Raw genomic sequence first — 113,926 nt, forward strand, 5'->3', positions numbered from 1 at the left:
AAAACCTCCCTAAATTGTCTATGTACCTCAGTAACTGAAAACGTTTGCATTTAATAGTTTAATTGAAGCGCAAACAATATCTCAATCCATGAAAACGTTTGCGCTATTTGTCTATCATTATACATTCTTTTATTCATTTTGCAAATATTAATTTAAAAATTATGTCATTATACTCTTTATACATTGACTTTATATGAAATGAATACTACTCTTATAAGCAATATTAAAGCTACGAGAAAGGCAATCGTTTGCAATATAGGCTTTATTATTACACTTAAGGGAATACTATGTATAGAGATATTGAAGGGGGATTTTCTATATGTTTAAAGAAGCCATTTATCATAGGCCGAAAGATAATTATGCATACGCTTATGATGAACAAACAATTCACATCCGAGTACGTACTAAGAGAGATGATATTCAAAGCGCCGATCTTATTTACGGTGATCCTTACGAATGGAAAGACGGGAAATGGATATCAGCAAGTACACCCATGAAAAAAACGGGTTCTACTGCATTATTTGATTATTGGTCCATTTCAATCGAACCAAAATTTAAGCGCTTACGTTATGGGTTTGAATTAAAATCTGAAACAGACACTCTTATTTATGCAGAGCGAGGATTCTTTTCTAGCATTCCAAATGATGATGTTGGTAACTTTTTCTGTTTTCCATTTATTCATGCAGATGATGTATTCAAAGCACCATCTTGGATTAAAGACACCATTTGGTATCAGATTTTCCCTGAGCGATTCGCTAATGGCGATAGTACGCTGAATCCAGAAAACACCCTCCCTTGGGGAAGTGCGAATCCAACTCCAACTAACTTTTTCGGCGGAGATTTTTCTGGTGTTATTCAAAACCTTGATTACCTTGTTAAGCTTGGCATTTCCGGAATATATTTCACACCTATTTTCAAAGCTCATTCAAACCATAAATATGACACAATTGACTATATGGAAATTGACCCACAATTTGGGACGAAAGAAACTTTTAAAGAGCTCGTTGAAGAATGTCATAAGCACGGTATAAAAGTAATGCTCGATGCTGTGTTTAATCATAGTGGATACTTTTTCGAGAAATTTCAAGACGTACTAGAGAATGGTGAGAAGTCCGCATATAAAGAGTGGTTCCACATTCATGAATTTCCGATTATAACAGAACCACTTCCAAATTATGATACTTTCGCCTTTACACCGTATATGCCAAAATTAAATACAGCTCATCCAGATGTAAAAGAATACTTACTTGAAGTAGGACGTTATTGGGTACGAGAATTCAATATAGATGGCTGGCGCCTTGATGTCGCCAATGAAGTCGATCACAACTTTTGGAGAGAATTCCGAACTGAAATAAAGACACTAAATCCTGAAGTATATATTTTGGGAGAAATTTGGCACGATGCCCTTCCGTGGCTACAAGGCGATCAATTTGATGCTGTCATGAGCTATCCTGTTACAAACGCTCTACTTTCTTACTTTGCTAACGATTCCATTAAAGCAAGTGAATTCATGAAGCAAATTACAGAATCTCTACATTCCTACTCTATGAATGTAAATGAAGCAGCATTTCATTTATTAGACAGCCATGATACTCCAAGAATTTTAACAACATGCAACGGAGATAAAAATAAGTTGAAATTGCTCTATGTATTCCATCTTTCTTTCATCGGCTCTCCTTGTATTTATTACGGAGATGAAATTGGTATGGATGGCGGCATGGACCCTGATTGCCGTAAATGTATGATTTGGGATACTAAAGAACAAGATCATGCATTATTTACCCATATACAAACATTGATTTTATTACGGAAACAACATAAAGCATTTGGAGGACATGGTACTTTTCAATTCATCGAAGCAAATGATGAACATAATTATATTTCTTATACGAAAACATATGAGGATGAAACTATCTTTTTCGTTTTAAACCCTACTAATAGTGAAGTTACAGTTTCACTCCCTCTTCATGTTACTGGTAAGAAAATAATTAACATTTATACAAACGAAGAATTTTCAGCAGAAGCAAGTGTATTACAAGTTACACTTCCTCCATATGGATTCTCCATATTAAAATGGTAATCCAAAAAAGCCTTATGCCAAGTTTGAAGTGGCATAAGGCTTTTTCTTATTTCAATTTGAACACTATCGCTTCATACGGACGTAATGGAATGTTATCTATTGATCCGATTTCTACATCGTAATTGTGTATAAATAACTCTGATTCACTATAACTAATATCCTTAGGCATTTCAAATACACTTTCATCCGCAGTAAAGTTTGCAATGACAAGTAGTTTTTCATCTCCATATGTTCTTACATAAGCAAAAATAGAAGGGTCATTATCTAATATTAAATCATATGATCCATACACAACTATTTCATTATTTTTGCGTAGTTCAATTAATTTCTTATAGTAATAAAAAATTGAACCTTCATCTTGGATTGCTTGTTTCACATTAATCTCTTTATAGTTAGGATTTACAGTAATCCAAGGTTCACCTTTTGTAAATCCAGCGTGATTCTGATTATTCCACTGCATCGGAGTTCTAGCATTATCACGACCCTTTATATAAATAGATTCCATTACTTTTTCTATATCTTCACCATGGTCTATCACTTTTTCTTTATACATATTTAACGTTTCAATATCTCGATATTCATCAATTGATTGGAACCGAACGTTCGTCATTCCGATTTCCTCTCCTTGATAAATATATGGCGTTCCTTTCATCATATGAAGAACTGTCGCTAACATTTTTGCTGATTCAATGCGATACATTCCATCATTACCAAAACGAGATACAACGCGAGGCTGATCATGATTATTCCAATAAAGGCTATTCCATCCGGTATGCTCTAATGCTTTTTGCCACTTTGTTAAATTCTCTTTTAAAGTAAGAAGTGAGCATGGTTTTACATCCCACTTTCCACCTTCTCCTGAATCTAAATCCATATGTTCAAATTGGAATACCATTTGCAATTCTTTTCGTTCTTCTCCAGTATACAATTTCGCTTCTTCTGTCGTTACACCAGGCATTTCACCAACCGTCATAATATCATAATGCGATAATACTTCCTCATTCATTTCATGTAAATATTTATGAATGTTTGGACCGTTCATAAAATGCTTATGACCTGAAACATACCCCTCTTCTTCTGTTTCAACAGCTGGTAATCCCTCTTCTTTAGAAATAAAATTAATAACATCCATACGGAAGCCATCAATTCCTTTTTCTAACCAAAACTTCATCATTTCATAAACATCTTGTCTTACCTTTTCATTATCCCAATTTAAATCTGGCTGTTTTTTAGAAAACAGATGTAAATAATATTCATCTGTCATTTCATCATACTGCCATGCTGATCCACTAAACGCTGCTCCCCAGTTATTCGGCTCTTTTCCTTCTTTTCCAGGGCGCCATATATAGTAATCTCTATATTTATTATCTTTTGATTTACGTGATTCAATAAACCAATTATGTTCATCCGAAGTATGATTAACAACTAAGTCCATCATAAGTTTCATATTACGTTCATGCATTTCATGTAATAGCTCATCCCAATCTTCCATTGTTCCGAACTCGTTCATAATTTTACAATAATCGCTTATATCATAACCATTATCATCATTTGGAGATTCATAGACTGGTGATAACCAAATCACATCAATCCCTAACTCTTTTAAGTAATCTAGCTTTGAAATAATCCCTTGAAGATCTCCTATACCATCACCATTACTATCCATAAAGCTACGAGGATAAATTTGATATACTACACTTTCTTTCCACCATTGTTTTTCCATTATGCTACCCCATTTCATTCATCATTCATTTTTCTCTTTTTTAAGGCGCAAACGTTTTCATTAATGAATGATAACAGATTCTATCTCAATTTAAAATAGCGGTTACAATTTTTATTGTTCTTTTTCTAAGAAAACATATGAAAACCACTAATAAATCTCCAATAAATGAAAACGTTTTATTTTTTTATTTATTTTTTGAATCTATTCGTTTATAATGAACTCAAAGAAAACGTTTGCATAATTATTTCTAGGGGGAAATACCATGGCAGAACTTAAATTAGAAAACATTTATAAAATATATGATAATAACGTAACAGCTGTAACTGATTTTAATTTACACATTCAAGATAAAGAATTTATTGTATTTGTCGGTCCTTCTGGATGCGGAAAATCTACAACATTACGAATGGTAGCTGGACTTGAAGATATTTCAAAAGGCGAGTTTTCAATTGATGGTAAACTAATGAATGATGTTCCTCCAAAAGATCGAGATATCGCTATGGTATTCCAAAACTACGCTCTTTATCCACATATGAGTGTATATGATAATATGGCATTTGGATTAAAACTTCGAAAAATACCAAAAGATGAAATCGATCGTCGTGTGAAAGATGCAGCAAAAATTTTAGGACTTGAACAATATTTAGATAGAAAACCGAAAGCATTATCAGGTGGACAGCGCCAACGTGTTGCTTTAGGTAGAGCAATCGTTCGAGATGCAAAAGTTTTCTTAATGGATGAACCATTATCAAACTTAGATGCTAAACTCCGTGTTGCAATGCGCTCAGAAATTTCTAAGCTACATCATCGTCTTGGAACAACAACAATTTATGTAACACATGATCAAACAGAAGCAATGACTATGGCTTCGCGTCTTGTCGTTATGAAGGATGGAAAAATCCAACAAATTGGAACTCCAAAAGAAGTATATGAAACACCAGAAAACATTTTCGTGGGTGGATTTATCGGCTCACCAGCTATGAACTTCTTCCGTGGTAAATTGACTGAAACCGATTTCGTTATAGACAATACTATAAAAATTAAAGTATCTGAAGGAAAAATGAAGATGCTACGTGAACAAGGCTATGTAAATAAGGAAATTGTTTTAGGTATTCGTCCAGAGGACATTCATGATGAACTACTATTTTTAGAAGCTTCACAATCTACTGCCTTCACAACAAAAATTGAAGTTGCTGAGTTATTAGGTGCTGAATCCATTTTATATATGAAACTTGGGAATCAAGATTTTGCGGCACGTGTAGATGCAAGACATACGTTTTCACCTGGTGACCAAATTAAATTAGCATTTGATATGAATAAAGCGCATTTCTTTGATAACCAAACTGAACAACGTATTCGCTAAAAAATTTATCTTTACTATACACATACAAAAAACCGTCCACATATATTGAGGGCGGTTTTCATTATTATACTAGGGCTTCTACTGTATGAAATGATTGTCCTTTCGTGCTAATAATACCGAAAATCGGTAAATCACTAAGCACCACTTCTTCTTGCTGTTTCATAAAAGATGACGTTAATTGTTTTATCTCTATCCAAACGTCATTAATACAAAGTACATTGGAATCGTTCTCTTGTTGGCGAGAAAAAATAGAATCTATTTTATATAAACCAGCATTTTGAAAAAGCATATCAATGCGACTGAATGCATTCAAAGTAATGCTAATAACGCGTTGCCAATCTCCTTGCTTTCCCATATCATAGGATACAAAAAGTGCTTCTCCGCCTAGATTCATAATTTCCTCCACTGTTGCTTGTCCACTCTCTTGATCAATGTCCGTCACAATAACTTTTGCGCCTTGTTTAGCCAACAAAAGAGCTGTATTACGTCCAATACCGATGCCACCGCCAGTTACGATAGCAACTTTTCCTGCAAGCTTCATTTTCATTACCCCTTCTATAAGTCTTACCGTCATTCAGTATACTCCTTTATAAGATTAATCTGCAAGCAAGAAAAATTGCTATTTAATTTGTAAACGTTTACTTTTTATCCTTCTTTTTTCTTATTATTACGCTGATCGAAAACTAGACCGATAAAAATGAGAATACCCCAAAAAATTATGCTACCTCCTGTCATTTTAACTTCCCCCTTATTATATAAAGTGAAATTTTACTCAGCCCCAATATGGCGGAATAAAGATATTATTTTTAATCATTATATCATTTTCTTAATTTTCAATCTATTATAAATAGAAATAATACATTTTGGCTTTTCCTTACTGTAAACATTCCCCATATACTTATAAAATCAAAAAGACCCTTTTATATATAAAAAGGTCTTTTTTTCATTATACAAGACTTATTACTTTCGTTTTTGTAATTAAATCCTGAAAACCACAATTATCTTTGCGGAACAACATCATATATACATTACATATTAATGGAATTCCTAATAGCAATACGTTCGGTAATAACACTACAAAAAATCTTATAATTAATGTTTGCAATGTTAGCTTTTCACTCTTCAATGAAATTAGTTTTATTCTCGTTATCTTTTTTCCAAGTGTAACACCGTTCCAAAGAAAGGGTAATACAATAAAATATATCGCCATTAATATGAAAACTACTGCAAAATCATATCTAAAATCACCTAAGCTTATATTAAAGCGCTTAAACATAGCACTATAGTTTCCGGTCATAATAGCTACTACTGCACCATACATAACCGAGATTAAAAACATGTCAATTAGGGAAGCACCTATGCGATTCATTACAAGCGCTGGACGATGCATCTTTAACTTCATTTTATGTCGACTCCTTCATATCCTTCTTTACCCGTCTCATCGTACCACTTCTAAAAAACATTGTAAACTAGCGTTTCTCTTACTTTTCTTGTACAATTTGTTACAATAGCATTATAAAGGAGGTTCCCATATTGAAAAAATGGATAATCCTATTCGTCGCCTTCCTATTAACTGGTTGTGCAGGAAACACAAGTCACTTAACTTATATGGTTAACGATGAATACGAACTCATACGTACTTCTGGAAATGCATTTGAACTTTTCCCCTCGCAAGATGCTGTATATGCCACACAATACATCCCTGCAAAAATTACAGACATTGCTTGGGATGATAAATACATTATTGCAAAACAAACTGAGGAAAAATCAGATCCAAATAACCCTGACGCAGCAATTGCAAATAAAAAAAGTGAACATTATTGGATTATTGATGTAAAGCACAATAAACGTTTCGGTCCCTACAATGAAAAGCAATTTAATGAACAAAAAGATGCGTTTAAAATTAAGGTGCCTTTTCAAAATGTAGATTCATACATAAAAGAAATAAAAAAACAGTCAGCATAATATTTGTATGCTGACTGTTTTGTCTTACATTATTTTAGTGAGATGTTAAACGTTTGTGGCTCTTTTACAACATCTTGTGTTTCTGAATCTCCTGCAAGTAAATCATCAGTTGTAAACTGAATATCCTTTACCTTGTCTTTTCCATCGTCAAGTATTAAACCAATAATACCATCTCTTATTTCACCAGGCTTATAGTCTTCTCTTGATACATTTTTTGTACCAACTAACGTATCTTCGTCATATAAAAAGTTTTGAGTGGCTACTTTAAAATGTTGCTTACCATTAATCATAACATCATTCATAGAGAAAAATTGCATATTTTTATTTCCGCTATTCTCCACTTTATATGTAATCTCAACGTAACGAATTGTATTACTAATCTCTGTTCCACTTAGCGATGCATATAATTCTGCATCTTCTTGGCTTACTTTATCCCCTAATCTACGTTTTACTTCTTCAGGAGTTAGTGCCGTATATACTTTCAATGTATTTTTTGCCTTTTCACTCATTTGTGATAAAGAGATTACTTTCACATCTTGTACGTGAATTTTCATTGGCGCTACTTCAAATGTTTGATTCACAGAATGCATCTGCTCTAACTTGAAAGTACCCCATCCTGTTTCTTTCACTTTTTGTCCTACTTTTTTCAGCTCACGCCCACCATATTCTTTCGTTTCAGGAATAGATTCTTTCTTCTTCGGTTCAGCTTTCTTTTCTTCTTGATGGAAGCAACCACTTAACATAAGAAGAAAACTACATAAAACAAAAATACTTTTCCATGCTTTCATCATTTCATTTCTCCTAACGCTATCATTCATGAATATAAAATTAGTCCCTTGCTTTGTAAACTATAGAAACAATGACAATTCCACAAAATGAACTTGTCAATCCAGATACTATTATACCTCCAATTTGGAAAATATGAAAATAGGGATCTAGGAACGCATGCACGATAAATATAAAAGCTGTCACAATGATTATCGAAACCCAATACTTTCTTTTTTCTAAAGCTACAATCATATCTTTCCCTGTTTCATCTTTATACTTCCATAGTACGTATAATAGCAATAATAAGCCAACACATGTACTCCCATGTTGCATATATTTATACAATGGAATACTGCGTAATTCAATTTGTAACAATGCTATTTTCATAACGAAATAGCCTGTATTATGAGTAAATGCATCCCAAACAACATGCGTGAGCATACCGAATAATGCAGAATAGCAAAATACAAAGAATTCTTTCCAGGTATGTAGCCCCCACCTCTCATCTATTGCATATGAATAATAACCAGCAAACGGTTTAGGCAAATGCGTTATAAACGGCTTTTTTAAAATGTAATGATATATGTATGCGATTAGAAATACAAGCGGTAAATTTAAATATAAGAACCCAAGCCATGTATGGCCAATAACACCATAGGGTCTAAAGTGCAAAAAATATTCAAAGTCAGGCGCCATACTACCTAATATAAGAGCCGTTACTGAAATATGTTTAGAATGCTTTTTCGCAAAAGGAAGAACTGCTGCTGGATGTGCAAATGTAAACGGCATACTTTAACTCCTTCTCACATTTTCAATAGAATACCATATATCATAACGAGAGAATGGATCTCCATGCAATATTTATTTTCACATTGGAATATGATAGTTTAAATGATATAATCCACATAAAATATTCAGAAAACAAGAAGGGATTCAGGTGTCATTAACACTTGTATTTGCTGCCTTTTTAAATTCAAAATCCGTTATGAATTGAGGTTTATATATTGATTGACGTACCCTTTTTACAAAATGTCACATTAAAAAAAGAAAATATCCCTAGTTTTTCCGCATATCCTTACTGCTTACCCGCTATTCGAACATTACAATCACTAGCTTTCCATCCAAATGTAACATTCATTATTGGAGAAAACGGAACAGGTAAATCAACATTACTTGAAGGAATTGCAATTGCGTTAGGTTTTAATGCAGAAGGTGGAACGAAGAACTTCCGCTTTAGCACAAACGATTCCCATTCATCTTTACATGAATACCTTCGCATTTCAAAAAGTTTCAATACACCAAACGACGGTTTCTTTCTTCGCGCTGAATCATTTTATAACGTTGCTTCTTATATTGATGAAATAGATGCTGATAGAGAAGCACGTGGGAATCCGGTTATCAACTCTTATGGTGGTATCTCACTACACAAACAATCACACGGTGAATCATTCTTCTCATTATTTATGAACCGTTTTTCAGGACAAGGTTTATACATTTTAGATGAGCCTGAGGCAGCTTTATCACCAATGAGACAACTTTCCATGCTCATTCGAATGCACGAACTAGCTGAACAAGGTTCACAATTTGTTATCGCGACGCATTCTCCTATTTTAATGGCTTATCCTGAATCCACTATATATTCTTTAACACAAGAGGGAATTCACGAATCCACATTAGAAGAAACTGAGCATTACCAAACGACGAAACTTTTCTTTGAAAATCGCGATCGATTATTCCATCATCTATTTGAGTCGTAAAAAAAGAAGCAGCAATAGCTGCTTCTTTTTTATAGTGCTTCTATAAATAAGGCAACCCCGATACCGCCACCGACGCATAAAGAGGCAATTCCTTTTTCTAACCCACGTCTTTTTAATTCGTGAATTAAACTTACTGTAATACGAGCCCCTGTACAACCAATTGGATGCCCAAGTCCTACGCCACTACCGTTTACGTTCACTTTTTCACGGTCTAAGCCTAACTCTTTCTCTACAGCTAAATATTGAGCCGCGAAAGCTTCATTAATTTCAAGTAAATCTGCATCTTCCAATGACCAATCTACTTTTTCTAAACCTTTACGAATTGCTGGTGCTGGTCCAATACCCATAATTTTTGGATCTACTCCAGCTACTGAATATCCAACAATTCTAGCTAACGGTTGTAAACCTTTTTCTTTCGCTTTTTCTTCGCTCATTAATACTAGAACTGCACTCCCGTCATTAAGGCCAGATGCATTTCCAGCAGTCACTGATCCATCTTTACGGAATGCCGGCTTCAATCCTGCTAATTTTTCAGCTGTAATATCTGCACGTGGATGTTCATCCTTCGAAAATACAACTTCTTTTCTACGCTCTTTTATTGTAATAGGAACAATTTGATCGTCAAAGTATCCAGACTCGATTGCCTTCAGTGCCAATGTATGACTGCGAAGAGCAACTTCATCTTGTTCCTCTCTTGTAATTTCATATTGTTCAACTAAATTTTCCGCTGTTTCACCCATCATAATATGGTGAATCGGATCTTCTAACACTTCCCACACCGTATCACGAATTTCTCCGTGCTGTAGACGTTGTCCCCAGCGGTGCTGTTTCAATGCATAAGGGCTCGAACTCATCGCTTCTACCCCACCTGCAACAACAACATCACTTACACCTAATTGGATTTGCATTGCAGCTGACATAATTGCTTGCATACCTGAAGAACATTGACGTTGGATTGTATATCCCGTAACTGTGTCAGGAAATCCTGCCGCTAATGCAGCTGTTCTCGCCGTATTTGCTTCATCAGTTCTTTGAATACAATGACCTAAAATTACTTCATCAACTTCATGTGGTTCTACCCCGCCTCGTTTTACAGCTTCCTGAAGTACAGGAACAGCTAATTCTACTGGCGTTACATTTTTTAGCGCTCCTCCAAAAGTTCCAATTGGCGAACGAACTGCAGCTGTAATAACAACATTATGCATTTTGCACTTGCCCCTCTCTTATGTACCCTAGTCAGTTTTTAGGTGAAATTCCATAAGATGTATATCTATAACTATCATACTATAAACATACTAAAAAATCAAAATATTTAATATAATAAAAATAGAAGGAATTAACCTTCTATTCTGTCAGCGCATATAAAAACTTTTGTAAAATTTTCTCTGTCGTTTCATTCAATTTTGGCAACTTATCTACTGGAAAATATTGAAGTTTTAACCCTTCATGATCGAGCTTTAATTCCCCGCTCACATGATGTGCCTGATACAGATGAATAACATTGAAAATTTCATCGCCATTCGGATAACGGAAATATACTTCTTTTCCAGATAGAACACCAAGAAATTGCATTATTTTTGCAGTTAACCCCGTTTCCTCAAATAACTCTCTACGTGCAGTTTCTTCTGTCGTTTCGCCCAGTTCCATCGCCCCACCAGGTACACCCCAATCATATGTATCTGAACGATATTGAAGCAATACTTCTTGATTATCGTTTAATATAATAATTGCTGATCCTACGAGAATAAGCGGCCTTGTACCAACGACTTTTCGTAACTCTTCAATATACCCCATATGTAAATTCCCCTTTCCCTAACCTCCCTTATCATAACAAAATTTTGCTCTTTTTGTTCATGTAATTTTAAAGAAAAAAAGAAGCTTTCGCCTCTTTTTTTTCACCTTTATTTCTTAAAACTTTCATATTTTACAGCTTCAAAAGCTTCCTCAATTTCATCATTACGATAATGGACATATGTAAAACGCCCCAATTCTACTAATCTTGCTATTTCCTGTAACGCTTTATGCTGCTCATATGTTTCTTTCAGCTTAATATGTACATAAAACTTCATTAACGGATGTTCATATAAAGGTTCTCCCACCTCTACATATACATCTTCCACCCCTTGTACAACTCTTACATAACTCGCAAATTGATAAAGTGCTTCTCTGTCTGAAACGATTTTTAATGTATACATATATTCTCCCCCTTTCCTTTACTATATCAAAAAGATGATCACACTACGTTATAGAACTATGAAATTTTTTCGACTTGTCATCTATATATTCAATAAAGAAGGCGTTTATCCATACATGACATCTTTTTCCCACATATATTATAGGAAGAACTTTTTTCATTTGAGGTGTTCCTTATGGATCCATACGTCAATATATGTATTTGTATTACTCCCGGCGCCGATATTTCTGATGACCGCATCGCAAAAGATTTAGCTGTTGCAGAATCAATTTGGCACCCCATTACATTTCAAATTCAAGAAGTAATTGTATTAAATGAACTTTTCCGTTTTTTTGACCGTGAAATCAGTTATAAAAATTCCATTCAAAGTCAAGAAAAGCTGGCATCCTTTTTCCAAACATGTGTAAATGAAGCTCCTGAATGCGACCTTTATATTTGTTATATTGGCAGTGATTATTTCAAAGAAACAGCAGTAATTGCCTGCGCTTACTCTTTAGCAAAACAGCAACAACTTACAGGATATATCGTTTTAACAAACTCAGCTGCTCCTATGAAAAATATATATACGCTCGCTCACGAAATCGGTCATATCTTATTTACAAGACGTATTCACGGAAAACTTACTCATGCAGATCCTCATTCCCCAACTGGCTCGGAGCACCATCCTTCTCCAACCAATCTTATGTATCCGATAGTCCCTCGTCCAGAAAACGTTCATATTCATTCCTTATTAACAGCAGAACAAAAAGCGCTCTCTTTACAAAGCTCTTTATTACAAAGAAAAAAACAGTAACCCTCATGTTACTGTTTAAAACGACTTATTCCAATCAACAAACCAAATCCCGGCTGCTAGAAATAAAAATAGACAACTAAATGTAAATGTAATCCCTCTAAAAATCCCTATATAATATTTCTTTGGAAATAATTTTTGGTGTATCCAGAGCAGCCCTTTTCCAATAAAACCGAAGAACAGAATATAACCCGATGTGTCATCTAATAAAGTATCGAAATAGTCATCATGTACCTTTTTCAAAAAGGTAGTATAGAGCCCAAAAATCGTTAAACCTAAAAACACAATAGACAATATACCTAGAAATATACTTTGCATATTCGTTCCCCCCTTGATAAAAAATTCAGTTCGTTCACTTCACTATTAGTATAAAACTAGCTTACAGTTTTTTCCTCTTCATTTTTAAAAGACCATCTCATTAATACATATAAACTTCCGTACAGAAGTAAAGGCTCTAACATTCCCCAATATGGGTTTTGCTTCCCTAATTCTTTAAATACAAACATAATTAATAACGGTATGATAACAGCTAATATTCCAATCCATCCAAGTATGTACGCTTCACCAATTAGCAGTACTAATAAGATTATTCCAGCTAGTATATAACTTTGCATTGTAGTTAATTGCAATACAGGTGTCCCGTACCATTTATTCATAAACATTAATAACACTAATAATAAAATAGGTATCATTACTATTACATAAATAATTCCAAACTCTACTAATTTACTTTTAAAAGAAGACATTCTAAACGCAAAAACCGTTCCAATAATTGTAATAATTAAAACGATAGGATAACCAATTAACTGTACATTTGTTAACGTAAATTGTTGATTCGAATTTCCAAATAAAATATTGGTTAGTAACCAATACCCACCAATACCAATAATCATTCCTAAAACACTCTTTATACTTCCGCTTTTATCCTTCTCCATCTCTTTCGCTAATTCTTCCGCATACTCTTTTGGTGAGTCACCAAATATGTCCCTTACCGTCTTTCCCTTTTTTTCACCTTCTATTAAATGAAGTTCTGCATCTTCTAGAAAGGCGTTCACCTCTTCTTCTTTAATCCCTTTTGTTATTAAATATACTTTCGTATCGATTAAAAACTTTTCTCCTTCTTTAGAAACATTCATTATAACCCCTCCCTTATTTAACCATTTCTCTTCTATTCGTCTTCATCATAATTTCAAGGAAAATTAAAATAAACAAACTTCCGTATAAACATATAATTTGAAATAGCATTGGCATAAGATCTTCCGATGTAAATGTTTTAAACAGTAACATAATAGAAAGTGGAATGATTAAATATAAGTTTTTAAACCATCCTTCAAAATATATATTTATCGCTACTGTGATCATAAAAATCCCACCAGCTACTATATAACTTTGGACTTCGGTGAATGTGAGCATTTTTGTAGGATATATCACATCTAATATCGTAACAGCTCCTAATAAAAACAATGGAGCAATCATAACTAAAGACCACATGGAAAACCATGTTTTTGTAAAGCTTGTGACGAAGGTCATTTTGCGAAGTAGAAAATTAGGACCTATAACAACTAAAATCAATGAAAAACTGTAACCGATACACTGAATAAGTGAAATCTGTAACATTCCATGATTCACTATTAAGATAGAAGCAATAATCCAAAACGATACGATATTCATTACTGTAAAACCAATTTGCTTCCACGTTTCCTGTCTATCTCTTTCCATTACTTTGACAAGTTCATTTGCATATTCTTTCGGTGAGCTTCCGAAAATATCTTCTACACTTTTCCCATCACTCTCCCCCTCAATTAAATGGAGTTCCGCATCTTCTATAAAATTTTCAATATCGCTTTCTTTCACACTCTTTGCCGTCAAAAATAATCTCATATCTAACAAAAACTTTCGCGCTTCACTTGATAGCATTATTTTCTCCTTCCCTTCCCTTCAAGTAGACGTTCTACACTACTTTGCATCGTTTCCCAGCGATCCATAAATTCATCAAGTGCTTCCTCGCCTTTTTCTGTTAATGTATAATATTTTCTCTTTGGACCAGATGGAGATTCCTTCATTACGCTTGTTATTAGTCCTTCTTTTTGCATTCGTATTAATAACGGATAAATACTTCCCTCACTCGCCATTGTAAAACCATACTTCGCTAGCTTTTCACTCATTTCATAACCGTATATTTCGCCTTCAGAAATAATAGCAAGTAAGCATCCTTCTAAAATCCCTTTCAGCATTTGACTTGTCGACATAATTCAAATCCTCCTACTATCTTGCTTTACAAGATAGATAAGCGTAAGTATCTTGCTTTACAAAATAGTATAGCAAAGACTATTTTGCAAAACAAGATAGCTAACGATATTTTTTCCAAATGTTTGCAGGAATTTCATTATAGCTTCTCTAAATAGAGCACTATGAAAACTTTATTATGAAGGGATGTTTTTCATCATGGTTACAAATCGAGTTGTCTTTTTAACAGGTGCTGCAAGTGGCATTGGTTATGAAATGGGAAAGGCTTTTGCAAAAGAAGGTGCAAAAGTTGTGATTACCGATCGGCTTGAAGAACGCGCAAAAGAAGCTGCTGAACAATTACAAAATGAAGGTTTTCAAGCTATCGGTTTAAAATGTGACGTTACATCTGAAGAGGAAATTACAGCAGCAATTTCTCAAACAGTTGATCATTTCGGTTCATTACATATATTAATTAACAACGCAGGAATGCAACACGTTTCACCCATTGAAGACTTTCCAACTGAAAAGTTCGAGCTACTAATTCAAATTATGCAAATTGCTCCGTTTATTGCAATTAAGCATGCCTTTCCGATTATGAAACAACAAAAATATGGTCGTATTATTAATATCGCTTCTATTAACGGCCTTGTCGGGTTTGCTGGAAAAGCTGCCTACAATAGTGCAAAACATGGCGTAATTGGATTAACAAAAGTTGCCGCTTTAGAAGGTGCTACGCATGGTATTACTGTTAATGCCCTTTGCCCTGGTTATGTTGATACCCCCCTTGTACGTAATCAACTACAAGACTTAGCTACTACACGAAATGTACCACTTGAAAATGTTTTAGAAGATGTTATTTATCCACTCGTTCCACAAAAGCGCTTATTACAAGTACAAGAAATTGCAGATTATGCGATGTTTTTAGCGAGTGAAAAAGCTAAAGGTATAACTGGTCAAGCTGTCGTTATCGATGGTGGTTATACCGCTCAATAAAAAATAAAGTTTGCTCAAGAAGAGCAAACTTTATTTTTTATCCCGAGGATCTTCGTACTTTAGTAATTGCCGCGGGAGCTTCTCAATTGCAACAATTACCCCCTCTAATTTACTTTCAATACGGTGGAGTAAATATAATGTTACAACAATTGGAAACCCTACATTACCTATCATCTTGATCCACTCTTCCACCCTCTTCCCCTCCTTTCATTATATAAGTAAGAGAAAACACTGCATTTAGGCATAAAAAAACAAGCTATTATGTATTAGCTTGTTTTTCAAATAATGATGCAATTTCTCGTTTATAGTCCCCGCGTATAATACCTTTCTCAGTAATAATTCCTGTAATTAATTCATTCGGCGTTATGTCAAATGCTGGATTATAAACATCCGTTCCAATTGGTGCTACTTGTTTTCCAAAGATTTTCGTAACTTCTGTTTCATCTCTTTCTTCAATAATAATTTCGGCTCCAGTTTCTTTCGTAACATCAAATGTTGACAGTGGCGCAGCAACGTAAAATGGGATATTAAAGTACTTTGCTAAAATAGCTAAATTCATTGTCCCTATTTTATTGGCTGTATCTCCATTTGCGACAATTCGATCCGCCCCCACAATAATTGCGTTTATTTCTTTCGTTTGAATAGCATGAGCTGCAGTATTATCTGTTATAAGGGTCACATCAATATTTGCTTGCTTCAATTCCCACGTCGTTAAGCGACCACCTTGTAAAACTGGTCTCGTTTCACACGCATATGCATGTAAACGCACACCTTTCTCTTTTCCAATATAAAAGGGAGCTAATGCAGTTCCATATCTGGCAGTTGCGATACTTCCAGCGTTACAGATTGTTAAAATATTATCGCCATCTTTAAAACATGTTAACGCATATTCCCCAATATTTCGACACACCTCTTCATCTTCCTGTTGAATGCGAAGCGCTTCTTCTTCTAATATTTTTTGTGCTTCTTTTATTGTAGTAATCTCTCGAATAGATTCTCTCATACGATCAATTGCCCAAAATAAATTTACTGCCGTTGGGCGTGATGTCCCTAAATAGTTACAGTCTCTATTAAACTTCTTTTGAAATTCTTCGATATGTAAAGTATTATATTTTTTCGCTGCAAGCGCCAAGCCAAATGCAGCTACAATTCCAATTGCAGGCGCTCCACGTACTTCTAACATTATGATACTTTTCCAAACCCCTTCAATAGTCGTTAATGTTTTGTATTCTGTGCTATGTGGCAATTTCGTTTGATTTAATACTGCAATTGCATCACCTTTCCAACTTACAGATCTCGGAACAGTAACAATTGTACTCATGCTTTTACACCCCTTGAAACTGTCTGTTGAAATAATGTTCGAAACAGTTGAATATCAGCACTTTTAGATTCATATTTTATTAGTTCTTTTCCTAAGGATAGCGCTTGTTTCTTAGCTTGAATTCTTGTTTCTTTATTTTCTATTTCATCTAAATCTGCTACATGAGCTAAACCAATTGTTCTACGAATTAGTTCACATCCGGCAAATCCAACAGCATCAGTAAAGATATTTTGCAAAATAATTGGTAACCATTGTTTTTCTTTCGTATATGCTTCTACACCTTCCCCAATCCATAACTTTGTAAAAGTCTCTACAAAATAACTCCACGTCTTTTCTATATGAAAAAATAGTACACTTCTCTTTTCTTCTTCTCTAGATAAAGCATTTAATAATAGATTTGCAATAAATTGACCTATATCAAATCCAAATGGGCCATATGTCGCAAATTCTGGATCAATCACTTTCGTTTCAGAAGGTGACGAAAAAATACTACCAGTATGTAAATCACCATGAATAAGAGTTTCTTTTCTTGTTAAGAACTTATATTTATATTGTGCTACTTTTAGTTTTAAAGTTTTATCACTCCAAAGTTCATCAACCACGAGCTGTAAATCTGGCTCATAATCATTTGTATCATAATGCCCAAAAGGATCTGTAAACACTAAATCCTCTGTAATTTTACATAGGTCCGGATTTACAAAGGTACCTTCTAGTATCCTCTTCTCTTCTGACTGTAAACCAAAATCTGAAGTGTAAAATAAAACATGTGCTAGAAAACGACCAATATGCTGGGATAAAAGCGGATATTCTTCTCCGTCTATTAATCCTTTTCTTGTAATTGTTAGTCTTGATAAGTCTTCTATTACCGTTATCGCTAACTCTTCATCATGACTGTACACTACTGGAACATAATCCGGTACATACTGCGCAAAAATTTGTAATGCCTTGCTTTCAATCGTTGCTCTTTTTATAGACAATGGCCAGCTTTCACCAACTACTTTAGCATAAGGCAGTGCTTGTTTTATTATAATGGATTTCTCTCCATCATCTAATTTGAACACGTAATTTAAGTTTCCATCTCCAATTTCATGACAAATGACATTTGCCTTCTCTTCAAAATAACCATGATCTTTCGCATATTGTACAGCTGTTATTTCTGTTAATAAATAATATCCCATCGTCTTCTCCCCCTTTTTAAATTCAGAGGTTTTTCTAACACAGAAAAACCTCTTTCCACTAAGAAAGAGGTTTGAAGTTTATCTTCTCCCCTCTTATCTGCCAGAAAGTTTTACTTTCTGCTGGAATTAGCACCGTGCCTTTTGGCGTAATAAACGCCCCATTTCACAATGGTATTACGGTCGGTTGCTGGGCTTCATCGGGCCAAATCCCTCCACCTGCTCTTGATAAGAGTTGTATAATTTTTTGAATTTTTAACTTTATGTTGATGACTATACCAAGAATAAAAATCAATTGTCAACATTTTATTTGTATAATTCTGGACGACGATCCGCAAAAACTGGAATTCCTTTTCGTACTTCTCTAATTTTCTCGAATACAAGCTCTCCAAATAAAATTGATTCCTCTTCATTCGCCTCTGCTACAACTTCACCCCAAGGATCCACAATTAAAGAATGACCTGCAAACACATTATTCGGATCCTTTCCTGCTCTATTACACGCAACAACATAACACTGATTTTCAACTGCTCTTGCTTGCAATAGCAAACGCCAATGTGCTAAACGAACTAATGGCCATTCTGCTACAACAAATAATACTTTTGCCCCTTTAGCAGTATGAACACGCATCCACTCTGGAAAACGAATATCATAACAAATTGTTCCAGCGCATTCAACATCATCTAGCTTAAATTCGCCCGTACCATTACCAGCTATTAAATATTTATGTTCATCCATAAGCTGAAATAAATGTACTTTACTATATTCGTTGACTAACTGTCCTTCATTATTTACAACATACATCGTATTTGTAACGCCTTGCTCTGTTTGCTTTGCTATGGACCCACCAACAATATGTACATCATATTGCTTCGCCCATTCTATTAACTTTTCTTTCGTTTCCACTCCATCCCTATCTGCAATTTCAGAAAGTCTCGTTAAATCATATCCTGTTGTCCATAGTTCTGGTAAGACGATAACATCTGGCCTTTCCTTCATAGCTTCACTTATTTTATTTTTAGCATTCTCAATATTTTTTTCTACATCTCCAAAAACAATATCCATTTGAATACATGCGACTTTCATTTTTTCAGCCCCATTCTTATTTTTCTCTTTACAAAATACTGGAAAGATTATATCATTTGTCACTAGAATTGTAACAACTTTCAAAAGAGGTGGAAAGTATGAAATTATTTCAACCTTCTGAGATAGTAACATCATTGCCAACACAATTTTTCGCTTCACTTGTTGCAAAAGTTAACAAAGTCGTTGCAGCTGGTCACGATGTTATTAATCTAGGTCAAGGTAATCCAGATCAACCAACACCGCAGCATATCGTAAAAGCTTTACAAGATGCTGCCGAAAAGACCATTCATCATAAATATCCGCCATTTCGCGGACATGAAAGCTTAAAGGAAGCCGTGGCTACATTCTATAAACGTGAATACGGCGTGGAATTAAACCCAAAAACTGAAGTTGCTATTTTGTTTGGAGGGAAGGCTGGACTAGTAGAATTACCGATTTGTTTTACAAATCCCGGTGATACGATTCTCGTTCCGGATCCAGGTTATCCTGATTATTTATCCGGGGTTGCTTTAGCAAAAGCACACTTTGAAACAATGCCGCTTATTGCAGAAAATAACTTTTTACCAGATTATACGAACATTGATGACTCTATTGCAGAGCGTGCAAAATTAATGTTTTTAAACTATCCAAATAATCCTACCGGTGCTACTGCATCAAAAGATTTTTTTGATGCAACCATTCACTTTGCTAATAAACATAATATATTAGTTGTTCACGATTTTGCTTATGGCGCTATCGGATTTGATGGTCAAAAACCTGTTAGTTTCTTGCAAGCAGATGGTGCGAAAGATATAGGAATTGAAATTTACACATTATCAAAAACTTTCAATATGGCTGGCTGGCGCATCGCTTTTGCTGTAGGGAATGAAAGTGTGATTGAAACAATTAACCTATTACAAGATCATATGTATGTTAGTATATTCGGTGCAGTTCAAGATGCTGCTCGAGAAGCGCTATTAAGTTCACAGTCTTGTGTAATAGACCTTGTAAATAGTTACGAATCTCGAAGAAACGCTCTTATTTCAGCCTGTCACTCAATTGGTTGGAATGTAGACATTCCAACAGGATCATTCTTTGCATGGCTTCCCGTTCCAAAAGGATATACCTCTGAGCAATTTTCTAATATTTTACTAGAAAAAGCACATGTCGCAGTTGCTCCTGGTGTTGGATTTGGTGAGCATGGAGAAGGGTATGTCCGTGTTGGTCTCTTGCATACAGAAGATAGATTACGAGAAGCCATTCATCGAATTGATAAATTAAATTTTTTCAAAAAGTAATTGACAACACGAAAAATATCTGACAAAATTCAGTTATCTTAAAAATTTAAACATTTCTAAATACTTCTTATCAAGAGCAGGTGGAGGGACGAGCCCGACGAAACCCGGCAACCGATCTACAATTGTAGACACGGTGCTAATTCTCGCAGCATTACGCTGACAGATAAGGAGCTGGTTGTAAAAAAACCTCTCCTTAGCTGAGAGGTTTTTTTATTTAACTAGGAGGTTATAACAATGAGCGGAATTATAGCGACGTATTTAATCCATGATGATTCACATAACTTAGAAAAAAAAGCTGAGCAAATTGCACTCGGTTTAACAATTGGCTCTTGGACTCATTTGCCACACTTATTGCAAGAACAATTAAAGCAGCATAAAGGCAACGTCATTCATGTTGAGGAATTAGCTGAACATGAACATACCAATTCGTATTTACGTAAAAAAGTAAAACGCGGAATTATTAAAATCGAATATCCGCTATTAAACTTCAGTCCAGATTTACCAGCGATTTTAACGACTACATTTGGAAAGCTATCACTTGATGGCGAAGTAAAACTAATTGACTTAACTTTTTCAGACGAGTTAAAAAAACATTTTCCTGGTCCAAAATTCGGGATAGATGGTATTCGAAATCTTTTACAAGTGCATGATCGTCCCCTTTTAATGAGTATTTTTAAAGGAATGATTGGACGAAACATTGGGTATTTAAAAACGCAATTACGCGATCAAGCAATTGGTGGTGTAGATATAGTAAAAGATGATGAAATATTATTTGAAAATGCATTAACACCCCTTACGAAACGCATTGTATCTGGAAAAGAAGTTTTACAATCTGTCTACGAAACATACGGTCATAAAACGTTATATGCCGTAAATTTAACAGGGCGAACTTTTGATTTAAAAGAAAATGCTAAACGTGCAGTGCAAGCTGGAGCTGATATTCTATTATTTAACGTATTTGCTTACGGACTAGATGTACTACAATCACTTGCAGAAGATGATGAAATCCCAGTTCCTATTATGGCACATCCTGCTGTAAGTGGTGCTTATTCAGCATCCAAGTTATATGGAGTTTCATCTCCATTATTACTTGGAAAGCTACTACGTTATGCTGGGGCTGACTTTTCATTATTCCCATCTCCATACGGAAGTGTTGCGCTAGAAAAAGAGGAGGCTCTTGCTATCTCAAAATATTTAACTGAAGACGATGCATTTTTCAAGAAGAGCTTTTCTGTTCCGTCTGCTGGTATTCATCCTGGTTTCGTTCCCTTTATTGTACGAGATTTCGGTAAAGATGTTGTTATTAATGCTGGCGGCGGGATACACGGACATCCAAATGGAGCGCAAGGCGGCGGTAAAGCTTTTCGTACTGCAATTGATGCTACTTTGCAAAATAAACCACTCCATGAAGTAGACGACATAAATTTGCATAGTGCACTACAAATATGGGGAAATCCCTCTTATGAGGTGAAATTATGAGTATTCAAGTATTTTGTGATTTCGATGGCACGATTACAAATAATGATAACATTATGTCCATTATGGAAAAATTCGCACCACCAGAAGCCGAAGAAGTAAAGAATAAAATTTTATCACAAGAACTATCCATTCAAGAAGGTGTTTCTCAATTATTTCAATTAATACCTACTAATCTGCACGATGATATTATTCAATTTTTAATAGAAACTGCTGAAATCCGTAGTGGTTTTCATGAGTTTATACAATTCGTAAAGGAAAATAACATTTCTTTTTACGTGATATCAGGTGGAATGGATTTCTTCGTCTATCCACTCTTACAAGGAATCATTCCAAAAGAGCAAATTTATTGTAATGAAACAGACTTTTCAGCAGAGTTTATTACAGTTAAATGGCCTCATTCTTGTGATGATCATTGTCAAAATCATTGCGGATTATGTAAATCATCATTAATCCGTAAATTAAGTGATACAGATGACTTTCATATTGTAATTGGAGATTCTATTACTGATTTACAAGCCGCGAAACAAGCTGATAAAGTATTCGCTCGCGATTTTCTTATTACAAAGTGTGAAGAAAATCATATTGCTTATACACCGTTTGAAACATTTCAAGATGTGCAAGCTGAATTAAAACTTTTGTTGGAGGTGAAGGCATGAAACAACTTTTTCGTCAATGGTATGACTTAAGCGAGATAAAAAAAGAGTTAACAACACGAAATTGGTTCCCAGCAACAAGTGGTAATATTTCTATAAAGGTTAGTCATGAACCACTTACTTTTCTTATTACGGCAAGCGGTAAAGATAAAACAAAAACCACTCCAGATGATTTTCTATTAGTAGATCATGTAGGAGTTCCCGTTTTAGAGACTGAATTACGTCCTTCAGCAGAAACAATATTGCATACACACATTTATAACAATACGAATGCCGGTTGCGTACTTCATGTTCATACAACCGATAATAATGTCATCACAAATTTATATAGTGATGCAGTCACCCTTCAAAATCAAGAAATTATTAAAGCACTCGATATTTGGGAAGAAGGTGCAACAATTCACATTCCTATTATCGAAAACCATGCCCATATCCCAACGCTTGGAGAAAACTTCCGAAAGCATATACAAGGAGATTCGGGTGCAGTATTAATCCGTAACCACGGTATTACTGTATGGGGCCGAGATAGCTTTGATGCAAAGAAGAGATTAGAAGCTTATGAGTTTTTATTCCAATTTCATATAAAACTATTATCAATTCAGGGAGGCGTTTCTAATGGCGCAAATTCGTATTCATGAAGTAAATACTCGTATTGAAAATGAAGTGGAAGTATCTAAATTTCTACAAGAGGAAGGCGTTTTATATGAGAAATGGAATATTTCTAAACTTCCTACTCATTTAAATGAAAATTATTCGTTAACAGATGAAAACAAAGCTGAAATATTAGCTATTTTTTCAAAAGAAATCGCTGATGTTTCAGCACGCCGTGGTTATAAAGCACATGATGTAATTTCACTTTCAAATAGCACCCCTAACCTTGACGAATTATTAATTAATTTCCAAAAGGAACACCATCATACAGATGACGAAGTTCGCTTTATCGTCAGTGGTCATGGCATTTTCGCTATTGAAGGTAAAGATGGGAAATTCTTTGATGTTGAACTTGAGCCAGGCGATTTAATATCTGTTCCTGAAAATGCAAGACATTATTTTACCTTGCAAGATGATCGCCAAGTTGTAGCTATTCGTATTTTTGTGACAACTGAAGGCTGGGTTCCAATCTATTAAGGTAGTTAGTTGAATAAAAGGACTTGGACCCCCTTTTCCAAACTTTTATTCACTCTACATATATACATCCTCCTATGGAACAGGCTTATTTCATTTTGAAATAAGCCTGATTTTTTATTTACTTGAAAGTACCATTTCATCACAAATTTAACACCTTGATTTTTCAAGTGCATTTTTCGAACATTTTTTGAACATTTATTGAATTTTTTCTGAAAATTCTGTTTTATGTGTGATATACTACAATTAACTAAGAAGGAAAATAATATCGCAAACAGAGGGGGATAATCATGAGCTTACTTATCGCACTTATACTTGGAGTTACATGTGGAGCATTTCCTGTTATTTTAGGAGCTATTATGGAAGAGTTAGAAATTGGTGTTTTAGGATTTGTCGCATCTTGTGTAAGCGCTTTATTATTTGGTTTATTCGGCGCTATTCCTGTTTCAATTCTGTGTGCTTTTTATATAATACGCCATGCTCGTACAAAACAATTTGGTTCTAATCATATCGCACAAATTATCCCGTTCCCGGTTGAACGATGCCGCCGGGCTTCTAACTTATAATTATAAAAATTAAAGATGACTAAATAAATAAAAGTCCTCATTTGAGGACTTTTATTTATTTTCTTCTAGAAATTGAAACAATTCTTGTAGATGTAGGGCATCTTCACCATAGCTAATAGATACATAAAATATGCCGTCAATCTCAGCTTGCATATAAAGATCCACTCCATCACGATCATATTTCAATGCTAAATAAAACTCCATTTCTTCTAACATCTTTTTTGAGGTTCGAATTACATAATGCCCCTTCTCATCTCTTCCATATTCAAATTCTGGTTCAAAATCATATTTTTGTTTAAAAGCTTCTTTTTGTTTTTCATTAATTTGCATACAAGTAGCTCGCTGTACAGTATCAATCATCTCATCAAACTTTTGAAGGTCCACCTCGTTTACCCCCTTATATATTTTTTATATAGTACTTGTGTTCCACTATTTTCTTCGCCATCCTTAATTAACTCTTCATACAATTCTTTCGCCAAACTTAAGCCTGGGACTGGTAATTGTAATTTTTCTGCTTCCTCTAAAGCAATTTTCATATCTTTCATAAAATGCTTTACATAAAATCCTGGCTCAAAGTCTCCTTTTAACATTCGAGGAGCTAAATTACTTAATGACCAGCTACCTGCTGCCCCTGTTGAAATACTCTCTAACACTTTATCTGGATTCAGTCCAGCCTTCTTCGCGTAAGCAACAGCTTCACATACTCCAATCATATTGGAAGCAATCGCAATTTGATTGCACATTTTTGTATGTTGTCCACTCCCAGCTGGTCCTTGTAATTGAATGTTTGTTCCTAACTTTTCAAGTAAAGGTAAGCATCTATCATATATTTCTTTCTCCCCACCTACCATAATTGCGAGTTTTGCCTCTTTCGCACCAACATCTCCTCCTGAGACAGGTGCATCTAACGTATATATATTTTTGCTTTTTGCAACTTCATTAATCCGTTTTGCTAAAGTAGGTGTAGATGTCGTAAAGTCAATTGCTATCGTACCTTCTTTTGCATGTTCTATAATTCCTTCTATACCAAAATACACTTCTTCTACATCATGTGGATATCCAACCATTGTCATTACAATATCAACTTGCTTCACTAACTCTTTTGGCGTATTACACCAATTTGCACCATCTTGCACTAAAGAATCTGTTTTTGCTTTCGTTCTATTATATACATATACTTTATGACCATCTTGCATTAAGTGATAAACCATACTTTTTCCCATTACGCCAATCCCAATGAAACCTATTGATAAAGTTTTATGTTCCATTTTCTCATCCCCTTTGTTCTAATAAATCATTTACCATCTTTCGGAACTCTTTATTAAAGTCATCATCCATACTATTTTTCACATTTGAAAATAAAATAACAAAAGTTCCTTTTTCTTTATTAAAATTATTGAAAGTGTTCCAACCAGATAATACACCATGATTATGAAAATAATCTGAATATATATAAAAACTAAATGCATATTTCCGTTCTGCTGAAGGTGAAAACATTGCCTGTATACTTTGTTCAGAAAGAAGTTTTCCATTTATAATTGCTTCGTCTAATTTCTTCATATCTCCAACTGTCGTATACATCTCACCACAACCATATAGCCAATCCATGCCTAACTTCTGCGCTGGTACAAGCTCTTGATCTTTTTTCACATAACCCTTTGTAAAATTTTCATCTCCAGGTACCATATTTCCCATACCGGATTCATGCATATCTGCTTTTACAAATATGTTTTCTTTTATGTAATCTCCTAAAGGTTTTTTCGATATATGTTCTATTATATAAGCAAGCACCATATAATTATAATCTGTATATCTCCAACCTGTTCCTGCAGGAAATTCTAAATTTTGACGTCCAATCCAATTAATTAATTGTAAGCGGGAAGCCGCATTAATATTGCCTTTTGCGTGTTCAGGTAAACCAGAGGTATGCGTTAATAAATGATATAGCGTAATATTTTTATTCTCCGGAAATGAAGGAATATATTTATTTACATTATCTTGAATATTCAATTTCCCTTGTTCTTGCAGCTGTAAAATAGATGTGGCAACGACTGTTTTCGTAATAGAACCGATACGATATTTTGTTTGAGGCGTATTTTCTATTTTATTTTGAACATCAGCATACCCATATCCTTTATTCAATATAACATGCTCTTTATCTGTTACCAAAACTGTTCCATTGAATTGCTTTCCGACTAAATATTGATCTAATTTTTGAGATATGCTAGCATAATCAATTTGTTGCTCTTCTTTTTCTTCTATATTCCCTTGTACTTCCGATTCAATAGTAGGATTCACTTTAGTTGTTAATACAGTGTTTTCCTTTATATTGGGGCTAACAAGAAAATAGTATACTCCGCCGCCAACTATAGCAGACAGTGAAGCCACCACCATTACTTTTTTTATCATATTAATCCTCCATAATTCCTTCGCTAAAAATTGTCCCCCTATTCTATTATCAAACAATAAAAAAAAATCGCAACAATTTGTTGCGAAAAATCACATTTTTTCTTTTCTATACACACATACTTGATTCTTTCCATTTTTTTTCGCTTCATATAATGCAATATCCGCTCGTTGCATTAATTCTTCTCTTGTAGTTCCTTGTTCATATAACGCAACTCCAAAGCTAGCTGTTAACTTCGAAATTCCAGTGAATTGCTTTGTTTCAATGAAGAATCGTAATGATTCCGCAACTTGAAATGCTTCTTTTTCTACTGTATTTGTCACTAATATAATGAATTCTTCCCCTCCCCATCTTGCAAATACATGTTGCTGCTCCACTTTAGATTTCATAAGCTCTGCAAGTTGTATTAATGCCAAATCGCCAAAATCATGACCATATGTGTCATTAACTGTTTTAAAATTATCTATATCAAATAAAATAATTGCTATTTTCTCATCATTACGTATTACCTTTTCCCATTCTACCTCTAGTATTTGTTGAAACTTTAAACGATTATAAATCTCTGTCAATGAATCTATCATAGCAAGTCTTTCTTGTTCTTGATAGATTTCATCTAATTCTGTAATTTCCGTGCACTTTACAATAAATCTTGATAAATCTTCTGGCAATGGTGTCGCACGTAATAGAAAAGTAGATACTGCCCCTTCATAATTTGACATCTTAATTCTTCTACCGCTTGATAAAGTATCGTCTAGCCATGTTATATCATGCGTCGTCGAGTAGTATCCATTTTCTCTAATAAAATGTTCAGCAAATACTAAATGTTGCTCGCGATAGGCAAACAAATTTTCATATCCGAAAAACGTTAAAAAATTTGTATTACAATCAACAATTTCATCATCTTCTACTATAAATAATAAATCATTTTGAAAATCAAACATCGTTTGAAGCAGTTCCTGTTGTAAACTAACTTGCCTTACCAAAGAAAGTTGATACAAACTCTTATTCACTTCTTCTAACACTGCTTGCGGAGTTACAGGGGCTATTACAATATTACGTATTCCTAATGCAAGTACATCTGTAAATTCTTTTGTTATTTGTTGATCCCAAATGACAATGAATGTACTTTGCGAGGTATACATATTCTTTATATATTTTATTTGAGAATAATCTGTTACATACATAATTATAATGTGCGGTTTCGTTCTTTGAAATAATAGTTCGCCCTCTTCAAAACTATTTGCTATAAACATACATTTTGGATGGATATTTTCTATCGTTTGTTGATGTTTACATCCATTTTCTATATAAAGGACATTTAACTGCAGATCTTGTAACACATTTTGGAAAACCGTATTCTCTAATAAAAAATGTAGTATGTTCATCACTAGTCTTCACTCACTTCATATATCTTGTTCTACTGAATTCCTCACAAATATTTTTAAAAGACTGTTCTCCAATAAACTTTAATTTGTGAGAAATACATATTAACAAGCTAATTGAGAATGTTATCTTCCCTTTTCACTCTATAAATTCCTTTTTTAGTGTATGATTATAGGAATTATATCGTTTGTATGAATGCCCTAGCTTATTTCTTAAAACTTGACAATTAAAATAAAGATATTATATTCTTAAATTCGATAACTTACAAAATGTAAGTAATATACATTACGTTTTCCCGATAATTTTATATACAATTTGGAGGATATATTATGACAAACGACAACTTTTTTAACGTTCTATATGAACGCACATCTACACGTGCATTCAACCCAAATAAAGAAATCTCATCTACAGAATTACATGAGATTTTAAAAGCAGCAGCACAAGCACCTTCCGCTTGGAACTTACAACACTGGAAATTCCTTGTTTTTCAAGGTGAAGATGTACAAAAACGATTACATCCAATAGCTTATAACCAACAACAAATTCTTGATGCTTCTGCAGTAGTCGCTATTTTAGGTGATTTAGAAGCTTATAAAAATGTTGAGCCAGTATATGGTCCAATTGTAGAACAAGGATTTATGAAAGAAGAAGCAAAAGAACGCTTAGCTAAAAATATTGAATCTGCATATGCTCGTGAACAATTCCCAAGAGATGCTGCCTTTTCAAATGCATCTTTAGCAGCAATGCAACTTATGCTTGCAGCTAAAGCAACTGGTTGGGATACTTGTGCTATTGGTGGCTTCAATCCACAAGCACTGACAGACGAATTTAACGTTTCATCTCGTTACGTTCCAATTATGCTTATTACAATTGGTGAATCAACTTTAAAAGGCCACCCTGCACCTCGCATGAGCGTAGAGCAAGTGAGCGAGTGGGCAAAATAATAAAAAACGAAGGCAACTACATTGCCTTCGTTTTTTTATTCCCTGTCATACTTTTGTAATATTACTACAAATCATTCGACATTTATACTTATGGAAAAGTATATTCTATTCCCTTCTCATAAATAAACGTGACGTTTCGTGTCGAATTTTGTTAAGACGTTGAAATATACCCGTGTATTTTTGTTACAATTGTGATACAATGATAACAAATAGATAACAAGAGAGGGATTTTCATTGAGTTCATACGGAAGCTTTATCGCACTTTTATGTTACATAGTAACTGTACTGCTTCTATATTTTATTGGTGATGCCGCAAACATCTCCATTTTACAATTTCCAAAAGAAGAAGCATTCCAATTAGAATCAGAAAAACATACTGCACGATCCATTGTACCACTACTCCTAGCTCTTCCTGTATATATCATCGTTTTATATAAAAGTAAAAAAGTGTAAAGGCTACCCATTTCATTTATTTCGGTGGTTTTTACATTTTTTTGTTATATTCCCCCTATTTTAAACATCATTCCATACTAAACACCCAGCTAGTCATTTAAAATGAGAAAATCCCCTAGAAAAAATTCCACTCTCTGTCCAGTCACTAACTACCGAACTTACATAGATTATAAGTGTGAAGGGGGTGATGAGGATTATGTTTGGATCATTTGGATGCTGTGATAACTTTAGAGAATGTCATCATCATGAAAGAGAGCGCGACCATCGCGAGAAAGAGAGAGAGAGAGAGGTTAGACCACAACAACCAGCTGTATGTAACGTACTTGCTAACATTTCAGTTGGAACAGAACTTTCTCTTTTAAGCATTAGAGGTAACGGCACATTCAACAATGTTATTTTTGAAGGTTTCGCTAACGGTGTTGCTCTTTTCTCTGCTTTAGCTCGTAATAACAAAGACAACAAAGATAACAATAAAGACGATAAGAACAATCAAAATCGAAATACTTTTACTGGTATTTTACGTGTATGCCCAACTGATATCGTTGCAATCGCTATCTAATTCTGTCTCTTATCCTCGATAGTAAGCAAATAAGATTTACTTTTCTCATAGAAAAAACCTGAGACCGATTTCAAATCGACTCAGGTTTTTTTATTAATTATATGCTTTTAACTAGTTCAACAACTTCTTCAGCAGTTGACATCATTAATGCTTTTTCTGCTAATGTTTCCATTTCTGCTTTTGACAACTTGCTTAGCTGTGTTCTTGCAGGAAGAATAGATGTTGCACTCATACTGAACTCATCTAAACCTAATCCTAATAATAATGGGATAGCAAGTGAATCGCCCGCCATCTCACCACACATACCAGCCCATTTGCCTTCTTTATGAGCAGCATCGATAACCATTTTTACAAGACGTAAAATAGATGGGTTATATGGTTGGTATAAGTATGATACTTGTTCGTTCATACGGTCTGCAGCCATTGTGTATTGGATTAAATCATTTGTTCCGATAGAGAAGAAGTCAACTTCTTTCGCGAATTGATCTGCTAATACTGCTGAAGCTGGGATTTCAACCATCATACCAACTTCAATAGAATCAGAAACAGTTGTACCCGCTTCTACAAGTTTCGCTTTCTCTTCTAATAAAATCGCTTTCGCTTGACGGAACTCATCAAGAGTTGCAATCATTGGGAACATAATTTTTAAGTTACCGTATACGCTAGCACGAAGTAATGCACGAAGTTGTGTACGGAACACATCTTGCTCATCAAGACATAAGCGAATTGCACGGTATCCTAAGAATGGGTTCATTTCTTTTGGTAAATGTAAGTATGGAAGCTCTTTATCTCCACCGATGTCAAGTGTACGAACAACGACTGGCTGACCTTCTTTTACACCTTCAAGAACTGCTTTATACGCTTCGAACTGCTCTTCTTCTGTTGGAAGATTGTCACGGCCCATGTATAAGAATTCTGTACGGTATAAGCCAACGCCTTCTCCGCCATTATCGATAATACCTTGTACATCATTTGGTGTTCCGATATTTGCAACAAGCTCAACGTGATGTCCGTCACTTGTTACAGTAGCTTGGTCTTTTAATTTAGCCCATTCAGCTTTTTGCTCTTCAAATTTCGCTTTCTTTTCTTCAAACGAACGAAGAGTTTCTTCTGATGGGTTTACAATTACTTCTCCATCTAAACCGTCAATGATAACGATATCGCCGTTTTGGATTTTCTCCATAACAACTTTCGTACCAACAACAGCTGGAATTTCCATAGAACGAGCCATAATTGCAGAGTGAGATGTACGTCCACCGATATCAGTAGTGAAACCTTTTGCATACTTACGGTTTAATTGAGCTGTATCAGATGGTGTTAAATCTTCAGCAATGATGATTACCTCTTCAGAAATTGTACCAGGATTTGAGAAGTTAATTCCTAGTAAATGTGCAAGAACGCGTTTTGTTACGTCACGAATGTCCGCAGCACGTTCTTTCATATATTCGTTATCCATGTTTTCAAACATAGAAATAAACATTGATGCAACTTCATCCATTGCAAATTCAGCATTTACTTTTTCGCTATTTACTTTATCTTTTACTGGGTTTACTAGTTCTGGATCATTTAACACTAATAAATGTGCTTCAAAGATCGCAGCTTTGTCAGCACCTAGCTCAGCAAATGCGTGGTCCTTAATAGCTTCTAATTCAGTTTTTGCTTTCTCAAGCGCAGCGTCTAAGCGTGCAATTTCTGCAGCTTCGTTTGTAATTGATTTCTTTTCGATGTTAAATTCAGGATTTTCAAGTCTGAAAGCCTTTGCAATAGCAATCCCACTTGATGCAGCGATCCCTTGAATGTTAAGAGTCATTATTCTCCTAATCCTTCGTTTTTCATAGTTTCTTCGATAGCTGCTAGTGCTTGAGCTGCATCATCACCATTTGCAGTGATTTTAATTTCTGCGTTTTGTTGAATGCCTAAAGACATAACGCCCATGATTGATTTTAAGTTAACGTTCTTTCCGTTATACTCTAAGTTAATGTCAGAACCGAATTTGCTTGCAGTGTTTACAAGTAGAGTTGCTGGACGAGCATGAATTCCTGAGTCGCTAGTTACTTTAAAGATTTTTTCCATGATAATTTATCTCCTTTAAATTACAGTATTTTTTAGTTGTATAGACGTGAGTACTACATCATCTATTGTATATAATAGGCGATGTTCGGTCAACCACATCGCCTATTATAATTATAAACATTTTGCGTCAAATTCCTACTGAATGTCAATAATAGCGGTTTCGCCCTTCTTAACATTTCCATCTTTTTTCAATTCGACTTGTTGCCCTTGTTGTAAGTTTGTAAAGACAATTGGTGTAATGATAGATGGTGCATTTTCTTTTACAAATGCAAGATCTACTTTTAATAATGGTTGGCCTTGTTTCACCTTGTCGCCTTGTGCTACAAGCGCTTCAAAACCTTCACCATTTAATTTTACAGTATCAATACCGAAGTGGATTAAAATTTCTTTTCCGCCTTCAGATTGAATACCAATCGCATGTTTTGTAGGGAATACATTGACAATCTCACCGTTCACTGGAGAAACTACTGTTCCTTCAGTTGGCTCAATTGCAAATCCGTCTCCCATCATTTTTCCTGAGAATACTTGGTCAGGCACTTCTGTAATTGGTAAGATTTTCCCTTCGATTGGTGATACAATTGTTTCATTTTCATCAACTTTTTGAGGAGTTTCTTCCACTTTTACAGGTTCTTCTTTTTCAACATGAGGTGTACGACCTGACATAATATCATGAATTTGTGATTTTAATGTGTCAGATTTCGGTCCGAAAATAGCTTGAATGTTATTTCCAACTTCAAGTACACCAGCTGCTCCAAGTTCTTTTAAGCGGTCTTTGTTTACATTCTTTTGTTCGTTAACTTGAACACGTAAACGAGTAATACAAGCATCTAAAGAAGCAATGTTTTCTTTACCACCAAGTGCTACTAATACTTCACGAGGAAGTTCGCCTGCTTCTGCTTTTCCTGCGCCGTCATTTGCATTTGCCACTTCACGACCAGGTGTTTTTAGATTCCATTTACGAATTGCAAAGCGGAATCCGAAGTAGTAAATAACTGCTAGTACAAGACCAACAATAATTACCCACCACCATGCTGTACGGCCTGGTAGTACACCGAATAATAGGAAGTCAATTAAACCACCAGAGAATGTCATACCAATTTTAACACCTAAAATTTGCATTGTCATAAATGATAGACCAGCAAATACAGCGTGAATTCCGAATAATACTGGCGCTACGAATAAGAATGAAAATTCAAGTGGCTCTGTAATACCTGTTAAGAAAGATGTTAATGCTGCAGAACCTAAAATACCTGCTGCTAATTTTTTATTTTCTGGACGTGCTTCATGGTACATTGCTAAAGCTGCTGCTGGAAGACCGAACATCATGAACGGATACTTACCAGTTGTAAATGTACCTGCTGTTAATTCTACACCGTCTTTTAACTGTGCCATAAAGATTTTTTGGTCACCACGGATTAATTCGCCAGCTGCATTTGTATACTGACCGAATTCGAACCAGAACGGTGAATAGAAAATGTGATGTAATCCAAATGGAATTAATGAACGTTCAATTAAACCGAATATAAATGCTGCGATTGTTCTATTTGCATCAATCATTTGATGTGAGAACGTGTTTAAGCCACCTTGAATGTATGGCCAAACGAAGCACATGATAATACCTACTATTAAAGAGAATGTTGCAGTTGCGATCGGTACGAAACGCTTACCTGCAAAGAAACCTAAGTATGATGGTAATTCAATGTTGAAGTATTTATTATAGCAATATGCCGCTACTATACCGACGATAATACCACCAAATACCCCTGTTTGTAGCGTTGGAATACCTAATACGTTCGCATACGCTGGATCTGCAAATCCAATTTTTACTGGGTCTGCTCCAGAACTTGTTACTTTCACTAGCTTATCTACTTCTAAGAACACACTCATCGTTTTGTTCATAATTAAGTAGCCGACGAATGCTGCTAAACCAGCTACTCCGTCTCCACCAGCTAAACCAATTGCTACCCCAACTGCGAATAATAATGCAAGGTTAGCGAAAATAATATCACCAGATTGTTCCATAATTTTTGCAACCATTACGAACCAATCTGCTTTTAAAGCAGGAATAACATTTGTTAACTGTGGATTTTGAAATGCATTACCAAATCCAAGTAAAATACCTGCCGCCGGTAAAATCGCTACTGGAAGCATTAACGCTTTTCCGACTTTTTGAAGAACACCAAAGATATTCTTAAACATGGAAACCCTTCCTCTCTTATCTATATTGATACCTTCCGACAAACGCCAAAAAGACATGAGGAAAAAAAGATAGAACGATAGCTATACAAAGGGTAGTATATCCCTTTCTCTAGCTTACATTCCTTACTTTTCTCCACTCATGCCTGATCGAATCAGTAACACGTGTCAAAAATAGGTTTACGTATAAGTTCACTATAATTAAGGCAAACGTTTTCGTTACTCACCTTAATGTGTTTGTCGAAATTTGTATAACTTTGCAATAGTTATTATACATAACTATTGTAAGCGATTCAATCATTTTTTTTAACGTTTTCATTTTAGACAAAAATATATGACTTTTTACACATGCTCTGCCTTTACTAAGCGTTGCAAGTGCATCGTTAAATAAATACTTTCAGCTTCATATACAGGTAGTTGCAACTCTTTTTGCATGACCTTAACTAGCTTCCAAGCCAAGTTATAGCAAACTGGATACTCCGCCTTTAATAAATCAGCAAAACTTTGCGATTCCTCTACTTTTTCTCCTTTTTTCACCCTCTCAATAGCATATTGAAGATGACGAATAAGACGTAAATAATGAATGCTCTCTTGATCTAATGTAATTTGTAAGTTTGTCTCAATTAAAGATACAAGTTGTGCAATGAGACGGGAGTTTTGATTAACTGAAGATAAATCAGAATTTGTAAGCGAACTGTAAATGTGCAGTGCAATAAAACCAATTTCTCCTTCAGGCAATGTAATTTGCAAACGAGAATTTAAAAGTTCTACAACACCTTCCGCAATTTCATATTCCTCTGGATAGAGCATTTTTGTTTCAACTAAAAAAGGGTTATCAATTGTAAGTCCTTGTTTTAACCTTTTAATCGCAAATGAAATATGATCTGTTAACGCAATATGAATATGTTCATTTAGTGGAGATTTCGCTTTTCCTTGAATGTACAGCATAATATCGTTCATCAATTCAATTAATTTTTCACTAATATGCGGCACTAATAATTTGTATTGTTCACGATCACGTTCATTTTTTAAGACAAACATTTTTTCGATTTGTTCTTGCTCCAATACATCTTTCGCTTTTTTCCCAAATCCAATTCCTTTACCAATCACTACTACTTCCTCGTGTTCCGGATGGCTAGCAATGATGACATTATTATTTAAAACTTTTTTAATTTCTAGATAATTACTCATATAACACCACCCTCGTACTTAAATAGCCTACTTTTATGTTACAGAATATTCTTCTTTGTCGTCAATGTAAAACATCTGCCATTTAATAAAAATTCATTTTTTAGACATGTTTATATATGATGCGTATAATGTAAGAGCAACTGTACATAGAAAGGAGATAACAGCATGATTAAAATGTTTGTAAGTGATATCGATGGTACAATGATGCAACACGGAGGTCTTATTGATGAACAAGATGTTGCGGCACTGCGCAGCCTTGCCGAACAAAATGTTATTCTTTGCTTCGCTTCCGGAAGACTTGATAATGAAATTGCAGACTTAATGAAAGCTGTAAATACAAATTTTCATCGTATTAGTGTAAATGGTGTTTTTGTATATACACATGAAAATAAACAACTATTATCTGCAACTTTTGATTCCAGCATACTTCCCGATTTGTTAGCTATGACGAATGAAGAGCCTTATTTCCGTTATGTAAGTGATGAGCATAATTATTACATTGAAGAGAAAACACCTTTTATTCAAGAACTTGAACAACAAGTAACTATGACTTCTGTTGAAGAACCAAACTTACTACAGAAGATTGATGATACAATTTTCCCAAATAAAATTTCTGTCGGCGGAACAAAGGAGAGCTTACAACTCCTTCAGAAAAAAATTGATGAAAAATTCCACGGGAAAGTTAGTACTTTCATCTCAGCAGAACAATGTTTAGATGTAATGCCACCGAATGTTAGTAAAGGCTCTGCCATTTCTGTTTTATTAAATGAGTTTCAAATAAAACCTGAGGAAATTGCTTGTATAGGGGATTCTTATAATGACATTCCTATGTTTTCTTTAACTCCTCACAGTTTTGCTATGTCACAAGCAGATGATGCAGTAAAAAATCACGCTCACTATGTAGTAAATCACGTCAAAGATGCTGTTAACCACGTAATTGCTCATAATAAAAATACGACTCATTCCTTATAAGGATGAGTCGTATTTTTATTTCTTTACATGTTAACCATTTTCAATTCCACTGTACTTCACAAACTGAAATATACTATTTGTTACGTGCGATATTCGTAATAAATTTATAACGATCTCCACGATAAATACATTTCACGTACTCTAGCGGTACCTCACCTTCTGAATATGACCATTGACGCATTACAAGTACAGGCGCCTTTTTAGGAATATGCAGATGTTCAGCTTCATTTTCCGTCGCAACGGAAGCTTCAATTGACTGAGTAGCGCTAACAAGTTTAAAGCCCAGTTTTTTCTCTAAATGTTCATATAAAGATTGTTGCAATATCTCTTCGTTAATATCTTTTACAAGAGCTGGCGACAAATATGTCGTCTCAAAAGCAATCGGTTCATCATCAGCTAAGCGAATACGCCTCACTTCATAAACCGATTCCCCCTCCTGTATTCTCAACCGGTCTGCTATTTTAGCAGTAGCTGGAACTAGGCGGAAACTAAGTAATTGACTACTTGGGTTCATCCCACGAGAAATCATGTCTTCTGTGAATCCCGTCATTCCTTGCAATTTTTGTTCCACTTTCGGAAGTTGGACAAATGTTCCAATTCCACGCTTCCGATATAAATAGCCTTGTTCCACTAAATTATTAATCGCCTGTCTGATTGTCATTCGACTCACTTCGAACTTATCACAAAGTTCATTCTCAGATGGGATTTTATCTCCCGGCTTCCATTCGCCGTCCTCAATTAGCTGTTTCACCCACTCTTGAATCTGATAATAGATCGGAAATGGTGAATACTTGTCGATGTTCATCAGCAATCGCCTCACTGCATAAAGATAGAGCTTCTTGATCAGCGATTACGGTTACATTCGGATGACGTTGTAAAACTGTAGCCGGACACTCTTCACTATATTCACCTTGCAATAATTCTTTAACAGCTTCTGCCTTTTTAGAACCCATAGCAACAAGTAGAACTTGTTTCGCTTTCATAATGCTTCCAATTCCCATTGTAATCGCATGAGTTGGCACATCTTCTTCTTTTTCGAAGAAGCGAAGGTTTGCTTGGCGTGTAGATTCTGTTAATTCAACAATGTTTGTTGGAGAATTAAACGGTGTTCCTGGCTCATTAAATCCGATGTGACCGTTTTCACCGATTCCAAGAATCTGTAGGTCAACTGGGTTAGCAGCTAGAATGCTCTCGTAACGTTTGCACTCTTCCTCTAAATCACTTGCCATCCCGTTTGGTACATAAGTTTGTTTAAATGGAAGATGATCAAACAACTGTTCTTGCATGAAATAGTGATAGCTGTTTTTATCTTCATGTGGTAAATTTACGTACTCATCTAAGTTTACAGTGGTTACACGGCTTGTATCAAGTTTATTTTTTCGCATTTCTGCATAAATACCTAATGGAGAGCTTCCTGTAGCCATTCCTAATGTTGGATTTTCTTTTGTTTTTACAACTTCTTCAATTAATTTATAACCTGCTTCTGCTAGTTCTTCTGGAGTTTTTACAACAAGAATATTCATTTAATTACTTCCCTTCCTTCATATGAATTCCTAAACGAACCGTATCATATACATGTAAATCTTCATTCATCACAACAAAGTCTGCATCTTTTCCTACCGCTAATGCACCTTTATTATTTAATCCAAACTCTTCTGCTTGGTTAACTGATGTCATCAGTACTGCATCTTCGATTGAACAACCTGTAAATTCAATTACATTTCGGAAAGCTTGATCCATTTTTAGAATACTACCAGCTAACGTTCCATCTTCTAATCGAGCACTACCATCTTTTACATGTACTGGCTGTCCGCCAAGCTCATATAATCCATCTTCAAGACCTTTTGCACGCATTGCGTCAGTAATAACACTTACTTTTTTTGGTCCTTTTAACTTATATGCTAATTTCACCATATCAGGGTGAATATGAATACCATCTGTAATTACTTCAACCATTACATCTGGATTTAATAACACATGACCAACAACTCCTGGTTCACGGTGATGTAATCCACGCATTTGATTGTATAAATGTGTTGCATGTGTAATTTTTCTATTTTTTAGTTGCCCATCAATTGCATCTGTATGCCCCATTGTGCCAACTACACCAGTTTCAGCAAGATATTGTTCAAACTCTAATGCTCCCTCTTCTTCTGGTGCATATGTTACTAATTTAATTAAATTCCCACTTGCTTCTTGCCATTGTTTAAATTGCTCAATATTTGCAGGAACGATATGTTCAAGTGGTTGTGCACCTGCACGTTTCTTTGAAACATAAGGTCCTTCTAAGTGAATATATTCGAAATGCGCTCCTTTTTCTTTTGCTTCTTTTGCAGCAGTTAACGCTGCTTCAATTGCCTCTGGAGCTTGTGTCATTGTTGTTGGGAAGTAAGTTGTAACCCCTTCTTTTAACATTTCTTTACCTAGAGTTACTAACCCATCGCTATTTGCATCCATCGCATCAATATCGTATCCACCATGAATATGAACATCGATCATACCTGGAATTACAATCTTCCCTGTAGCATCAAAAACAGTTTCATTTTCTTGTGGTACATATTGAGCCATCAAACCAATTTCTTTAATGGTTTCTGCGTAACGAATAAATCCGTTTTCCACTATTTCTTGACCTGTGTAAATTTTGGCATTGATGACAATTTGCGTTTTCATTTTCATCGATCCTTTCCCATGAATTACCTACTTGTTATTATTACCTTATTCGCCTAGTTCCATCTTAATATACACACGAGTAGTTGTCTATACATTCTAATAAAATTTCCTTTTTATTCAACAGAAAAGGAAATTTCTTACGTCTCTTATAATTATAATATATATTATTCATTTTTCCAAAAAGGGACAGTATCGCCCCCTAATATAGAAATCACTTCAATAATGGCATTAACCCGCTAGACTCTAATATAATATGTTCACCATCTGTTTCCATTTCTACTGTACTTTTATTCGTTCTATATACCATTATACCGTGCCTTTTTAAGCGTTTCACTACACTTTGGTGAGGATGTCCATACGGATTACTACTCCCGTACGACAAAATAGCAAACTGCGGTTCCACTTTTTTTATAAACGTTTCACTTGTTGAAGTATATGAGCCGTGATGCCCCACTTTTAACACATCTGCATGGACATCAAATTGTTTTAATATTTCATGTTCTGTCCGTACATCCGCGTCACCCATTAATAAAAAATCCGCTTTTCCATATCGCACCTTTAAAACAATTGAGGATTCATTATTTTCATCTTTTGATTTCCCGTTGTTTAATACTTGTATAGAAACATGTGGATCCAGCGGTATATATTGTCCTTCCTTTACTGAAACGAAAGGTATCCCTCTTTTTTTTATATTATTCCGATACGTATGATAAGTAAGAGAACTATATGTTTTTCCGCTATCTAATATAAGCGATACCGGCATTTGCTCTACAATTGGAATTAACCCCCCTATATGATCCATATCGGGATGCGTACTGACAATTACATCTAAATGATTAATCCCTTTCTCAATTAATTTCTGAATAATAACCTCTCCTGCTTCATAAGGTCCTCCATCAATTAACATTGTTTGTCCATTTGGCATTATAATAAGTGTTGCGTCACCTTGCCCCACTTTTAAAAAGCTCACTTTCATTTTACTAAGATGTTGCCGATGCATATGTAAAGGAGACGTAGTATGAATGGACATCATATACCTTTTAGCTGATGCGCTATTTAAAGAAAAACATAATAAAACAGAAACTAATAATAAAATAATCCGCATACCTCTCATAACTCGTCTCCTTTTTTCATTTAGTATGGCACTGTAAATAATTGATATACAAAAAAAGCTTAGCAAAATGCTAAGCTTTTATTTCGATATCTCTTGTAAGGAACCGAAGAATAAATCTGCTTCATTCATTTGTTCATTCTCTTCAGAAAGCGGTGGTAAATCATCTAATGTTTTCAATCCAAATGTGTCTAAAAATTCTTTTGTTGTTCCGTATAAAATAGGACGCCCTGGTCCTTCTGCTCTTCCCATTTCTTTTATAAGTAAATGTGAAACCAACGTTTGTAACGCCTTATCAGTTTTAACTCCTCTAATCTCTTCCATTTCAGTCCTTGTGATTGGTTGGCGATATGCAACAATCGCTAACGTTTCGAGGGCAGCTTGTGAGAGTGAAGCAGCTGTTGGTGTATCTATTAATTTTTGATAATATGAAGCATGTTCTTTCTTTGTAGCAAAACGATATACTTTTGCATACTGTACAATTTGCAAACCACGGTTTGCACCTTCACATTCTTGTTGCATTTCTTCTAAAATATTAATTGCTTCATTCATTTCAATTTCAAGAACTTTCGCTATTTGTTCTGGATAAATCCCTTCATCACCAGAAACAAATAAAAGGCCTTCAATAATTGACTTTTGTTCTTTCCTATCCATTTCACGAGCTCCTTCCTTCTATTTTCTCATAAAAATACACATCAAAAAACCGAATCACAATTAATGCGTTCGGTTCAATATTTTTTCTCTTGTTCCAAACGATACATTAAAACATAGCATGAGATAAAATGTTGCTATCCCATTTTCACATACTTGCTCTATGCAGATTTATTAGAGCTTGATACGAAAATTTCATCAAAATTATGTTCTTGCTCAATTATGATTTGTTGATTTTTCATAAGTTCCAGAACTGCTAAAAATGTTACAACCATTATTTCACGTTCATCATCAACAAACAAATCATAAAAACTTTGGCGACCACCCTTTATTTTTAACTGTTTTAAAATATCAGTCATTCGCTGTTCAATTGGTATTTCTTGACGAGTAATACGTGTTGTTACAGGTTTTTTTGCCTTTTTACGGCGCATTAATTTTTGAAATGCTGCTAGCATATCATATAACGTAACATCAAGAGGTAAGCTTGTCTCCTCTTCTTGTTGCAACGATGTAAAGTCAATTGGTGGACGTGTATATAGCTGTGCTCTTTCTTGTTCTCTTTCTTTTAACTCAGTAGCAACTTGCTTATATTTCTTATATTCAATTAACCTCTCCATCAATTCTTGACGAGGATCATCTATAAAATCATCACCGTTATCAAGTACATCTTCTTCATGTTTCGGCAACAACATCTTACTTTTAATTTGTAATAACGTTGCAGCCATTACTAAATACTCACTTGCAACATCTAATTGAAGTTCTTTCATCGTATGCACATAAGATAAATATTGCTCTGTAATATCTGCTACAGGAATATTATATATATCAATTTCATAACGATGTATTAAATGTAACAATAGATCTAACGGCCCTTCAAAAGCCTCTACTTTAAAATTATATTGCACAAAGCATCCCACCACATTTTTTCTATAACAACATAAGTATAGAGCATACTCATGTTCTATCCAACCTTTTTAAGAAATTTAATTAAAAATAGACCGATGCCTATGTCATCATGCCCACCACTTCATATGATAACAGTGTAGTAAGAACAATGTAGGAGGTCAAAAAACTATGGGTCACGTTGATTGTGGTTTTAGCGGTGGGTTCGCATTACTTGTTGTACTGTTTATTTTACTAATTATTGTAGGAGCAGCTTGCTTCTGCTAATATGAACAATAACGGCTAGGGGGAAACCTCCTAGTCGTTTATTGTTCATATTTCTATGATACACTTATATGTATAACCGTTAGATAGGAGCGAGAAAACATGTATCCTACCGAATACATACAATTTTTAATTCATTTCCATGGAGATTATGACTATTTTGAATGCCACGAAATACTAGAAGAGTATTGGAAGACAAAACCAAGAGGTAATCGTGATCATTACTTAGTTGGTCTCATTCAAATTGCAGTTTCTTTATACCACCAAAGACGTGCTAATTGGAATGGTTCTACAAAAATGATGAAAAGCGCAATTACAATTTTAGAAAAAAGCGGTGTGCCTTTACAACGTTTAGGAATTAATCAAGTACAACTTCTTTCCTTGCTCAATGAAAGATTGCAATCTATCCATAAAAAAGAACGTTTTGTACCTTTATTTTTACCCTTATCAGATTCATCGTTAGAGAAGCAGTGCATAGAGTTATGTCAAAAACAAAACCTCCCTTGGAAAGACTTGAATGCTATCCCAGGTGAATATATTATAAACAAGCACACTTTGCGTGATCGCACAGAGGTCATTACTGAACGAAACGAACAATTACAAAAAAGAAAGCAGAGATAATAAACTACTTATCTCTGCTTTCACGAATGTATATTTTGTTCTAGCCCTTTACATTTTTCGCAAAAACTTGCTGTTTGCTCATTTCCGCAAATTGTAAACTCAAGAAATTTACTCTTTAACTCTTGAACCATCTTCGTCCCAATCCCCACATGACGGTGAGACGGGTTCACACTCAAATGCTGAATTTCTAATACTTGATTCTCTTTTTTTACAATCCCCATTATTCCAACAAAATCTTCATTTTCTTTCCACAAATACAATTGCCAATCATCTTTTGCTTCATATTCTTTCATTGTCAATTGTAATGTTTTCACATCTTTTTCAGTTGGCATAAACGAAAGAAGCCCCATTGCAATTTTTTCATAACTTTTTTTAAAACGAATTAACATAACCCTTATCCCTTCTTACAAAAGTTACAAACTAGTAATCCCCTCAATCACTCTTTTCATATCACATTCATTTTACAATATTTTCAACAGAGTGAGAAGAGTCTAAAACAACTTGATAATCATACAAAGCGAAAAGAAGAAAGTCAAATCTATGTTTCAGCACTATTCCTTTAATAAATAGAGTTAAAAAAAGAAAATTCTATATGGAATGGAAAGAAACATATCATTCAACAGCACTTCATTTATAGTTACTCTAAAGCAGCACAATTCTAGCAAAATTAATATAACAAAAAATATTTATTGAAACATATAATGTAATGTATTCTATGTAATTGGTTAAAGGTTTGTTCTCACAAGCAATATATTTTAGCAACAATACTACTTGTATGATGAGCTGTAGAAGTAGTACTCAATCTCATTAAAAATAAAAAAGAGAGCAAAAGCTCTCTTTTTCCTTACCTTATTCTTCCCAAACTTTAACTTCTTTCATTACATCGCCTTGACGCATTTTTAATACTGTTTCAATACCGCTTGTTGCTTTACCGAATACAGTATGAACACCATCTAAATGCGGCTGTGGCTCATGAACGATAAAGAATTGGCTACCGCCTGTGTTACGGCCAGCGTGAGCCATAGAAAGTGATCCTACAAGGTGTCTATGAGGGTTTCCATCAGTTTCACATGGAATAGAGTATCCTGGGCCACCTGCACCTGTACCTGTTGGGTCTCCACCTTGGCTTACGAAGCCAGGAATAACACGGTGGAATGTAACACCGTCATAAAATCCTTGCTCTGCTAATTTTTTAAAGTTTTCTACTGTTTTCGGTGCTTCTTCTGGGAAAAATTCCAAGTCGATTTTTTCACCGTTTTCCATTAATATGTATCCTAAAGTTTTCATACGTATATGTCTCCTTTCAAGTATCTCAGCACTATATTACCACATTCATGACTAGAAACAAAAAGAATCCGACAATCTAGATACTTCTTTTTTGAAATGTGGAAAAAGCTAGGTGACAAATAAGAAATATATACTATAATAACTTTGTTGCCCGAAAATTTTAGAAAGAGAAAGGGAGCGATTTTTCGTGAAAACGAAATTACTAGCTCTGCTATTAGCTGTAACGGTATTTATGATGCCAACAGCTTCGTTTGCAGACATCATCGAGGGAGAATCAATTGTTACATTAGGAGAGAACTTATCTGAACAACAAAAACAAGATCTGTTAAAAGAAATGAAAGCACCGAAAGATGCTACAATTATTACTGTATCTAATGCGGAAGAACATAAATTTCTAGAAGGCATTGTTCCAAAAGCACAAATTGGTACGAGAGCAATTTCTTCTTCTATGATTACATACACAAAACCAGGATCTGGTCTTATTGTACGATCAAAGAACATTAACTGGGTAACAGATGCAATGTACACTAACGCTTTGATTACAGCAGGTGTAAAAGATGCAGAAATTCAAATTACTGCACCTTTTAAAGTTTCAGGAACTGCAGCTTTAACTGGATTAATGAAAGCATACGAAACTGCGTCCAATAAACAAATTCCTGAAGAAGTTAAAAAAGTAGCGAATGAAGAAATGGTACAAACAGCCCAGCTTGGTGATAAAATTGGTGAAGAAAAAGCAGTTCAACTTGTTGCAAAAATTAAAGAAGAAATTGCAAAAGAACAGCCAAAAACAACAGAAGATTTACGTTCATTAATTAAAAAAATTGCTGATCAACTCGGCATTACATTGACAGATGAACAGTTAGATAACTTAGTATCGTTATTTGATAAAATGAAAAATCTTAATATCGATTGGAATCAAGTTGGTAGTCAATTAAACAAAGCAAAAGAACACGTTTCTGCCTTCTTAGGTTCTGAAGAAGGACAAAGTTTTCTAGATAAAGTGAAAGATTTCTTCTCAAGTATCATTGATTTTGTTAAATCTTTATTCAAGTAAAAAAGAAGCCCGCCAGTGACGGGCTTCTTTTTTTATACAAGTAACGGTAATTTCATAACAGCCTCTTCAACCGAACGCACTATATGATTTGCTTTCTCCTTTACATATGGATGGGCATGATGAAGAGTAAATGAATGCGGGGTTACTTCAAACATAGAAATATCATTGAAAGAATCTCCAATACAAGCAACTTCATTTGCTTCAATTTGCAAATGGTCCATTAGTCGCTTTAGAGCACTCCCCTTACTCACGCCTCTTGGCATAATATCAACATAGCGTTTACCTGATATAAAAACTTCCGCTTCGCCTTGAAACATATCTCGTAGCTCTTGATCTAACGTCACAATTTTCTCTTCTTCTCCAAAAACAAACAATTTTGCAGGGTGTACAGTCTTACCAAACTCTTCTTCTAACGCTTCAATTTCAGCGATATGCACGCCCATATACGCTTCAAAATTATGGTGATGTTCATTCTTCCTTTTTGTATATCGCTGCTCATTTGCACAAACAATATCCGCTAGTCCTTTTTTATGTATATATCGATATATTTCCTGGGCAACCACATTTTCAAAACTCGATTCATGAAATAAATTTCCATCCGGAAGCAACATTGTCGCTCCATTTAAGCCAGTTGTGTAATATGGGAATGAAAACCTTTTTACAACTTCATCAATTCTGTGTGTAAAGCGGCCAGAGGCAAAACAAATATTTGTCCCTTTCTCAGCTAACCAACACAGCGCACGTTCATCTTCTTTTTGCATATGATTCACATCGTAAACGAGCGTGTCATCTAAATCACTTACAAATAATTTAATCATGTCCTCTTCCCCTTCCATACACAATATCTACTCTAAGTGTACACAAAAAATGTTTGATTTTTGTTAAAAAATAATAAATTTTTGCTAAAAAAAATAAACGGGTGTATAATCCCGTTTATTTTTGTCTTTTTACATTTTGAGGTCTTACAATACTTGGTCGTACTTTTAAACTAGACATCGTTGGACGGAGTAAAATTTTTGTTAATGCGCCCCAATCAAATGGTAAAAACGGCCATAAATAAGGTGTTTGTAAACTTTTTATAGACGTTAAAAATAAAATTAATATCGTCATACCAATTACAAATCCCATCTCATGGAAGAGGCCTGTTAAAATAATAACAAACAATTTCCCAACCTTATTCCCTAATCCTAATTCATAACTCGGTGTTGCATATGCACCAATCATCGAAACTGCTACATACAAAATCACTTCTGGCACAAACAAACCTACATCAATTGCAATTTGACCAATTAATATAGCGGAAATCAACCCTGCTGCAGACGATAACGGCGTTGGAGTATGAATGGCTGCCATCCTTAAAAACTCAAGTCCGACCTCTGCCATTAACACCTGTAATAAAATTGGTAAATGCGTCATCTTAGTCGGTCCAATAAAAGCAAGATTTGCTGGCAAAAGAGTTGGATCAAATACAAACACTAACCAAAATGGTAATAAAAATAACGAGAATATAACACCTAAAAAGCGCACCCAGCGTAAAAATGTACCGACAGCTGGATTTTGTCTAAACTCTTCCGCGTGCTGTAAATGATGAAAATATGTTGTCGGTGTAATCATAGCACTTGGCGATGTGTCAACAAGTACTAACACATGTCCTTCTAGTAGATGATTTGCTGCTACATCTGGCCTTTCTGTATATCGAATAAGTGGGAATGGGTTATAGCTTTGCTTTACAACAAATTCTTCTACTGTTTTATCCGCCATCGTAATTCCATCTACATCGATGTTATTTAATTCTTGTTTTATAATCTTTACTAAATCTGGATTTGCAACATCTTGAACGTATGTAATACAAATATCCGTTTGTGATCTATCTCCTACTCGAACCATTTCATTTCGAAGACGTGGATCTCGAATTCTTCTACGGATTAATGCTGTATTTACAACGATATTTTCAACAAATCCATCCCTTGCACCGCGTACTACCTTTTCGGTATCTGGTTCTGTCGGCGTTCGCCCTGGATAACTACGAACATCGATTGCGAACGCTTCCGTTTCACCTTCCACAAATATCACGATGAGTCCTGATAATACTTGGAGCATTACCTCATCCATCGTTTTCACTTTACTTACTTGTTGATGGATTAAGCGATTCTCTAAAAGCTTCACTGTATCTTCTTCTACATCCCTTATCTCATTTGTATCCACCGCTTCTTCTAAAATAGGGATAATATAATTTGTATCACAAAGTCCGTTTACAAATAACACACCAATTTCTTTATTCAAAATTTGAAATTTACGAATACCAACATCGTATGTAACGCCTAGTCCAACTGTCTGCTTTAAATAATTTTCATTGTCACTTATGAAAGTTGATATAGGGATATCCACTTTTTTAGGCTTCGTCATAAAAACCACTCCTTTCCAAAATTAATTGAATTGCTTTCTTCGTAATAGGTGATCCCCTCTCCCATTCATCATTTCCACACATCTTACCAATGTCACCGACTCCAACGATGACAGGAACATTCAAGTCATCTAAACAATAAATTGTATCTCCGCTAATTCTGCCAATTTCACCATCTGGAAGTCCAAATTTATCAACACCGTATTCGGTTAAATTCCCGTTCCGATCTACACTTACATCTACACGTGCCCATTCCCAATGATGCGTATTAGACGCTACCGCTAAAATACCGAGCACATCAATTTGTTTATGGGTAGCCACATATTTTAAAGCCTTTTCACCAGATCCTTCTCCAATAAATCCACTGTCATCAAACATGACAAATACAGGGTCATATGGCGTTTGCATAATAAGCTCAACAACTTTTTTCCCTGTCAATTTGGTTGGATTACTTTGTGATGCTGAAATACACCTTCCCCCAAATTCCTTCGTTAAAAGCTCAATTGTCCGCTTTGCATATTCATCTCCATCTGTGACCAAAACAACCCTTCGTCTCATTTGATTTATCCTTTCGGTTTACATATAAGTGCTATAAAAAACGAAAACAATATCGCTGCGGAAATGCCCGCAGACGTTAAACTAAACATGCCAATACCAATTCCTAAATATCCATGTTTTTCTGCTGCATGCATTGCTCCGTGCAATAGTGAATGTCCAAAACTTGTAATAGGGACTGTTGCTCCAGCACCTGCAAACTTTATTAGTTTATCGTACAATCCAAATCCATCTAAAATTGCTCCGATGACTACAAAAGTTGCCATTAAATGAGCTGGTGTTAACTTTACGAAATCTAACAATAGTTGCCCAATTAAACAAATAACTCCACCTACAAGAAATGCATATATAAAATCCACAATTCACTCTCCTTTAACTCTCTCAAATACGACACCATGTGCAATTGTTGGAATCGTTTCCTTCTGTTGCATCATCATCGGGCTTAATAATGCACCAGTCGCAACGACAAAAATTCGTTGTAAATTCCCTTTTTGCATCTCGTGTAATAAATGACCATATGTGACAACTGCTGAACAAGCGCAACCACTACCACCTGCAAACACTTCTTCTTGACTTGATTCATAAATCATCAATCCACAATCATTGTATATATGCCCAAGATCATAACCTTCCTCAAGTAAAAGTTGTTTCGCAATCGGCGTCCCAACAGCTGATAAATCACCCGTAACAATCAAATCATAATCATCGGCACTTCTTCTTAAATCTTCAAAATGTTGTTGAATTGTATGAGCTGCTGCTGGAGCCATCGCTGCTCCCATATCCAAAGGATTTGTGATTCCTAAATCTTGCACTTTTCCAATTGTAGCCGACGTAATTTTAATTGCACTTTTTTCATTGCTAATTAATATAGACCCTGCACCAGTCACAGTTGAATTTGCTGTCCCTGGCTTTTGTCCACCGTACTCTGTTGGATAGCGAAATTGTCTTTCAGCCGTTGCATTATGACTACTTACTGTAGCTAAAACACGATTTGCAAATCCACCGTCTATAAAAGCTGAGCCAACTGCTAAAGTCTCCATAGACGTCGCACAAGCGCTAAACATTCCTAAAAAAGGAATGCCCCATTTACGCGCAACATAATTTGCTGTCACTGTTTGATTTAATAAATCTCCCGCTAAAAAGAAATCAATTTGCGATGTTTTTATATTCCCTTTTTGCACTGCTTGTTGAATTGAGTCTGACATTAATCTTCGTTCGGCAAGCTCCCAATTTTCTTCTCCACAATGCAAGTCATCATATGAAGTATCAAATTTTTTCCCAAGAGGGCCCTCAGCTTCTTTCGGACCGACAGCAGTACCCGTTGCATTCACATATATATCATTTTGAAATACCCACGTTTGTTTTCCGGTCAACCTCATACTAGCCCCTCCTTTAAGACATAAAAATTTTAAAGGTATACCTTATTAACCCAATGATATATGCACCAACAACCCCAAATACAATCACACTTCCTGCCAGTTTAAACATATTTGTAGCAATCCCTAGAACAACCCCTTCGCTCTTATGTTCTAAGGCAGCGCTCGCCATAGAATTTGCAAATCCTGTTACCGGTACCGCTGATCCTGCTCCAGCAAATTGACCGATTTTATCATATACACCACACCCTGTTAAAATCGCGGATAATAAAACAAGGGTTGCAACAGTTGGGTTTCCTGCCTCTTGTTCACTGAAGTGAAAATAATGTATATAAAATTTCATCAATACTTCTCCAACTGTGCAAATGAGTCCACCTACAAGAAATGCTTTGATACAATTTAGTAAATAGTTTGGCTTTGGATGATACTCCTTCACTTTATTTATGTAATCATCCTTCAATTTCTGACTTGTCATTTATATACTGCCTCCTACTTTACGAAATAAATCCAGTGAAACAACGATCCTATTACTTTCCCAAGTACAAGAGCAACGAGTAAAACAATAATCTTCCCCTCTACCCCTACTCGTTTCGCTAAAATAGGTAGAACATTTAACACCTCTGTTAATGCCGCAGCAAGCATTCCGATGAATGTGCCACAAAATATCCCTAATATAACGAGCCAATATTGCGACGTTTGAAATGTAATGTTTTTCAAACTGCACCAAGCCCCTGTTAAAGTACCTGCAATGACTGCCCACTCAAAATATTGAATATGCTTTCCATTTCTCGTTAATTGAGCTAAACGGGGGATTATACCAAGTACAGCTAAAAATGCGACATATCCGCTACCTACCGCAATCCCTCCAGCTAAACCAATTAAAATAACAAATCCAGACTCAATCATCGGCAAGTTGTTTCATATTATCCTTGTTTTCATTAACGATTACATACTGATCAAGTGACTGTTGGTATTGAAACATCTCAACTTCTAACGGACTCGGCTCTTCATTAATTCGCTTTTGAAATACATGATTAAAGAATAAAACCATCCCTAAGCCAAGACCTAAAGAATAAGGAATTTGAAATAAAAGTGGTTGTGCATTAAATTCTCCAGTAATCATGTAATATAACCGTTGATGTACTTGTTGCATACTTACATCTTCATGGAAATAAATGATCGCAAGGGCCGCTCCAATGAACAGTAACAGCCATACAAGCCCGAAAAAAATTGGGTGTGTCTTCTTTTTTTCGTATATAATTTCAACAAGAGTTTGTCCAGAACCGAGTAAATTAATTTGTACGTGAGATGCTTTCTGTTGAATAATCTCAATTACTTTCATAACATCAATTACAACATGCGTCTTATCATGCGCTGTTATTTTGTAAACTATCTCATTTTGTAACAACTCAACTACGGAAGAATCTCCGGCAAGTTGAGCAACATCGCCCAGCTTTACTTCATAAGTAGGAGAAACTTTTAAACGATTGCGCATTTTAATATAAATCGTTTGTTCCAACTTTCATTCACCCCTTCACTCTTCCTCGTAGTTGTAGTATGGTTATTGAATTTTTTTCTAATACAATTTTTTCATAAAAAAACATCTGCACCATTTCGGTACAGATGTTTTTTACTTATGCCTTTTTCTTAAATAAGTTTGCAATACTTAATGCAAGCCCTCCCCAAATAACTACTATTCCAATAACCATCATCATAATCGCTGATCCACTCATTATGAAACACCTCGATCTTTCCATTCTTTTTCAAGCTTGGCAGAATCCGAATGAATTTGTGCATCCCATTTTTTCAGGCCAATGATTATTGCAACTATGAGGAATGCTGCTGCTATCGACCAACCATACGTTACAACAAACTCAGTCGGATAATCTCCGTAGTTCTTTTTAATATTTTGGATTGTACCATCAATTAGCATATACCCTAACATAAGCGGAGTAATAATGAGTAAACTCACTCTCCAAAACGTTCCTAATTTAATATCAGATACAAAGTTGGCATGATTTTGATAATCTGGTAAACGGCGTAAAATGAGCCCTATCGTAACTACTTCCGCAAGTGCAATTGTAATTAATCCGAAATTATTAGCGAAATAGTCGACAACATCTAAGAACATAAGTCCACCACGTGTTGCAAAAACAAGAGAAACTAACACGAGAAGGGTTCCCATAATTCCAATAGTTTTTTCCCGACTTAAACTGAATTTTTCAGATACAGCGGCAAAGCATACTTCCGCGAGTGAAATAAGTGATGTAATTCCAGCAACCGTTAACGATAAGAAAAATAAAACACCAAACAACGGTGACATCGGCAATTCATTAATAATTTGGGGAAATACTACGAACGCAAGCCCAACGCCAGCACTTGCTACTTTATCAACCGGTACTCCCATATTATTTGCCATAAATCCAAGAGCTGCAAAGACCCCAATACCTGCTAATAATTCAAATCCTGAGTTTGCAAATCCAGTAATAAAGGCATTATTTGTTGTATCCGAGTTTTTCGGTAAATAACTAGAATACGTAATCATAATTCCAAATGCTAAAGATAAACTAAAGAATATTTGACCGTAAGCAGCAAGCCATACTTTCCCATCAAAAATACGACTCCAATCTGGTTTAAAGAATGCATCTAGTCCTTGCATAGCACCTTCCATCGTCACTGCACGAACAACGATAATAAGGAACATAACAACTAATAAAGGAATAAATATACGGTTAACAACTTCGATTCCTTTTTTAACTCCTTTAAATGCAACGCCAAGCACAATAATCCAAACGAGAGCTAACGGAATTAATACTTCTGGTACAAGTCCTCCAAATTGTCCTGGCTTATCTGCAACATGTAAGTACTCTTTAAATAAAAATGATTGCGTGTCTTTTCCCCATGCTCCAGTAATTGCAAAGTATGTATACGATATAGACCAAGCAATAATCACTGCATAATATGTTGAAACAATAAATGTTACGCACATTTGCCACCATCCAATAAATTCTGCACGCGGGCTAATACGGAAAAATGTAAGTGGTGCTGAGCCACGATGACGATGACCAAGGGCAAACTCAAACGCTAACAATGAAATACCAGTCGTTAATAATGCAAATAAATACGGTAAAAAGAATGCTCCTCCTCCATTTTCATACGCTGTATAAGGAAAACGCCATATGTTTCCTAATCCAACGGCAGATCCGACCGCTGCGAAAATAAATCCAGCTCTCGTTCCCCATTGTTGCCTCGTTTCCATGTTTCCTTCCCCCTTTATGACAAGTTCATACTTGGATTATATTTTAAATTGACTAAATTATCAATAAATTCTGTTAATTTTTGCGAAAATTAACATCTCTCTCCTATTAACGGCATAAAAAAATCGAATAGACAATTATTCGTCTATTCGATCTTTCATCTGTTTTAATATTTTCTTTTCAAGTCTTGAAACTTGTACTTGCGAAATGCCTATGCGCTCTGCTACTTCTGACTGTGTTTGATCTTTATAGTAACGCAAGTATACAATTAAGCGCTCTCGTTCATCTAGTTCTCTAATCGCTTCTTTTAAAGCAATTTTATCGAACCATTTCGTTTCAGATTGATCTGCAATTTGATCTAAAATAGTGATTGGATCTCCATCGTTTTCATATACAGTTTCATGTATAGATGAAGGGGCCCGGCTCGCTTCTTGTGCTAGAACAACTTCCTCTGGCGTTAGTTCTAGTGCCTCTGCCACTTCATTAATCGTTGGAGCCCTTCCGAATTCTTTCGAAAGCTCATCTCTCATCTTTCGAATTTTGTTTCCTGTTTCTTTTAAAGACCTACTAACTTTCACTGATCCATCATCGCGTAAGAAACGTTGTATTTCACCAATAATCATTGGAACTGCATATGTTGAAAATTTCACGTCGAAAGATAAATCAAATTTATCTACCGATTTCAAGAGCCCAATACATCCAATTTGAAATAGGTCGTCTGGTTCGTATCCTCGATTAAGAAACCGCTGTACAACCGACCAAACGAGGCGCATATTACTTTGAACGATTGTATCTCTCGCTTGTTGATCTCCATCTTGACTTTTTTGAATTAACGCTTTTAGCTCGTGGTCCTTTAACTGAGGTTTCTTCTTCTCATTTTTGACCTCTATGTCCATAGGCTATTCTCCTTAATTGCATAGAGCGTTACTATTTGATAAGTATTTTGTCAAATGGATTGTTGTCCCGAAAGATTCGTTTGAAATAACTTCTACTTCATCCATAAAATTTTCCATGATAGTAAATCCCATTCCGGAACGCTCTAATTCAGGTTTAGTTGTAAAAAGGGGTTGTCTCGCTTCATCTAAGTTAAAGATTCCAATCCCTTCATCTCGAATCGTGAGTTTCACCATTGCTTCTTCCAAAATTACAGAAATATAAACAATACCTTCTGCATTTCCTTCGTATCCATGAATAATTGCATTTGTAACCGCTTCTGACACAACTGTTTTAATCTCCGTTAATTCTTCCATCGTTGGATCTAGTTGTGCAATGAAAGCCGCCACTGTAACGCGAGCGAATGATTCATTTTGACTTAATGCTGAAAATTGAAGGTTCATTTCATTTCTCATCTATGCCACCCCCAACGTCGCGAGCGCGTGCGCTTCACTTTCTTCTAAGCGAACGATTTTGAATAAGCCCGACATTTCAAATAAACGCTTAACAGGCGGTGAAATTGCACAAACAACCATTTCTCCACCTAATCCCTTTACGTGTTTATATCGGCCTAATATAACACCTAGACCAGAACTATCCATAAACGATAAGTTCTCTAGGCTCAAAACAATATGATGAACACCATGTGTCTCAATCATATCTGTTACTTTCGTTCGCAACTCTTCAGCCGTATGATGATCTAATTCACCCTCTAGTCTCACACATAGGACGTCACGTTTTACTTCTAATTGCATGGAAAGACTCACACGATTTCCTCCTTATGCTCAAACTTTACTTATTCACATACATAAAGATTTTCGTGATATAAAATAAGAATCCTTCCTGCTGACAAAAGAAGAACTATTTCGTCATAAAGTGAAACCTTTCAGCATTATTCACTTACATACGAATAGAAAAGCGGCAAAATATTTGCCGCTATTTTGATGTTGAAAACATCCCAAAACTTCTTTTAAATAACTCCCACCAGCTCGCTGCAGCAACATCTTCTTTTGCTATAATTGTTTGTTTTAATAAAACATCTTTATCTTTTTTTATAACAAGGGTGCCAAGCGCGTCACCTTTTTTAATCGGTGCTTTTACTTTCTTTTCAGCAATTACTTCTTGTTTTACCTTGTCCATATTCTCGCCCTTCTTCATAAGAAGAGAAACATTATCTGACGCAACTAAATCTACTTTTTCTTTTTTCCCTTTTCCTACTTGAACTGTCTTAATTTTTTCGCCGCGCGTATACAATTTCTTTGTCATATATTGTCCAAATGCATAGTCAAGAAGCTTCGTCACTTGGTTGTTCCGTTCTTTTGATGTTGGTGCTCCCATGACAACTGAAATGACACGCATACCATTTTTTTCAGCCGATGCTGTTAAACAATATTTCGCTTCTGTCGTAAAACCTGTTTTTACTCCATCTACGCCAGGATAAAAACGTACTAGTTTATTCGTATTAACGAGCCAAAACTTTTTATCCGTATCTTCACGTAAATAATCTTCGTACTTACCTGTGTATTTACGAATAAGTGGATACTTCATCAATTCTCTCGCCATTATAGCCATATCATTTGCTGTCGAATAATGGTCTTTGGCCGGAAGACCTGTTGGGTTTTGAAAATGTGTATTTTTCAGCCCTAAATCTTTCGCCTTTTTGTTCATCATATTTACAAATCCTTCTTCTGAACCTGCGATATGCTCGGCTACTGCAACAGATGCGTCATTTCCAGATGCAATTGCAATACCCTTTAACATCTCATTTACAGTCATCTCTTCCCCAGGTTCTAAAAAGATTTGCGATCCACCCATTGAAGCTGCATGTTCACTCGCTCTAACTTTATCGGTCAGTTTTAATTTTCCTTTTTCAACTTGTTCCATAATTAAAAGCATTGTCATAATCTTTGTCATACTAGCAGGTGGTAATTTTTCATTTGGGTTTTTATCAAATAAAACTTTACCTGTATCTTGCTCAATTACGATTGCTGACGACGCTTGTTCCGCTAACTTCGGCGTTGTTTCTTCTGTTTTCTCTGGCTTCGTTTTCTCAGATTGCGCGAAACTCACTGAAGTTCCAGAAAGCAATAACATGAAACAAAAAAGTATTCCAAAAACTCGCTTCATGACTAACCCTCCATTCTATATCAGACCTATTTTTTCCAATTTATCTTTTTTTAATACCAAATTTTTCTAACATTTTTAGTTGACAAACACATTCTCTCCCTATATTGTATTAAGTGTATTACACACAGTAGTACACTTAATACATATGAGGAAGGAGACATTGCTCTTGCATATTCAACTTGACCCAAGAAGCAACACTCCGATATGGGAACAAATTGTTCAAAATATAAAAGAACTCGTATTGAAAAGCATGTTGGCTCCAAGTGATAAACTTCCTTCTGTACGCGAACTCGCTTCTTTACTCGTTATAAATCCAAATACAGTGAGTAAAGCGTATCAAGAGTTAGAGCGACAAGGAATTATTGAAACGTTACGAGGAAAAGGAACATTTGTATCCCAATCGATTACCCCAACATTAGACGAAAGGAAAATCGCTATGGTTGAAAAGCAATTTCATCAATTACTATTAGAAGCCTCTTATCTTGGTATTACGAAAGATAAAATTCATGATTGGATAGATTCATACTATAAAGAGATTGGAGGGAATACGGATGTTGAAAGTGACAAGCTTGAAGAAAACAATTGATAATCAAACAGTTTTAGACGATGTTTCTTTCACATTACAAAAAGGTAGTATCGTCGGATTACTTGGAAGAAATGGTGCGGGGAAAACAACTTTATTACGAACGATAGTCGGCATTTTAGACCCAGATGAGGGAACTGTTACATATGAGGATATCGACATTCATAAGAATCCTGAAACGAAACAAAAAATCGTATATGTCCCGGATTCTACTAACATACTGAACGGTTATACAGTAAAAGAAATCGTGAAGTTTTATAAAGCAGTTTATACCGCATTTGATGAACCATATTTCTACGAACTACTAGAACGTTTCAACTTACCAAACAAACGAATTCGTAGTTATTCAAAAGGAATGAAGGCACTGCTTGCTATCATTTTAGCTGTTGCTGCACAGGCAGAATATATTATTTTAGATGAACCAACAAACGGACTTGATCCTATCGTTAAAAGACAGATTTTACAGTTTCTCGTTGGAGAAGTTGCAGAAAAAGAAATTACCATTTTCATCTCAACTCACCATTTAGATGAAGTGGAACAAATTGCAGATACAATCATTATATTAAAAGGACATACTATATCTTCTATTACATCACTAGACGATGCAAAATCACGATTTGCTAAAATCCAAGTTGCTTACGAACGTTCATTACCTCAAAAACTAGAAAACTTAAGCAATATTAAAATATTAAATCAAACAGGAAAAGTATATACCATCTTAATTGAGGGAAATGTGGCTACAACACTAGAGAAGTTTTATAAAGAACAACCTATACTCATTGAAGAATTAACAATGTCACTTGAAGATGTCTTCGTTACGACACTGGAGGAGGATGGGTATGTTTCATAAGGCGTTGTGGATGTGGAATTGGAAGCGTGGGAAATATGCTGTGTTGCTATTCTTCTTTAGCTCGCTTTACTTGTTATCTTTTGGATACTATAGAAGTGCGCAGAGACAACTTGATGCGTATTACGAATTACAAGAAAAAGGGAAACAGTATTATTATTTTTATACCCTTTCGCAAGGGGAAGGTAATAGTTTTTGGTTAACTGTTCTTATCATTGCTTTAGCCTGCTTATTGATAGGATGGGAACGTAGCAACCAATCGAATACACTACTTATGACGATGCCTTTTAAAAGAAAAGATGTCTTCTTATCTAAATGGGCTTTTGGTTCATTTTTTATTGTGAGCTCATTACTTATAAATTGGATTCTTATGTATGTGATTTATAGAACAACTATTCATTTTGATTATCAATCATTTAGTCCATTTCATCGATACTTTCTTTATGCGATTGTTTCTTATGTTGCAGTCTATACAGCTGCACTATGCATCGGTACTTTTACTGGAAGCGTTGTTTCGCAGGTTGTTTTTTGTATTCCTTGGTTACTAATGGGGCTTACATTTATTCCACTAGTGTACACTTTTACGATAAATCACTTAGAAGCTACCGATACTAAAAATTATAAGTTATATGAACAACTTTACGAAATTACTCAAAAAACAAATATAGTTGCACCAATATATAATTTCACGATTTATTACCATTATGATCCTGAATCACGTAAAAAAGAAAAGGACTCAACTACTTTAAGAGATCCAGCATCTTATCACTATTATTCAGCTAAATCGATGTTAGTCCCTATTTTTTATACAATAGTTTACTTACTACTTGGAACATATTTATATACACGATCGCCAAATGAAAACAGTCAAAAGATATTTATTTTCCAAAAGCATTTACGAATATGTATATGGGGGACAACCATTTACTTTGCATTACTAGGTGGCTATAAAATCAATCAATTTCATTTCTTACTTAACTACTATATTTGTTTGTTTTTCGCTGGAATTATTACTTATGTTGTATTATCACGCCTAACAAATTATAAAGTTTTTTAAAGGAGAGATCCTATGTTTCAAAAAGCACTATGGCTAAGAACATATCAACAAAGTAAATATGTTGTATGGTTATTTTGGCTCGTCAGCTTCTATACTTTGTCATATAAATACTATATGACTTCTATTCAACAGCAATATTTTCTAAATATGAACAAAAAATGGAAAGCTATATATCATTACAGTTTTGATTTAACACTTCTAGATTCTATCATGCTGTTAGGTAGTTTGCTAATCGTTCTAGCTTGTACGTTAATTGGATGGGAAAGACAAAATAACGCTAGCGACTTGTTATGGTCTATGCCCTTTAAACGTTCGCACCTCTATATAACAAAGTGGTTGTTTGGAATCTGTAATATCACCGCTGTTGTCGTTTTAAACTGGGGGCTATTTGCTATTATGAAAAAGTTAACTTTTCATAATAAATATCAAGTATTCTCCCCCTTTCATAGTTATTTTATATACATGTTAATTGTACTAATTGCTATTTATACACTTGCCTTATGTATAGGAACAATCGCTGGGAATGTTATATCGCAAGGAGTTCTCACTGCCGCTCTATTCATGTTCCCACTGTTACTTCCAGTACTTATTTCAGGAGTCATTGCTGTTCACTCGAATGCCGACTTTCATGAGAACAATGACATTATACATGATATTATGGAGAACATAGGTATTTCTAGTCCAGCAGAAGATTTTACTATTAACTTTAATTATGATCCACAAAGCGCTTATACCGATCAAAATGGAGTACGTCATAACGAACCAAACTTTACAAAGATTCCCCCGGCAAAAACATTGATTGCACCTATTGCACATATCATTATTTTATTACCACTCGGTATATATTTATATGCCCGTTCAGTCAATGAGCGAAATGGTAACTACTTATTATATCCAAAACTACAAAAAGTAGTTTTAGCTTGTGCGATTTTCTTTGGTGGGATCGTTGGAGGTTTAATACTAAGTCGAGCGCACTCATTGTCCAGCTTTTACATCGGATTTTTAGTGACTAGTTTCATTATGTATTTCTTCCTACCAAAAATATTAAAATGGAAAGTCTCTTGGAATTTTAAATAAAATAACCTCCTCTTATTGAGGAGGTTATTTCACATTCTCTCTCCTATCCCCATACACCATCTCTTCTTTCATCCCAAATCCATCACCATTTTGCACAATTTGCTCTGTCGGTGCAACTACACTTTCGGCAATTTTCCATTCCCCACGCTCTTTTACGAATACTTGTAGAAAATAGTTCATGCCATCTAATTGATATGCATTTTCTTTTTTCACATTATAGTGAATCGCAATGTAGTACACTTGAATGTTTTCTTTCCCTATTTTTGATACGTATTGCGATAGTCTCGGTATATAAAGTGCTGCTTTCTGAAAAGATAGTTGCTTCGCTTTAACAAGCGATGAACTTGTTACATTACGTAATGTGTCCCGATTACGAATATTATCGCTATGGTGGAATAATACTGCGTTTTGCATAGAACGAACCCATAATTTTGAATATAAGACTGTATTATCGTTTTCGATGTACTTCACTTCTTTTCGCACCACTTGGATAGGCGTATCTGCGTACGTGAATGTTTGAAAACAGAAAAAACTACCAAATAAAATGGTAAGTGCAGCAATATATTTCATAATCTTTCCTCCGATCTTTTAATTAAAGTATCGGAGTTTCAAAATATTTTTATTCAAAAGAAAAAGGATAGGAATGCTTTCGCTTCCTATCCTCATTTATTATAATACGCGGCCAAATAGTTCTAAGACCATTTCTATTTCTTGGTCGCTCCAACCTTTAAATCTCTCTTTATAATATTCTTTACGCACAGCTTCAAGTTTTTCAGTTACTTCTCTTCCGTGCTCTGTAATTTCTAAGTACACGATTCGACGATCTGAATTAGAACGTTTTCTTTCTACTAATCCTTTTCGTACGAGACGATCTGTAACAGCTGTAATATGACTGGAGGTTACGTTTACTTCACTCGCAATTTGCGAAGCCATCTGTGGACTCTTTAAAAATAACGCACGTAATACAGAAAATTCATTATATGGCATATGTTCTGCAAAACGTGTATTAATATCATTTTGTAATAAACGTATCATTTTTCGAAATGATGCAGATAAATCTAAAATCAGTGTTTCTCTTTTTTCGTTCAATAGCCTCGTCCCTTTTTTATCATATTTACACATATTATAATCTATAAATACCTATGTTGTATATGCTTTCTTTCCTCAACATTCTCATTTATGTAACTTTTTTCATATAAATTTCTTTTTTGTTCACACATATACATATAAAAAGGATGGTGATGGAAAATGCAGGGTGGAATGAATCCTTATTTACACAACGTACGCACAGCTAATACTGGTAAAGAAGCTACTATTACTGTACAAGGGGAAGGCGTCGTTAAAGCAAAACCGAATGTTGTTATATTAACGCTTGGCATTCGAACAGATGATAAAAATGTAAAACAGGCTCAAGAAGAAAATGCAGTGCAATCCAAACAATTGCTGGATGCACTTAAACAGCTTGGTATTGCCGATAAAGATATAGAAACGATTTCTTATACGATCACTCCTCAATACGAATATGTAAATGATAAAGCATTGCTACAAGGATACCGCGTGGAGCATTTGTATGAAATTACCGTTTTAAATGTACAAAAAGCTGGGGAAGTATATGATATAGCCGTTTCAAATGGTGCAAATGTAGCAAAAGGTTTACGTTTCCGAGTATCTCATCCAAATAAATATTATGAGCAAGCTCTCATTCAAGCTCTGCACCAAGCAGTAGAAAAAGCTCGTGCTATTGCGAGTACATATAATTTAAATATTAATCCTGTTCCCCTCTCATTCGTTGAAGAATCTGCCCAATTACCAAGGGAGGTTACGTCTTATGCTACTTTACATGCACAAGCAGCCCCGCCTATTCAATCGGGTGAATTAGAAATCATTTCATCCATACGGGCTATTTTTACGTATTTATAACGAATTCTCTTTACAAGTAAACGTTATCATTTTACTTGTTGTAAAAACATGATGTTCTGATATAATAAAGAACGGTGAGCTCTTACAAAAGAGATATCACGGGTGGGAGAGGGATATGAAAAAGAAGGTTTAACATGAAAGGAATACTTGAAAGAACATTTAAATTAGGTTTACACGAAACATCACCAAAACAAGAAGTTTTAGCTGGAGTTACGTCATTTTTCACAATCGTATATATTATGATTGTAAATGCGTCAATCTTATCAGATGCTGGCATTCCTCTTGAAGCTGGAATTTTAGCAACTGTTTTTAGTTCATTTGTCGGATGTCTACTCATGGCATTTTGGGCAAATGCACCTGCTATTCTTGTCCCGGGTATGGGTGTAAATGCATTCTTCACGTACACAGCTGTGCATACGCTTGGACTAACTTGGCAAGAAGCATTGGCTGCTGTCTTTATCTCTGGTATTATTTTTGCAATTGCCGCTTTTACACCAATCGCTCGCGTGCTATCAGTATCAATTCCAAAGTCATTAAAGGAAGCGATTACTGTCGGCATCGGATTATTTTTAGCGTTTATCGGATTGCAAAAAGGTGGTTTAGTCGTTTCGAACCCAAATACTGCTGTGGCAATGGGGAAATTAAGTAATCCTGTCGTTCTTGCGACATTACTTACTCTTATCATTGCACTTGTATTATTTATTCGTAACGTACGTGGAAACTTTCTATGGACGATTGCAATAGGAACTGGTATCGCATGGTTATTTGGTCTTGTGGATACGAGTCAAGTGGGAAATAGTTCATTCTCATTCGCTAATTACGGTGATGTGTTTGGAGCTATGTCATTTGGGAAACTTTCTTCCTTACCATTTTGGATTGCAACATTCTCTTTAAGCATGGTGCTTATCTTTGAGAACATGGGACTTCTGCACGGTTTATTAGAAGATGATCGTAAATTCCCACGTGCTTACCAAGCCAATGCAATTTCAGCAATGACATGTGGTCTATTTGGCACAAGTCCTACCGTTTCAACAGTAGAAAGTGCCGCAGGTATTACTGCAGGTGGTAAGACAGGTCTGACGTCTATCGTTACTGGGTTGCTATTCTTTGCATCACTGTTTGCTCTTCCATTTGTCAAATTAATTCCTGATAGTGCCATTGCACCAATCTTAATTATTATTGGCGGGCTGATGATTACAAGCATCCAACAAATTCCTCTGAATGACTTTTCAGAAGGATTTCCAGCATTCTTAATTATCGTTATGATCCCGCTCACATATAGTATCGCTGATGGCATTGCGTTCGGATTTATTGCTTACCCTATCTTAAAAGTTGCTCTTGGAAAGCGTAAAGAAGTCGCACCATCTATGTATATCATTACATGCTTATTCTTAGCTATGTTTGTATTACATGCTATTGGTTAAAAAAACACCGAGGAAATCCTCGGTGTTTTTTTACTTAAACCATCCTTTTTTATAAAACCAGGCCATCATTCCGCCGCCAATTAGTGCCATGATAAGTAGACAAATAAAATAACTATATTGTCCACCAAGCTCTGGCATATGCGTAAAGTTCATTCCATATACTCCCGCAATAAATGTTAATGGCATGAAAATAGTCGAGAATACAGTTAATGTTTTCATAATGTTATTCATATGATGTGAGTTTAATGAAAAATAACTATCCCGAATATCTGCTGTTAACTCTCGACTTGCCTCAATCATTTCTGTTAGTTTAAGCAAATGATCATGTATATCTTTAAAGTAAATTTCATGATCGCTTATACCATAAAAACGAGTCGAATTTAAAATACGATATAATAAATCACGCATTGGAATGATTGTACGCCTTAGCTTTGATAAATCTGCACGTATATCAAATACCTCTTCTAATACGCTTCCTGCTGTCTCCCCGGTTAAATTATCATCAATTGCATTTAAATGATCCTCAATGTAATATACAGGCGCAAAATAGTCATCTACAATTTGGTCAATAATTGTATGAGCTACGTGTAAAGGACTATTTTTAATACGCTTCTTTTCTCCAAGTGTTTTCCATACTCTTTCGATTGCATTGTTATGAGAAAAGTGGAAAGAAACAATATAACGATCACTAATAAATAAATCGATTTCGTGCGGTTCTAGTCCATCTTCCCCAAATGCATGAAGAACTAAAAAGTTATATCCATCATAAAAATCAACTTTTGGCCTCTGTACGTATTCTATACAGTCTTCAATTGCAAGGGGATGGAACTTAAAATGGTCCTGCAGAATATATGTATACTCTTCTTTCGTTGGCTTATATAAATCTAGCCAATACCATACAATATGGTCTTTCTTTGTTTCTTCTAGAGAAACATCATATAATACTTCATCTGTTTTTGTTACTGCACAAATTCTAATCATAATTTCACCCATTATTATTATAAACAAAAAATAGTAAAAAAAGCCAAGGAGAAACCTCCTCAGCTTTTTTTATTACTTCGTTACGATACCGTGTACTAAAGTTGGTGCATCTACGTGTTCTTTAGAGATCTTCATGTTCTCATAAATTTTCGCTTTTACATCTTCAACATTTTCGCGGTTTGCGTAAATTGTAACGAGAGATTCACCTTGCTTCACGCTATCGCCTACTTTTTTGCGCAGCATTAGACCAACTGCTAAATCAATTTCAGACTCTTTCGTTGCACGTCCTGCTCCTAAAAGCATTGCTGCTGTTCCGATTTCGTCTGCAACGATTTCTGATACATATCCGTCTTCTTTCGCTTCCACTTCAATTTTAAATTGTGCTTGTGGCAATTTAGAAGGGTCATCAACAACAGATGCGTCACCGCCTTGCGCTGATAAGAACGTTTTAAATGATTCTAGCGCTTTTCCGTTGTTCATTACTTCAATTAGCTTTTCACGTGCATCTTCTAAAGATGAAGCTTGTCCAGCAAGGTACACCATTTGACTTCCAAGTGTTAAACATAGCTCTTCTAAATCTTTCGGCCCTTTACCTTGTAATGTATCAATTGCTTCTTGAACTTCTAATGCGTTACCGATAGCTTCACCGAGTGGTTGACTCATATCAGAAATAACTGCCATCGTATTACGACCAACGTTATTACCGATACGTACCATTGCTTCTGCTAAACGTTTTGCATCTTCATCCGTTTTCATAAATGCACCTGCTCCAGTTTTTACATCAAGAACAATTGCATCTGCACCAGCAGCAATTTTTTTACTCATAATCGAACTTGCAATAAGCGGAATTGAGTTTACTGTTGCTGTTACATCACGAAGTGCATATAGCTTTTTATCAGCAGGTGTTAAGTTACCACTTTGGCCGATAACAGCGATTTTGTTTTCATTTACAAGACGCATGAATTCATCGTTTTCAATTTCCACATGGAATCCTGGAACTGCTTCTAATTTATCAATTGTACCACCAGTATGTCCTAAACCGCGTCCAGACATTTTCGCTACTGGTACATCTAAAGCAGCTACTAATGGACCTAATACAAGTGTCGTTGTATCACCAACACCACCTGTTGAATGCTTATCTACTTTTACACCTTCAATAGCCGATAAGTCGATTGTATCACCGCTATTTACCATTGCCATCGTTAAATCAGCACGCTCTTGATCGTTCATATCTTGGAAGAAAATTGCCATTGCAAGTGAACTTACTTGATAATCAGGAATATCACCATTCGTATATCCTTCAACAATAAAGTTAATTTCTTCTGTCGTTAATGCATGTCCGTCACGTTTTTTTGCAATTAGGTCCACCATTCTCATTGTGAAGTCACCCCTTCATTTGTTTTACGATTGCTTTTACTAATGCTAAGAAGTTAGCTTTAACACGTTCTGTCGTTTCAATTACTTCATCGTGATGAAGTGGTTGATCTAAAATACCAGCTGCCATATTTGAAATACAAGAAATACCTAATACTTTCATACCAGCATGACGCGCTACAATTACTTCAGGTACTGTTGACATACCAACTGCATCTCCGCCAAGTGTACGAAGCATACGAATTTCAGCAGGTGTTTCATATACAGGACCTGTCATTCCCACGTATACACCTTCTTGTACTTTAATATTTAAGTCTGCTGCAACTTGTTTCGCCATTTCGCGAAGTTCTACTGTATATGATGTAGACATATCAGGGAAACGTACGCCCATTTCAGAATCATTCGGTCCGATTAATGGATTCGTACCCATGAAGTTAATGTGGTCTGAAATTAACATAAGATCGCCTGGCTCAAATGATGTATTTACACCACCAGCTGCGTTTGTTACAACTACTGTTTCTACACCTAGTTCTTTCATAACACGAACTGGGAATGTTACTTTTTGCATGTCGTATCCTTCATAGAAGTGGAAACGTCCTTGCATTGCTACTACTGTTACACCTTGAAGTGTACCAAATACTAGTTGACCTGCATGGCCTTCTACAGTTGATACTGGGAATTCAGGGATTTCACTGTACGGTACTGTTACTGCGTTCTCAATTTCGTCTGCTAATACACCTAGTCCTGATCCAAGGATTAGTCCTACTTGTGGTGTCTCTTGAAATTTCTCTTTTAAGTATGAAGCTGATTTTGTAATAAGTTCACGATTCATTTGTTTATCCCCCTATTTCTTTAGCTCATTTAAGAAGCTTGTTCCGTATTCTGGCATTTTCACACCGAAGTTTTCTGCTACTGTTGCACCAATATCAGCAAATGTTTGACGAAGTGGTAACTCTTGTCCGCCTTCTTTCATGCTTGGGCTATATGCTAATAATGGTACATATTCACGTGTATGGTCAGTACCAGGGTGAATTGGATCATTACCGTGGTCTGCTGTAATTAATAATAGATCATCTTCTTTTAGTTTTGCGAATACTTCTGGAAGACGTGCATCATATTCTTGCAGAGCTTCTCCGTATCCTTGTGGATCACGGCGGTGGCCGAATAATGCATCAAAGTCAACTAAGTTTAAGAAGCTAAGACCTGTAAAGTCCATATTTAATGTATCTACAAGCTTATCCATTCCATCCATGTTAGACTTCGTACGAAGTGATTCCGTTACCCCTTCGCCATCATAAATATCAGAGATTTTACCGATAGCAATTACATCGTAGTCACTATCTTTTAATTCGTTCATTACTGTACGGCCGAATGGTTTTAATGCATAGTCATGACGATTTGGTGTACGTGTAAAGTTTCCAGGTTCACCAACGAATGGACGAGCAATAACACGACCTACCATGTATTTCTCATCTAATGTTAATTCACGTGCAATTTTACAGATTTTATATAACTCATCAAGTGGCACTACTTCTTCGTGTGCTGCAATTTGCAATACGCTATCAGCAGAAGTATAAACGATTAAAGAACCTGTTTCCATTTGCTCTTGACCAAGTTCATCAAGAATCTCAGTTCCAGAAGCTGGCTTATTACCGATAATTTTACGGCCTGTTTTTTCTTCTAATTCATCAAGTAATTCTTTCGGGAATCCTTCCGGGAACACTTGGAATGGTGTATCAATGTAAAGGCCCATGATTTCCCAGTGACCTGTCATTGTATCTTTACCAGTAGATTTCTCTTGCATTTTTGTGTAATATCCAAGTGGTTTCTCTACTTTAGAGATACCTTTCATTTCTCGAATGTTACCAAGACCTAATTTCACCATGTTAGGCATTTGTAACCCATTCATATGTTCAGCAATGTGACCAATTGTGTCAGATCCTAAATCACCAAATTGCTCAGCATCTGGTGCTTCACCGATTCCCACAGAGTCCATTACGACTAGGAATATACGTTTATATTTATTCATAACTGCGACCTCCTATAAGTTCAGTTCTACTTCTTGTAGTATGTTCAAAACGCTATAAAGTGAAACTGTTATCCAAAAGAATTCTCATTGTCAAACAGTACTTCTTTAAATCATTTTCTAACCTATTTCGTTTACTTGAAACGATTCAAAAACATTTCTAGTTTTTTCTAAGTCAGATGTCAGACATCTGATACTGATATCATAACATGTTTACGCTTTCTTTTTAATACATTTTCGTAGAATTTCTCATTTTCTTCACACTTCTATTGTAATCCATTCTGCAACGAAGTGCTAATTTTTTTATGATTTATTTCTTCATAAAAAATAAAAAGTAGCTCTAAAGAGCTACTTTTTATTTTACTTCTATTGTTTCCTCTTTATGTTCATGCAATTCGCCTTTTCTTACATGTACTTTCACTTTGTAAGCACCGTTCTCTTTGAAAGTATGTTTCGTTTCATACTCTCCTTTATTCCCTTCTTTCGCTGGAATAAATTCGTGTTTTTCAACACCATCTTTCCAAATCTCTAGTTGTACTTCAGCACCAGTTAGGGCTTCTTCTTTTTGTTTTAAATGAACTTTCATTGTAGATTCAGCATTTGCCTTTATGTCTCCAGCCATAAGATGGATCATTGTGTCACTTTTATGATCTCCATGTCCTGCACTGTGATCACTATTTTCTTTTTTCGCATCTTCTACTTTCGCATTTCCTACAGCAACTTTCACTTCTGGCATAACGTGCATTTCACGTGCATTTGTGTGAGCGATAATATGGTATACTCCATCCGTTTCGAATGTTTTCTCTACTGCATAAACACCTTTTCCTTTATGCTTACCATCTAACATCTCGTGCTTTTCGTCGCCATCTTTCCAAATTTCAAACTTTACATCATCGGCATCCGTTACTTTTTCTTTCCCTTGTGTAACAAGTGCTTGTACTTCTGTTTTTTCACCTGGTTTAATTTCTTTCGGATTTGTTTGGACTGCTACTTTTACAGCTTCAAGTTTCTGTTCTTTTTTCGGTTCTTCTTTGTTTGTATTACAGCCAGCCAACGCTAGCATCGCGATAAATAAAGTTATAATCAGTTTTTTCATCATCATTTCCTCCTTTATACTTTATTTAGTATAGAGGAAATACATTGTAATATTCCAGTCTTCTGCTGAAAACAATATACGAAATGTTTGTGAAGTTTCTGTGAAACGGTCTTCCCCTCTTAATCTATGAAAAAAAGAGCATAGTAACTATGCTCTCGGATGAAACTGTTTATATACATCTTTTAATCTAGTTTTTGAAACGTGCGTATAGATTTGCGTCGTTGAAATATCTGCATGTCCAAGCATTTCTTGTACAGCACGTAAATCTGCTCCATTTTCTAATAAGTGCGTAGCAAACGAATGACGCAACGTATGAGGTGTAAGCTCTTTTTCAATGTTTGCTTCTTTCGCTAATCGTTTTAATATTTTCCAAAATCCTTGTCTTGATAATCGATTACCATGATGGTTTAAAAAGAGTGCATCTACTACTTTTTTCCCCATTAATTCTCTTCTTCCTTTTTCAATATACTTTTGAATCGCTTCCGTTGCTAAACTTCCTAGTGGAATAATTCTTTCTTTATTCCCTTTCCCTATGCAACGAACAAATCCCATCGTTAAATGTACATCTTCTAAATTGAGTGCAATCAATTCTGAAACACGAAGTCCTGTCGCATACAGTAACTCTAGCATCGCCTTATCACGAATACCAAAAGCACTTGTCATTTTTGGTGTTTGAAGTAACGCCTCTACTTCATCAACTGATAATACTTTTGGTAATTTCCGTTCCCCTTGTGGCGTTTCAATATGTACGGATGGGTCGTGTTCTACCGCTCGTTCACGAAGTAAAAATTGATGGAACGAACGAATTGATGCGATATGACGCGCCAATGTTTTCGAAGATTTTCCGTTCTCTTTTAAATACTGCAAAAAGTTAACAATGTGTAAACGGGTCACTTCATGAAAAGTTTTCGTCTGTTCCACATTTTGCAAATACTTTACGTAGCTTTTTAAATCCCGTTCATACGATACTACTGTATTCTTTGCTAATCCTTTTTCGACAACCATATAATGAATAAAATCTTTTAATTGATCTTCCACTCTACACTACTCCCCATTTTCATAGAAAAACATCATTCTATTTACGAAAGCATCCTTTGCCGGTTCTTCATTCCCTGATACTTTTTCTACAGTCTCTTCTTTAGGTTTTTCATAACGATGATAGCTTTCATATTCTTCATTTATCCATAGTATAGCGAAATAAAACAAAATCGTACAACTTGTAAATAATAAAAATACTTTTATTCCATCAAAAGTTAATTTTAAAGCTCGGCGCATTGTAAATTCCTCCAAAATATAAGTTATTACAACATATGCCAAGCTTTCACCAATTTATACCTTATTCAAATAAAAAACCTCTTCCTAGATAAATAGGAAAAGGTTATTTTTCATCCGTTTCATTTTCTTGACAATTTTTACAAATCCCATGGAATGTTAAACGATGATCTTTCACCTTAAAGCTCCAGTCTCGTTCTACTTTCCTTTCCACTTCACCAAGTAAATCTTCTTGTATTTCTTGTACAGCACCACATTGTGTACAAATCAAATGATGGTGGAAACGCTGCGCACCTTCTTGGCGTAAGTCATAGCGTGAAACACCGTCTCCGAAGTTAATCTTATCGACAACTTTTAACTCAGATAATAGTTCTAAAGTTCGATAGACGGTTGCTAATCCGATCTCTGGCGACTTTTCTTTTACAAGGAGGTAAACATCTTCTGCGCTTAAATGATCTTCTTCATTTTCTAGCAGCACACGAACTGTTGCTTCACGTTGCGGTGTTAATTTGTAGCTCGCTGCATGTAATTGCTTCTTAATTCGTTCAATTCTTTCTTCCATTCGGTACTACTCCCTCCTCGCCACTCTTACACCATTATATCAGAAGAAGGGCTTCTGTCAAAAGAAAAAACAATAAAAACAAATTGATAATTATTCTCAAAAAGTATTTATTTTTTATTAATAGCCTCAACGACTTCTTTCATTAAAACTGGTGATGCGTAAGCCTCCACACTAGAAGCAAGTGCTAACACCACTCCAATTACGAGAAAGAAGCATGTATAACGGATTAATAATGGTAATAGTGGCTCGGTTATTTTTCTAATAAATTGATGCCTAATCATCCGTAAAGAAAAACTTGCAGCAATGGTTGTCATAACGAGAAAGACTGGAATGATAATTAAATTTTGTGGCAAAACAGATACAAATGCTAATAATAGTCCATTCCATCCATGCTGACTTACTAAAAAACCAACTGTAAATCCAACGACAACTCCTTTTACAAATAATAAAATAAAAATAAGTGGTAATCCAATAATTGAAATTCCTAAAATCCAAATAAATCCGATGTATTTTAATTGCGAAAAGTAACTTTCTCGAAACATTTCGCCCGCAATGGCAAATTCTCCTTTAGAGACTTGTCCAAAAAAACGTTGTAAATAAAATGATAAATCTTGTTTTTGATTGATTTGTAAACTATTCACGAGAATGGCTCCGAATATTACTCCCATCAATAATAAAACAGCGTTAAATATATATAATGAAGAGTTTTCCTGTATGTGAGACATTACACGGTCTTGCCAATTTTTTCGCCACATTTTTCTTCCCTCCGTTCACACTCTTATTAAAAATGTATGAAAGAAAGAAAAAAGTATGACGAATTAACATTGAAATTCCGCTCTACTTTGCTAAACTAAAAAGTAGAGAATAGGAGGGATTTCTCTTGAAACCATTATTATTAGATTTTCCAACATTATTTCAAACTGAACGCTTGCAAGTTCGTAAACCATTTCCAGGTGATGGTGCAGAAGTATATGAAGCAATCCAAGCTTCTCTAGAAGACTTAGTACCGTGGATACCAATTAACGCTGAAACAGAAGAGAGTGCTGAAGAAATTGTTCGCGAAGCTCACGGACAGTTTTTACTTCGTGAAACACTTGATTTTCACTTATACGATAAAGTATCTGGTACATTCATCGGAGCAATTACACTAAAGCCTGAAAACTGGGATATTCCAAAGTTTTCACTTCACTTCTGGCTACATAGTGCCTATACAAAACAAGGCTATATGACCGAAGCTGTTAAAGGTGCAATTCAGTTCGCCTTTGATAAACTAGGCGCTAGAAGAATTGAAATTCGTACTGATGCAACAAATATAAATGCATGTAGCTTAGCAGAACGTCTAGAATTCATTCTAGAAGGGACAATGGAAAATGATTTCCTAGCACCAGATGGTAGCTTACGTGATGCACGTGTATATGCAAAAATCAATTAAAAAACACTCGCCTTTGGCGAGTGTTTATTTTTGTAGTTGTAAATATTGTACTGCAAACATCGTCTTCGCATCATGAATACGAAGATCTTTCATAAGAGTAATCGCTTCTTCTAACGATACTTCCATTAATTCCACAAACTCATCTTCATCTAACTCAGCTTTATTTTCTTTTCTTGTCAAACCTGTCGCTTTATATACATATAAAATTTCATCTGCGAATCCTGGAGATGTATAGAAAGAAGTAATGAGCTCCATATTTTCACATACATATCCTGTTTCCTCTTCTAATTCACGAACTGCTGTTACCTCAGGTTTTTCACCAGGTTCTAACTTGCCAGCCGGAATTTCTATAATCGCCTTTTCAAGTGCTTTACGATACTGCTCAACAAGCACAATTTTCCCCTCATCAGTAATAGCAATAATAGCAACTGCACCAGGGTGATTTACAATTTCACGTTTACTCATTGCTCCATTTGGTAATACTACATCATCAACACGAACTTTTATAACTCTACCATCAAAAATTGGCTCAGTTTTTACTGTTCTCTCTGCAAGATTACTCATACTACTTCATCTCCCTGTTCTATTTCCTATTCTTTCCTCATACATTTTACCACATTGAAAGGAGCGTGATAGAAATGAAAGTTTATATTTTACCAAATCGCGTCACTTTAGTCGGAAAAGCATGGCAAATTCGCCATAAGCTAAAGCAATATAGCAAAGAGTATACAACTGTACAAGAGTGGATTACAGCAAATAAAGTGAAACATTAATCATGCTTTTACGGGCAGTTAATGCGAAGCGGAAAGTAAACGTTTGTCAACCTCTTTTCCCTCTCGTACAATAAAGGTAAGGAGGTTGACCTATGAAAAAACGTCAATTAGGAAACTCAGATTTGTTTGTTACAGAAATGGGCCTTGGCTGTATGTCTCTCGGTACATCTGAAACAGAAGCTATGCATATTATCGATGAAGCGATCGATTTAGGAATTAATTTTTTTGATACAGCAGATTTATATGATTACGGATTAAATGAAGAATTTGTTGGAAAAGCCTTGAAGGGAAGAAGAGACCAAATTGTACTTACAACGAAGGTTGGAAATCGTTGGACAGAAGAAAAAAATGGCTGGTCTTGGGATCCTTCTAAAGCTTACATAAAGACTGAAGTAAAGGAAAGTTTACGTAGACTTCAAACTGATTATATTGACCTTTACCAACTTCATGGCGGAACAAGTGAAGATCCAATAGATGAAACAATTGAAGCTTTTGAAGAATTGAAAAAGGAAGGTATTATTCGCCATTACGGTATTTCTTCTATACGCCCAAATGTCGTTCGTGAATATGCAAAACGCTCAAACATCGTTAGTGTACTAATGGAATATAGCCTTTTAAATCGTCGTCCAGAAGAATGGTTCCCCCTTCTAAATGAACACCAAATTAGTGTCATTGCCCGCGGGCCACTTGCAAAAGGAATTTTAACTGACAATAATGCAAGAAAGATAGAAAGAGTAAAGGAAAAGGATTATCTCTCTTATTCTTACGATGAATTACATGCAACTCTAGCAAGTGTAAAAGAAATAATTGGAGAACGCTCTTTAACAGGAACAGCTATTCAATATTGCTTACATAATAAGACTGTTGCAGCTGTTATACCTGGTGCAAGCTCTCTTCAACAATTACAGGAAAATATACGAGCTAGTCAACAGTTACCTTTAACGAAAGAAGAATATATACAACTTCAAAAGATTGTTAAATATGACACATATGCTTTGCATCGTTAAAAATATCGAATTACCGATAAAACAGAAGACTGTCTCCAGTATTAGGAGACAGTCTTTTTTATAACGTATCATATTTATCAGGATTCGTTCCTACATGTAAATCACGATTCAACGTGTTAATTTGACGTATCTCTTCTTCAGTTAGTGCAAAATCAAAAATAGTAAAGTTTTCTTTAATACGAGATGGTGTAACAGATTTAGGAATTGTAACAATCCCGCTTTGAATATCCCACCTTAATATAACTTGTGCAGGTGTTTTTTCATATTTGTTAGCAATAGCCTGAATGATTGGATGCTGGAATACTTCTCCGCCCCTCATTAACGGACTCCATGCTTCCATTTGAATTTGCTCATCTTGACAATAATTTCGCAACTCAAATTGCGTCAACATGGGATGAAGTTCCACTTGGTTTACCATCGGCTTCACTTTGCAATTTGGTAATAATAGTTCTAAATGATGTTTATGAAAATTAGAAACACCAATCGCACGCACTTTACCTTCTTCATACAATTTCTCTAAAGCTCGGTACGTATCAACATACTTCCCTCTTACCGGCCAATGTATTAAATATAAATCTACATAGTCCATTTGTAATTTTTTCAAACTCTTTTCAAACGCCTCGAGTGTCTCCTCATATCCTTGATCGTCGTTCCATACTTTTGTTGTAATAAATATATCTTCTCTTGGAATTCCTGATTCACGTATCGCCTCTCCGACACCGCTTTCATTTTCATATACAGTTGCTGTATCAATCGAACGGTATCCAACTTCTAACGCTGTTTTTACTGCTTGCTTTACTTCGTCTCCTTCTTTCGCTTTATATACGCCTAGACCAATCATCGGCATTTTCACGCCATTATGAAGTGTAGTTGTTGGAATATGCACAGTCGTCTCCCTTTCATTGTTACATTTTTTATAAGCCACAATTTTATTTCAACAAGATTCATCCCAAAAGTCAAAACATACGTACAGTTTACATAACACTTTTATATAGCTAAAAAATAGCGTGAACTCATTCATTCACGTTATTTTTTCTCCATTCTTTCGCTTTTTCATCCACATTGCGCACAAACTCATTTTTTCCTTCCGTATATAACGCGCCATCATATGTATACTTTTCGGCTAATTCTTTCTTTAAGGTTGCATATGCCTCTGCTTCTTCACAATGAGCCATCATATAATCACGAAATGCTAAATGCCTTACTATCTCTGGATTTCCTTTTTCAAATACGTGTAAATGATACGAGCGTTTTTCTTCAGTTCCATGAATAAAATATCGGCGTCTTGAAATACCATTTTCCCCTTTTACGATGTAACCAAGCTCTATAAATCGTTCATTCCACCCATCTACTCTTTCGATATTTTCTACTTCCATGATCATATCAATAATAGGTTTAGCTGCCAGTCCGGGAACTGACGTACTTCCAATATGATGAATTTTTACCGTTTCTGGCATCGCTGATTTTAATCTTTTAGCCTCCATTTGAAATTTTTCACTCCAATGGTTTTCATGTGGAACAACGACAATTTTTCTCATTCTAACTCCCCTTTTCTTACAAGCTCGTCAAAAAATGATCAGTGGTATTTCACTGATCATTTTTTTATTATTTAAAGTCTTTCCAAGTAAGGTTACTTTCACTTAGCAGTTCTTCAAATGATTTATTCTTTTCACGTTCTTTTTGTTCTTGGCGCTTTCTTTCCAGTTCAGCTGCCTCTTTTTCCTCTTCCCTTACTTGCAACTCTTTCTTCTTACTCTTTAATTGTTGCATGAGTGAATCATTTAATTGATCGCCTAATGTAAGTGTTTCTTTCTTTGGTTGATTCACTTGTGATTGTCTTTGCATTTGTCTTTGTTTCTTTTTCTTCATGCTACTCACCTTTTACTTTTTTCTCCATTATAGTAGATACACAATGAAATCGACAATAAAAAAGGGTCTTTACTCTATTATTCACTTTTTGTAAATATGTTAATTTTTCGAAAAGACTAAATTTTTATGTAGCTATAATCCTATGAATCTATTAAAATTATGTCGTATGATGTCAGATTATAAAAAAGGAGAATTATATTATGTGGAAAAAAATTATTCCTGCCGTTGCTGTTTTAAGCACCATTACTTTTTCAAGCGTATTTGCCGCTCCCCCATCTCAGAATCCAGCTGAACAAAACCGCTACATAGACGTACAAATGCTTGGTATTAATGATCTCCATGGACAACTAGATACTGTTAAAAAAATCAATAATAAAGAAGCTGGTGGCGCTGATTACTTAGCTACTTATTTAAAAGAACATAAAAAACAAAACCCTAATACACTTCTCGTACATGCTGGTGATATCGTCGGAGCTAGTCCACCAGTTTCAGCATTATTACAAGATGAACCGACGATTGAATTTTTAAACGACTTAAAATTTGATGTCGGTACAATCGGGAACCATGAATTTGATGAAGGCATTGATGAAATGAAACGCCTCATTTACGGTGGATATCATGAAAAAACAGGAAATTTCAAAGGGGCTAACTTCCCCTATGTAGCTGCTAATTTCTATAACAAATCAACTGGCCGCTTATTTTTACCACCATTTACTGTAAAAATGGTAGATGGTGTTCCTGTAGGATTCATTGGGGTTGTTACAACTGATACACCAAATGTTGTTATGCCTACGATGCTTAACAATGTACAAATTACTGATGAAGTAGAAGCAATTAATAAATCAACACAACAATTAAAACGCCTCGGCGTTAAATCTATCGTCGTTCTTGCTCATGTCGGTGGAACAACCGATGAGTCTGGGGTAACAAATGGCGACCTTACTCGAATTGCAAATGAAACAGACCCAGAAGTTGATGTTATTTTCGGTGGACATAGTCATACGTATGTAAATGGTACAGTAAATAATAAACTAATTGTCCAAGCAAATTCATACGGAATGGCTTTCTCAGACGTCGATGTAACAATTGATCGTAAAACAAAGGATATTGTAAAGAAAAAAGCTGAAGTTGTTACAACGTATCATGAAGGTGTAGAACCTGATAAACAAGTAAAGAAAAAACTAGATCAATATAAAGAAAAAATCGCACCACTTGTAAATGAAGTGGTCGGAAAATCTACAGCACCTATCGACCGTAAACAAAATGATGCTGGTGAGTCCACTCTTGGAAATTTAGTTGCCGATGCTCAGCGTCAAACGATGCAAACTCAAATCTCCCTCATGAATCCTGGTGGCATTCGTAATGACTTAGATGCTGGTGATATTACGTGGGGTGAGTTATACGGCATTCAACCTTTTGGAAATCAATTGATTAAAGTAAATTTAACAGGTCAAGACATTCGCGATATTTTAAATCAGCAATGGCAAAAAGGAACAACAAGAATGCTTCAAATTTCAGGTATTCAATATACGTGGGATGCAAATAAACCAAACGGTGAAAAAGTTACAAATATACGTTTAACAAACGGAGAAGAATTATCTCCATCTACAACGTATAGCGTAGTTGCAAATGCCTTCTTAGCTTCTGGCGGTGATGGATTCGTATCATTTAAAAATGGTAAAAATGCAGAAACTGGGCCAAACGATTTTGAAGCGTTAGTCAATTACGTAAAACAATTAAAAGAACCAATTCAGCCAGTTATTGATGGAAGAATTCAAAAAGTAAATTAAGTGTTTCTCTAATAATAAATTTCATTTTTCACGCATAAAGGATTTGTACTGATCCTCTATTTTATACGTAGTATACATCATAAAAAGGATACTCGTTCTTCTAATGAACACAGTATCCTTTTCTTTAGTTATCAAAATGTGATGTTTTGTCAACTTCATATTGCTGTAAAAATTGTTGCAACGCCTCTTCTACAAGTTTAGATTTTTGAATTCCTTTCGATTCTGATATAAGGTCCAATCTTGCTAATATTTCTGTATTAATAGAAAAGGTCCGTCTCTTTTTCTCTGTACTTTTACTCACAATTGGTGCAATTACTTCTTCTCTTTTTCTTAATAACTCATAAATGCTTTGTAATTGCTCATAAATTAATAATTGATAATCTGTTTTCTCATATTGAAGGGCGGTCGCTTCTTGGAGTTGTAAGTGACGTGGTTCTTCTCCATCTCCTACAAAAATACGTTTCTTCTGCTCTCCATCATATTCGTATCCAATCAATCTTAATTTCTTCGATAATGTATACGGGCTTATTTCAAGACGTTTTGCTATAATAGCGATGGATTCACGTCTATTTAAACCATCTATAATTTCTCCAATCGTCACAATTTCCCTCCTCCCGTGTTGAAATGACACTAGTATGGTATGTTACAATGATTTTCTAACAGTATATGCAAAATGAATAGCCTGTGCGATTCATACGATTTCACAAAAGGAGGTTTTCAATATGCTTTTTCGTAGCTACACCCCTCAGTTCTATAACGAAAACAAACAACTTATTCCTAATAGTATCGCTACGATAGAAAGCGTTATGATTAATAATCGAAAACAAACTCTCCTTATGCGTGGACAAAACGTAGAGCAACCTATTTTATTATGCTGTCACGGCGGACCTGGGATGGCACAAATCGGATTTATTCGCCATTTTCAAAAAGAATTAGAGAAGCAATTTATTGTTATTAATTGGGATCAGCGCGGGGCTGGTAAATCCTTTTCAATGAAAGATTTCGGAGCAAATTTCACAATCGAACAATTCGTTTCCGATGCAAAAGAAGTGATTCAATATGTACTTAAAAGGTTCAACAAACAAAAACTATTTCTCGCTGGTCATTCTTGGGGAAGTATTATTGGGCTTAACATAGCACATCAATATCCAAAGTATATCGAGGCTTACATCGGTATTGGGCAAATTGTACATATGAAACAAAATGAAGAATTGCTATATCAACATTTAATTCATTCTGCAAAAAAACATGATCATAAAAAAGCATTAGCTTCCCTTTTAAAATTAGGCAAACCACCATTTTTAGATACGAGACGTCTCATTATTCAAAGAAAGTGGCTTGGCACATTTGGAGGCGCAATCCAAAACGGATCTTCCTTTTCTTTCATACGAAAAGGTTTCTTTTCTCCTGAATATACGCTATTAGATTGGTTCAAGTTTCTCGCAGGAAATTTAAAATCTGGTGTTTTATGGGAAGAAATGCTGACAATCGATTTCTTTTCTTCTATTTCAAGTTTATCTATTCCAGTTTATTTTTGTTCTGGTCGCTATGATTATCAAACTCCTTATGCACTCGTTCAGGAATATTGCGATATTATTGAAGCGCCTATAAAAAAGATGATTTGGTTCCCAAATTCAGCACATTCTCCTGATTTAGAAGAACCAGAATTATTCGCTAATTCTTTACAATCAATTAAACAAGAGCTAGCTTTTCAGCATTAGTAACAAAAGGCTCTTTTACATTTCATAGAAAACATTTTATAATAATATGTCGCAAGCATGTATAAACATAGCAAAATGTTTCATATTTACTTGTCTTAACAGAATAAAAATTTAGGGAGATTACATTTATTATGAACGCTGTACTCGTCGCAGTAGCAATTATGCTATTGCTTAGTTTGTTACGTGTCCAGGTCATTGTCGCCATCATTGTTGGAGCTTTAACAGGCGGACTTATCGGCGGACTCGGTATTTCAGAAACGATTAACACTTTTACAACTGGTCTTGGAAACAGTGCTCCAATCGCTTTAAGTTATGCAATGCTTGGTGGTTTCGCTATTTCCCTTTCCAAAACAGGACTTCCAGATGCTATGATTCAAACTGCATTAAAATGGATTGGCAATGAACAAGACACGAAAAAACAAGTTTATTCTAAAATACTTATTTTATTCATTATTTTAACGATGGCTTGTTTCTCACAAAATGTGATTCCTGTTCACATTGCTTTCATCCCCATCTTAATTCCAGCACTTTTAAAAGTATTAAATGAGCTGAAAGTGGATCGCAGACTTGTCACATGTATTATTACATTTGGATTGATTACTCCTTATATGTGGATCCCTGCAGGATTCGGAAAAATTTATCATGACGTATTACAAACCAACGCTGCGCAAAGCGGCCTTACATTTGATGTCACACTTATTCCAAAAGCAATGACTATTCCAGCAATTGGTATGATTATTGGATTATGTGTAGCGGTATTCATTACGTACCGAAAACCTCGTACGTATGAAACAGAACAAATTCATACTACCGAAAATGAAATCGTTCCCTATACAAAACGTAGCATTACTTTCGGGTTATTATCTATCATTGCTACATTAACTGTTCAATTAACAACAGAATCAATGATTTTCGGTGCTTTAGCAGGTATTATCGTCTTATCAGTTAGTGGCAGTCTACCACTTAAAGAAGCAGATGCGATATTAACAAGCGGAATGCGTATGATGTCCTTTATTGGCTTTGTTATGATTGCTGCCGCTGGATTCGGCGCTGTTCTTCGAAAAACAGGACATGTTGAATCTCTGGTGCAAACGAGTGCACATATAATTGGAAATAACAAACCACTCGCTGCATTTCTTATGCTCGTTATTGGACTTCTCGTTACGATGGGAATTGGTTCATCCTTTTCAACCATCCCTATCTTAACAACCATTTTTGTACCTCTTTGCATTCAGCTTGGATTTAGTCCAATGGCCACAATTGCAATTATCGGTACAGCCGGAGCACTAGGTGACGCAGGATCTCCAGCATCGGATAGTACCCTTGGACCAACATCCGGTTTAAATGCTGATGGTCAGCACCATCATATATGGGATACATGTGTACCCACTTTTCTACATTACAATATACCGTTACTTATATTTGGCTTTATTGCCGCAATTACATTATAAAAAGGTGCGTATAAAACGCACCTTTTACTTTTTTATTTTTCCTTTTAATTGTTGAAAAGCTACTTTTCCGTTATCTTTGACATAGCTTTCAATTGTCGGTAGTGATGAACCTATCCATTCACACTCTATACTCCCATTCGGTCCAACAATTTTTAATTTATCTGGTATATGTATATTTAGAAATCTCGCTGACCGAATTAACTCAATAGCAATCTGATCACTTGAGGCTACAATTCCATCTATATACGGATTGTTTTGCAATAATGTAATAAATTGTTTATTTGTATACCCTTGTACACATTCTTCTCGATAAGAGATTCCTTCATCCCAAACAGCGTCTAAAAACCCTGCTATATGATCTTCCATTTCTTCACTTTCTTCTCCCTCACCGAAATATGCAAGAAAATGACACCCTTTCTCTTTTAATAAAGAAACAGCTCTCTGTCCACTTTCATAATAATTTCCATGTGATTGTTGCTCATCGATCACAACAAACGGAAATGGAATTTCTCCTACACTTTTAAAAACTGCTCTCGTCAAAATAACACCTGCAATGTTATTTTGCTTCAGCATATGTATGTATCTATCTTTATTCTCTATATTACAAATAATGATTTGATAGCCTTCTTTATATGCTATTTCCTCAATACAATGTAGCAAAGTGATGTTTGATTGGTTACATAAATTATCTACAAGTAATGCAATTATCGTTGAATTCTCTTTAAATAGTGGCTTCGCTGCACTGTTTGGCCTATAACGTAATTCTTCAATTGCTTCCTTTACTTGTTTTACTGTGTCCTCATGAACGTATCCTTTTTCATTAATAACTCGTGAAACGGTTGCGACTGAAACACCTGCCAATTTTGCAACATCACGTATAGTTGCCACATCGTCACCCCTTAATATGGTAATAGATTACAATTTTACGGTAACCTAAATTACACTATCCGTCAAGATTAATAACTCACATTTCTGAAAATTGTTACATCATTTCACTAAACGATACTCCAACTGAATTTCATGTAAAATTGGGATATTATCATATCCCATACGTGGAATTTCTTTCTTTATTTTTCGTGCCTCCTCTACCGCATTCACATATAAATTAGTCATTACAAAATTACGCTTTTGGTAAAATCGTAACGCATTCATATTATCATTTGTTGTAATAAGCCAAACCTGTCTGCACCGTTCTTCTTCTGCAACTTGTAATACACAATCCACAAGTTTCGTCCCTATTCCTTTTCTTTCTTCAAAGCTATCTAGCGATACAATTTCGCATATATTTCCGGTCACTTCATACGTTATAATTCCGATTATTCTGTCATCTGAGAGCGCAACAAATCCTGGCAACTCTTCTAACTGATGTCCCTTACCACGTGAAACCATCAATGAACTTCCCCAGTTCTCACACATGAACATTCGGATTGTTTCTTTCATCGCTGGCGTAATTTTTTGTATATGCAGCATTTCCTATTTCTCCCCTTTTATATCATTGTGATACAATATAAGTGTATCACATGTAACGGTATTTGGAGGATGAGGTAAAGTATGAAACGTTTTTTTGCAGCATTGTTTACTATACTAGGTGCAATAACTGCCCTTGGGATTTTCTTTACAAATAAAGTGATGTACTTAAAGAAAAAAACAGAGGAAGAAGTACTCGAAAGAGAAACGAAAAAACATTTTCGTATAGAGGATTTTGATGCTCTTCATAAAGAAGAAATTCATATCCCTTCACAATTCGGATACGACCTTCACGGATATTACATTCCTGCTGGTCATTCCACCAATAAGTTTATGGTTTTTTGCCACGGTGTAACTGTAAATAAAATAAACTCTGTAAAATATGCAAACTTATTCTTAAAAAGGGGATATAACGTCCTCATTTACGATCATCGTCGTCATGGTAAAACTGGCGGAAAAACAACAAGCTATGGATACTATGAAAAACATGATTTAAAATCCGTAGTTGACTGGCTAAAAAACCGTTTTGGCACCAATATTACACTTGGTATTCATGGTGAATCTATGGGAGCTGCAACACTTCTTCAATACGCAGGACTTGTAGAAGATGGTGCTGATTTCTATATTGCAGATTGTCCTTTCTCTGATTTTCACGGACAATTACAGCACCGTTTAAAGGTTGAATTCCATCTACCAAAATGGCCTTTATTACCTTTAGCAAACGCATTTTTAAAAGTTCGTGACGGTTATACAATTCGTGAAGTTTCACCAATCGACTGTATAAAAAACATTAACAATCCCGTTCTCTTTATTCATAGTAAAGATGACGACTATATTTTAGCTGATATGACAAAAGCGTTATATGAAGCGAAAGAAAATAATAAGCAGCTTTATATTGCAGAACACGGTGCACACGCTTGCTCTTATAACGAAAATAAAGAAGAGTACGAAGCAGCCGTCGATCAATTTTTAAACACATATGTGAAAGAAACAAAAAACAGGCTTGCATAAGCCTGTTTTTTATTGCGCTAAAACGTCTGTAACTTGTTCCATATTTTCAGAAATCCATTGCATTGCATCATCTAACGTTGGGAATTCTGTCGTTTGAAATGTTACTTCATCTTGAAGTAACCAAACATCCTTTGCCTCTTGCCCTACACCTGCAATGGACCAATGTAACAAACTATATGGATGATTATCATTCAAAAATGATGCCCACGTGCGCTCATTTGCAATGTTTCGTAATGTATGTAATTGTTTATCCATCTCTCGTCACCTTACTCTAGTCAGTTATGAAAACTATTATAACACTCTCTTCTTTCTCAAACAAAGTGCTCTTTTTATATTGTCAAGCACTTCCCTTGATTATATGATGAAATTAAGCGTTTGGGAAGGAGGGATAACGTTGGCAAAAGTACAAATTAAAGTAAATGATAATGGCTCTTTTCGCGTTACAGGGGACGTGGAATTAGTCGACTCACAAGGGAATGTATTCCCAGCAAAACCGGCATTTTCTTTATGCCGTTGTGGTTTATCAAAAAATATGCCTTATTGCGACGCTTCGCATAAAGGTAAATTCGAGTCTGTTGTTAGAGCACCAGAGGCAGAATAATTTTACATGTGACATGCACATTTTTTTGTGCATGTTTTTTCTTTTTAGCAACTCCGTTATATCCCTTCTCCTTACAACATTTCTAATACTTTTATTTCCATTCCAGCCTGCATATATTTTCACACAATTCTTCACATTCGAATATTTTTTACTAGCCTTTTATTTTTTTTGTGCTATAATTTGAGCAAACAGCATCCTTCGGGGTCGGGTGAAATTCCCAACCGGCGGTGATGAAGTGAAAACTTCTAAGTCCGTGACCCGTTTTCAACTCGAAAACGGTGGATCTAGTGAAACTCTAGGGCCGACAGTATAGTCTGGATGGGAGAAGGATATGTTTCTAGTTTTTTATATAGTGAATACACTTTTATTTCAGTATGCATATTTTTAAAGATTCATTTTGATTCTTTATATATGTTTAATTTTCTATACTTATTTTTTATACTGAAATAAAAAGAGACAACTAGCGTTTAAAAATTCGATATTTTGCTAGGTTTTTTCCTTATGCAGAAATATCAATTATCGTTAGGTTTCTTTCCTATGCTTTCGTATTCAAACTATATTTCTAGAAATCACGTCTCCCAAACCCCAAGGATATTAAATCCTTGGGGTTTTTTGATTTTTTTAGGAGAGGTGAAGAAAATGACAGATCAAGAATATATGAGGATTGCCCTGCAGTTAGCAGAAGGGACATCAGGACAAACAAGTCCAAATCCTATGGTTGGTGCTGTTGTTGTAAAAGATGGAAACATCGTTGGTATGGGGGCTCATTTACGAGCTGGTGAAGAACACGCAGAAGTTCATGCCCTTCAAATGGCTGGTCAGAACGCCAAAGACGCTACCGTTTATGTAACACTGGAACCGTGTAGCCACTTTGGAAAAACACCACCTTGTTGTGAATTGCTCATCGAAAAAGGAGTTAAGCGTGTTGTAATTGCTACTCTCGATTGTAATCCGCTCGTTTCTGGTAACGGAAAAAGAAGATTAGAGGAAGCTAGAATTGAAGTAACTACCGGTGTTCTTGAAGCAGAAGCAGTTTTATTAAATCGCTACTTTTTTCACTACATGAAAACGAAGCGCCCTTTTGTAACAATCAAAACAGCGATGAGCTTAGATGGAAAAACAGCAACTGTAACTGGTGAAAGTAAGTGGATTACAGGTGAAGAAGCACGTGCTGATGTTCACCAATATCGCCATACACATGATGCAATTCTTGTTGGAGTGAATACAGTTATAGCTGATAATCCTCATTTAACAACAAGAATTCCAAATGGTGGGAAACATCCTATTCGCGTTGTTTTAGATACCCATTTACGAACGCCACCATCTTCTCATGTTATAACAGATGGTTTAGCACCGACATGGATTATTGTCGGTAAGGATGTAAAGAAAGAGAAGATATCTTCTTATGAATCTAAAAATATAGCTATATTCCAAATGGAAACGAAGCATATAGAAATCGAGGACCTTCTTTCCTTTCTTGGAGAAAAACAAATTCTTTCTCTATTCGTTGAAGGTGGCCAATCGATTCATGCAAGTTTCTTAAAAACAAACAATTTTAATGAAATTGTAACCTATATAAGCCCGAAATTAATTGGTGGGAAAGATGCTCCTACTTTATTTGGAGGAAATGGTTTTTCAAAATTACAAGATGCGCTTTCCTTGAAAATTCAAGAGATGAAACAAATTGGTGATGATATAAAAATCGTTGCGAATGCCCGAAACGAGGTGACAAAATGTTTACAGGAATTGTAGAAGAATTAGGAACGATAGCAAACATGCAACAAAGTGGAGAAGCGATGAAATTAACGATTCATGCAAAGAAAATTTTATCAGATGTTCACTTAGGTGATAGTATCGCGGTTAACGGTATTTGCTTAACTGTAACAAACTTTACAACTACTTCATTTACAGTTGATGCAATGCCTGAAACGATGCAGTCGACATCACTTCGCATGCTTAAACCGCACTCTAAAGTAAATTTAGAGCGAGCAATGGCTGCAAACGGACGATTCGGTGGACATTTCGTTTCAGGACATATTGATGGAATCGGAACGATTTTAAATAAAAAACAACATTACAATGCCGTCTATTACAAAATAGCAATTTCTGATGACCTGCTGCGCTATTGTTTGCAGAAAGGGTCCATTGCTGTTGATGGAACGAGTTTAACGATATTTGATATAGACGAATCTTCCATAACGATTTCACTCATCCCGCACACAGTAAGCGAATCTGTCATTGGAGAAAAAAATGCCGGAGATATCGTAAACATTGAGTGTGACATGATTGGTAAATATATCGAACGCTTTATTACTAAACCTACAAAACGAGTAGGTTCAATGACCGAAAACTTTTTACAAGAAAACGGATTTCTATAAGGGGGAAGCACAATGTTTCATCGTATTGAAGAAGCTCTAGAAGATTTAAAAAAAGGTAAAGTCGTTATCGTATGTGATGATGAAAACCGAGAAAATGAAGGCGATTTTATTGCTTTAGCAGAGTACATTACACCAGAAACAATTAATTTTATGATTACACATGGCCGTGGTCTCGTTTGTGTACCGATTACGGAAGGGTACGCAGAACGTCTACAATTAGAACCAATGGTATCTCACAATACAGATTCACATCATACTGCGTTTACAGTGAGCATTGACCATGTCTCTACAACAACAGGGATTAGCGCTCACGAACGTGCAACTACGATACAAGAATTGTTAAACCCCGCATCAAAAGGCGCTGATTTCAATCGACCTGGACATATCTTTCCATTAATTGCGAAAGAAGGCGGTGTCCTGCGTCGTGCAGGTCATACAGAAGCTGCTGTTGATTTAGCGAAGCTATGCGGTGCCGAACCAGCTGGAGTTATTTGCGAGATTATAAATGAGGACGGCACGATGGCACGTGTACCTGATTTAATAGAATGCGCAAAACAATTTGATATAAAAATGATTACAATAGAAGATTTAATTGCTTACCGCCGCCATCATGAAACACTTGTGACGAGAGAGGTGGAAATTACATTACCTACAGATTTCGGTACTTTCCACGCAATTGGCTATTCTAACTCATTAGATACGAAAGAACATATCGCACTTGTAAAAGGTGATATTTCAATAGGTGAACCGGTACTTGTGCGTGTTCATTCTGAATGCTTAACAGGAGATGTATTCGGTTCACATCGCTGCGATTGCGGACCACAACTCCATGCAGCACTTGCTCAAATTGAGCGTGAAGGAAAAGGTGTTCTTCTTTATATGAGGCAAGAAGGAAGAGGCATTGGGCTTCTTAATAAGCTTCGTGCTTATAAATTACAAGAAGAAGGATTCGATACTGTAGAAGCAAATGAAAAACTCGGCTTCCCTGCTGATCTTCGTGATTACGGTATCGGTGCTCAAATATTAAAAGATTTAGGTTTACAGAGTTTACGATTATTAACGAATAACCCAAGAAAAATTGCTGGCTTACAAGGTTACGATTTAGAAGTAGTCGAGCGTGTACCGTTGCAAATGCCAGCAAAAGAAGAGAATAAATCGTATTTACAAACGAAAGTAAACAAATTAGGACACTTACTAAACTTATAATTAAAGGAGAGATTTATTATGGTATTCGAAGGTCATTTAGTTGGTACAGGATTAAAAGTTGGAGTTGTTGTTGGACGTTTTAACGAATTTATTACAAGTAAGTTACTTGGCGGCGCTTTAGACGGATTAAAGCGTCACGGTGTAGAAGAAAGTGATATTGATGTTGCTTGGGTTCCTGGTGCATTTGAAATTCCTTTAATCGCTAAAAAGATGGCTAGTAGCGGAAAGTATGATGCTGTTATTACATTAGGTACTGTAATCCGAGGTGCTACAACTCACTACGATTACGTTTGTAATGAAGTAGCAAAAGGTGTTGCGTCTTTATCACTACAAATGGACATCCCAGTTATTTTCGGCGTATTAACGACAGAAACAATTGAACAAGCGATTGAACGCGCAGGTACGAAAGCTGGTAATAAAGGATATGAATCAGCTGTTGCTGCAATTGAAATGGCTCACTTATCAAAACAATGGGCATAAAAAAAGAGGCTGCGGCCTCTTTTTATTTTTTCACCTTTTTTTGTACATCTTTTATTAATTCATTCATCGTTTTTCCTTCTGTTTTTATATGAAGAGCTTGTGCTGTTCTCCATACATTCTCTCTTTTTTTCGCTTCTTCTATAATAGTAATTTCTTTTCTAACTTCCTTTAAATCTTTTCCTTCCGTTTTCAATCCAAAATGTTCAGCTTTCGTTCGAAAGTGTTGTTCGATTCTTTGTTGCATCTCTTTTTGTTCAGGATTTTCAGCAGCCTTAACTGGATCAGAACTTATTGCTTTTATTAAAATTAAACAAGTCATAATCGCTAATATGTATTTGTACATGTAAAATCCTCCAACCCAATATAAATTACATATTTACTATGTACAACTAGGGCTTGGAAAATTCGTCCACAAAAATTCTTTTTTTCGTTCAAAAACCAATAGTATCAAGCGTTCACAACTATTTATTACATTTTATTTACAAAAAAGCAAACTCTTTTACAAGTTTGCTTTTTCATCTATCTTATAATGCACATTCTTCAATCTCAAATCCTAAATCTGCAATCATACCCCAGTCCGCAGTCGGCTCTTGTCCAGCTGTCGTTAAGTAGTCCCCGACAAAAATAGAATTTGCTGCAAATAAACCGATTGGCTGTACAGAACGTAAATTGATTTCACGCCCTCCTGAAATACGAATTTCTTTTGTTGGGTTTACAAAACGCATCATTGCCAGTACTTTTAAACATTCTACTGGCGTTAACTCTTTTTGCCCTTCAAGAGGTGTCCCCTTTACAGCAACAAGGAAATTACAAGGGATAGAATCTGGATCTATACGTTGTAATTCAAATGCAATTTCAGCACGCTCTTCAATTGTTTCTCCCATGCCAAAAATCGCTCCAGAGCATGGAGAAATGCCCGCTTGTTTTGCTTTTTGAACTGTATCAACACGATCATCATACGTATGAGTTGAACAAATACTATCGTAATTATTTGCATGTGTATTTAAGTTGTGGTTATAACGGTGCACGCCTGCTTCCGCTAAACGTCCTGCTTGATCTTCATTTAAGAAACCTAAACAACAACAAATCTTCAAGTCTGTCGTTTCACGAATTTCCTTAACTGCTCCAATTACGTGATTTACCTCTTTATCTGTCGGACGACGACCAGACGCTACAATACAATATGTACCTGCTTTACGGCGTATTGCTTCATGTGCCCCTTCTACAATCTTCTCCTGCGTTAACCATGCATATTTATCAATCGGTGCTTCTGAAATAATAGACTGTGAGCAATATCCACAATCTTCAGGACATAATCCAGATTTCGTATTAATAATCATATTCAATTTTACTTTCTTACCAAAGTGATGATGGCGAATAATGTAAGCCGCATTCATAATTTCTAAAACTTCTGTATCATCAGCTTCTAATATCGCTATTGCATCTTCTTTTGTAATCATCTTCTCTTCCACTACGTCGTATGCAAGTTTTTTCCAATCCCTTTTTGTTTGTACTTGTTTCATTTCATCTCTTCCCCTCTTTTGTTATATGTATAAGTAAAGCATGATACGTTGCCATTATCCCTTCATTTCCCGTGAAGTCTCTTTCGTATATGCGTAGCATCGCACGAAAGAGTGAGGGACTTTGACAATATGATCCTTCATTGCTATTAGTTGCTCCTACTTTTCGAATAGAATGCAGAAACTCCTTAACTTCTGTAAAACTTTCTATGTAACATGTTTCAGAAACATGCACATCCCCTGTTTCTATCTTACATATATGAAGCAACTGATCTTTTGAATAAAAACGTTGACCAATCGATGTTTCATTTTTTATATTTCTTTCTTCTTTCGCACGTTGGAACGAAGCATGCAATTCTTGAAATGTTTCATGTCCAAACGTTGAAAAGAGTAATATCCCATCTATAGACAAATGTTGAAATAAATTTCTTAACACTTGTTGTAAATTATTTAACCATTGAAATGTAGCATTTGAAATAATGACATCATATGATTCTTCTAATCGTAATCGCTCAATATCTTCACAGTGAAACGTTACATTTTTTACATTTTGTCTAGTTTGCGCAATCGCAATCATACTTTCAGCAAAATCAACTGCTGTAATATGTGATTTCGGAAATAACTTTGATAATTGCTCTGTTACATACCCCGTCCCGCATCCTAGTTCTAAAATACGTATTGATGCCGTTTCACTATATCGTTCCTTTAAGATTGAAAGTAATGAATGTGCCATCTTTTTTTGTACATTTGCATATCGATCGTAAGATACGGCTGCCCCATTAAACCGTTTTTGTAGTAACGTTTTGTTGATCATGTCGTATCCCCTCTACAAATTGAATTATCTCATTTGCGCAATATTCAAAATTCGTCACACATAATGCATGCCCTGCTTCACTTACTACTTTCAGCTCGCTGCTGCTATTCTCCGTCATACTACGTGCCGCAGACAATGGGCATATTACATCCTGTTCTCCGTGAATAAGTAGTATAGGTACTTTAATTTCTTTTAGTTCTTCTCTCATATCTGTTTCTATTAAATAATCCAAACCTAGTTGTAAAGACTGAATAGAATCACCTTTAAAACGGTCTACAATGTCTTCAAAGTTTTTATTCCCTTTTAGCTCATCTTTCGTAAACATATTTTCATAAAACCGCTTGAGCGTATCTTCTTTCCTTCTCGCCAAATTCCTTTTCAGCCGTTCTACATGCAAAGCATTCCATCCATTACTATAGTCGCTCGTATTTGTAAATTTAGCAGTCCCACCAATTAATACGATGCCTTTTGCCTGAATCTTTTTATAAGCTTCAACTGCTGCTAACGCTCCTAGTGACCATCCAACTAAAATTACGTTGTCGTTATGCGCTACATCTATAATTCGTTCCGCAAATTCACTTCGTTCTTTCACATTACGCCAATCTACGCATTGAACAGGATATCCTTTAAAATACGGAAGTACTAAATCCCAAATATTCTCTTCCATTCCCCATCCGGGGATAAAAATAATCTTTAGCTCGTTCATACGAAAATCTCCTCTTCTTTCGCAATGTGAATAATTCGGTCAATAGCCCATTTTAAATCAGCTATTGTATGTTGCGATGTAACTGCAAAGCGAATTCGAGAACTATGAACCGGCACAGTTGGCGGACGAATTGCAATGGCCGCAATCCCTGCCTCTTGCAACCTTTTACTAAATCGTAAAGCATGTTCATTTGAACCGACTACAATCGGTACAATATGAGTTGAACTATTCCCAATATCAAAACCAACATCCCTTAATTTAGTTCTGAAGTATTCTCCGTTTGCTATAAGGTTCTCTCTTCTTTCGTTATCTTCTTTTACAATTTCAATTGCTTTTTGCACTGCTCCTAACGTACTTGGTGGTAAAGCTGTAGTAAAAATAAAGCTTCTCATCATATTTTGTAAATACTCTATATAAATTTCATCACCTGTCAAATACGCACCATAACACCCTAAAGCCTTGCTAAACGTCCCCATATGTATATCAATTTTTTGAGCAAGATTTTTTTCTATATGAGATAACCCAGCTCCGCCGATTCCATATATTCCACTCGCATGTGCTTCATCGACTATAATGATTGCCCCGTATTTCTCTTTCAGCTGTACTAAATCTCTTAAATACGCAGTATCACCATCCATACTAAAAACGGTATCTGTTACGATTAATTTCCTTTTTTCAGGCGAAGCCATTTTCAACAGCTTCTCTAAATGATCCAAATCATTATGACGATACCTTTTATGCTCTGCCCCGCTTAATAGGATTCCATCAACAATACTTGCGTGATTTAACTTATCACTAAAAACAATATCGTGCCGAGAGGCCAAAGAAGATATGGCACCTATATTTGCCGTATACCCACTATTTACAATTAAAGCTCTTTCAGTACCTTTCCAGTCACATATGCTTCTCTCAACCTCTTCATATAATGGATGATTTCCTACAACGAGACGAGAGGCAGTCGCTCCAGTTCCATATCTTTTTGTACAGGCAATAGCAGCTTCTTTTAACCTTTCATCTCCAGCTAACCCTAAATAATTATTTGACGCTAAATTTAACATCCTTTTTTTATCTCGAATAAGCCAAGTCTCTTCTGCCTTCTCTGTTACATGCAAATCACGATACTGCCCTTGCTCATGTAATTGTTGTAATTTACATTGAAGGTGCGCCCGCCACGTTTGATTCATTTTGGATAAACTCCTCTAATTTTGAAATCATAATATGTTCTTTTGCAGATTCTAATACTTCTTCTTTCGTAAACTCACCTTCAAAGAATGGTAATAATCCTAAAACTGGTACCCCGCTCAGCTCTTCAATCATCTCTTTATTTTCTTGCACTCTTTCCATTTCACATTCTTTGCAACCTGATAAAATGACACCCGCTACGGTTAAGCCATGCGCCTTTGCGTAAGCAATCGTTAACACTGTATGATTTACTGTTCCTAATATAGGACGAGCTACTACAATAAGAGGCAACTGTAATTCTTTTGCAAAATCAATTACTAAAGCATCTTCTGTATATGGGACAGCAAGCCCACCTGCCCCTTCTACAAATAAGCTATTAAACTCTTTTAATAGTTCATTATAGTAATCAGTAATTTCTTTTAACTTTACTACTCTTCCAGCTCTTTTCATGGCAAGTCTCGGAGCAAGTGGTTCTTCAATAGAATAAGGGCAAATTTCATTTTCTTGTGTCGGCACACCTGATAATGCTTTTAACCTTGCCGCATCTCCCTCAGGGTTTGATGCAACATGCCCACTTTGCAACGGTTTATATACTCCGATGTTATATCCCAATTCTCTAAATACACCGGCTAATGCACCGGCAACGACAGTTTTCCCCACTTCAGTATCTGTTGCTGTTATAAAAAAACCGCTCATTATTCTCCCTCCGTAACATCCGAGATTGCTTTATACAAAATACGTAACATATCATCAATCTCCTCAATTGTAGAAGCAAGAGGTGGCATAAATACAATCGTATTACCGAGCGGTCGCAAGATCATACCCAGCTCTCTTGCGCGTTTACATACTTGAACACCAACTCTTTCTGTCCAGTCAAACGCTTCTTTCGTTTCCTTATTCTTCACAAGCTCAATACCAACCATTAATCCGCACTGACGAATATCACCTACATGTTTATACGCAAAGAGCTTTTCTAATTGCGCTGCCACATAATCCGTTTTATGTGTCACTTCTTCTATTAAATTTGTTTTTTCATATAGCTCTAAATTCGCGATTGCTACGGCACACCCTAACGGATTGCCTGTGTAGCTATGTCCATGGAAAAATGTTTTTTGTTCTTCATATTCTCCTAAGAAGGCATTATATATTTCATCCGTCGTTACCGTAACTGCAATTGGTAAATATCCACCTGTTAAACCTTTCCCAGCAGTTAAAATGTCTGGCGTCACATTTTCATGTTCACACGCAAACATTTTCCCTGTACGCCCAAATCCAGTCGCTACCTCATCTGTAATAAATAATACATTGTACTTAGTACATAAATCGCGCAGTCCTTTTAAATATCCTTTTGGCATTGTAATCATCCCGCCAGCACCTTGCATTAATGGCTCCACAATGATGGCAGCTACTTCTTCATGCTTTTCTTTCAACAATTCTTCCATTTCTTCTAAATGGCTTTTTACAATTTCCTCCCTATTATTTCCGTAAGGAGAACGATATGTATATGGATACGGCATTTTAATCGCATCAAATAAGAGCGAACTATACACTTGGTGAAACAAGTCTATTGCTCCTACCGAAACAGCTCCAATTGTATCACCGTGATATGCTTCTTTTAATGTAACGAATCTTTGTTTCTTTCGTTTCCCTTTATGCTGCCAATATTGGAAAGCCATCTTAATTGCAATTTCAACAGCGGTAGAACCTGAATCAGAATAGAATACCTTCTTCAATCCATCTGGTACAACCTCAATAATTTTTTCTGCTAATAAAATAGATGGAACGTTAGCAAGTCCTAACATAGTAGAATGAGCAATTTTATTTAATTGCTCACGAATTGCTTCATCTAATTCCGGTACTTGATGTCCGTGAACATTTAACCATATAGATGAAACACCATCCCAATATTCATTACCATTTACATCGTATAGCTTTCTTCCCTCTCCACGTTCAATAATGACAGGATCTTCTTCTAAATAATCTTTCATTTGTGTAAATGGGTGCCATACGTAAGCTTTATTTTTCTCTGCTAATTCTTCATATGTATAAGATGATTTTTCAATCGTTTTACTATTTATTGTCACAATTGTCACCCCTAATGTTAACTCGTTTATAAATATAGTTAACATTAAATCTGAATGACTGTCAATTATTTTAAAATCAAATAGTTCTTAAAAAAGAACAACTTATCATACGATAAGTTGTTCTACTTTCCATGCTGTATCTTTCCAATTTCTAAAATAATTTCTTCATCTTTTTTCCCCTCTGTATCAATTCCAAGTTGCTTAGCGTGCTCAATTAATAAATCATGACGCTTCTCAAATCTAGCGGTATTTACTTCTTTCGTAACCTCTTCTTTTGTTTTCCCCTCAGTAGAAACTCCTAGTTTTTCTGCTGCTTTTTCCATTGATTTCTTCTCTTCTATTTCTTTTACTTTCTTCACTTCTGACTGTTGTATTTGCTTTTGTTTCAACTGCTCTGATTCAGCCGCAAAAGCTGTGTAAATTCCAGCACTTCCTCCAATAACTAATAAAGTGGTAAAAAGAATTATTTTTTTCTTCACTCTTTCCTCCCCCTTTCAAATTCATTATAACGTACATTTTTACAGCGTTAAAAACAATTATCCTTTATTTCCCTAAAAAAACATTTAATATTTTTATTGACATGTAAGATGAAAATATGATAAAAATTTAACTAACATCATATGAATCGGCGTTGATAGGATTTAGTAGTATTTCGATTTCTGATTTCAGAGAGCTGGTGGTCGGTGCGAACCAGTACAGAGCGAATTATGAATTACCCCCTGGAGCTTCTTTTACGAAACGTGAGGAGTAGTGAAAGACGGTTATAGACCGTTATGTCTAAAGAGTGGTGAAACGACACTGTTTCACAATTTAGGGTGGTACCGCGAATTTTTCGTCCCTGCATATATTGCAGGGGCGTTTTTTATTTTATAAGCGCATATCATATGACCCTTTATTTTGTGATACATTCATTTCACAAGCTAGGGTGGTACCGCGATTTCTTCGTCCCTGCATAATTATATGCAGGGACGTTTTTTTATCCAATCATTTCCGTATCATATAGAAGAACAAACAATTACCGGTAATTTGTCACAAAATTCTAAATTTTAGAAGGAAATATACAATATTGGCGAATTTTATATAAAAAAGAGCTATTTCATATTACTTAGGAGGGGAAAACAATGGTTTCAAAAATTGAGTCTGTTCTTTTAACAATTTTTATCTTTTTCTGTATTGGTTTTAGTGTTATTCAATTAGAAGTTTCACCACACATCCCAATTTTATTTGGTATCGTTCTTTTATTAGCATTTGGATTCTTGAAGAAAATCTCTTGGTCTACTATGGAGAAAGGGATGATTAGTAGTATTTCAGCTGGTATTCCATCTATATTTATTTTCTTACTTGTAGGCGTATTAATTAGCGTTTGGATCGCAGCTGGAACTATTCCTACTTTAATGGTATACGGCTTCCAACTTGTATCTCCAAAAATTTTCGTTCCAACTGTTTTTGTTGTTTGTGCAATTGTTGGAACGAGTATCGGTAGTGCTTTTACAACTGCTGCAACTGTAGGACTTGCTTTTATGGGAATGGGTACTGCCCTTGGATACGATCCAGCTCTTATTGCTGGTGCAATTATTTCTGGTGCATTCTTCGGAGATAAAATGTCTCCTTTATCTGATACAACAAACTTAGCGCCTGCTGTAACAGGTGTAGATTTATTTGAACATATTCGTAACATGCTTTGGACAACAGTGCCAGCTTTCATTATTGCATTTATCGCATTTTTCATTTTAGGAAGCGGATCTGGTGGAAACGTTGATTTCTCAGCATTTATTAACACACTAGAAAAAAATGCAACGATTTCTATCGTTACACTGATTCCTATTTTATTACTGTTCCTATTCGCATTTAAAAAGGTACCCGCAGTTCCAACATTACTTGCAGGAATTGTGGTAGGGATTATTATTCTCTTTATTTTTAAACCTAGCACTTCTTTAGCTGATTTAATAAAAATTATGCAAGACGGTTACGTTTCTAAAACTGGTATCAAAGACATTGACAGCTTATTATCTCGCGGTGGCCTGCAAAGTATGATGATGTCAATTGCTCTTATTTTCCTAGCTCTTTGTATGGGAGGATTATTACAAGGAATGGGTATTATAGCGCAGCTGATGAATATTATCTCTAGCTTCGTAAAAACTAGTACACGCTTAATTATTTCTACTGCTTCAACTGCAATTGGTGTAAACTTCTTACTTGGTGAGCAGTACTTATCCATCGTTTTAACAGGACAAGCATTCGCTAATAAATACGATGAAGTCGGTTTAGAACGTCGTAATTTATCACGAGTATTAGAAGATGCTGGTACAGTAATTAATCCACTCGTACCATGGGGTGTCAGTGGCGTATTCTTAACAAACGTTCTTAGCGTTCCAACATTCGATTACTTGCCATACGCAATCTTCTGTTTAGCGTGTCCAGTCGTAACCATTATCGTCGGCTTTACTGGATTCGGTCTTTCATGGAAAAAAGAAAAAGCAGTACCAGTTTCATAATATAACAAAAAGGATTACCAAATCGGTAATCCTTTTTATATTTCTCGACTATCTATTCGCTTTCTTTCTTCTAAATAACATAAGTAATCCCGCTCCAACAAACGCAAGACCAGCTCCAATTGTAGAAGCAATACTTGCACCTGTTTTCGGTAAATCACGTTCATCTTTTTCAGCTTCTTTATTTTCACTTACAGTTGTTGTTGTTTCTTTTGTATTTTGATCATCTGTTGTAGTTTGTCCAGATCCAGTATTGTTTCCATCTTGCTTTGGTTCATTACCATTATTACCTTCTTCTGTTGGTGGTGTTGGGTTTTCTCCATTACCTGTTGGCGGTGTCGTCGGATTTTCTCCACCACCTGTTGGCGGTGTCGTTGGATTTTCTCCACCAGTTTCTTTATCATCATTCTTCTTCGTTATATCAATTGCATATTTAGCAAATTCATTTTCAGATGGTCCAACATATGAAATCTTTCCATCTTTCTTTATATACTCTTTTGCTTTTGGTGAAGAATCAAATGTTGTAATTAATTTATCTGCAACAATCGGTTTAAACGTCCAATTTTGATCTGCTGTCGGGTTAATAACTGGCGTTTCTTGCATATACTTTACAATAATTTGACGTGTTTCATCTTGCGATTGATATACAACTTCCCCTTTACTTACACCCGGGAACGTCTGGCTACTTCCACGATAATTATTTGTAGCGACGATGAACTCTTGATCATCAGCTACTAGTTTACCTTCATATGTCATATTTACAATACGATTCGTATTTGCATTTACAACTTTTCCATCTTTATCGTATTTCGGCGGTTGTGTTACATCAATTTCATATTTTAAACCATCTATAATATCAAAGTTATATGTAGGATATCCTGTATTCACCAATTGCTGTTCAATTTTTTCTTTTGGTTTAGGATCAATTTGATTAAACTGACCTGCAGACATTTCAAGCCATTCTTTCACTTGTGCCCCATTTACTTTTACAGCATATAACGTATTTGGATATACGTATAAATCTGCAACGTTTTTAATTGCTAACGTTCCAGCTGGAATATCAGTATAATATGCAGCACCGTTTCGGCCACCTGCTTTAAATGGTGCACCTGCAGATAAAACCGGAATATCTTTAATCTTTTCGTACTCTGGTTTTTTAAGTTCTTGTTCTACATACCATTTTTGCGCATTTGTCACAATTTGTACGGAAGGATCATCTTGTACTAATGAAAAATAACTATTAATTGGTGCTTTCGTTTCACCTACAGGTGTATTTACATATTCGATTGTCTTTTCATGTTCATCTTTAATTTCATTAACTAATTTTTGATCAGATTCTACTAACGGATTACCTTTACTATCAGCAATCTTACGAAGTGCTGGCTTAGATTGATTCTTTTTTTGTACTTCCCATTTTCCGTTTACCTTTTTCAATTGCATATCAATAATACCTAAGTTACTGCCAAAAACGCCAGGCATTACAACTGGAACACCATTAAATATATCCTGCACTTCAGTATGTGAATGTCCCATTAATACTGCATCTACGTCAGGAACCTCTGTTAAATAATACGACGCGTTTTCCATACCAACGTTGTATCCACTTTTATCAACACCGGAATGAGCTAGTGCAACGATAACATCTGCACCTTCTGCTTTCATTTTTGGTACCATTTTCTTCGCTGTTTCAACTATATCTTTCGCTTTAACTTGTCCTTCTAAATTCGCTTTATCCCAATTCATAATTTGTGGTGGAACAAATCCCATTACACCAATTTTCACTATTTGTTTTTGGCCTGCTTCATCCACTACTTCTTTCTCTAAAATATGATATGGTCTATCAAAGTAATGCTCGTCATTCTCATCATTACCATCATGGTCATCTATGTAGACATTCGAGTTAATAACCGGAATTTTTGTTTTACTAGTCACTTCCTTTAAATAATCTAAACCATAGTTAAATTCATGATTCCCAAGAGAGATGACGTCATACTTCATTAAATTCATTACACGATATAATGGATGGACATAGTTAGGATCAACAGGATTCTTCGGATCTTTATCTTTTATTTTATTCGCTACGTAATCCCCAAGCGGTGTCCCTTGTAATGCATCCCCATCATCAAATAGGACAGAGTTCTTCACTTCTTCACGTGCTTTATTAACGAGTGTTGCCGTTTGTACGAGACCTACTTTATTATCTGTTTTCGTTTGATAATAATCGTAATTCATTAAGTTAACGTGAATATCTGATGTTTCTAGAATTCGTAATTTAACTGTACTCTCCCCAGTGTTCTCATCTGCATGAGCTGTTGCTGGCATTACTTGCGGTGCTATAACACCAATCGCAAGAGTTGCTCCAGCTAGCATTTTTTTTGACTTTTTCACAAAAAATCCCCCTTATACAATTACCAGAAATAATGAAATGAATCCCTATCTGTCTCTAACCACATACCTTTTTTCTTCTATTAGAGACACAATTTTCATTTCACCCTGCGCTAACGAGTAGTCCCCTTAAACGCCCGATTGATGAAGACTAACAATTAATAGGAAATAAAGCTCCCACTCATTAAAGTTTCACCTTATCTGACATTATCATATATAAAGTTCTTTCCTATCGTCAATATTTTTTGACAAACTTCAACAAATTTTCTGTAAAGTTATTATAAACTTTTCATAAACATATAATATGCCCTTACATTGCTAATACTGCTGAATATGATACAATTACCAATTACAAGGAGGATGAATTTATGAAAAAAGTCATCTTAACAATTGTTTGTCTCCTCCTTCTGATCATTTCTTATTCTTATTTTGAAAAGAACGACGAGACAAAACAAAATGAATCTGAAGAAAAAACAGAAAAAACATCTGCCCCAAATTGGATTGATAAGCAAACAAACGAATCTTTTTATCATCTTGTATTAGGTGATTCACTCGCTAAAGGATATGGATCGACACAAGGTGGGTTTGCTGAATTAGCTTCTAAGCAAATAGAAGCACAAATTCACAAACCAATTACAGTAGAAAACCTTGGGGTAAACGGTCTTACAACAGATCGTCTCGCTAAAAAAGTTCAATCAGAAGATGTAAAGGAAAAAATTAGAGCAGCAAATATAATTACAATTAATATTGGAGGAAATAATTTATTTCGTTTAAATCGTGATGTCGGTGTTATAGATGGTATAAAAATGTTAAATAAAGAAAAAGCCCATTTTGAAGCGGATATAAAAAGTATTGTAAAGACAGTTCGAGATCAAAATCCGGATGCTTTACTCATTCTCTCAGAACTCTATAACCCGTTACAACTCGATGACTCCATCGCAAGTTATGCAGATATGTTTTTAGATGGCTGGAATGAATCTGTTTATTCCATTTCCAAAGCAAATCAACCATCTATCGTTTTACCAATTCGCAAATTAATATCGAATGATAAAAAAGAGTTATTATTTGACCAAGTACACCCAAATGATAACGGCTATGCAATTATTGCCAATACATTTACAAAGCAAGTGTTATCCTACAAATATTAAAGCGACCATGAAACAATTCTATTTTTATAACATGTCTTTTTTGTTACAATGATAGTGGAAGGGGGCCTTTATATGGAATCACGCGAGTGGGAACGTATTGTTGATCATCTTCTTTCGCTAGTGCCTCTTTTTTATCGCAAATTTATGCTTCCTGGAGAATTTTCTTCTCAAAGACATATGCCGCCATCACATACACAAGTATTACTGCTTTTGCATGAAAACGGCACATTAGCAGTTTCCGAAATCGGCAAGCGGCTAGCGATTTCACGGCCTAACATGACACCTCTATTAAACAAACTTATTCAAGAAGAACTAATAGAGCGTCATTATAGCGAAAAAGATCGACGGGTCATTTTAATTTCCCTAACAGCTGAAGGGAAATTATTAGTAAATCAGTATCAGCAATTCATTTTAGACAAACTAAAAGAAAATTTCCAAACATTATCTGAGGAAGAGCGCGAAAAGCTCATTCATTCTCTTCAAACCATTCAAAATTTAATTTTGAAAACAAACGTATAAAGCTGCTTCTAAATAGAAGCAGCTTTATGATTCGTAATAGTTACCATAGTATACATTGGAATATGGCCATGTTGTTAAATATGGTTTTTTTTCCTGTGTAGGCTGTTGTTGTGGTATTTGTGGTATTTGTGATAATTGCTGTAATTGTTGTTGCCGATATAATTCGTATTGTCTACTCGTATCATAAACCGGATAATAATTTACATATGGATATACTTGAGGTACGTAATAATAATACATTATCCTCTCCTCCTTTTTCTTAAACATATTCAAAGGAGAAAATGAATGTGACATTGTTTATAATTGTACAAGTGGTTCTCTCACTCGTTTCTTCCTTTTCTTCAAGCGTAACTTACGGTTCTTTTCGTATAAATAATGCACAACGAAATACGAAATGAGACCAAACACAACTCCTAAAATCGTCATTCCAATTAATACATACACTTCACTTTGTAATAAGCTCTTTAATATCGTAAAAATGTGACTTGAAAACAAGTCCGATATCTTAAATGGTTCATGATGAATTTTCTGTACATGAAATGGATAAATCATTTTTCCTAGCGTATACGCAAGCGGAAATAAAAATACTGGGAGAAACGATATTTTCCCAATAATATTGCCAATAACTGCCGCAGGAAAAGATCCCTTTGCTAACCTGACGATTGGATAAAATATTACATATACGAGCGATGCCGTATAAATGACTAACATTTCTAAGCCGAATCCTATAGCAAACCCTAATGATACTTTCTTTGCGCCTTCTGGCGATCGAAGCAACTTATAATATTGAAACTTTAATATTCTCCATATCCGCTGAAAAAACGAATATGTTTTCTTAGTTGTTTTCACCCTCATCATCTCTTTAACTATATTTTTATATGTAGTATGTCCTTACACACTCTGAAAAACAAATTTAGTTTTCTCTTTTATTATAAATGATATCGAAATGGTTAACTAAATATACATATGACATTTTAATATAAAAAAACCTCCCTTTTAGGAAGGCTCTTCTACATTTTTAAATAAACTCACTAATAACGCTTTTTGAGCATGCAATCGATTACCAGCTTGCTCAAAGACGATAGACTGCGGTCCATCTATAATTTTTCCTGTTACTTCTTCTTCACGATGGGCAGGTAAACAGTGTAAGAAACGATATGTTTGCTTCGCATGCTTAACAAGTTCGTTATTGATTTGGTAAGGTTGAAATAAAGAATATTTCTCTTCTTCGCCCTCTTGCCCCATGCTCATCCAAACGTCAGTATAAATGAAATCTGCTTCATTCACCGCTAATTCAGGATTATGCAAAACTTCAATCTCAGCTCCTGTTTCCTTGGCAATCGCTAACGCTTTTTTTACAATCTCTTCATTCGGTTCATATCCTACAGGCGTTGCAATAGTCATATGCATTCCGACTTTTGCACTCGCTAGCAACAATGAATGACATACATTATTTCCGTCACCTACGTAAGCCAATTTTATTCCTTTAAATGTATTTGTTTCTTCATATATTGTCATGAGGTCTGCCAATGCTTGACAAGGATGATGATCATCCGTTAAACCGTTAATAACAGGAATACTCGATTCTTTTGCAAGCTCTTCTACATCCGCGTGCGAGAATGTACGTATCATAATCCCGTCAATATACTGCGATAATACTTTCGCAGTATCTGAAACAGTTTCTCCTCTTCCCATTTGCATCTCTTTTCCACTTAAAAACATACCATGTCCCCCGAGTTGTACCATTCCCGCTTCAAAAGATACACGAGTACGAGTTGAATGCTTATCAAAAATAAGCCCTAATATTTTGCCTTGTAATAAAGGCTCTTGCTTATTCTTTTTTAAATATATAGCGAACTCAATTAAAGAAATAATTTCTTCTTTCGTTAATTCTTCTAGTGTTAAAAGATCTTTCGTATTTAATTTCGGTACTTGTACAGTTGACATGAAACTTCCCCCTTATATGATTGATACGTTTTTTGTACAAACTACTTTTTTTATTATATATACTGCCTGTTCTAACTCTTCATTCGTGACAATGAGTGGCGGTAATAGTCTTATAACATTAGGGCCTGCTTGTAATACGAGAAGTCCTTCGTTTTCTAGTTGTTCTATAAAACTTGCAACTTCATGCTTACACTCAATCCCAATCATAAGCCCTTTACCACGTATATTTTGAATACATTCGACATGCTGTAATTCCTCTTGCAACTTCTCTAATACGTACTCGCCTTTTTCTTGTACTTCTTTTAAAAACGATGGTTTTTTACTCACTTGCAATACTTCTTTCGCTGCAGCCATCGCGATGTAATTCCCGCCAAAAGTTGAACCGTGTGATCCTGCAGTAAACGACGTTCCGAGCTCTTTCCCGCCAATCATCGCTCCGACAGGAATCCCATTCCCAAGTGCCTTTGCAACGGTAACGATATCAGGCTCTATTCCCACTTGTTCATAAGCGAATAGTGTTCCAGTTCTTCCTATCCCCGTTTGTACTTCGTCTATAATAAATAAGGAACCGAACTTATTACATAATGTTTCAATCTCTTTCAAAAAAGATAGATCAGCAGGTATTACTCCTCCCTCTCCTTGAACTACTTCTACCATTACCGCCGCAACTTCTTCATTCATTACTTCCTCTAATGCTTTAATATCGTTAAAAGGGATGTGTAAAAAAGATGGAAGTAATGGACCAAATCCTTCTTTTACCTTATCTTGGCCTGTTGCACTCATCGTTCCAAATGTTCTACCGTGAAAAGACTGCTGGCATGTTACGACGAGAGATTTTCCAGTATGCTTACGTGCTAACTTTAAAGCCGCTTCATTTGCCTCTGCCCCACTATTACAGAAAAACACATAATCTAATGCTCTATTTTCTGTTAATAATGACGCAACTTCTTCTTGTAAGCTGTTTGTAAACAGGTTAGATATATGCCATATATCATCAAGTTGCTCTTGTACACCTTTGAGAACAGTAGGGTGACAATGTCCTAAATTACATACGCCAATTCCTGATGTGAAATCTAAATATTCCTTACCGTTATTATCAATAACTTTCGTTCCAGTTCCCTTTACAAACTCAATAGTTCTTCTGCCATACGTTTGAAAAAGATGACTCGTCATGCAATACTCACGCCTTTCGTTACCGTCGTTCCAATACACTCTCCCGTAACCTCAGTAAAATCTTTTGTACCATTCACAATACTTATCTTTTGCACTCCCATTTTTAATGATGCTAGTGCCGCCTGTACTTTCGGAATCATCCCACCTGTAATAACACCTGTTTCTATAAAAGTTGCAATTTCAGATTCATCCGTTTCCTTTACCAAATTCCCTTCATGTAATATTCCATCTACATCCGTAATAAAAACAAGCTCTTTTGCCCCTAACGCGGCCGCAATCCCAGCCGCAGCATTGTCCGCATTTATGTTATAAATTTCATTACCATTTACCCCGATTGGAGCAATAACAGGAATATACTCCATATTTATTAATCCTTTTAATAAAGCTGTTTCTACATAACTTACTTCCCCTACATATCCTATCTCTTCGCTGACAGGTTGAATTTGAAGTAAATTGCCGTCACACCCTGAACAACCTACCGCAAGTAAATTATGCTTTTGTAAATTCATTACGAGTTTTTTATTCGTACTTCCGCATAGCACCATTTGAACAACATCCATAACTTCTTTTGGTGTTATCCGTAATCCATCTCTTTTTTCTACGTTGATGTTACAATCTTTTAATTTGGCATCAATTTCTGGTCCACCACCATGAACAATCACTACTTTATACTTCTGTTGCAATTTCTTTATACATTCAAAAAACACATCATTTAATTGATTCAACATACTACCGCCGCATTTCACTACAATATAATCGCTCATCTTCTCTCTCCTTATGTACGATAACAAGCATTTATTTTCACATATTCATAGCTTAAGTCACAGCCCCAAGCTGATCCTGTCTCTTCACCTAAGTGTAAGTACACATTAATGACTATTTCATCTTCTTGTAACCTCTCTTTCATTTTTTCTTCAGAAAATATTTGAGGCTCACTATTTTTTAATACCGATATAGATTGAAGAGTAATGTCAATTGTGTTCGGATTAATAGCTACTTCACTTTGTCCAATACTGCTAATAATTCGCCCCCAGTTTGGGTCTTCACCATGTATTGCTGTTTTCACAAGACTCGAACCGACTATTTGCTTTGCAATTTTTTTTGCCTCTTCATTCGTTTGAGCTCCTAGCACATTTACTTCTATTAACTTCGTAGCGCCTTCACCATCTTGCGCAATTTTTTTCGCTAAATCTTCACATACCTTCTGTAAAGCACCTACGAAAGTTTCCCAATCTGTATGTTCCATATTTATCGGCCTTGTTTCTGATAATCCACTTGCCATAACGATGACCATATCATTCGTAGAAGTATCTCCATCCACCGTAATTTGATTAAATGTATGATTCGTTATTTGTGATAACGCTTTTTGCAATACGTTATGCTCTATATGAGCATCTGTCGTAATAAAACTAAGCATCGTTGCCATATTCGGATGAATCATCCCTGAACCTTTTGCAACACCCGCAATCACCACTTTCTTCCCATCAATAATCATTTCATAGCAAGTTTCTTTCGTGATAAGATCCGTCGTTAAAATTGCTTCAGAAAAAGAATATGCTTCACTTTCTTCCTTCGTCGGTATAAGAGTTGCAACCCCCTTTCGGATTATATCCATCGGCAGTGGAACACCAATTACACCTGTTGAAGCTACTGCAACGTAATTTTCTTTCATCCCAAAATGTTCCGCCCCTAACACGCGCATCTCGTATGCGTCTTGTAATCCTTGCATTCCAGTACAAGCATTTGCATTTCCACTATTAACGATAATTGCTTGTAACTTCCCTTCTGCCGTTATACTATCCTTCGTTACTTGCAAAGGGGCTGCTTGTATTTGATTCGTTGTATACACAGCGGCACATGATGCTGGTACGTCACAAACGATTGCCCCTAAATCCTTTTTCTCCTTTTTCAGACCATTTACAGTACCAATTGCCGAAAAGCCTTTCGGCGTTACAATTGAACCATTTTCTAATTTTGTAATAGACGCTACTTTAATCATCATGTCCCCCTTATAGATAAAGCGGCATATGTTGTAAACCTGTTGTCTCTTCTAGTCCCGCTATTATGTTTGCATTTTGAATCGCTTGCCCAGCCGCGCCTTTCATCATATTGTCTATAACAGAAACGACCGTAACTCTTTCAGTTCTTTCATCGTAAGCTATGCCAATATCACAATAATTTGAGCCTCTCACTTCTTTTGGACTTGGAAATTTCCCTTGCGTACAAATTCGGATGAAAGGCGATTGTTCATACGTTTCTTCATACAATTTTTGAAGTTGCTTTATTTCCATCTTTTGTTTTACTTTTGCATAAAGTGTAATCATAATTCCTCGTGATATCGGTATTAAATGTGTGCTAAATGTAATTGGCTGTGATTCACTATTCCATTCTGTAAGCATTTGCTCAATCTCCGGAACGTGCTGATGCTGGTTTACTTTATAGATATGTAAGTTATCGTATAGCTCAGGAAAATGAGTCATTGTTGTTGGTGTTTTTCCTGCTCCTGATACCCCTGATTTCGCATCAATAATAATTGAATCTTCTTCAATCATGCTACTACGTATTAACGGCGCTATCGCTAGCAATGTGGCTGTAGCAAAACATCCTGGGTTTGCAATTAAATTTGCCTTTTGAATCTCAGTCCTTTTCCATTCACTTAACCCATACACTGCTTTTCTAAGAATTTCTTCTTTCGCTGCTGGCCTTTTATACCACAGTTCATATGACGAAGGATCTATCATACGAAAGTCTCCAGATAGGTCAATTACTTTTAAACCTTCTGCTACTAACTTGGGAGTTAACTCCGCCGATACTCCTGCTGGTGTTGCTAGAAATACGATTTCTGCTTCTTTCCCTATTGTCTTCACATCAATTTCTTGTAACGTATGAACGAGAACATTTCGAAGATGCGGATATACATTTGTTATACACTCACCAACTTGCGAAAAAGAATGAAGAGATGCTATCGAAAAATATGGATGTTGTTCTAATAAACGAATTAATTCAATGCCCCCATATCCAGTGGCTCCAATAATTGCGACTTTCATAAGTTCCTCCTCAAATCGATTCTTTAAATTAAGTATGATTATAATATTGTATATTTATAGAGTCAATTAAATATTTATAAATTTTAAATTCTAAAAAAACTTAATTTTATTAGAAAAATAATATACTCAACCGAATTTTTATACAAAAATAGTGCATAGTAGTTTTTTTATTTCACTTCAAGTACAATAAAACAATACATACGTACATACAGGCGGGAAAAAATATGAACGAAAAATTAATTGAGAAAATGATTATAAAAAGTTTTCAGCAATATCAATGCAGTCCAATATCAAAAGAAGATCAGGAAATGCTAGTGAAACATATTCAAACGGTGACTCATTCAAATATTGAAATTGATTTATACGAGGAGATTGAGGATATTGTTTATGATTATGTGACTGGAAAACAATAAAAAATAGGAGATTTCCATGTGGAAATCTCCTATTTTTTACTTAATGATTTACCTGCTACACGTTCAAATAAACCTGGGAATAAAGCATAAAGTTTTGGACCAATTCCCATCCACTTCGGTAAGTTTACTTCACGTTTTTTCGTGTGCATCGACTTTACGATTTGTTCTGCTACGTATGTTGGTTTTAACATGTAACGTCCCATATTCTTTACATATGTACCAGATTGATCCGCTATTTCAAAAAAGTTTGTATCTATCGGACCCGGATTAATTGCTGTAACATAAATATCTGTATTCGCTAATTCCATGCGTAAACTATTCGTAAATCCTAATACAGCATGTTTCGTTGCTGCATACGCACTTGATTTCGGAGTTGCAATTTTTCCGGCAAGTGAAGCAATATTAATAATATGTCCTTCGTTCTTGTTTACCATATAAGGTAGTACCGCTTTCGTACATGCTACTAATCCAAATACATTTACTTGGAACATATCTTTTACTTCACCCATTGACGCATCTTCAAACGTTTTAAAAATACCAAATCCCGCATTGTTTACTAATATATCAATACGTCCCACTTCTTGTAATACCTTTGAAAAAACAGACTGTACTTCCATCTCTTCACTTACATCTAATACATAATAATAGCAAGGCGTATTATAAGTTTCTTTAATTTTGTCTACTAACGCTTGTAGTTTCTCTTCTGTTCGAGCCATTAATACTGGAGTCGCTCCCTGTGTTGCAACTTGCATTGCAACTTGCTCACCAATCCCACTAGAAGCACCTGTAATGACGATTACTTTATTTTGTAAACGTCCTGTCATTGCTGTCACCTACTTTGCATAATAAATCAATTGTTGCGATGACTCATCAATCATCACTTGTTGATTATATGCTAAATAGTCCAATTGTCCAACCGTTTCTGAAATAGTAAGTGGTAATTGTTCTTTATATAATACCGGAAATAGTTTTACACATACTTCAAATGCTGTCATTGGTTTTTCCTTTAATAACTCAAGCACTTTAAAAGCACGTGTTTCTTGCTTTTGTAATCTCGTTTCAATAAGTTGTTTCACATTTAGAACATCTTCCCCATGCCCTGATAAAATGCGTGAAATATTCATTTCGCTTAAACGCTGTAATGTTTGATTATATTGTAGTAATGGGCGTGCCCGCTCTGTTTGCCCTTCATATGGCGGTTCTAGTATTGGATTCGAAGAAATATGACTAATGAGAGCATCTCCACCAATTAATATTCCATCAGATTCTCTATATAAAGAAATATGAGTAGAAGCATGACCTGGTGTTTCAAGTACTGTAAATCCAGGCAAAGAATCAATACGATCTCCTTCTCTCACAGTATGCGTTAACGATCTATTACAAGAATATTTAAGTGTCCTCGTCGTCAATAACGACTCGTCTTTCAAAAATGCTGCTGGCACACCAAACTGTAAGGCCGTCTCTCTAAAAAATTCATGATACCGCTTTAAAAATTCTGGATTTTGTGTAATCCAAGGCTCATTCCAAGGATGTCCAATAATATTCGTCTTCTCAGAAAATATATTTAAAAGTCCACAATGATCTGCATGATGATGCGTAATGACTACTGTTTCAATATCTTCTATCGTATGTCCTAATGCACCTAATTGACTTTCTAACGCATTCCTTGCCTCTTCTGTATTCGTCCCTGTATCAATTAATGTTAATGTCTCCCCCTCAACTAAAAACACATTCACAGTTTCCACTGCAAATGGTACAGGAATCTCCATTCGGTGAATCGCCGTCATGCTTAGCCCCCCTGTCTCTTTCCGGTTCAAAAATGAATACTTCTTCAGTTTACAACTTCTATATATATTTGTCATTATTTTCAGATAAAAAGAGGTGTTTCCTATAAAAAAACGAATGTATGTACATTTATAAGAATTTCTAACCAAAATTAAAGGAGGAACATCATGTCTATTCAAAACATTTCCTTTCTCGGTGCAGGCTCTATTGCCGAAGCTATTATTGGTGGCTTGTTACATGCAAATGTCGTTAAAGGTGAACAAATTACTGTAAGTAATCGTTCTAACGAGACAAGATTACAAGAGCTACATAAAAAATACGGTGTCAAAGGTACTCATAATAAAAAAGAATTACTTACTGATGCAAATATTCTTTTTCTAGCAATGAAACCAAAGGATGTTGCAGAGGCGCTTACCCCTTTTAAAGAATACATAAATAATAACGTGCTTATTATTTCATTACTAGCAGGTGTTTCTACTGACTCAATTAGAAAACTACTTCAAAAAGACGTTCCAATTATTCGTGCAATGCCAAATACCTCCGCAGCCATTTTAAAATCAGCTACCGCTATCTCCCCTTCAAAACATGCAACAGCGGAGCATATTCTCACTGCAACATCTTTATTTGAAACGATTGGTCTCGTCTCTGTTGTAGAGGAAGAAGACATGCATGCTGTCACTGCATTATCCGGAAGTGGACCTGCTTATATTTATTACGTAGTGGAAGCTATGGAAGAAGCTGCAAAAAAAATTGGTTTAAAAGAAGATGTTGCAAAATCACTTATTCTTCAAACGATGATTGGTGCTGCTGAAATGCTAAAAGTAAGTGACAAACACCCTTCTATTTTGAGAAAGGAAATTACTTCTCCTGGTGGAACTACCGAAGCAGGTATTGAAGTATTACAAGAACATAAATTTCAACAAGCACTTATTTCTTGTATTACACAGGCAACGAAACGATCACATAATCTTGGAAAAACATTAGAACAACTAACAAAAGAAAAATAGAAAAAGGAGCTCAAGTTTATTTGAGCTCCTTTTTCTATAATTACACTTAGTTATTGTTCTTCCCAAAAATCTCTTCTTGCAGGCGACGACCAGTCGGCGTTGCTGCAAGTCCACCTTCTGCTGTTTCACGAAGTGCTACTGGCATCGTTTGTCCGATTCTAAACATTGCCTCAATTACTTCATCACATGGAATTGTACTCGTTACACCAGCTAATGCTAAATCTGCTGAAATCATCGCATTCGCAGCTCCTGCTGCATTACGTTTTACACAAGGTACTTCTACAAGTCCTGCAACAGGATCACACACTAAACCAAGCATGTTCTTTAATGAAATTGCCATCGCTGTAGCTGCTTGATCTTGTGTTCCACCAGCCATCTCAACTGCAGCTGCAGCCGCCATTCCACTTGCTGAACCAACTTCAGCTTGGCATCCTCCCGCTGCACCAGAAATACAAGCGTTATTCGCAACAACCATACCGAAAGCTCCTGCTGTAAATAAGAATTCAATCATTTCTTCACGTGTAGGCTGCAATTTTTCTCTTAGTGCAAATAGTACACCTGGCACTGTTCCAGCAGAACCTGCTGTTGGTGTTGCACAAATAATTCCCATCGCTGCGTTTACTTCATTTGTTGCAACAGCTTTGCTTACTGCATCCAAAATCGTATCTCCAGATAAGCCTTTTCCACTCTTCATATACGCTTGAACTTTTACAGCATCTCCACCAGTTAAACCAGTTGGTGATTTCACGCCGCGAATACCACGTTCTACTGCTTGCTCCATCACGACTAAGTTCTTTTCCATACCAGCAATTACTTCTTCACGTGAAATACTTCTTGTTTCCATTTCACATTGAATCATAATTTCTGCGATTTTTACATTTTGTTCTTTAGCTTGCGCCACTAGTTCCGCTGCGTTCCGAAACATGGTGTGTCCCCCCTGCAATTATTCCATAATAGTTACTTGACAAATATTTTGTTGCGCTTTTATTTCTGCAATTACTTCATCTGCTAATAATTCATCTGTTTCAATGACCATAAGCGCTCTTCTTCCTTTTTCTTTACGAGAAACACTCATTGTGCTAATGTTAATCTCATGTTTCGCAAGGATTGAAGCTACCGCTGCAATAGCACCGAAGCGATCGTTATTTACAATAAGTAGTGCTGGGCTCGTGCCTGATAATTGAAGATCGAATCCGTTTAATTCTACAACTTCAATTTTACCGCCACCAATTGAGCAAGCAACAACTTCAATTTCATCTTCACCTTTATACAAACGAATTCTCGCTGTATTTGGGTGAGGTGCATTGGCATCTTCTTCAATGAATTCCACTTCAATTTCGCGCTCTTTTGCTATTTCTAGCGCCTCTGGAATACGTAAGTCATCTGTTTCAAATCCTAATATTCCACCGATTAGTGCTACATCCGTACCATGCCCTCGATACGTCTTTGCAAATGATCCATATAACGAAATGCTTACTCTTTCTGGTTCATGACGAAACAGCTGGCGAGCAACTTGCCCCATTCTTGCCGCGCCTGCTGTATGTGAACTTGATGGTCCAATCATAACTGGACCGATAATATCAAATACTGAGCGATACTTCATCATAACTCCCCCTAAACCTCTATGAAAAAATTTATTCTACTATTCTATTAAGCTGCTACATCTGTCGCTTTTCCAGTTGTACCACGAATTTGTTCTGCTGTACGAATTGGATAGTTTTTGAATAAAAGTAATCCAATATAACCTGAAATAATACCAGTTATCATAATACATAAGAATCTTAGCATTATTTTCATTTAAAAATGATACAAGATAATCCAGAATAAAGTCTGGTAGCAATCCAAAGTTTAACACAGAAGCCATTGCAAGCATAGCATAAACAAGTGATATAACCATTGCTAATGCAACTAAATTTGCACCCGCTATTCCGCCTAGACTACCTGCTGATGTTCTGAACTCTTTTAAAGAGTGGTGTACCAATTAAATCTCCACCACCTTATTAATAAAAAGCTTCTACTAAGGAACTCGCAATAGCTACACTTGCTAATCATATCGTTTAGCTAAAAAGTGAAAAAGACTTATGACAAATAATAGTAATATCTTTCCTATTATAATTCTCGTGTTACTCTCTCATGATTTAGTCAACTTCACTTGTTACGATAATGACTAAAATACATGCGACTTATCATAAATTATAATCTGCCCTCATTATAGCTTGTTTTTTATAAAACGCTTACTTTTGTTGAATTTTAAAAGTTCTGAATAAAAGTCCATTTCTGCTATTTGTATCACTTGTATGTCATCTGACTTATATAACAGTTTTTCTAAATAATCATTATTTCGTATTTTTATCCTATATATTCAAACCATCCTAATTTTCTGTATCATCCAAGTATAAGTATAAAATAATAACAGTTTTATTTTTAAATTTTTTTAGACATAAAAAAATGGTAACCCGCTGTTACCATTTTTTACAAAATAATTATTTTTCTACTGGGAATGATTTCAAATCTGTCGCTATTTCTGTATTAGAAAACAACTCTCTAGCCTCTTTCAATAATTCCTTATATGTATCTCCTTGATAGCGAGAACTAATGTGAGTTAATATTAGTCGCTTCGCATTTGCCTGAAGTGCAATGCTCGCAGCTTGCTTAGATGTAGAATGAAAATAATCATACGCTTGTTGCTCATCTTCTGCTGCGAAAGTCGCTTCATGGACAAGTACATCTGCATCTTGCGCAAGCTCCCTACTCGCTTCGCAATATCGCGTATCACCTAAGATAGTAATAATTCTTCCTTTTTGAGGTGGGCCGATAAACTCATTTCCATTTAATATCGTGCCATCCTCTAATTCAACTACTTCACCATCTTTTAAACGTTTAAAGATTGGACCTGGTTTCACACCCATCTCAAGCAACTTATCAACTAAAAGAGCACCTTGTATATCTTTCTCTACAATACGATATCCAAAGCATTCTATACCGTGTGACAATCTTTTCGTTTCTACATAAAATTCATTATCTTCAAATACGGTACCTTCTTCTGTTATCTCCACAACTTCAAGTGGATATCTCACATGTGTCGTACTTACCGATAATGCCACTTCAATAAATTGTTTAATTCCTTTCGGTCCATACACCGTTAAAGGCGTAGTTCCTCCTTGAAATGAACGGCTACCTAATAAACCAGGCAATCCAAAAATATGATCGCCATGTAAATGCGTAATAAATATTTTTTCAATGCGGCGCGGACGTACAGATGTATGTAATATTTGATGTTGCGTGGCCTCACCACAATCAAATAACCAAGTTTGTCCTCGTTCTTCTAACAATTGTAAAGCAATTGCTGAAACGTTCCTTCCTTTTGAAGGAACACCTGCACCAGTTCCTAAAAATACAAATTCCACTTTCTTTCCTCCAGCTCTAAATATACTCTATCTCTCATCTTACGGAATGTTATTTCAAATGGCAAATTGAATTTACATAACCAAACATCTAGACAACTATATAACACGAACGTTATACTCAAAAAATTTAGCTATCGTTCGTGTTTTGTGTTAAAATAATTATACTACATTTTAAGGGAGCGTTTTATTATGAAAGAAGTATTTCGTTTACAAACTGATTTTTCATCTTCATTTGATCGCTGGGTAAGTTCTTTCGTGTCTGATCACCCAGCACAATTAGAATGGACAACTTTAAAGGAATTAATCCATGAATATACAACATCACATACAAATGATACGTTACCAGCATATATTTCTTCAGCTTTAACATATTACGCCCAACGCGTTTCAACTACAAACAGTTCAGAGATTGTTATTTTTGAAAACCCTACAATCTCGTAATCTATAATAAAAAAGCACTGGTTACAGTGCTTTTTTATTTATACTTATTTAACAAATGATCATATTCCATCCAAAAGTCGGTATACATACTTCGCTCAAACTCATTTAAAATTATCTTTTCACTTGATTTATTGAATAATTCTTTTGCCTGTAGCGCAAAAGAAACAATTTGTTTTCTATATTCATTTTCATTTACTTCTATATGAAGCCCTTCATAGTATATAGCCTTTTGATCAGTAGAAATAACTTTGACAAAATCCTTTAAAACCACATTTTCACCTATATGGTTTATAGTCCAATGAATTGAAATTGGGCATCCTAACATGAGCATAGTGCCACATCCGTGCAAAATAAGCCCCTCTTCATTTTCAATATCACAAATATATTCTTTATCTAAAGTTCGTAACAGAGCTAAAGCTGATTCACTTATTCCCCATTCCTCATCCATACCTGTTTGTGTAATAATCGTTCCATCCACATTTAAATAAATTTCCCCGTGAGAACATAAATCTT

General features: G+C 35.5%; 131 protein-coding genes, 3 riboswitches and 1 other annotated feature (1 of these 135 running past the window's edge). Of the genes, 43 read left to right on the top strand and 88 right to left on the bottom strand.

Features of this window, described 5'->3' with window-relative positions; genetic code table 11:
- The first annotated feature begins 319 nt into the window (after positions 1–319).
- Entirely contained in the window at positions 320–2,080 is a 1,761-nt protein-coding gene (locus DN399_RS19685; protein WP_000471782.1) for an alpha-glycosidase, read from the top strand.
- Positions 2,081–2,126: 46 nt separating this feature from the next.
- On the opposite strand, the gene malL is transcribed toward DN399_RS19685, so the two are convergent.
- Complete coding sequence (malL, locus tag DN399_RS19690) at positions 2,127–3,803, bottom strand: oligo-1,6-glucosidase (RefSeq protein ID WP_006928171.1); 1,677 nt, start codon at positions 3,801–3,803, stop codon at positions 2,127–2,129.
- A 262-nt stretch (positions 3,804–4,065) separates the two neighbouring features.
- Here malL and DN399_RS19695 point away from each other — a divergent pair, with 262 nt between their 5' ends.
- The gene (locus DN399_RS19695) at positions 4,066–5,166 is read left to right on the top strand and encodes an ABC transporter ATP-binding protein (protein ID WP_000818931.1); all 1,101 of its coding nucleotides are present in this window, start codon (positions 4,066–4,068) and stop codon (positions 5,164–5,166) included.
- Positions 5,167–5,230: 64 nt separating this feature from the next.
- Here DN399_RS19695 and DN399_RS19700 read toward each other — a convergent pair whose 3' ends face one another.
- From DN399_RS19700 to DN399_RS19710, 3 genes are all read right to left on the bottom strand, one after another.
- Positions 5,231–5,740, bottom strand: a complete 510-nt coding sequence (locus tag DN399_RS19700; RefSeq protein ID WP_000218410.1) for an SDR family NAD(P)-dependent oxidoreductase — start codon at positions 5,738–5,740, stop codon at positions 5,231–5,233.
- 71 nt (positions 5,741–5,811) lie between these two features.
- Positions 5,812–5,901, bottom strand: coding sequence for a hypothetical protein (locus tag DN399_RS19705; protein WP_000145636.1), 90 nt, complete (start codon positions 5,899–5,901; stop codon positions 5,812–5,814).
- A gap of 211 nt (positions 5,902–6,112) precedes the next feature.
- Positions 6,113–6,568, bottom strand: a complete 456-nt coding sequence (locus DN399_RS19710; RefSeq protein WP_000769082.1) for an RDD family protein — start codon at positions 6,566–6,568, stop codon at positions 6,113–6,115.
- Between the two features lie 131 nt (positions 6,569–6,699).
- Between DN399_RS19710 and DN399_RS19715 the strand changes: the two genes are divergently transcribed.
- On the top strand, positions 6,700–7,131 hold the full coding sequence (locus tag DN399_RS19715) for a DUF3997 domain-containing protein (RefSeq protein ID WP_000758787.1): 432 nt from the start codon (positions 6,700–6,702) through the stop codon (positions 7,129–7,131).
- A gap of 29 nt (positions 7,132–7,160) precedes the next feature.
- Here DN399_RS19715 and DN399_RS19720 read toward each other — a convergent pair whose 3' ends face one another.
- Together DN399_RS19720 and DN399_RS19725 are read right to left on the bottom strand one after the other, a co-directional pair.
- Positions 7,161–7,922, bottom strand: coding sequence for a hypothetical protein (locus DN399_RS19720; RefSeq protein WP_000973899.1), 762 nt, complete (start codon positions 7,920–7,922; stop codon positions 7,161–7,163).
- 37 nt (positions 7,923–7,959) lie between these two features.
- On the bottom strand, positions 7,960–8,688 hold the full coding sequence (locus tag DN399_RS19725; protein WP_001116855.1) for a DUF4184 family protein: 729 nt from the start codon (positions 8,686–8,688) through the stop codon (positions 7,960–7,962).
- A 215-nt stretch (positions 8,689–8,903) separates the two neighbouring features.
- Between DN399_RS19725 and DN399_RS19730 the strand changes: the two genes are divergently transcribed.
- The gene (locus DN399_RS19730) at positions 8,904–9,656 is read left to right on the top strand and encodes an AAA family ATPase (protein WP_000567998.1); all 753 of its coding nucleotides are present in this window, start codon (positions 8,904–8,906) and stop codon (positions 9,654–9,656) included.
- A gap of 29 nt (positions 9,657–9,685) precedes the next feature.
- Here the strand turns inward: DN399_RS19730 and DN399_RS19735 are convergent, their stop codons facing one another.
- The 3 genes from DN399_RS19735 to DN399_RS19745 all read right to left on the bottom strand — a co-directional run bounded on the left by DN399_RS19735 (position 9,686) and on the right by DN399_RS19745 (position 11,851).
- Positions 9,686–10,861 carry an acetyl-CoA C-acetyltransferase gene (locus DN399_RS19735; protein ID WP_000552078.1) on the bottom strand — a complete coding sequence of 392 codons (1,176 nt, stop codon included), beginning with the start codon at positions 10,859–10,861 and terminating at the stop codon, positions 9,686–9,688.
- A gap of 139 nt (positions 10,862–11,000) precedes the next feature.
- On the bottom strand, positions 11,001–11,450 hold the full coding sequence (locus DN399_RS19740) for an NUDIX hydrolase (protein WP_000540529.1): 450 nt from the start codon (positions 11,448–11,450) through the stop codon (positions 11,001–11,003).
- Between the two features lie 107 nt (positions 11,451–11,557).
- The gene (locus DN399_RS19745; protein ID WP_000288330.1) at positions 11,558–11,851 is read right to left on the bottom strand and encodes a DUF3928 family protein; all 294 of its coding nucleotides are present in this window, start codon (positions 11,849–11,851) and stop codon (positions 11,558–11,560) included.
- Between the two features lie 174 nt (positions 11,852–12,025).
- Between DN399_RS19745 and DN399_RS19750 the strand changes: the two genes are divergently transcribed.
- Positions 12,026–12,643, top strand: a complete 618-nt coding sequence (locus DN399_RS19750; protein ID WP_000371605.1) for an ImmA/IrrE family metallo-endopeptidase — start codon at positions 12,026–12,028, stop codon at positions 12,641–12,643.
- Between the two features lie 15 nt (positions 12,644–12,658).
- Here DN399_RS19750 and DN399_RS19755 read toward each other — a convergent pair whose 3' ends face one another.
- From DN399_RS19755 to DN399_RS19770, 4 genes are read right to left on the bottom strand one after another with little or no spacing between them, the layout of a single operon-like run.
- The gene (locus tag DN399_RS19755; protein WP_001190641.1) at positions 12,659–12,958 is read right to left on the bottom strand and encodes a hypothetical protein; all 300 of its coding nucleotides are present in this window, start codon (positions 12,956–12,958) and stop codon (positions 12,659–12,661) included.
- Between the two features lie 56 nt (positions 12,959–13,014).
- The gene (locus tag DN399_RS19760) at positions 13,015–13,776 is read right to left on the bottom strand and encodes a DUF1129 domain-containing protein (protein ID WP_001103078.1); all 762 of its coding nucleotides are present in this window, start codon (positions 13,774–13,776) and stop codon (positions 13,015–13,017) included.
- Positions 13,777–13,789: 13 nt separating this feature from the next.
- Positions 13,790–14,557, bottom strand: coding sequence for a DUF1129 domain-containing protein (locus DN399_RS19765; RefSeq protein ID WP_000952889.1), 768 nt, complete (start codon positions 14,555–14,557; stop codon positions 13,790–13,792).
- Positions 14,557–14,889, bottom strand: a complete 333-nt coding sequence (locus DN399_RS19770; RefSeq protein WP_000107982.1) for a PadR family transcriptional regulator — start codon at positions 14,887–14,889, stop codon at positions 14,557–14,559. The genes DN399_RS19765 and DN399_RS19770 overlap by 1 nt, the downstream gene beginning before the upstream one ends.
- A 196-nt stretch (positions 14,890–15,085) precedes the next feature.
- On the opposite strand from DN399_RS19770, the gene DN399_RS19775 reads away from it, so the two are divergent.
- Entirely contained in the window at positions 15,086–15,862 is a 777-nt protein-coding gene (locus tag DN399_RS19775) for a 3-hydroxybutyrate dehydrogenase (RefSeq protein ID WP_000258427.1), read from the top strand.
- A 30-nt stretch (positions 15,863–15,892) separates the two neighbouring features.
- Here DN399_RS19775 and DN399_RS19780 read toward each other — a convergent pair whose 3' ends face one another.
- The 4 genes from DN399_RS19780 to DN399_RS19795 form a co-directional block, all read right to left on the bottom strand.
- The gene (locus DN399_RS19780) at positions 15,893–16,054 is read right to left on the bottom strand and encodes a YvrJ family protein (protein WP_000393336.1); all 162 of its coding nucleotides are present in this window, start codon (positions 16,052–16,054) and stop codon (positions 15,893–15,895) included.
- A 67-nt stretch (positions 16,055–16,121) separates the two neighbouring features.
- A complete protein-coding gene (gene mtnA / locus DN399_RS19785) occupies positions 16,122–17,183 on the bottom strand; it encodes an S-methyl-5-thioribose-1-phosphate isomerase (RefSeq protein ID WP_000104624.1) in 1,062 nt (353 codons plus the stop codon).
- Positions 17,180–18,361 (bottom strand): S-methyl-5-thioribose kinase, encoded by a 1,182-nt coding sequence (gene mtnK, locus DN399_RS19790; protein WP_088361872.1) that lies wholly within the window; start codon positions 18,359–18,361, stop codon positions 17,180–17,182. The genes mtnA and mtnK overlap by 4 nt, the downstream gene beginning before the upstream one ends.
- 90 nt (positions 18,362–18,451) lie before the next feature.
- Positions 18,452–18,593, bottom strand: a riboswitch (SAM riboswitch).
- 71 nt (positions 18,594–18,664) lie between these two features.
- A complete protein-coding gene (locus DN399_RS19795; protein ID WP_149150126.1) occupies positions 18,665–19,528 on the bottom strand; it encodes a carbon-nitrogen family hydrolase in 864 nt (287 codons plus the stop codon).
- Between the two features lie 14 nt (positions 19,529–19,542).
- Between DN399_RS19795 and DN399_RS19800 the strand changes: the two genes are divergently transcribed.
- From DN399_RS19800 to DN399_RS19825, 6 genes are all read left to right on the top strand, one after another.
- Positions 19,543–20,721 (top strand): pyridoxal phosphate-dependent aminotransferase, encoded by a 1,179-nt coding sequence (locus DN399_RS19800; RefSeq protein WP_086386170.1) that lies wholly within the window; start codon positions 19,543–19,545, stop codon positions 20,719–20,721.
- A 64-nt stretch (positions 20,722–20,785) separates the two neighbouring features.
- A riboswitch (SAM riboswitch) is annotated at positions 20,786–20,891 on the top strand.
- 64 nt (positions 20,892–20,955) lie between these two features.
- Positions 20,956–22,200, top strand: a complete 1,245-nt coding sequence (mtnW, locus tag DN399_RS19805; RefSeq protein WP_000014180.1) for a 2,3-diketo-5-methylthiopentyl-1-phosphate enolase — start codon at positions 20,956–20,958, stop codon at positions 22,198–22,200.
- Positions 22,197–22,856 carry a 2-hydroxy-3-keto-5-methylthiopentenyl-1-phosphate phosphatase gene (locus tag DN399_RS19810; RefSeq protein WP_000027461.1) on the top strand — a complete coding sequence of 220 codons (660 nt, stop codon included), beginning with the start codon at positions 22,197–22,199 and terminating at the stop codon, positions 22,854–22,856. Before mtnW ends, DN399_RS19810 begins: the two co-directional genes overlap by 4 nt.
- Positions 22,853–23,491 carry a methylthioribulose 1-phosphate dehydratase gene (locus DN399_RS19815; protein ID WP_000811341.1) on the top strand — a complete coding sequence of 213 codons (639 nt, stop codon included), beginning with the start codon at positions 22,853–22,855 and terminating at the stop codon, positions 23,489–23,491. The genes DN399_RS19810 and DN399_RS19815 overlap by 4 nt, the downstream gene beginning before the upstream one ends.
- The gene (locus DN399_RS19820) at positions 23,469–23,981 is read left to right on the top strand and encodes a 1,2-dihydroxy-3-keto-5-methylthiopentene dioxygenase (protein ID WP_000057313.1); all 513 of its coding nucleotides are present in this window, start codon (positions 23,469–23,471) and stop codon (positions 23,979–23,981) included. The genes DN399_RS19815 and DN399_RS19820 overlap by 23 nt, the downstream gene beginning before the upstream one ends.
- 287 nt (positions 23,982–24,268) lie before the next feature.
- Positions 24,269–24,544, top strand: coding sequence for a hypothetical protein (locus tag DN399_RS19825; RefSeq protein WP_000054661.1), 276 nt, complete (start codon positions 24,269–24,271; stop codon positions 24,542–24,544).
- A gap of 51 nt (positions 24,545–24,595) precedes the next feature.
- Here the strand turns inward: DN399_RS19825 and DN399_RS19830 are convergent, their stop codons facing one another.
- The 4 genes from DN399_RS19830 to DN399_RS19845 form a co-directional block, all read right to left on the bottom strand.
- Positions 24,596–24,928 (bottom strand): DUF3909 family protein, encoded by a 333-nt coding sequence (locus tag DN399_RS19830; protein WP_000365620.1) that lies wholly within the window; start codon positions 24,926–24,928, stop codon positions 24,596–24,598.
- A gap of 5 nt (positions 24,929–24,933) precedes the next feature.
- Positions 24,934–25,812: an NAD(P)-dependent oxidoreductase gene (locus tag DN399_RS19835; RefSeq protein WP_000400431.1), complete on the bottom strand. Its 879-nt coding sequence runs from the start codon at positions 25,810–25,812 to the stop codon at positions 24,934–24,936.
- A gap of 4 nt (positions 25,813–25,816) precedes the next feature.
- Complete coding sequence (locus DN399_RS19840; RefSeq protein WP_149149900.1) at positions 25,817–26,953, bottom strand: serine hydrolase; 1,137 nt, start codon at positions 26,951–26,953, stop codon at positions 25,817–25,819.
- Between the two features lie 90 nt (positions 26,954–27,043).
- The gene (locus DN399_RS19845; RefSeq protein WP_001023185.1) at positions 27,044–28,336 is read right to left on the bottom strand and encodes a GGDEF domain-containing protein; all 1,293 of its coding nucleotides are present in this window, start codon (positions 28,334–28,336) and stop codon (positions 27,044–27,046) included.
- 327 nt (positions 28,337–28,663) lie between these two features.
- On the opposite strand from DN399_RS19845, the gene DN399_RS19850 reads away from it, so the two are divergent.
- The 3 genes from DN399_RS19850 to DN399_RS19860 all read left to right on the top strand — a co-directional run bounded on the left by DN399_RS19850 (position 28,664) and on the right by DN399_RS19860 (position 30,293).
- Entirely contained in the window at positions 28,664–29,281 is a 618-nt protein-coding gene (locus tag DN399_RS19850; RefSeq protein ID WP_000180387.1) for a nitroreductase family protein, read from the top strand.
- Positions 29,282–29,515: 234 nt separating this feature from the next.
- Positions 29,516–29,734, top strand: coding sequence for a hypothetical protein (locus DN399_RS19855; protein ID WP_000100485.1), 219 nt, complete (start codon positions 29,516–29,518; stop codon positions 29,732–29,734).
- 196 nt (positions 29,735–29,930) lie between these two features.
- Complete coding sequence (locus DN399_RS19860) at positions 29,931–30,293, top strand: DUF3915 domain-containing protein (protein WP_006928123.1); 363 nt, start codon at positions 29,931–29,933, stop codon at positions 30,291–30,293.
- Positions 30,294–30,390: 97 nt separating this feature from the next.
- On the opposite strand, the gene ptsP is transcribed toward DN399_RS19860, so the two are convergent.
- The 4 genes from ptsP to glcT all read right to left on the bottom strand — a co-directional run bounded on the left by ptsP (position 30,391) and on the right by glcT (position 35,753).
- Positions 30,391–32,103, bottom strand: a complete 1,713-nt coding sequence (ptsP, locus tag DN399_RS19865; protein ID WP_000174207.1) for a phosphoenolpyruvate--protein phosphotransferase — start codon at positions 32,101–32,103, stop codon at positions 30,391–30,393.
- Positions 32,103–32,366, bottom strand: a complete 264-nt coding sequence (ptsH, locus tag DN399_RS19870) for a phosphocarrier protein HPr (protein ID WP_000411080.1) — start codon at positions 32,364–32,366, stop codon at positions 32,103–32,105. Before ptsH ends, ptsP begins: the two co-directional genes overlap by 1 nt.
- Before the next feature lie 135 nt (positions 32,367–32,501).
- A complete protein-coding gene (ptsG, locus tag DN399_RS19875) occupies positions 32,502–34,565 on the bottom strand; it encodes a PTS glucose transporter subunit IIABC (protein ID WP_000475799.1) in 2,064 nt (687 codons plus the stop codon).
- 339 nt (positions 34,566–34,904) lie between these two features.
- Positions 34,905–35,753, bottom strand: coding sequence for a glucose PTS transporter transcription antiterminator GlcT (glcT, locus tag DN399_RS19880; RefSeq protein WP_000073858.1), 849 nt, complete (start codon positions 35,751–35,753; stop codon positions 34,905–34,907).
- 165 nt (positions 35,754–35,918) lie between these two features.
- Here glcT and DN399_RS19885 point away from each other — a divergent pair, with 165 nt between their 5' ends.
- Entirely contained in the window at positions 35,919–36,725 is an 807-nt protein-coding gene (locus tag DN399_RS19885) for a Cof-type HAD-IIB family hydrolase (protein WP_000594248.1), read from the top strand.
- Between the two features lie 73 nt (positions 36,726–36,798).
- On the opposite strand, the gene phnF is transcribed toward DN399_RS19885, so the two are convergent.
- The 6 genes from phnF to scpA form a co-directional block, all read right to left on the bottom strand.
- Positions 36,799–37,530, bottom strand: a complete 732-nt coding sequence (phnF, locus tag DN399_RS19890; RefSeq protein WP_021727649.1) for a phosphonate metabolism transcriptional regulator PhnF — start codon at positions 37,528–37,530, stop codon at positions 36,799–36,801.
- On the bottom strand, positions 37,460–38,248 hold the full coding sequence (nagB, locus tag DN399_RS19895; protein WP_001024210.1) for a glucosamine-6-phosphate deaminase: 789 nt from the start codon (positions 38,246–38,248) through the stop codon (positions 37,460–37,462). The genes phnF and nagB overlap by 71 nt, the downstream gene beginning before the upstream one ends.
- Positions 38,249–38,252: 4 nt before the next feature.
- Positions 38,253–39,395: an N-acetylglucosamine-6-phosphate deacetylase gene (nagA, locus tag DN399_RS19900; RefSeq protein ID WP_006928115.1), complete on the bottom strand. Its 1,143-nt coding sequence runs from the start codon at positions 39,393–39,395 to the stop codon at positions 38,253–38,255.
- 211 nt (positions 39,396–39,606) lie between these two features.
- Complete coding sequence (locus DN399_RS19905) at positions 39,607–40,509, bottom strand: ComEC/Rec2 family competence protein (RefSeq protein WP_149149901.1); 903 nt, start codon at positions 40,507–40,509, stop codon at positions 39,607–39,609.
- Positions 40,510–40,587: 78 nt separating this feature from the next.
- Positions 40,588–41,160 (bottom strand): segregation/condensation protein ScpB, encoded by a 573-nt coding sequence (gene scpB, locus DN399_RS19910; protein ID WP_000375168.1) that lies wholly within the window; start codon positions 41,158–41,160, stop codon positions 40,588–40,590.
- Between the two features lie 158 nt (positions 41,161–41,318).
- Positions 41,319–42,062, bottom strand: coding sequence for a segregation/condensation protein A (gene scpA, locus DN399_RS19920; RefSeq protein WP_001199753.1), 744 nt, complete (start codon positions 42,060–42,062; stop codon positions 41,319–41,321).
- 169 nt (positions 42,063–42,231) lie between these two features.
- On the opposite strand from scpA, the gene DN399_RS19925 reads away from it, so the two are divergent.
- Positions 42,232–42,327 (top strand): YjcZ family sporulation protein, encoded by a 96-nt coding sequence (locus DN399_RS19925; protein WP_000510194.1) that lies wholly within the window; start codon positions 42,232–42,234, stop codon positions 42,325–42,327.
- A gap of 99 nt (positions 42,328–42,426) precedes the next feature.
- Positions 42,427–42,945 (top strand): DUF309 domain-containing protein, encoded by a 519-nt coding sequence (locus DN399_RS19930; RefSeq protein ID WP_000283596.1) that lies wholly within the window; start codon positions 42,427–42,429, stop codon positions 42,943–42,945.
- Between the two features lie 20 nt (positions 42,946–42,965).
- On the opposite strand, the gene ribT is transcribed toward DN399_RS19930, so the two are convergent.
- Together ribT and DN399_RS19940 are read right to left on the bottom strand one after the other, a co-directional pair.
- Positions 42,966–43,334 carry a GNAT family N-acetyltransferase RibT gene (gene ribT, locus DN399_RS19935; protein ID WP_000908401.1) on the bottom strand — a complete coding sequence of 123 codons (369 nt, stop codon included), beginning with the start codon at positions 43,332–43,334 and terminating at the stop codon, positions 42,966–42,968.
- 460 nt (positions 43,335–43,794) lie between these two features.
- A complete protein-coding gene (locus DN399_RS19940; protein WP_000853782.1) occupies positions 43,795–44,232 on the bottom strand; it encodes a peptidylprolyl isomerase in 438 nt (145 codons plus the stop codon).
- A 187-nt stretch (positions 44,233–44,419) separates the two neighbouring features.
- Between DN399_RS19940 and DN399_RS19945 the strand changes: the two genes are divergently transcribed.
- Positions 44,420–45,286 carry a DUF1002 domain-containing protein gene (locus DN399_RS19945; protein ID WP_000850515.1) on the top strand — a complete coding sequence of 289 codons (867 nt, stop codon included), beginning with the start codon at positions 44,420–44,422 and terminating at the stop codon, positions 45,284–45,286.
- A 32-nt stretch (positions 45,287–45,318) separates the two neighbouring features.
- On the opposite strand, the gene DN399_RS19950 is transcribed toward DN399_RS19945, so the two are convergent.
- The 14 genes from DN399_RS19950 to dacF form a co-directional block, all read right to left on the bottom strand.
- The gene (locus DN399_RS19950; RefSeq protein ID WP_002024734.1) at positions 45,319–46,122 is read right to left on the bottom strand and encodes a Cof-type HAD-IIB family hydrolase; all 804 of its coding nucleotides are present in this window, start codon (positions 46,120–46,122) and stop codon (positions 45,319–45,321) included.
- Positions 46,123–46,219: 97 nt separating this feature from the next.
- Positions 46,220–47,692 carry a spore germination protein SpoVAF gene (gene spoVAF / locus DN399_RS19955; RefSeq protein ID WP_000165595.1) on the bottom strand — a complete coding sequence of 491 codons (1,473 nt, stop codon included), beginning with the start codon at positions 47,690–47,692 and terminating at the stop codon, positions 46,220–46,222.
- Complete coding sequence (gene spoVAEA, locus DN399_RS19960; protein WP_001254415.1) at positions 47,679–48,248, bottom strand: stage V sporulation protein SpoVABEA; 570 nt, start codon at positions 48,246–48,248, stop codon at positions 47,679–47,681. Before spoVAEA ends, spoVAF begins: the two co-directional genes overlap by 14 nt.
- A 5-nt stretch (positions 48,249–48,253) precedes the next feature.
- Complete coding sequence (gene spoVAE, locus DN399_RS19965) at positions 48,254–48,604, bottom strand: stage V sporulation protein AE (protein WP_000345916.1); 351 nt, start codon at positions 48,602–48,604, stop codon at positions 48,254–48,256.
- A gap of 3 nt (positions 48,605–48,607) precedes the next feature.
- Positions 48,608–49,624 (bottom strand): stage V sporulation protein AD, encoded by a 1,017-nt coding sequence (spoVAD, locus tag DN399_RS19970; protein WP_006921412.1) that lies wholly within the window; start codon positions 49,622–49,624, stop codon positions 48,608–48,610.
- Between the two features lie 13 nt (positions 49,625–49,637).
- Entirely contained in the window at positions 49,638–50,096 is a 459-nt protein-coding gene (gene spoVAC, locus DN399_RS19975; RefSeq protein ID WP_000203810.1) for a stage V sporulation protein AC, read from the bottom strand.
- 14 nt (positions 50,097–50,110) lie between these two features.
- Positions 50,111–50,527 (bottom strand): stage V sporulation protein SpoVAB, encoded by a 417-nt coding sequence (gene spoVAB / locus DN399_RS19980; RefSeq protein WP_049106600.1) that lies wholly within the window; start codon positions 50,525–50,527, stop codon positions 50,111–50,113.
- The gene (locus tag DN399_RS19985) at positions 50,520–51,140 is read right to left on the bottom strand and encodes a stage V sporulation protein AA (protein WP_000438369.1); all 621 of its coding nucleotides are present in this window, start codon (positions 51,138–51,140) and stop codon (positions 50,520–50,522) included. The genes spoVAB and DN399_RS19985 overlap by 8 nt, the downstream gene beginning before the upstream one ends.
- 115 nt (positions 51,141–51,255) lie before the next feature.
- Positions 51,256–51,354 carry a methionine/alanine import family NSS transporter small subunit gene (locus DN399_RS19990; RefSeq protein ID WP_000016826.1) on the bottom strand — a complete coding sequence of 33 codons (99 nt, stop codon included), beginning with the start codon at positions 51,352–51,354 and terminating at the stop codon, positions 51,256–51,258.
- Positions 51,354–52,880, bottom strand: coding sequence for a sodium-dependent transporter (locus tag DN399_RS19995; protein WP_149149902.1), 1,527 nt, complete (start codon positions 52,878–52,880; stop codon positions 51,354–51,356). The genes DN399_RS19990 and DN399_RS19995 overlap by 1 nt, the downstream gene beginning before the upstream one ends.
- A gap of 135 nt (positions 52,881–53,015) precedes the next feature.
- On the bottom strand, positions 53,016–53,774 hold the full coding sequence (gene sigF / locus DN399_RS20000) for an RNA polymerase sporulation sigma factor SigF (protein WP_000350729.1): 759 nt from the start codon (positions 53,772–53,774) through the stop codon (positions 53,016–53,018).
- A gap of 12 nt (positions 53,775–53,786) precedes the next feature.
- Positions 53,787–54,227, bottom strand: a complete 441-nt coding sequence (spoIIAB, locus tag DN399_RS20005; protein ID WP_001243398.1) for an anti-sigma F factor — start codon at positions 54,225–54,227, stop codon at positions 53,787–53,789.
- The gene (gene spoIIAA / locus DN399_RS20010) at positions 54,228–54,578 is read right to left on the bottom strand and encodes an anti-sigma F factor antagonist (RefSeq protein WP_000059135.1); all 351 of its coding nucleotides are present in this window, start codon (positions 54,576–54,578) and stop codon (positions 54,228–54,230) included. It lies immediately after the preceding gene.
- Between the two features lie 169 nt (positions 54,579–54,747).
- On the bottom strand, positions 54,748–55,938 hold the full coding sequence (gene dacF / locus DN399_RS20015; RefSeq protein WP_049106604.1) for a serine-type D-Ala-D-Ala carboxypeptidase DacF: 1,191 nt from the start codon (positions 55,936–55,938) through the stop codon (positions 54,748–54,750).
- A gap of 166 nt (positions 55,939–56,104) precedes the next feature.
- Here dacF and DN399_RS20025 point away from each other — a divergent pair, with 166 nt between their 5' ends.
- From DN399_RS20025 to DN399_RS20040, 4 genes are read left to right on the top strand one after another with little or no spacing between them, the layout of a single operon-like run.
- Positions 56,105–56,524, top strand: coding sequence for a GntR family transcriptional regulator (locus DN399_RS20025; protein ID WP_000548044.1), 420 nt, complete (start codon positions 56,105–56,107; stop codon positions 56,522–56,524).
- Entirely contained in the window at positions 56,490–57,371 is an 882-nt protein-coding gene (locus DN399_RS20030; RefSeq protein WP_049106606.1) for an ABC transporter ATP-binding protein, read from the top strand. The genes DN399_RS20025 and DN399_RS20030 overlap by 35 nt, the downstream gene beginning before the upstream one ends.
- Complete coding sequence (locus DN399_RS20035; protein ID WP_049106607.1) at positions 57,361–58,425, top strand: ABC transporter permease; 1,065 nt, start codon at positions 57,361–57,363, stop codon at positions 58,423–58,425. The genes DN399_RS20030 and DN399_RS20035 overlap by 11 nt, the downstream gene beginning before the upstream one ends.
- A gap of 12 nt (positions 58,426–58,437) precedes the next feature.
- Positions 58,438–59,502, top strand: a complete 1,065-nt coding sequence (locus DN399_RS20040; protein ID WP_049106608.1) for an ABC transporter permease subunit — start codon at positions 58,438–58,440, stop codon at positions 59,500–59,502.
- 24 nt (positions 59,503–59,526) lie between these two features.
- Here DN399_RS20040 and DN399_RS20045 read toward each other — a convergent pair whose 3' ends face one another.
- Both DN399_RS20045 and DN399_RS20050 read right to left on the bottom strand, forming a co-directional pair.
- Positions 59,527–60,072 (bottom strand): hypothetical protein, encoded by a 546-nt coding sequence (locus tag DN399_RS20045; protein WP_000873787.1) that lies wholly within the window; start codon positions 60,070–60,072, stop codon positions 59,527–59,529.
- A 99-nt stretch (positions 60,073–60,171) separates the two neighbouring features.
- Positions 60,172–60,591, bottom strand: a complete 420-nt coding sequence (locus tag DN399_RS20050; RefSeq protein ID WP_001003305.1) for a MarR family winged helix-turn-helix transcriptional regulator — start codon at positions 60,589–60,591, stop codon at positions 60,172–60,174.
- A 159-nt stretch (positions 60,592–60,750) separates the two neighbouring features.
- Between DN399_RS20050 and DN399_RS20055 the strand changes: the two genes are divergently transcribed.
- Both DN399_RS20055 and DN399_RS20060 read left to right on the top strand, forming a co-directional pair.
- Complete coding sequence (locus DN399_RS20055) at positions 60,751–61,422, top strand: SIMPL domain-containing protein (protein ID WP_001161448.1); 672 nt, start codon at positions 60,751–60,753, stop codon at positions 61,420–61,422.
- 134 nt (positions 61,423–61,556) lie between these two features.
- Positions 61,557–62,846: an NCS2 family permease gene (locus DN399_RS20060; RefSeq protein ID WP_000676240.1), complete on the top strand. Its 1,290-nt coding sequence runs from the start codon at positions 61,557–61,559 to the stop codon at positions 62,844–62,846.
- 30 nt (positions 62,847–62,876) lie between these two features.
- Here the strand turns inward: DN399_RS20060 and corA are convergent, their stop codons facing one another.
- The 9 genes from corA to spoIIM all read right to left on the bottom strand — a co-directional run bounded on the left by corA (position 62,877) and on the right by spoIIM (position 70,882).
- Positions 62,877–63,839, bottom strand: coding sequence for a magnesium/cobalt transporter CorA (gene corA, locus DN399_RS20065; protein ID WP_002000765.1), 963 nt, complete (start codon positions 63,837–63,839; stop codon positions 62,877–62,879).
- Between the two features lie 60 nt (positions 63,840–63,899).
- Positions 63,900–65,204, bottom strand: a complete 1,305-nt coding sequence (locus DN399_RS20070; RefSeq protein WP_001243069.1) for a pyrimidine-nucleoside phosphorylase — start codon at positions 65,202–65,204, stop codon at positions 63,900–63,902.
- A gap of 7 nt (positions 65,205–65,211) precedes the next feature.
- Positions 65,212–66,033 (bottom strand): purine-nucleoside phosphorylase, encoded by an 822-nt coding sequence (locus tag DN399_RS20075; RefSeq protein WP_001078446.1) that lies wholly within the window; start codon positions 66,031–66,033, stop codon positions 65,212–65,214.
- 12 nt (positions 66,034–66,045) lie between these two features.
- The gene (deoB, locus tag DN399_RS20080; protein WP_001046079.1) at positions 66,046–67,230 is read right to left on the bottom strand and encodes a phosphopentomutase; all 1,185 of its coding nucleotides are present in this window, start codon (positions 67,228–67,230) and stop codon (positions 66,046–66,048) included.
- 352 nt (positions 67,231–67,582) lie between these two features.
- On the bottom strand, positions 67,583–68,323 hold the full coding sequence (locus tag DN399_RS20085; protein WP_000733456.1) for a FixH family protein: 741 nt from the start codon (positions 68,321–68,323) through the stop codon (positions 67,583–67,585).
- Positions 68,324–68,470: 147 nt separating this feature from the next.
- Positions 68,471–69,361 carry a site-specific tyrosine recombinase XerD gene (xerD, locus tag DN399_RS20090; RefSeq protein ID WP_000390088.1) on the bottom strand — a complete coding sequence of 297 codons (891 nt, stop codon included), beginning with the start codon at positions 69,359–69,361 and terminating at the stop codon, positions 68,471–68,473.
- Between the two features lie 6 nt (positions 69,362–69,367).
- Positions 69,368–69,598 carry a YqzK family protein gene (locus DN399_RS20095; protein ID WP_001250432.1) on the bottom strand — a complete coding sequence of 77 codons (231 nt, stop codon included), beginning with the start codon at positions 69,596–69,598 and terminating at the stop codon, positions 69,368–69,370.
- Positions 69,599–69,701: 103 nt separating this feature from the next.
- Positions 69,702–70,157: a ferric iron uptake transcriptional regulator gene (gene fur, locus DN399_RS20100; protein WP_000392657.1), complete on the bottom strand. Its 456-nt coding sequence runs from the start codon at positions 70,155–70,157 to the stop codon at positions 69,702–69,704.
- A 107-nt stretch (positions 70,158–70,264) separates the two neighbouring features.
- Positions 70,265–70,882, bottom strand: a complete 618-nt coding sequence (gene spoIIM, locus DN399_RS20105; protein ID WP_013142149.1) for a stage II sporulation protein M — start codon at positions 70,880–70,882, stop codon at positions 70,265–70,267.
- 155 nt (positions 70,883–71,037) lie between these two features.
- Between spoIIM and DN399_RS20110 the strand changes: the two genes are divergently transcribed.
- Positions 71,038–71,589 (top strand): GNAT family N-acetyltransferase, encoded by a 552-nt coding sequence (locus DN399_RS20110; protein WP_000803479.1) that lies wholly within the window; start codon positions 71,038–71,040, stop codon positions 71,587–71,589.
- A 24-nt stretch (positions 71,590–71,613) separates the two neighbouring features.
- Here the strand turns inward: DN399_RS20110 and DN399_RS20115 are convergent, their stop codons facing one another.
- Positions 71,614–72,153 carry an NUDIX hydrolase gene (locus DN399_RS20115; protein WP_000067042.1) on the bottom strand — a complete coding sequence of 180 codons (540 nt, stop codon included), beginning with the start codon at positions 72,151–72,153 and terminating at the stop codon, positions 71,614–71,616.
- 74 nt (positions 72,154–72,227) lie between these two features.
- Here DN399_RS20115 and mciZ point away from each other — a divergent pair, with 74 nt between their 5' ends.
- Positions 72,228–72,362 carry a Z-ring formation inhibitor MciZ gene (gene mciZ, locus DN399_RS20120; protein ID WP_000870302.1) on the top strand — a complete coding sequence of 45 codons (135 nt, stop codon included), beginning with the start codon at positions 72,228–72,230 and terminating at the stop codon, positions 72,360–72,362.
- A 92-nt stretch (positions 72,363–72,454) separates the two neighbouring features.
- Entirely contained in the window at positions 72,455–73,369 is a 915-nt protein-coding gene (locus tag DN399_RS20125) for an aldo/keto reductase (RefSeq protein ID WP_049106609.1), read from the top strand.
- A gap of 58 nt (positions 73,370–73,427) precedes the next feature.
- Here DN399_RS20125 and DN399_RS20130 read toward each other — a convergent pair whose 3' ends face one another.
- The 3 genes from DN399_RS20130 to DN399_RS20140 form a co-directional block, all read right to left on the bottom strand.
- Complete coding sequence (locus tag DN399_RS20130; protein WP_000547992.1) at positions 73,428–74,255, bottom strand: aldo/keto reductase; 828 nt, start codon at positions 74,253–74,255, stop codon at positions 73,428–73,430.
- Positions 74,256–74,382: 127 nt separating this feature from the next.
- Positions 74,383–74,907 carry a GrpB family protein gene (locus DN399_RS20135; protein ID WP_001227186.1) on the bottom strand — a complete coding sequence of 175 codons (525 nt, stop codon included), beginning with the start codon at positions 74,905–74,907 and terminating at the stop codon, positions 74,383–74,385.
- 67 nt (positions 74,908–74,974) lie between these two features.
- Positions 74,975–75,238: a YqkE family protein gene (locus DN399_RS20140; protein ID WP_000727561.1), complete on the bottom strand. Its 264-nt coding sequence runs from the start codon at positions 75,236–75,238 to the stop codon at positions 74,975–74,977.
- A 200-nt stretch (positions 75,239–75,438) separates the two neighbouring features.
- Between DN399_RS20140 and DN399_RS20145 the strand changes: the two genes are divergently transcribed.
- The gene (locus DN399_RS20145; protein WP_000265553.1) at positions 75,439–77,028 is read left to right on the top strand and encodes a bifunctional metallophosphatase/5'-nucleotidase; all 1,590 of its coding nucleotides are present in this window, start codon (positions 75,439–75,441) and stop codon (positions 77,026–77,028) included.
- Between the two features lie 124 nt (positions 77,029–77,152).
- Here the strand turns inward: DN399_RS20145 and DN399_RS20150 are convergent, their stop codons facing one another.
- Positions 77,153–77,629: a ribbon-helix-helix domain-containing protein gene (locus DN399_RS20150; protein WP_000151931.1), complete on the bottom strand. Its 477-nt coding sequence runs from the start codon at positions 77,627–77,629 to the stop codon at positions 77,153–77,155.
- A gap of 121 nt (positions 77,630–77,750) precedes the next feature.
- On the opposite strand from DN399_RS20150, the gene DN399_RS20155 reads away from it, so the two are divergent.
- Positions 77,751–78,749: an alpha/beta fold hydrolase gene (locus DN399_RS20155; protein ID WP_000898973.1), complete on the top strand. Its 999-nt coding sequence runs from the start codon at positions 77,751–77,753 to the stop codon at positions 78,747–78,749.
- A 131-nt stretch (positions 78,750–78,880) separates the two neighbouring features.
- Positions 78,881–80,200, top strand: coding sequence for a Na+/H+ antiporter family protein (locus tag DN399_RS20160; RefSeq protein WP_000994816.1), 1,320 nt, complete (start codon positions 78,881–78,883; stop codon positions 80,198–80,200).
- Positions 80,201–80,224: 24 nt separating this feature from the next.
- Here the strand turns inward: DN399_RS20160 and DN399_RS20165 are convergent, their stop codons facing one another.
- Complete coding sequence (locus DN399_RS20165) at positions 80,225–81,088, bottom strand: LacI family DNA-binding transcriptional regulator (protein WP_000201346.1); 864 nt, start codon at positions 81,086–81,088, stop codon at positions 80,225–80,227.
- Positions 81,089–81,187: 99 nt separating this feature from the next.
- On the bottom strand, positions 81,188–81,670 hold the full coding sequence (locus tag DN399_RS20170; protein WP_000902435.1) for a GNAT family N-acetyltransferase: 483 nt from the start codon (positions 81,668–81,670) through the stop codon (positions 81,188–81,190).
- An 81-nt stretch (positions 81,671–81,751) separates the two neighbouring features.
- Here DN399_RS20170 and DN399_RS20175 point away from each other — a divergent pair, with 81 nt between their 5' ends.
- Entirely contained in the window at positions 81,752–82,678 is a 927-nt protein-coding gene (locus DN399_RS20175; protein WP_000819234.1) for an alpha/beta hydrolase, read from the top strand.
- Positions 82,679–82,687: 9 nt separating this feature from the next.
- Here DN399_RS20175 and DN399_RS20180 read toward each other — a convergent pair whose 3' ends face one another.
- Positions 82,688–82,933, bottom strand: a complete 246-nt coding sequence (locus DN399_RS20180) for a DUF2552 family protein (RefSeq protein ID WP_000360793.1) — start codon at positions 82,931–82,933, stop codon at positions 82,688–82,690.
- A gap of 139 nt (positions 82,934–83,072) precedes the next feature.
- Between DN399_RS20180 and DN399_RS20185 the strand changes: the two genes are divergently transcribed.
- The 5 genes from DN399_RS20185 (at position 83,073) to ribH (ending at position 87,343) form a co-directional block, all read left to right on the top strand.
- Positions 83,073–83,279, top strand: a complete 207-nt coding sequence (locus DN399_RS20185; protein ID WP_001151582.1) for a CDGSH iron-sulfur domain-containing protein — start codon at positions 83,073–83,075, stop codon at positions 83,277–83,279.
- Between the two features lie 190 nt (positions 83,280–83,469).
- Positions 83,470–83,613, top strand: a riboswitch (FMN riboswitch).
- A 305-nt stretch (positions 83,614–83,918) separates the two neighbouring features.
- Positions 83,919–85,031, top strand: a complete 1,113-nt coding sequence (ribD, locus tag DN399_RS20190) for a bifunctional diaminohydroxyphosphoribosylaminopyrimidine deaminase/5-amino-6-(5-phosphoribosylamino)uracil reductase RibD (RefSeq protein ID WP_000131988.1) — start codon at positions 83,919–83,921, stop codon at positions 85,029–85,031.
- Entirely contained in the window at positions 85,013–85,657 is a 645-nt protein-coding gene (gene ribE / locus DN399_RS20195) for a riboflavin synthase subunit alpha (protein WP_006921463.1), read from the top strand. Before ribD ends, ribE begins: the two co-directional genes overlap by 19 nt.
- A 12-nt stretch (positions 85,658–85,669) precedes the next feature.
- Positions 85,670–86,863: a bifunctional 3,4-dihydroxy-2-butanone 4-phosphate synthase/GTP cyclohydrolase II gene (ribBA, locus tag DN399_RS20200; RefSeq protein ID WP_006921466.1), complete on the top strand. Its 1,194-nt coding sequence runs from the start codon at positions 85,670–85,672 to the stop codon at positions 86,861–86,863.
- An 18-nt stretch (positions 86,864–86,881) separates the two neighbouring features.
- On the top strand, positions 86,882–87,343 hold the full coding sequence (gene ribH, locus DN399_RS20205; RefSeq protein ID WP_000230899.1) for a 6,7-dimethyl-8-ribityllumazine synthase: 462 nt from the start codon (positions 86,882–86,884) through the stop codon (positions 87,341–87,343).
- Between the two features lie 22 nt (positions 87,344–87,365).
- Here ribH and DN399_RS20210 read toward each other — a convergent pair whose 3' ends face one another.
- From DN399_RS20210 to DN399_RS20245, 8 genes are all read right to left on the bottom strand, one after another.
- A complete protein-coding gene (locus tag DN399_RS20210; protein WP_000280032.1) occupies positions 87,366–87,686 on the bottom strand; it encodes a hypothetical protein in 321 nt (106 codons plus the stop codon).
- A 181-nt stretch (positions 87,687–87,867) separates the two neighbouring features.
- Positions 87,868–88,866 carry a biotin synthase gene (bioB, locus tag DN399_RS20215; protein ID WP_149149903.1) on the bottom strand — a complete coding sequence of 333 codons (999 nt, stop codon included), beginning with the start codon at positions 88,864–88,866 and terminating at the stop codon, positions 87,868–87,870.
- 1 nt (position 88,867) lies between these two features.
- Positions 88,868–89,677 (bottom strand): malonyl-ACP O-methyltransferase BioC, encoded by an 810-nt coding sequence (gene bioC / locus DN399_RS20220; protein WP_070179485.1) that lies wholly within the window; start codon positions 89,675–89,677, stop codon positions 88,868–88,870.
- Positions 89,643–90,383, bottom strand: coding sequence for an alpha/beta fold hydrolase (locus tag DN399_RS20225; RefSeq protein ID WP_070179486.1), 741 nt, complete (start codon positions 90,381–90,383; stop codon positions 89,643–89,645). The genes bioC and DN399_RS20225 overlap by 35 nt, the downstream gene beginning before the upstream one ends.
- Positions 90,380–91,567: an 8-amino-7-oxononanoate synthase gene (bioF, locus tag DN399_RS20230; RefSeq protein ID WP_070179487.1), complete on the bottom strand. Its 1,188-nt coding sequence runs from the start codon at positions 91,565–91,567 to the stop codon at positions 90,380–90,382. The genes DN399_RS20225 and bioF overlap by 4 nt, the downstream gene beginning before the upstream one ends.
- Entirely contained in the window at positions 91,533–92,261 is a 729-nt protein-coding gene (bioD, locus tag DN399_RS20235) for a dethiobiotin synthase (RefSeq protein WP_006921472.1), read from the bottom strand. The genes bioF and bioD overlap by 35 nt, the downstream gene beginning before the upstream one ends.
- A complete protein-coding gene (bioA, locus tag DN399_RS20240; protein ID WP_016125821.1) occupies positions 92,261–93,694 on the bottom strand; it encodes an adenosylmethionine--8-amino-7-oxononanoate transaminase in 1,434 nt (477 codons plus the stop codon). The genes bioD and bioA overlap by 1 nt, the downstream gene beginning before the upstream one ends.
- Positions 93,695–93,771: 77 nt before the next feature.
- A complete protein-coding gene (locus DN399_RS20245; protein WP_000726902.1) occupies positions 93,772–94,128 on the bottom strand; it encodes a hypothetical protein in 357 nt (118 codons plus the stop codon).
- 143 nt (positions 94,129–94,271) lie between these two features.
- Positions 94,272–94,492 (top strand) — a binding site (T-box leader).
- A 278-nt stretch (positions 94,493–94,770) separates the two neighbouring features.
- Between DN399_RS20245 and nhaC the strand changes: the two genes are divergently transcribed.
- Entirely contained in the window at positions 94,771–96,144 is a 1,374-nt protein-coding gene (gene nhaC, locus DN399_RS20250; RefSeq protein WP_000253730.1) for a Na+/H+ antiporter NhaC, read from the top strand.
- A gap of 48 nt (positions 96,145–96,192) precedes the next feature.
- Here nhaC and cpdB read toward each other — a convergent pair whose 3' ends face one another.
- Positions 96,193–98,529, bottom strand: coding sequence for a bifunctional 2',3'-cyclic-nucleotide 2'-phosphodiesterase/3'-nucleotidase (cpdB, locus tag DN399_RS20255; RefSeq protein WP_044784460.1), 2,337 nt, complete (start codon positions 98,527–98,529; stop codon positions 96,193–96,195).
- A gap of 365 nt (positions 98,530–98,894) precedes the next feature.
- Here cpdB and DN399_RS20260 point away from each other — a divergent pair, with 365 nt between their 5' ends.
- Positions 98,895–99,674, top strand: a complete 780-nt coding sequence (locus DN399_RS20260) for a GDSL-type esterase/lipase family protein (RefSeq protein WP_000755850.1) — start codon at positions 98,895–98,897, stop codon at positions 99,672–99,674.
- Positions 99,675–99,746: 72 nt separating this feature from the next.
- The gene (locus DN399_RS20265) at positions 99,747–100,193 is read left to right on the top strand and encodes a MarR family winged helix-turn-helix transcriptional regulator (RefSeq protein ID WP_000445819.1); all 447 of its coding nucleotides are present in this window, start codon (positions 99,747–99,749) and stop codon (positions 100,191–100,193) included.
- Between the two features lie 24 nt (positions 100,194–100,217).
- On the opposite strand, the gene DN399_RS20270 is transcribed toward DN399_RS20265, so the two are convergent.
- From DN399_RS20270 to argC, 7 genes are all read right to left on the bottom strand, one after another.
- Positions 100,218–100,433 carry a hypothetical protein gene (locus tag DN399_RS20270; protein ID WP_000291955.1) on the bottom strand — a complete coding sequence of 72 codons (216 nt, stop codon included), beginning with the start codon at positions 100,431–100,433 and terminating at the stop codon, positions 100,218–100,220.
- Between the two features lie 57 nt (positions 100,434–100,490).
- Positions 100,491–101,051 (bottom strand): DUF2062 domain-containing protein, encoded by a 561-nt coding sequence (locus tag DN399_RS20275; protein ID WP_050252208.1) that lies wholly within the window; start codon positions 101,049–101,051, stop codon positions 100,491–100,493.
- A 138-nt stretch (positions 101,052–101,189) separates the two neighbouring features.
- Positions 101,190–102,140, bottom strand: a complete 951-nt coding sequence (argF, locus tag DN399_RS20280; RefSeq protein ID WP_050252207.1) for an ornithine carbamoyltransferase — start codon at positions 102,138–102,140, stop codon at positions 101,190–101,192.
- Between the two features lie 12 nt (positions 102,141–102,152).
- Entirely contained in the window at positions 102,153–103,313 is a 1,161-nt protein-coding gene (locus DN399_RS20285) for an acetylornithine transaminase (RefSeq protein WP_000200552.1), read from the bottom strand.
- The gene (gene argB, locus DN399_RS20290) at positions 103,310–104,077 is read right to left on the bottom strand and encodes an acetylglutamate kinase (RefSeq protein WP_001286797.1); all 768 of its coding nucleotides are present in this window, start codon (positions 104,075–104,077) and stop codon (positions 103,310–103,312) included. The genes DN399_RS20285 and argB overlap by 4 nt, the downstream gene beginning before the upstream one ends.
- 11 nt (positions 104,078–104,088) lie before the next feature.
- A complete protein-coding gene (gene argJ, locus DN399_RS20295) occupies positions 104,089–105,312 on the bottom strand; it encodes a bifunctional glutamate N-acetyltransferase/amino-acid acetyltransferase ArgJ (RefSeq protein ID WP_139846706.1) in 1,224 nt (407 codons plus the stop codon).
- Between the two features lie 10 nt (positions 105,313–105,322).
- Entirely contained in the window at positions 105,323–106,360 is a 1,038-nt protein-coding gene (gene argC / locus DN399_RS20300; RefSeq protein ID WP_000861258.1) for an N-acetyl-gamma-glutamyl-phosphate reductase, read from the bottom strand.
- 224 nt (positions 106,361–106,584) lie between these two features.
- On the opposite strand from argC, the gene DN399_RS20305 reads away from it, so the two are divergent.
- Positions 106,585–106,773: a YqzH family protein gene (locus DN399_RS20305; RefSeq protein ID WP_001003222.1), complete on the top strand. Its 189-nt coding sequence runs from the start codon at positions 106,585–106,587 to the stop codon at positions 106,771–106,773.
- Positions 106,774–106,802: 29 nt separating this feature from the next.
- Here DN399_RS20305 and DN399_RS20310 read toward each other — a convergent pair whose 3' ends face one another.
- Both DN399_RS20310 and DN399_RS20315 read right to left on the bottom strand, forming a co-directional pair.
- Complete coding sequence (locus DN399_RS20310; protein ID WP_149149904.1) at positions 106,803–107,597, bottom strand: SDR family NAD(P)-dependent oxidoreductase; 795 nt, start codon at positions 107,595–107,597, stop codon at positions 106,803–106,805.
- Positions 107,598–107,606: 9 nt separating this feature from the next.
- Positions 107,607–108,560: an MBL fold metallo-hydrolase gene (locus DN399_RS20315; RefSeq protein WP_000125119.1), complete on the bottom strand. Its 954-nt coding sequence runs from the start codon at positions 108,558–108,560 to the stop codon at positions 107,607–107,609.
- Positions 108,561–108,725: 165 nt separating this feature from the next.
- Here DN399_RS20315 and proI point away from each other — a divergent pair, with 165 nt between their 5' ends.
- Positions 108,726–109,565 carry a pyrroline-5-carboxylate reductase ProI gene (gene proI / locus DN399_RS20320; RefSeq protein WP_149149905.1) on the top strand — a complete coding sequence of 280 codons (840 nt, stop codon included), beginning with the start codon at positions 108,726–108,728 and terminating at the stop codon, positions 109,563–109,565.
- Between the two features lie 46 nt (positions 109,566–109,611).
- Here proI and sdaAA read toward each other — a convergent pair whose 3' ends face one another.
- From sdaAA to rnz, 3 genes are all read right to left on the bottom strand, one after another.
- Positions 109,612–110,490: an L-serine ammonia-lyase, iron-sulfur-dependent, subunit alpha gene (gene sdaAA, locus DN399_RS20325; RefSeq protein WP_000489461.1), complete on the bottom strand. Its 879-nt coding sequence runs from the start codon at positions 110,488–110,490 to the stop codon at positions 109,612–109,614.
- Between the two features lie 18 nt (positions 110,491–110,508).
- On the bottom strand, positions 110,509–111,168 hold the full coding sequence (sdaAB, locus tag DN399_RS20330; protein ID WP_149149906.1) for an L-serine ammonia-lyase, iron-sulfur-dependent subunit beta: 660 nt from the start codon (positions 111,166–111,168) through the stop codon (positions 110,509–110,511).
- 880 nt (positions 111,169–112,048) lie between these two features.
- Positions 112,049–112,972, bottom strand: a complete 924-nt coding sequence (gene rnz / locus DN399_RS20340) for a ribonuclease Z (RefSeq protein ID WP_149149907.1) — start codon at positions 112,970–112,972, stop codon at positions 112,049–112,051.
- A 189-nt stretch (positions 112,973–113,161) separates the two neighbouring features.
- On the opposite strand from rnz, the gene DN399_RS20345 reads away from it, so the two are divergent.
- Entirely contained in the window at positions 113,162–113,413 is a 252-nt protein-coding gene (locus tag DN399_RS20345; RefSeq protein WP_000665709.1) for a DUF3932 family protein, read from the top strand.
- Positions 113,414–113,447: 34 nt separating this feature from the next.
- Here DN399_RS20345 and DN399_RS20350 read toward each other — a convergent pair whose 3' ends face one another.
- A protein-coding gene (locus tag DN399_RS20350) for a hypothetical protein (RefSeq protein ID WP_000249063.1) crosses the window boundary here: on the bottom strand, positions 113,448–113,926 show its 3' portion. The gene runs 61 nt beyond the window's last position; the window shows 479 of its 540 coding nt (coding positions 62–540); the start codon falls outside the window, past its right edge — the gene reads right to left on this strand; the stop codon is at positions 113,448–113,450.

The organism is Bacillus sp. AR4-2, assembly GCF_008274865.1.
Classification (GTDB): Bacteria; Bacillota; Bacilli; order Bacillales; family Bacillaceae_G; genus Bacillus_A; species Bacillus_A cereus.

What these genes read in the sequence shown, in the direction of transcription:
- DN399_RS19685 (WP_000471782.1), top strand. Translation starts at nt 320, where the DNA reads ATGTTTAAAGAAGCCATTTATCATAGGCCGAAAGATAATTATGCATAC.
- malL (WP_006928171.1), bottom strand. Translation starts at nt 3,803, where the DNA reads ATGGAAAAACAATGGTGGAAAGAAAGTGTAGTATATCAAATTTATCCT.
- DN399_RS19695 (WP_000818931.1), top strand. Translation starts at nt 4,066, where the DNA reads ATGGCAGAACTTAAATTAGAAAACATTTATAAAATATATGATAATAAC.
- DN399_RS19700 (WP_000218410.1), bottom strand. Translation starts at nt 5,740, where the DNA reads ATGACGGTAAGACTTATAGAAGGGGTAATGAAAATGAAGCTTGCAGGA.
- DN399_RS19705 (WP_000145636.1), bottom strand. Translation starts at nt 5,901, where the DNA reads ATGACAGGAGGTAGCATAATTTTTTGGGGTATTCTCATTTTTATCGGT.
- DN399_RS19710 (WP_000769082.1), bottom strand. Translation starts at nt 6,568, where the DNA reads ATGAAGTTAAAGATGCATCGTCCAGCGCTTGTAATGAATCGCATAGGT.
- DN399_RS19720 (WP_000973899.1), bottom strand. Translation starts at nt 7,922, where the DNA reads ATGATGAAAGCATGGAAAAGTATTTTTGTTTTATGTAGTTTTCTTCTT.
- DN399_RS19725 (WP_001116855.1), bottom strand. Translation starts at nt 8,688, where the DNA reads ATGCCGTTTACATTTGCACATCCAGCAGCAGTTCTTCCTTTTGCGAAA.
- DN399_RS19735 (WP_000552078.1), bottom strand. Translation starts at nt 10,861, where the DNA reads ATGCATAATGTTGTTATTACAGCTGCAGTTCGTTCGCCAATTGGAACT.
- DN399_RS19740 (WP_000540529.1), bottom strand. Translation starts at nt 11,450, where the DNA reads ATGGGGTATATTGAAGAGTTACGAAAAGTCGTTGGTACAAGGCCGCTT.
- DN399_RS19745 (WP_000288330.1), bottom strand. Translation starts at nt 11,851, where the DNA reads ATGTATACATTAAAAATCGTTTCAGACAGAGAAGCACTTTATCAATTT.
- DN399_RS19750 (WP_000371605.1), top strand. Translation starts at nt 12,026, where the DNA reads ATGGATCCATACGTCAATATATGTATTTGTATTACTCCCGGCGCCGAT.
- DN399_RS19755 (WP_001190641.1), bottom strand. Translation starts at nt 12,958, where the DNA reads ATGCAAAGTATATTTCTAGGTATATTGTCTATTGTGTTTTTAGGTTTA.
- DN399_RS19760 (WP_001103078.1), bottom strand. Translation starts at nt 13,776, where the DNA reads ATGAATGTTTCTAAAGAAGGAGAAAAGTTTTTAATCGATACGAAAGTA.
- DN399_RS19765 (WP_000952889.1), bottom strand. Translation starts at nt 14,557, where the DNA reads ATGCTATCAAGTGAAGCGCGAAAGTTTTTGTTAGATATGAGATTATTT.
- DN399_RS19770 (WP_000107982.1), bottom strand. Translation starts at nt 14,889, where the DNA reads ATGTCGACAAGTCAAATGCTGAAAGGGATTTTAGAAGGATGCTTACTT.
- DN399_RS19775 (WP_000258427.1), top strand. Translation starts at nt 15,086, where the DNA reads ATGGTTACAAATCGAGTTGTCTTTTTAACAGGTGCTGCAAGTGGCATT.
- mtnA (WP_000104624.1), bottom strand. Translation starts at nt 17,183, where the DNA reads ATGAGTACAATTGTTACTGTTCCGAGATCTGTAAGTTGGAAAGGTGAT.
- mtnK (WP_088361872.1), bottom strand. Translation starts at nt 18,361, where the DNA reads ATGGGATATTATTTATTAACAGAAATAACAGCTGTACAATATGCGAAA.
- DN399_RS19800 (WP_086386170.1), top strand. Translation starts at nt 19,543, where the DNA reads ATGAAATTATTTCAACCTTCTGAGATAGTAACATCATTGCCAACACAA.
- mtnW (WP_000014180.1), top strand. Translation starts at nt 20,956, where the DNA reads ATGAGCGGAATTATAGCGACGTATTTAATCCATGATGATTCACATAAC.
- DN399_RS19810 (WP_000027461.1), top strand. Translation starts at nt 22,197, where the DNA reads ATGAGTATTCAAGTATTTTGTGATTTCGATGGCACGATTACAAATAAT.
- DN399_RS19815 (WP_000811341.1), top strand. Translation starts at nt 22,853, where the DNA reads ATGAAACAACTTTTTCGTCAATGGTATGACTTAAGCGAGATAAAAAAA.
- DN399_RS19820 (WP_000057313.1), top strand. Translation starts at nt 23,469, where the DNA reads ATGGCGCAAATTCGTATTCATGAAGTAAATACTCGTATTGAAAATGAA.
- DN399_RS19825 (WP_000054661.1), top strand. Translation starts at nt 24,269, where the DNA reads ATGAGCTTACTTATCGCACTTATACTTGGAGTTACATGTGGAGCATTT.
- DN399_RS19835 (WP_000400431.1), bottom strand. Translation starts at nt 25,812, where the DNA reads ATGGAACATAAAACTTTATCAATAGGTTTCATTGGGATTGGCGTAATG.
- DN399_RS19840 (WP_149149900.1), bottom strand. Translation starts at nt 26,953, where the DNA reads ATGATAAAAAAAGTAATGGTGGTGGCTTCACTGTCTGCTATAGTTGGC.
- DN399_RS19845 (WP_001023185.1), bottom strand. Translation starts at nt 28,336, where the DNA reads ATGAACATACTACATTTTTTATTAGAGAATACGGTTTTCCAAAATGTG.
- DN399_RS19850 (WP_000180387.1), top strand. Translation starts at nt 28,664, where the DNA reads ATGACAAACGACAACTTTTTTAACGTTCTATATGAACGCACATCTACA.
- DN399_RS19860 (WP_006928123.1), top strand. Translation starts at nt 29,931, where the DNA reads ATGTTTGGATCATTTGGATGCTGTGATAACTTTAGAGAATGTCATCAT.
- ptsP (WP_000174207.1), bottom strand. Translation starts at nt 32,103, where the DNA reads ATGACTCTTAACATTCAAGGGATCGCTGCATCAAGTGGGATTGCTATT.
- ptsH (WP_000411080.1), bottom strand. Translation starts at nt 32,366, where the DNA reads ATGGAAAAAATCTTTAAAGTAACTAGCGACTCAGGAATTCATGCTCGT.
- ptsG (WP_000475799.1), bottom strand. Translation starts at nt 34,565, where the DNA reads ATGTTTAAGAATATCTTTGGTGTTCTTCAAAAAGTCGGAAAAGCGTTA.
- glcT (WP_000073858.1), bottom strand. Translation starts at nt 35,753, where the DNA reads ATGAGTAATTATCTAGAAATTAAAAAAGTTTTAAATAATAATGTCATC.
- DN399_RS19885 (WP_000594248.1), top strand. Translation starts at nt 35,919, where the DNA reads ATGATTAAAATGTTTGTAAGTGATATCGATGGTACAATGATGCAACAC.
- phnF (WP_021727649.1), bottom strand. Translation starts at nt 37,530, where the DNA reads ATGAACATCGACAAGTATTCACCATTTCCGATCTATTATCAGATTCAA.
- nagB (WP_001024210.1), bottom strand. Translation starts at nt 38,248, where the DNA reads ATGAATATTCTTGTTGTAAAAACTCCAGAAGAACTAGCAGAAGCAGGT.
- nagA (WP_006928115.1), bottom strand. Translation starts at nt 39,395, where the DNA reads ATGAAAACGCAAATTGTCATCAATGCCAAAATTTACACAGGTCAAGAA.
- DN399_RS19905 (WP_149149901.1), bottom strand. Translation starts at nt 40,509, where the DNA reads ATGAGAGGTATGCGGATTATTTTATTATTAGTTTCTGTTTTATTATGT.
- scpB (WP_000375168.1), bottom strand. Translation starts at nt 41,160, where the DNA reads ATGGATAGGAAAGAACAAAAGTCAATTATTGAAGGCCTTTTATTTGTT.
- DN399_RS19925 (WP_000510194.1), top strand. Translation starts at nt 42,232, where the DNA reads ATGGGTCACGTTGATTGTGGTTTTAGCGGTGGGTTCGCATTACTTGTT.
- DN399_RS19930 (WP_000283596.1), top strand. Translation starts at nt 42,427, where the DNA reads ATGTATCCTACCGAATACATACAATTTTTAATTCATTTCCATGGAGAT.
- ribT (WP_000908401.1), bottom strand. Translation starts at nt 43,334, where the DNA reads ATGTTAATTCGTTTTAAAAAAAGTTATGAAAAAATTGCAATGGGGCTT.
- DN399_RS19940 (WP_000853782.1), bottom strand. Translation starts at nt 44,232, where the DNA reads ATGAAAACTTTAGGATACATATTAATGGAAAACGGTGAAAAAATCGAC.
- DN399_RS19950 (WP_002024734.1), bottom strand. Translation starts at nt 46,122, where the DNA reads ATGGAAGGGGAAGAGGACATGATTAAATTATTTGTAAGTGATTTAGAT.
- spoVAF (WP_000165595.1), bottom strand. Translation starts at nt 47,692, where the DNA reads ATGACGAAGCCTAAAAAAGTGGATATCCCTATATCAACTTTCATAAGT.
- spoVAEA (WP_001254415.1), bottom strand. Translation starts at nt 48,248, where the DNA reads ATGAGACGAAGGGTTGTTTTGGTCACAGATGGAGATGAATATGCAAAG.
- spoVAD (WP_006921412.1), bottom strand. Translation starts at nt 49,624, where the DNA reads ATGAGGTTGACCGGAAAACAAACGTGGGTATTTCAAAATGATATATAT.
- spoVAC (WP_000203810.1), bottom strand. Translation starts at nt 50,096, where the DNA reads ATGACAAGTCAGAAATTGAAGGATGATTACATAAATAAAGTGAAGGAG.
- spoVAB (WP_049106600.1), bottom strand. Translation starts at nt 50,527, where the DNA reads ATGATTGAGTCTGGATTTGTTATTTTAATTGGTTTAGCTGGAGGGATT.
- DN399_RS19990 (WP_000016826.1), bottom strand. Translation starts at nt 51,354, where the DNA reads ATGAGTGGATCAGCGATTATGATGATGGTTATTGGAATAGTAGTTATT.
- DN399_RS19995 (WP_149149902.1), bottom strand. Translation starts at nt 52,880, where the DNA reads ATGGAAACGAGGCAACAATGGGGAACGAGAGCTGGATTTATTTTCGCA.
- sigF (WP_000350729.1), bottom strand. Translation starts at nt 53,774, where the DNA reads ATGGACATAGAGGTCAAAAATGAGAAGAAGAAACCTCAGTTAAAGGAC.
- spoIIAB (WP_001243398.1), bottom strand. Translation starts at nt 54,227, where the DNA reads ATGAGAAATGAAATGAACCTTCAATTTTCAGCATTAAGTCAAAATGAA.
- dacF (WP_049106604.1), bottom strand. Translation starts at nt 55,938, where the DNA reads ATGAAGCGAGTTTTTGGAATACTTTTTTGTTTCATGTTATTGCTTTCT.
- DN399_RS20030 (WP_049106606.1), top strand. Translation starts at nt 56,490, where the DNA reads ATGTTGAAAGTGACAAGCTTGAAGAAAACAATTGATAATCAAACAGTT.
- DN399_RS20035 (WP_049106607.1), top strand. Translation starts at nt 57,361, where the DNA reads ATGTTTCATAAGGCGTTGTGGATGTGGAATTGGAAGCGTGGGAAATAT.
- DN399_RS20040 (WP_049106608.1), top strand. Translation starts at nt 58,438, where the DNA reads ATGTTTCAAAAAGCACTATGGCTAAGAACATATCAACAAAGTAAATAT.
- DN399_RS20045 (WP_000873787.1), bottom strand. Translation starts at nt 60,072, where the DNA reads ATGAAATATATTGCTGCACTTACCATTTTATTTGGTAGTTTTTTCTGT.
- DN399_RS20055 (WP_001161448.1), top strand. Translation starts at nt 60,751, where the DNA reads ATGCAGGGTGGAATGAATCCTTATTTACACAACGTACGCACAGCTAAT.
- DN399_RS20060 (WP_000676240.1), top strand. Translation starts at nt 61,557, where the DNA reads ATGAAAGGAATACTTGAAAGAACATTTAAATTAGGTTTACACGAAACA.
- corA (WP_002000765.1), bottom strand. Translation starts at nt 63,839, where the DNA reads ATGGGTGAAATTATGATTAGAATTTGTGCAGTAACAAAAACAGATGAA.
- DN399_RS20070 (WP_001243069.1), bottom strand. Translation starts at nt 65,204, where the DNA reads ATGAGAATGGTGGACCTAATTGCAAAAAAACGTGACGGACATGCATTA.
- DN399_RS20075 (WP_001078446.1), bottom strand. Translation starts at nt 66,033, where the DNA reads ATGAATCGTGAACTTATTACAAAATCAGCTTCATACTTAAAAGAGAAA.
- deoB (WP_001046079.1), bottom strand. Translation starts at nt 67,230, where the DNA reads ATGAATAAATATAAACGTATATTCCTAGTCGTAATGGACTCTGTGGGA.
- DN399_RS20085 (WP_000733456.1), bottom strand. Translation starts at nt 68,323, where the DNA reads ATGAAAAAACTGATTATAACTTTATTTATCGCGATGCTAGCGTTGGCT.
- DN399_RS20095 (WP_001250432.1), bottom strand. Translation starts at nt 69,598, where the DNA reads ATGCGCCGAGCTTTAAAATTAACTTTTGATGGAATAAAAGTATTTTTA.
- fur (WP_000392657.1), bottom strand. Translation starts at nt 70,157, where the DNA reads ATGGAAGAAAGAATTGAACGAATTAAGAAGCAATTACATGCAGCGAGC.
- spoIIM (WP_013142149.1), bottom strand. Translation starts at nt 70,882, where the DNA reads ATGTCTCACATACAGGAAAACTCTTCATTATATATATTTAACGCTGTT.
- DN399_RS20115 (WP_000067042.1), bottom strand. Translation starts at nt 72,153, where the DNA reads ATGAGTAATCTTGCAGAGAGAACAGTAAAAACTGAGCCAATTTTTGAT.
- mciZ (WP_000870302.1), top strand. Translation starts at nt 72,228, where the DNA reads ATGAAAGTTTATATTTTACCAAATCGCGTCACTTTAGTCGGAAAAGCA.
- DN399_RS20125 (WP_049106609.1), top strand. Translation starts at nt 72,455, where the DNA reads ATGAAAAAACGTCAATTAGGAAACTCAGATTTGTTTGTTACAGAAATG.
- DN399_RS20135 (WP_001227186.1), bottom strand. Translation starts at nt 74,907, where the DNA reads ATGAGAAAAATTGTCGTTGTTCCACATGAAAACCATTGGAGTGAAAAA.
- DN399_RS20140 (WP_000727561.1), bottom strand. Translation starts at nt 75,238, where the DNA reads ATGAAGAAAAAGAAACAAAGACAAATGCAAAGACAATCACAAGTGAAT.
- DN399_RS20145 (WP_000265553.1), top strand. Translation starts at nt 75,439, where the DNA reads ATGTGGAAAAAAATTATTCCTGCCGTTGCTGTTTTAAGCACCATTACT.
- DN399_RS20155 (WP_000898973.1), top strand. Translation starts at nt 77,751, where the DNA reads ATGCTTTTTCGTAGCTACACCCCTCAGTTCTATAACGAAAACAAACAA.
- DN399_RS20160 (WP_000994816.1), top strand. Translation starts at nt 78,881, where the DNA reads ATGAACGCTGTACTCGTCGCAGTAGCAATTATGCTATTGCTTAGTTTG.
- DN399_RS20170 (WP_000902435.1), bottom strand. Translation starts at nt 81,670, where the DNA reads ATGCTGCATATACAAAAAATTACGCCAGCGATGAAAGAAACAATCCGA.
- DN399_RS20175 (WP_000819234.1), top strand. Translation starts at nt 81,752, where the DNA reads ATGAAACGTTTTTTTGCAGCATTGTTTACTATACTAGGTGCAATAACT.
- DN399_RS20180 (WP_000360793.1), bottom strand. Translation starts at nt 82,933, where the DNA reads ATGGATAAACAATTACATACATTACGAAACATTGCAAATGAGCGCACG.
- ribD (WP_000131988.1), top strand. Translation starts at nt 83,919, where the DNA reads ATGACAGATCAAGAATATATGAGGATTGCCCTGCAGTTAGCAGAAGGG.
- ribE (WP_006921463.1), top strand. Translation starts at nt 85,013, where the DNA reads ATGTTTACAGGAATTGTAGAAGAATTAGGAACGATAGCAAACATGCAA.
- ribBA (WP_006921466.1), top strand. Translation starts at nt 85,670, where the DNA reads ATGTTTCATCGTATTGAAGAAGCTCTAGAAGATTTAAAAAAAGGTAAA.
- ribH (WP_000230899.1), top strand. Translation starts at nt 86,882, where the DNA reads ATGGTATTCGAAGGTCATTTAGTTGGTACAGGATTAAAAGTTGGAGTT.
- DN399_RS20210 (WP_000280032.1), bottom strand. Translation starts at nt 87,686, where the DNA reads ATGTACAAATACATATTAGCGATTATGACTTGTTTAATTTTAATAAAA.
- bioB (WP_149149903.1), bottom strand. Translation starts at nt 88,866, where the DNA reads ATGAAACAAGTACAAACAAAAAGGGATTGGAAAAAACTTGCATACGAC.
- bioC (WP_070179485.1), bottom strand. Translation starts at nt 89,677, where the DNA reads ATGATCAACAAAACGTTACTACAAAAACGGTTTAATGGGGCAGCCGTA.
- DN399_RS20225 (WP_070179486.1), bottom strand. Translation starts at nt 90,383, where the DNA reads ATGAACGAGCTAAAGATTATTTTTATCCCCGGATGGGGAATGGAAGAG.
- bioF (WP_070179487.1), bottom strand. Translation starts at nt 91,567, where the DNA reads ATGAATCAAACGTGGCGGGCGCACCTTCAATGTAAATTACAACAATTA.
- bioD (WP_006921472.1), bottom strand. Translation starts at nt 92,261, where the DNA reads ATGAGCGGTTTTTTTATAACAGCAACAGATACTGAAGTGGGGAAAACT.
- bioA (WP_016125821.1), bottom strand. Translation starts at nt 93,694, where the DNA reads ATGTTAACTATATTTATAAACGAGTTAACATTAGGGGTGACAATTGTG.
- nhaC (WP_000253730.1), top strand. Translation starts at nt 94,771, where the DNA reads ATGGTTTCAAAAATTGAGTCTGTTCTTTTAACAATTTTTATCTTTTTC.
- DN399_RS20260 (WP_000755850.1), top strand. Translation starts at nt 98,895, where the DNA reads ATGAAAAAAGTCATCTTAACAATTGTTTGTCTCCTCCTTCTGATCATT.
- DN399_RS20265 (WP_000445819.1), top strand. Translation starts at nt 99,747, where the DNA reads ATGGAATCACGCGAGTGGGAACGTATTGTTGATCATCTTCTTTCGCTA.
- DN399_RS20270 (WP_000291955.1), bottom strand. Translation starts at nt 100,433, where the DNA reads ATGTATTATTATTACGTACCTCAAGTATATCCATATGTAAATTATTAT.
- DN399_RS20275 (WP_050252208.1), bottom strand. Translation starts at nt 101,051, where the DNA reads ATGATGAGGGTGAAAACAACTAAGAAAACATATTCGTTTTTTCAGCGG.
- argF (WP_050252207.1), bottom strand. Translation starts at nt 102,140, where the DNA reads ATGTCAACTGTACAAGTACCGAAATTAAATACGAAAGATCTTTTAACA.
- DN399_RS20285 (WP_000200552.1), bottom strand. Translation starts at nt 103,313, where the DNA reads ATGACGAGTCATCTTTTTCAAACGTATGGCAGAAGAACTATTGAGTTT.
- argB (WP_001286797.1), bottom strand. Translation starts at nt 104,077, where the DNA reads ATGAGCGATTATATTGTAGTGAAATGCGGCGGTAGTATGTTGAATCAA.
- argJ (WP_139846706.1), bottom strand. Translation starts at nt 105,312, where the DNA reads ATGATTAAAGTAGCGTCTATTACAAAATTAGAAAATGGTTCAATTGTA.
- argC (WP_000861258.1), bottom strand. Translation starts at nt 106,360, where the DNA reads ATGAAAGTCGCAATTATTGGAGCCACTGGATATGGGGGCATTGAATTA.
- DN399_RS20305 (WP_001003222.1), top strand. Translation starts at nt 106,585, where the DNA reads ATGAACGAAAAATTAATTGAGAAAATGATTATAAAAAGTTTTCAGCAA.
- DN399_RS20310 (WP_149149904.1), bottom strand. Translation starts at nt 107,597, where the DNA reads ATGACAGGACGTTTACAAAATAAAGTAATCGTCATTACAGGTGCTTCT.
- DN399_RS20315 (WP_000125119.1), bottom strand. Translation starts at nt 108,560, where the DNA reads ATGACGGCGATTCACCGAATGGAGATTCCTGTACCATTTGCAGTGGAA.
- proI (WP_149149905.1), top strand. Translation starts at nt 108,726, where the DNA reads ATGTCTATTCAAAACATTTCCTTTCTCGGTGCAGGCTCTATTGCCGAA.
- sdaAA (WP_000489461.1), bottom strand. Translation starts at nt 110,490, where the DNA reads ATGTTTCGGAACGCAGCGGAACTAGTGGCGCAAGCTAAAGAACAAAAT.
- sdaAB (WP_149149906.1), bottom strand. Translation starts at nt 111,168, where the DNA reads ATGAAGTATCGCTCAGTATTTGATATTATCGGTCCAGTTATGATTGGA.
- DN399_RS20345 (WP_000665709.1), top strand. Translation starts at nt 113,162, where the DNA reads ATGAAAGAAGTATTTCGTTTACAAACTGATTTTTCATCTTCATTTGAT.